We start from the raw sequence: 86,658 nt of genomic DNA on the forward strand, positions 1-86,658 counted from the left end.
GAGACGAGAAACGGGCAAAGATGAATTTTCCGACCCTATCGTCAGCGTGCGGTCATGCTTGCGCTGCGCACAAAGCAAAACGGCGCACCCAAGGGTGCGCCGTCACAGCAAACGAAACCGCCTTGCGGTTCTAACTCACGCTCCAGTCTTCGACGCGACAAACGCCTTCACGTGCTGCGCATCCGCCGGTAGCACCTCGAAACGCTGCGGCAACGCTTCAAGCCCGACAAACGCCGCCGGCCGCTCCGGCTCGCGCAGCAGCGCTTCACGGATCGTCTCGCCGAACTTGATCGGCTGCGCGGTCTCCAGCACGATCATCGGAATCCCGGCCTGCAGATGCTCGCGCGCCACTTTCAAACCATCGGCTGTGTGCGTATCGATCATCGTGTCGTATTGCTCGAACACGTCGCGAATTGCGTCGACACGGTCCGCGTGCGTGCTGCTGCCCGACACGAAACCGAATTCCTTCACGCGTGCGAAATCGCCGCTCGCAGCCAGATCGAAACCACCCTTTTCCTCGACATCGCGGAACAACTGCAGCACGCGCGCCGGATCGCGGCCAAGCAGATCGAACACGAAACGCTCGAAGTTCGACGCCTTCGAGATATCCATGCTCGGGCTGCTCGTGTGATATGTCTCCGCCGATTTGCGCACACGGTAAATGCCGGTGCGGAAGAATTCGTCGAGCACATCGTTTTCGTTGGTCGCCACGACCAGCTTCTCGATCGGCAAGCCCATCATCCGCGCGATATGGCCCGCGCACACATTGCCGAAGTTGCCCGACGGCACCGTAAACGACACGCGCTCGTCGTTGGACTTCGTCGCGGCAAAGTAGCCCTTGAAGTAATAGACGACCTGCGCGACCACGCGCGCCCAGTTGATCGAATTGACCGTGCCGATCTTGTGCGCGGCCTTGAACGCGTGATCGTTGGACACCGCCTTCACGATGTCCTGGCAATCGTCGAACACGCCTTCGATCGCGATATTGAAGATGTTCGGGTCCTGCAGGCTGTACATCTGCGCAGTCTGGAACGCGCTCATTTTCTTGTGCGGCGACAGCATGAACACACGAATGCCGCGCTTGCCGCGCATCGCATATTCGGCCGCGCTGCCGGTGTCGCCCGACGTCGCGCCGAGAATATTCAGCGTTTGGCCATGCTTCGCGAGCGTGTACTCGAACAGGTTGCCGAGCAGTTGCATCGCCATGTCCTTGAACGCGAGCGTCGGCCCGTTCGACAGTTCGAGCAGCGACAGCGGCGCGCCGTTTTCGACGCCGAGCGTCTTCAACGGCGTAATCTGCGCGGCCTGTTCGTCGTCGCGCACGTTGCAGTAAGTTTGCGGCGTGTACGTGCGGCGCGTGAGGTCGCGCAGGTCGTCCGCGGGGATGTCGTCGCTGAACTTCGACAGGATTTCGTAGGCGAGGTCCGCATATGACAGTGCGCGCCAGCGCGCGAGCTCGTCCGCCGACACGCGCGGGTACGCGGCCGGCAGGTACAGGCCGCCATCTTTCGCGAGACCGCCGAGCAGGATGTCGGAAAACGTATGTCGCTCGCCTGCTCCGGCGCCGCGCGTGGAAATGTAGTTCATCAGAAAAGTCCGCTCAGTGTGCTTGCGATGTGCCCAGCTTGCGCACGCGCCGCCGGGTTCATGCCTAGTTCAGGGTTTCCATGCGCAGCTTCGTCACCTTCGAAACGACGGTGCGCAACGCCTCGATGTCCGCGATCGCCGCATTCACGTTCTTTTCGACCGTCTCGTGCGTGATCAGAATGATGTCGGTTTCGCCCTTGCCGTGATCGTCGACCTGTTCCGACTCCTTCTGCAGCAGCGCGTCGATCGAGATGCCGGTATTCGCGAGAATGCGCGTGATATCGGCCAGCACACCGGTCACATCCGCTACACGCAGACGCAGGTAATAACCGCTCGTCACTTCGTCGATCGGCAGGATCGGCGTGTCCGACAGCCGGTCGCGCTGGAACGCCAGATGCGGCACGCGATGCTCCGGATCGGCGGTATGCAGCCGTGTCACATCGACCAGGTCGGCGACCACCGCCGACGCGGTCGGCTCCGCGCCCGCGCCCTTGCCGTAGTAAAGCGTCGCGCCGACCGCGTCGCCGTGCACGACGACTGCGTTCATCGGGCCTTCGACGTTCGCGAGCAGGCGCTTGGCCGGAATCAGCGTCGGATGCACGCGCAGTTCGATGCCCTTGCCGGCGCGGCGCGTAATGCCGAGCAGTTTGATCCGGTAGCCGAGCTCTTCCGCGTAGCGGATATCGATCGCCGCGAGCTGGCTGATGCCTTCGACGTACGCCTTGTCGAACTGCACCGGCACGCCGAATGCGATCGCGCTCATGATGGTCGCCTTGTGCGCGGCATCGACACCTTCGATATCGAAGGTCGGGTCGGCTTCCGCATAGCCGAGTTCCTGCGCGCCTTTGAGCGCGGTCGCGAAATCGACGCCGCGATCGCGCATTTCCGACAGGATGTAGTTCGTCGTGCCGTTGATGATGCCCGCGATGTACTCGATGCGGTTCGCGGTCAGCCCCTCGCGCAGCGCCTTGATGATCGGAATGCCGCCGGCGACCGCTGCTTCGAACGCGACCATCACGCCATTCGCGTGCGCAGCCTCAAAAATCTCGGTGCCGTGCACCGCGAGCAACGCCTTGTTCGCGGTCACCACGTGCTTGCGATTCACAATCGCGCGCAGCACCAGTTCACGCGCGATGCCGGTGCCGCCGATCATTTCCGCGACGATATCGATCGACGGATCGTCGACGACCGCATTGAAGTCATCGGTCACGGCCGGGCTGCCCGCATCGGCGACGCCGATGTCGTTCAGCGCTTTGGCCGCCTTCGCCGGATTGCGCACGGCGATGCGCGCAATTTCGATACCGCGGCCCGCACGCCGTTTGATTTCTTCCTGATTGCGGCGCAGCACCGTGTAGGTCCCACTGCCGACTGTGCCGAAGCCCAGCAATCCAACTTTGATCGGTTCCATGCAGCGTGTGTATTTCTAGTGAAAGTTTGAGGGAACGGGTAAGCGCGGGATACGTATATCAGACTGCGTGCCGCTTGCGATAGCCGTCGAGAAAACGCGCGATCCGGTTGATCGAATCCGCGAGGTCGTCGACGTTCGGCAGGAACACGACGCGGAAGTGATCCGGCGCTTTCCAGTTGAAGCCCGTGCCTTGCACAAGCAGCACGCGCTCTTCGAGCAGCAGATCGAGGATGAATTGCTGGTCGTTCTGGATCGGATACAGCTTCGGATCGAGCCGCGGAAACATATACAGCGCCGCTTCCGGCTTCACGCAGGTGACGCCCGGAATGGCGGTGAGCATGTCATACGCGAGATCGCGCTGCCGGAACAACCGGCCGCCGGGCGCGATCAGTTCATTGATGCTCTGATAGCCGCCGAGCGCGGTCTGGATCGCATATTGTCCCGGCACGTTCGGACAGAGCCGCATCGACGCGAGAATGCCCAAACCCTCGAAATAGTCTTTCGCGCGGCGCCGGTTTTCGCCGGTCAGCCCCGACACCCACATCCAGCCGGCGCGGTAGCCGCACGACCGGTAGCTCTTTGACAAACTGTTGAACGTGACCGTCAGCACGTCCTCCGACAGCGATGCGATGGCCGTGTGCTGGCGTCCGTCATAGACGATCTTGTCATACACCTCGTCCGCGAAAATGACGAGGCCGTGCTCGCGCGCGATCGCGATCAGTTCAAGCAGCAGTTCGTTCGAATACAGTGCGCCGGTCGGGTTGTTCGGGTTGATCACGACGAGCGCACGCGTGTTCGGCGTGATCTTGCGGCGAATGTCGTCGGGGTCGGGCATCCAGCGGTTCGACTCGTCGCAGATGTAGTGCACCGGCGTGCCGCCGGACAGGCTCACGCCGGCAGTCCACAGCGGATAGTCGGGCGCCGGCAGCAGCACTTCGTCGCCATCGTTCAGCAACGCCTGCAGCGCCATCACGATCAGTTCGGACGCGCCGTTGCCGATGTAGATATCGTCCAGTTCGACGCCGTGCACGCCCTTTTGCTGCGCGTAATGCATGATCGCCTTGCGCGCCGCGAACACCCCTTTCGAATCGGAGTAACCCGACGACGTCGGCAGATTCAGGATCATGTCCTGGATGATTTCGTCGGGGGCATCGAAGCCGAACGGCGCGAGGTTGCCGATGTTCAGCTTGATGATGCGATGGCCTTCCTCTTCGAGCCGCTTCGCGTGTTCAAGAACGGGCCCGCGAATGTCATAGCAGACATTCAACAGCTTGTTGGATTTGAGTATCGGTTTCACGGCGGGCACTTCGTCCTGGATAGGGATGCTGCCCCGGACCGCGCTGCTTTCTTCCCGGTGGCGGGCTGCACCGCGCGGGGCAATCCTGGCGCTGGCGCGGCCCGGCACGCGTGGTGAAACGCAGCGAAATCGCGGGATTAAACGCGCGGAACTGACCACGCGCGGAACAAAAAGTCGGGCAATCAGCCAAACCGGTCATCAGGAAACGGTTCAGCGAGCGCGGGCGCTGCGCCTTCGATCGGGCTGAATCGGCCAGTGATGGGGCTGACTGATCGGACCGGCTCAATTGACCTGATAAGTAGGATCTGCCGAGCGGCTTGCGACGCTTATGGCGACGCGCGCAGCGCAAGGCACCGCCGGGCGGCTAAAAAGTTATAATTTAGCGGATTTTGCCCCACTTCCGCAATGCACCACAGCGCCGGCATTGCTCACGGCACCGACAACTTCGCAACCTATTTCGTCGCACCCCATTGGCGACCACCACGGAACACCGGTTTGAAACTACATCAGGATTCGAGCGGCGCGCTCAATACCGTCACGGCTTACGGCGCCGACTATGTCGAAATCAATCTCCAACGTCACACGGGCAGCATCATCGTCATGCCGCAAGAACCGGTTATCGCATGGCCGGTTTCGTCGTTCGACGCGCTGGCGCCCGAGCACTTCGCGCTGTTGATCGAACCCGCGCCCGAAGTCGTGATCTTCGGTAGCGGCGAGCGGCTGCGCTTTCCTCATCCGCGCCTGACGTCGGCGCTCGCCGCGCAGCGCATCGGCGTCGAGACAATGGACTTCAAGGCCGCCTGCCGGACCTACAACATCCTGATGGCCGAGGGGCGCAAAGTCGCCGCCGCGCTGCTGATCGAGGCATAACCCGGCGCATCGGTCGGCATAGCCACGCCGATCGAGTAAACTGCGCGGCATTTACGCAAAACACTCACGCGTGCACGGCGCATACGGGCGGTCAGCGCGTGCGCCCGGATGCGCGGCCCGATGCATCGGGCGAAGCGGACGTGACCCCTGGACGTACCCCGCGGACGCACCCCGTCGTACCGGTCGTACCCTAAGGCCCCGTTAAGCTTCGCTCAGGCATCTTCGCGGCGCACGTCCGTGCGTCACCGGCCGCCGTTGGCCGTTGCCCGAAAAAAGAACGATGCCGCCCGTCGGCACAGAAAAAGGTTGAAATCAATGAACGATACGCCGTCCCGGCTACCGCTCAATCGCACCGCTGTCCTGCTGTTGCTGATCGCGCTCGCGCTGATCTGGTTCGTGCCGCTTGGCTGGCGCCATCTGCTGCCCAGCGATGAGGGGCGCTATGCCGAAATGGCGCGGGAGATGTTTGTCACCGGCGACTGGATCACGCCGCGCTATAACGGCTACAAGTATTTCGAGAAGCCGCCGCTGCAGACCTGGGCGAACGCGCTGACGTTCGCGTGGTTTGGAATCGGCGAGTGGCAGGCGCGCCTCTATACCGCGCTGACCGGCTTCGCCGGCGTGCTGCTGGTCGGCTTCACCGGCGCGCGCGTGTTCAATGCGGCGACCGGCGTGTTCGCGGCAATCGTGCTCGCGTGCTCGCCGTACTGGAACCTGATGGGCCACTTCAACACGCTCGACATGGCCCTGTCGTTCTGGATGGCGCTGTCGCTGTGCGCGCTGCTGCTCGCGCAGCGCCCGAACCTGCCGGCCGGCGCGGTGCGCGGCTGGATGTGGGTATGTTGGGCATCGATGGCGCTCGCGGTGCTGTCGAAGGGCCTGATCGGCGTGATCCTGCCCGGCGCGGTGCTCGTGCTGTACACGCTGATCGCACGCGATTGGGCGCTCTGGAGGCGCCTTTATCTGGTGAGCGGGCTGATTGTCTTCTTCGCGATCGCCACGCCGTGGTTCGTGCTGGTGCAGCAGCGCAACCCCGAGTTCTTCAATTTCTTCTTCATCGTGCAGCAGTTCAGGCGTTATCTGACGCCCGAGCAGAACCGCCCCGGCGCGTTCTACTACTTCGTGCCGGTGCTGATCGTCGGCTTTCTGCCATGGTTATCGGTGAGCGTGCAGAGCATCCGCCGTGCGTTGCAAACGCCGCGCCAGGCGAACGGCTTTGCGCCGGTCATCATGTTGCTGGTCTGGTCGGCGTTTATTTTTCTGTTCTTCAGCGCGTCGCATTCGAAGCTGCTGTCGTACACGCTGCCGATCGCGCCGGCGCTCGCGCTGCTGATCGGCATGTATCTGCCGCTCGTCACGAAAGAGCGGTTTCATCGGCATCTGACCGGTTATGCGGTGTTCCTCGTCGTGGCGGCGTTCGGCGCGATCTTTCTCAGCCGCTTCGGCGACGCGCGCAATCCGACCGCGCTGTACGTCGAATTCCGCACATGGGTGTTCGCCGCGCTCGCCGTGGCGTTCGTACTGACCTTACTGGCAATCTGGCTCAACCGGAAGAGCCGCGGCGGCATCGTCGGCGCGACCGTCGCATTCGGCGCCGCGTGGCTGCTGCTCGGCACGATCGCGGGCACCGGTCACGATGCGTTCGGCCGCCTCAGCTCCGGCGCGCCGCTTGCGCCCGCGGTGCGGGCCGCGCTCGCGAAGCTGCCGCCCGACACGCCGTTCTACTCGGTCGGCGTACTCGACCATACGCTGCCGTTCTACGTCGGCCATACGATGATCATGGTCGAGCATGCGGATGAATTGACTTTCGGCGTGAGCGTCGAGCCGCAGAAGTGGATACCGACCGTCGACGAATGGATCGAGCGCTGGAAGTCCGATCGCTATGCGCTCGCGCTATTGCCGCCGGACCGTTATGCCGCTCTTGCGGCGCAGCATCTGCCGATGCAGGTCATCGCACGCGATGCGCGACGGGTGATCGTGCAAAAACCGCTCGACGAAACCCCGCCGGCCGATCAACCGGCGGATCCGCAACACGCGTCGCCAAGCCCCGCCGCGCCGGGCTCCGACGCCGAACCGGCCTCCTCCTCAAAAACGACGCCCTGACCTCCTTGATCCCACGTTAGATGAACCCGATCTCCCTTGTCTGCATCCTCGCCGGCGTTACGCTGAATGCATGCGCGCAACTGTTGCTGAAGGCCGGCACGAATGCCGTTGGACACTTCGAATTCACCCGTGCGAACATCCTGCCCATTGGCATCAAGCTCGCGACGCAATGGCCGATCATCGGCGGGCTGGCCTGCTATGTGGTGAGCGTTGCGGTTTGGGTCGTCGGCTTGTCGCGCGTGGATGTTTCGATCGCCTATCCGATGCTGTCGCTCGGCTATGTGCTCAATGCGATCGCCGCGTGGTACCTGTTCGGCGAAGTGCTGTCGATGCAGCGCCTGATCGGCATCGGCATCATTCTGATCGGCGTGTTCGTGCTCGCGCGCAGCTAGCCGCATCGCACCGTCGCCGGTCGGCCGGCGCGATGCGACGCATCGCCTGAACACGCGCGTCAACTGATTGAAAGTATTCTTATGCTGTCAGCATCGGCCCGTCATCCTTATCGCTCAAGGCTCTTATGACCCAGTCATCCGCCCCGTTCTTGCCGTTCGTTCGCCCGGATATCGACGAAGAAACGATCCGCGGCGTCGCCGACGTGCTGCGCTCCGGCTGGATCACGACCGGCCCACAGAACCAGGCGTTCGAAACGGCGCTGTCCGGGTTCTGCGGCGGACGTCCAGTGCGTACGTTCAACTCCGGCACGGCGACGCTCGAAATCGGCTTGCGGATCGCGGGCGTGGGTCCCGGCGACGAAGTGATCACCACACCTGCATCGTGGGTCGCGACGGCCAACGTTATTCTCGAATGCGGCGCGACACCGGTGTTCGCGGACATCGACCCGGCCACGCGCAATATCGATCTCGATCTGCTCGAAAAAGCGATCACACCGCGTACCAAGGCGCTGATTCCGGTGTACCTCGCGGGCCTGCCGGTCGACATGGACCGGCTCTACGCAATTGCGCGCGAACACAAGCTGCGTGTGATTGAAGACGCCGCGCAAGCGCTGGGTTCGACGTGGAAAGGCGAGCGCATCGGCAAGCTCGGCGATATCGTGTCGTTCAGCTTCCATGCGAACAAGAACCTGACGTCGATCGAAGGCGGCGCGCTGGTGCTGAACAATGAAGAGGAAGCGGTGCTGGCGCAGAAATACCGTCTGCAAGGCATCACGCGTACCGGTTTCGACGGAATGGATTGCGACGTGCTCGGCGGCAAATACAACCTGACGGATGTCGCCGCGCGCGTCGGCCTCGGGCAGTTGCCGCATCTCGAGCGTTTCAACACGCAGCGCAAGAAGCTCGCGCGCGCGTACTTCGCAGGGCTCGCGGGCGGCGTTGCGGAGCGACTCGGCGTTGGCCTGCCACTCGCCGATTTCGAGAACAGCAACTGGCATATGTTCCAGATCACGCTGCCGCTCGAGAAGCTGTCGATCGACCGCGCCGGCTTCATGGGCGCACTGAAGGAGCGCGGCATCGGTTCGGGCGTGCACTATCCGGCGATCCATCTGTTCTCGCTGTATCGCGCGCGCGGGTTCAAGGAAGGCATGTTCCCGCATGCGGAACGCCTTGGCGCGACCACCGTCACGCTGCCGCTTTTCACGCAGATGAACGAAGGCGATGTCGCACGCGTCTGCCGCGCGGTCGACGAGATCTGCGAGCAGTACGGGCGTTAAGCTTCCGCTCAACGTCGCACACGGCAACACGCAAAAGCACAACCAGGCATACCCGGGCACACCCAGGGACCACTGAGCGGAACATAAGCGGACATGAGCCAAACGGAACATCGCCGGGCACGGCCGGAAGTCTCGGTCATCATCCCGGTCTATAACGAGGAAGCCGGGCTGCGCGCGCTCTTTGAGCGCCTCTACCCGGCGCTCGATGCGCTCGGCGCGGACTACGAAGTGATCTTCATCAACGACGGCAGCCGCGACAAATCGGCGGCGCTGCTCGCCGAACAGTTCCGCACGCGCCCCGATACGACGCGCGTGATTCTGCTGAACGGCAACTACGGCCAGCACATGGCGATTCTCGCGGGCTTCGAGCAGTCGCGCGGCGACATTGTGCTCACGCTCGACGCCGATCTGCAGAACCCGCCCGAGGAAATCGGCAAGCTCGTCAACAAGATGCGCGAAGGCTTCGACTACGTCGGCACGATCCGCATGCAGCGCCGCGACAGCCTGTGGCGCCGCAAGGCGTCGCGCGCGATGAACCGGCTGCGCGAGCGCATCACGCGCATCAAGATGACCGACCAGGGCTGCATGTTGCGCGCATACAGCCGGCACATCATCGATACGATCAATCGCTGCGGCGAGATCAACACGTTCATTCCGGCGCTCGCGTACACGTTCTCGCAGAACCCGGTTGAAATCGAGGTCGCGCACGAAGAACGCTTTGCCGGTGAATCGAAGTATTCGCTGTATAGCCTGATTCGCCTGAACTTCGATCTGGTCACGGGCTTTTCGGTCGTGCCGCTGCAATGGCTGTCGTTTATCGGCGTGATACTGTCGATGGGCTCCGCGGGCCTGTTCGTACTGTTGCTGATTCGCCGCTTTATCATCGGCGCGGAAGTGCAAGGTGTGTTCACGCTGTTTGCCATCACGTTCTTCCTGCTCGGCGTGATCATCTTCGCACTCGGCCTGCTCGGCGAATATATCGGCCGCATTTATCAGCAGGTGCGTGCGCGGCCGCGTTACCTCGTGCAGACCATTCTCGAGCAGCGCGACGGCGAAACCGTTGCGGGCGCGCCGCGGCAGTCGGTCGTGCAGGCGGTGCAGCCCGCGCAGACCATCGATCAGGGGCCCACCCGATGAAGCCGCGCGCGGTTGTCTTCGCATATCACAATGTCGGCGTGCGCTGCCTGCAGGTGCTGCTCGCACGCGGCGTCGACGTCGCGCTGGTCGTCACGCACGAGGACAACCCGAATGAAAACATCTGGTTCGGCAGCGTTGCCCGGGTCGCGGCCGAGCACGGCCTTCCGGTCGTCACGCCGGCTGACCCGCGCAGCGCCGAACTGCGCGACGCGGTCGGCCACGCACAGCCGGACTTCATCTTCTCGTTTTACTACCGGCATATGCTGCCGGTCGATCTGCTCGCGCTCGCCGCGCGCGGCGCGTACAACATGCACGGCTCGCTGCTGCCGAAATACCGCGGCCGCGTGCCGACCAACTGGGCGGTGCTGAACGGCGAAACAGAAACCGGCGCAACGCTGCACGAAATGGCCGCGAAGCCCGACGCCGGCGCCATCGTTGCGCAGACACCGGTGCCGATCCTGCCCGACGACACCGCCGCGCAAGTGTTCGACAAGGTGACGGTGGCCGCCGAGCAGACGCTATGGCGCGTGCTGCCCGCGCTGCTCGCCGGCGAAGCGCCGCATCTGCCGAACGATCTCGCGCATGGCAGCTATTTCGGCGGGCGCAAGCCGGAAGAAGGCCGCATCGACTGGACGCAGCCGGCGCAGCGTGTCTACAACCTGATCCGCGCGGTCGCGCCGCCGTACCCGGGCGCGTTTTCCGACATTGGCGACGAACGCTTTGTCGTTGCCCGCGCGCGGCTGATGGCGCCCGGCAGCGCCCCCGCCGATTTGCCGCCGGGCCTCCACGTAAGCGATAATGTCATTTTTGCGATATGCGGCGACGGCCGTGCGATCGCGATTCACGAACTTTGGCACGTAGGCCGGCCAATGAGCGGCGGCATCAGCGCCGGTGGCGGTGCACCTGTTCCCGCTACGGCAGCGATGTCCGCTACGGCCAATACGCCAGTTACGCCCATGACGCCGATTACGCCCGCCGAATTCACACGGCTCACCCAACCTCCCCATCACTGATGAAAAAAGTCCTGATTCTGGGCGTGAACGGCTTTATCGGCCATCACCTGTCCAAGCGCATTCTCGAAACGACCGACTGGGAAGTGTTCGGGATGGACATGCAGACCGAGCGCCTCGGCGATCTGGTCAAGCATGAGCGGATGCACTTCTTCGAAGGTGACATCACGATCAACAAGGAGTGGGTCGAGTATCACGTGAAGAAGTGCGACGTGATCCTGCCGCTGGTCGCGATCGCCACGCCCGCCACCTATGTGCAACAGCCGCTGCGCGTGTTCGAACTCGACTTCGAGGCGAACCTGCCGATCGTGCGTTCGGCGGTGAAGTACCGCAAGCACCTGGTGTTTCCGTCGACCTCCGAGGTGTACGGGATGTGCGCCGACGACGAATTCGATCCGGACGCGTCCGCCCTCACCTACGGCCCGATCAACAAGCCGCGCTGGATCTACGCGTGCTCGAAGCAGTTGATGGACCGCGTGATCTGGGGCTACGGGATGCAGGAAGGCCTGAACTTCACGCTGTTCCGTCCGTTCAACTGGATCGGCCCGGGCCTCGATTCGATCTATACGCCGAAGGAAGGCAGCTCGCGCGTGGTCACGCAGTTCCTCGGCCATATCGTGCGCGGCGAGAACATCAGCCTCGTCGACGGCGGCGCGCAAAAGCGCGCGTTCACCGATATCGATGACGGCATCGGCGCGTTGATGAAGATCATCGAGAATGCGAACGGCGTCGCGTCGGGCAAGATCTATAACATCGGCAACCCGAAGAACAACTACTCGGTGCGCGAACTCGCGCACAAGATGCTCGCGCTCGCCGCCGAATTCCCCGAGTACGCGGATAACGCAAAGAAGGTACAACTCGTCGAGACGTCGTCGAACGCGTACTACGGCGCCGGTTATCAGGACGTGCAAAACCGCGTGCCGAAGATCGACAACACGATGCAGGAACTCGGCTGGGCGCCGAAGTCGACTTTCGACGAAGCGCTGCGCAAGATCTTCGAAGCGTATCGCGGTCACGTCGCCGACGCCCGCGCGCTCGTCGAATAACGCGCCGTCTTGAACCTGCTCTGAAGCAAGGCCGCTTCCTTGGCTCGCATCGTACTCAAGATCGACGTCGACACGCTGCGCGGTACCCGCGAAGGCGTGCCGAACCTCGCACGCATGTTCGACCGCTTCAAGGCACGCGCGACGTTCCTGTTCAGTCTCGGTCCCGACCACACCGGCTGGGCGATGCGCCGCGTGCTGCGACCGGGCTTCCTGAAGAAGGTGTCGCGCACATCGGTGGTCGAGCACTACGGCATCCGGCAACTGATGTACGGCGTGCTGCTTCCCGGACCCGACATCGGCGTGCGCGCCGCCGCCGAGATGCGGGCAATTCACGAAGCGGGCTTCGAGTGCGGCATCCACACGTGGGACCACGTGTACTGGCAAGACAATGTGCGCCAGCGCGAGCGTGCATGGACCACCGCGCAGATGGAAAAGAGCTACGCGCGCTTTCACGACGTGTTCGGCGCGCCGCCCGCGACGCACGGCGCCGCCGGCTGGCAGATGAACGGCCACGCGTTCGAGCAGATCGATGCGTGGGGAATGCGCTACGCGTCCGATGGGCGCGGACACACGCCCTACTTTCCGGTAGTGGGCGGTAAGACGCTCGCCCATGTGCAGATGCCCACCACGCTGCCGACGCTCGACGAAGTGCTCGGCGTCGACGGCATTGACGAACGCAACGTCGCCGAATGGCTGCTGAAACAGACCGCCACGAACCCGCGCGACCAGGTCTTTACGCTACACGCGGAACTCGAAGGACAAAAGCTCGCGCCGGTGTTCGAGCAACTGCTCGATGGCTGGCGCGCGCAAGGCCACACGTTTGCAACGATGGGCGATTATCACGCGGCGCTAGACCGTGACACGCTGCCATCGTACCCTGTCGCGTGGGGCGAAATTCCAGGCCGCTCCGGCGAGCTGATTGTCCAGCCCGACTGACGCGCGCTCACAGAGGTGAGCCGGCCGGTGAACCGAGCGCACATGCGTGTGGTTCGCACTGCACGGTGCCGCTCGCCGGCCTGTTCGCCTCTCAGCCCCGCCAAGCCATAACAATCGGAGAAACCCGTGCCCATCGCAGTCGACCAGCCCGTCCCCGACTTCACCGCCCCCGCAACCGGCGGCGACTTCACGCTATCCAGTCTTCGGGGCAAGAAGGTGGTGCTGTATTTTTATCCGAAGGACAACACACCGGGCTGCACGACCGAAGGTCTGCAGTTCCGCGACCTCTATCCGAAGTTCAAGGCGGCCGGCGCCGACATCGTCGGCGTGTCGCGCGATAGCGTACGTTCGCACGAAAACTTCAAGTCCAAGCTGGAACTGCCGTTTACGTTGGTATCGGACCCTGAAGAAACGCTGTGCACGCTATTCGGCGTCATGAAACTGAAGAAAATGTATGGCAAGGAAGTACGTGGGATCGAACGCTCGACGTTCGTCATCGATGCGAAAGGCGTGCTGCGTCTCGAGTGGCGTGGCGTGAAAGTGCCGGGTCACGTCGATGAGATTCTGGAGGCTGTACAAGCGCTTTGAGGCGCGTTATATTGGGCCGCAATGAGTGCCTGTTCACACTATTTTTTTCGCAGCTGCGCCCGTCGTCATCACGTTCGTCACACGCTTGACACTTACGCAAGCCGCAGCGACGTGAGAGCCGGAAGGCTTATCAGGCGCAACGCGACGACTCAAGTCGAGCCGCTTGCCCCGTTCACCGGGGCGGCGGCTTTTTTAATTGCGCGCGACTGTTCTAGCGAAGCATCGCGCGCTTTCGTCAAGGAGCCGATCGAAAACCAGGCGAACCGGCATCACTAAAGAAGCGCGCCTGCCGGCGCAAACTGCGTGCGCAAGATCGGCACGTTCAGGATGCGGTAGCCGGCGCACACGACATGTTGCACTGATCGTCGCACCGATCGCCGCATCGATCACCCGCGATCCGTGCCCCGACCCCGAGGGAAACCATGCCTTTGCCTACTCCGCCCAGCAAGCTCGGAAATCTGTTGTCGCCTGACGAATACAAGGCCAAAGCTCATCCGACACGGCCTGCCCGAAAACAGGCGCACGAAGGGGAGCAAGCAGAGTCGCCCGAATATGGGCGTGCCAACGTCGCCGTACCGATGACGGATGCGGCGAACGCGGCGACCACGCTGCGGCCGGTGCCGGTCGCCGCCGCGAGCCTCGCCGGTATCGACGCGCCCGCCGTGACACCCGATCTGCCCGGCGCAAGCGGGCCGGCGCGCGGCCGCAAGACGAAGCAGACCGCTGCGCTGCTGCAACCGGTCGCGCCGCTGCCCGTTAGCGCGGACGAAGAAGACGCGCGCCCGGTCGCGCGCCGCGGCAAGGCGCCGGCCGGCGCCGACACCGACGTCGCGGCAACCTCGTCCGCGACCCGCGGCGGCACGAAGAAGCGCGACACGCGCGGCGCGGCCGCCGAGGTTCGCAAGCTGTTCGTGCTCGACACGAACGTGCTGATGCACGACCCGACGTGTCTGTTCCGCTTCGAGGAGCACGACGTCTATCTGCCGATGATGACGCTCGAGGAACTCGACAACCACAAGAAGGGGATGTCGGAAGTCGCGCGCAACGCCCGCCAGGTGAGCCGCACGCTGGACGCGCTGGTCGCGAACGCGGGCGCGATGACCGAGGGCATTCCGCTCGCGCGGCTGGGTAGCCGCGAAGCGCTCGGGCACCTGTACTTCCAGACCAAGCTGACCGACATCGAGCCGGTCGAGGGCCTGCCGCAAGGCAAGGCCGATAACCAGATTCTCGGCGTCGTACGCGCGTTGCAGCGCGACCGCGCGGACCGCCAGGTCGTGCTGGTGTCGAAAGACATCAACATGCGGATCAAGGCGCACGCGCTCGGCCTGCCCGCGGAAGACTATTTCAACGATCAGGTTCTCGAAGACAAGGACCTGCTCTATTCCGGCATTCGCGCGTTGCCGCAGGACTTCTGGACTCGCCACGCGAAGGGCATGGAAAGCTGGCAGGACACGAAGACCGGCACAACCTATTACCGCGTGACCGGGCCGCTGTGCGCGTCGATGCTGGTCAACGAGTTTGTCTATCTGGAGCCGCAGAACGGCGAACCGGCGTTCCACGCGCTCGTGCGCGAGATCAACGGTAAGACTGCGCTACTGCAGACGCTGCGCGATTACGGCCACCACAAGAACAACGTGTGGGGCATCACCGCGCGCAACCGCGAGCAGAACTTCGCGCTGAATCTGCTGATGAACCCGGAAATCGACTTTGTCACGCTACTCGGCCAGGCGGGCACCGGCAAGACGCTCGTCGCGCTCGCGGCGGGCCTCGCGCAGGTGCTCGATGACAAGCGCTATAACGAGATCATCGTCACGCGGGCAACGGTGCCGGTCGGTGAGGACATCGGCTTTCTGCCGGGCACCGAAGAGGAGAAGATGCAGCCGTGGATGGGCGCCTTCGACGACAACCTCGAAGTGCTGCAAAAGACCGACGACGCGGCCGGCGAATGGGGCCGCGCGGCCACGCAGGAACTGATCCGTTCGCGCCTGAAGGTCAAGAGCATGAACTTCATGCGCGGTCGAACCTTCGTCGACAAGTATCTGATCATCGACGAAGCGCAGAACCTGACGCCGAAGCAGATGAAAACGCTGGTCACGCGCGCGGGTCCGGGCACGAAGATCATTTGCCTCGGCAATATCGCGCAGATCGATACGCCGTATCTGACCGAAGGCAGTTCGGGGCTCACGTACGTGGTCGACCGGTTCAAGGGCTGGGCGCACAGCGGACATGTGACGCTGGCGCGCGGCGAGCGCTCGCGGCTGGCCGATTATGCGTCGGAGATTCTGTAGGCGTCGCGTACCCTGCTGCGTTTGCTATGACGAGCCGCTTCCGGTCGATGCCGGAAGCGGCTTTTTTCTTTGCGGCCGACGCGCCCATCGATCCGTCCCCTGGTTCACACACTCAAGAAAGCTCAAAAGCAACATTTAGCGCGTAAACTTCAAGTAACTCTTCAGCTTTTCTTGCGAGAGCCCCGCCGGACGGGCTACTATCGGGCATCGTCCGCTATGGGCGAGCTTGGCGCTCGCCTCGCCATTCATGCGCCGTGCCAGTTCTCCGCCTTTGGGTTACGTGTCACCGGGTTTTTTAGCCCCGGGGCTGACACCCGTCCTGCGGCTACTGACGCTGTTGCTCGCGGTACTGCTCGCCGCCTGTTCGAGCGCGCCGCAGCGGAGCGTACGCAACTCCAGTAGCCCCGCGACAACAGGCGCGTACCGCACACCGCCGGGTTTCCCTGATTTCGTCGATCACAGCGTCGGCCGCGAAGAAATATCGATCCAGGCGATGAGCCTCGTCGGCGTGCCGTACCGCTGGGGCGGCAATACGCCGGACAGCGGTTTCGACTGCAGCGGACTGGTGCACTACGTCGTGCAGCGCGCGGCGTCGGTCAATCTGCCGCGCACCACCGCCGATATGAGCTCGCGTGGCACGTCGATCGAGCCGGACGAGATCGCAGCCGGTGACCTCGTGTTCTTCAATACGACCGGCCGGCCGCATTCGCATGTCGGCATCTATGTCGGCAAGCTGCGCTTCGTGAATGCGCCGTCGACCGGCGGCACCGTGCGGCTCGATTACTTGACCAATCCGTATTGGGCCAAACGCTTCGACGGCATCCGGCGCGTCGCGCCGCCGCTCGCGCCGTCGAAGCCGACGCCGTTCGATGGACCGACGTACGAGGCGTCGGCGCCACCCGCAGGCAGCGATTCGGTCACAGTGTCACCGGCGGCGCCAGCGGCGACGGCACAGATTCCGGCAAACGGGCAGGCAGTGTCGACCGTCGGGCCGTTGCGCAACGACCGCGCATCGGTCTTCTCGTCTCCCGCCCTGCCCGATGCTTTCGAGCCACCACCGCCTACGATGAACGCCGCGCAAGCGCAGGCACGTGCCGCCGCACAGGCGCCCGATCCGATCGACGCAGCGGCGGACGCCTACGAACCTCCGCCGCCCGCGGCGGTCGCCGTCCTGCAAGCTCAGCGGCCTCAGCAGATGCCGCAAGTCCAACGGACAAGCGGCGGTGGCCGACCGATAACGCGTTCGCCACAGACGTCGAAGGCCACTTTCCGCGCCGATCAAACTGATGACGATCCGATCGCAAACTTTGCGAATCAAGGCTACTGAATGGATTGCTGAGCCTGCGGCTCAGGCTCAATGCGGATTCCTGCCGCGATGACTACGTGGGAGTGAATGTCATCGCCTTCGGAAACCAAGGGTATCCAAAGGCCGAGATACTGGCTTGCATAGCGGGTTCCCAAAACGGGCGGGTCACGCGGGCGGCGTCACGACCATGCGTGACGACTGTCGCGGATGGAAACGCTATCACGGACCTTTGCGTATATTGGGCTAGCGTTTGCGCGTTATTTATTGCGCCCTGTCTGGTGCCACCACAGGACATGAGAAAAATGGCCCCGTCCGCATCGTCGAATAAGTTGATAAAGGTTTGATGCAAGTAACGCGCGGCATACTCTACCCGGAACCCCAGATCGTCGGAATACTGGATGACTCCGTCGACAATTCCGCTTATGGTCGGCACAAAGAATTGACCGACATTGCCGTGATGCGTCGCCGTCACCGCAGAGACTCCCGCTGCTGCCCCACCGCCCACGATGGGAGCTCGTCGCCCGTACGCAGCTCCTGTTCCCGGAAAGATCGCATATTCGGTGTTTGCTGTCAGCACTCTCCCAGACGAATATTTCGCGATGATTTTCCAGCCGCCCAAGCGCGGCAGGAAATGCATCACGGCAGACACTCCATCGAGCACAGAGCCAAGCGCGAAAAACGCACTGCTGGCTATTTCGAGATTCGCCGCATGCGTTTCGTCTTCAACCAGCGCTGCGGCGAGGCCCATCGATCCACCCGCAAGTCCGACGACGCCTCCGGCAAACGAAAGCGCAATTAACCCTGATACCCCGCCTCCCACCGCTGCGAACGCGCCAATACCGAATCCGGCCGCGCCCAGCAGGAAGCCGATCACGGCAAAAAACGTTCGCGTATAAGGAAACGCTTCATTTTTCGCATACCCGGAAGGATCAGAAAACGTGATCGGATCACCGTCACAAAAGCCGTAAGGGTTCAGGCCGCCCTCACCAAACGGGCTGAGCGGATCGTACTGAAGAAAACGCAGCAACCCGGCGCCGTCGTAAGCACGCACGCCATCGCCCAGATGGTACAAACCGGTCAGCTGATCAAAACGCGCGCCTTTGAAACCAATCGGGTCGTACGACGTGTCCGATACCGGTGAACCCTGATAGCCGTACGGACTGTAGATGGCCGGTGTGATTGCCGGGCTCGCGCCGGCCGACGGATCCGCGTTGCCAAACACGCTGCCGAACGCATCACTGAACAGCATCGACTGCGTCTTCGTGAACCCGTCGGTCGGATTGCCGCTCGCGCAGCCCATTGCATCGACACCCCCCACACCACGCAGGTAGCTCGCCAGTTGCACGCTGGTGTCGCCCGCGGCCTGCTTACGCAGCGACGCGTCGAGCACGCCATCGCAGTAGCCGAACGCCGTCGGCCGACTGGTCGTGGTCGTTTCCGCGACGGTGACCGTTTGCTTTTCCGATCCGATCGTCCCCTGCGGATTGGTGGTGAAAATCGCTCTCGTGGTGGGTTGGCCGGACTTCATCAACTGCCGTGCACGCAGCTTTTCGTAACAGTCGTACAGGTTGATGACGACGGTCCCAGCGGGACCCGTGACGCTCGCGACATTGCCCGATGCGTCGTGTGCGAGGGCGATCTCGCTGGAGGTCCCGTCCGCTCTGGTGATCGTCTGCTGCTGCAGTTCGAACACATTCTTGCCACCCGCGTACGAATAGGCGACGGTTGTCGTGGAACCCGATTCCTTCGCCGTGGTCCCCGCCGACGTGAGGTTGTCATACTGGTCGTAGCTGAAGGTGTATTCGCGCACGTCATTGCCGGCCGGGTCCTTCGGATAGGCCGTTGTCGTATCGGCCAGCGTCGACTTTGTCAGGCGGCCCAGATAGTCGCGCTCGTGGTTGATGGCCGTCGTCTCGGCAGCCCCGCCGAAATGTTGCCCGGTGATCCGGTCCAGACCGTCGTAGGTGACCGCGCTGCTGGCACAGGTTGTATATGTATAACTGTTATCGGCGTTTTCGACTACCCATTCATACTCCTTCGTCGTCACCCGCATCTTGCGGTCGTACGACAGCGTCAGCCGGAAAGTCTGCGTGGCAGGGGTGGACCCGGCAGGCAGGGTAAAGGTGTAGTCAACCTGGTTGACCAGTTCGCCACCGCTGTAGGAGATCGCCATCGCAAGTACGGCCGCATCCCCGCTCAAAAATGAGATGCCATCCACCCGCCCGGCCTGATCGTAGGTGTATTTCACGTCGCCTCTGGGATAACTGACTGTTGTGCTGCTGGTCAGTGTGCGGCTCACCGATTTGAGCCTGCCCAGGACAGTGCGCGAAAAGGCATTCCTGTAATCGACCGAGATGCCCTCGGACGGCGTTAGCGTGTACTGTTCGGAAATCAACAGTGCGTTCATGTCGTACTGCAGATCCCGCTGCTGCATCACCGTGCCAACCTTGTAGATCTGGCTGGTCAGCTTGACGAGCGCGCTGTCGTACCGGTATTCGAACGTACCGCCCTTATCCGCGGGTGGAGTGATGAACGTCGGCACCCCGCCCAGTTCGGGGCACCAGGTATAGACAATGTCGATGAGGCGCGGCGTGGTGATTTTCTTTGGCGTCACGTACCCCGCGTCGTATTCGTATTTCGTCAGGTACTCAGAGGTGTACGCGGGGTTGCGGTTGATCTGCGTCAGGCGCCCGACGCCGTCATAGGCTTGGGTCGCAACGGAAACGCTGTCTACCACCAGGTCGGCGATCCTGCTGGAGTCGAGGCCATAGGCCCAGTAGCGGAACTCCTTCGTCCGTCCAGCGGCGTCGCCGTCATATTCCACCGCCTTGCTGACCCGGTCGAAGAAGTCATATTCCATTTTCACGTACGACTGCGCCTTCGTTGCGCTGTCGACCACCTTGATGCTCTCGACGCGAAAGAACGCATCGTAGGTTGTCGTCGTCTCGGTTCTGAGCGTTCTATCGTCAAGATCGAATTCCCTGATCTTCAGCGGCAACATCGTCTTTTGGTCGTACACGGTCACCGTGCTGCAATACACCTTGACGACATCGGTCTTACTTTTCCTCACGGGTACATTGATGCTTTCGGTGAGCTTCGCGTTGCCGATGTTGAAATGCCTGACCTGCTCGTGATTGTCGTGGTAGACCGCGCGCGCCAGGTTGCCGAACGCGTCGTAGGTGTATGTGTTGACCAGATCGAGATTCGCGGTTGTACCGTCAGCTGCGGGCACGTCGTAGTCGAACGTGTGCTCCGTGACCAGCCACCCTCGCGTGTTGTACTCCCAGGTGCGGGAGATCTTGTCACCGATTTCTTCCTTCACCACGTTGCCCAGTGCGTCCATCGTGGTCTTCACCACGTTGACCGATGGCTCGGTCGTCGTCGACGTATGCAGTTTCGTGGACGCATCCACTGCATAGCTGTAGGTCACCGTGCGCTCGTACGCGGTGCCCGTTGCACTCGTATACGAGGTCACGCGTCCGAGCGCGTCGTACACGAGGTTGCTCTTGACGCCAAGGTTGTCCGTCAGTTCGAGCGGCGCACCGGTCAGGCATGAAATGGTTCTGGATTCGGTGAGCGTGGTGCCGTCGACACCGGTTTGCGTCGTGCCGATCGTCAGTTGGCTCCCGGAAAGCGTGTAGGTGTAACGGGTCGCCATGCCCGTTTCACTGCTCAGCAGCAGCGTCGTCGATTTCAGCCGCCCCAGACTGGCAGGATCTGTTGCATCGGTGAAGTATTCATACGTCGTCTTGCGGTAGTCGCTGCTATCCGCGCCGGCGATTTTCCGCGTCTCCTTCTGGTCCTGGATGACCGTGTAGTTGACCGCCGTGTCGGCGCCGCCGTCAGGATCAGGAATACTTTTGCTTTGCGTCGACACATAAGTGCAGGTGGTCGTACTCGAATCCGATGCCACATCCGCTTTGTATTTCGTCATGGTTTTCGGGTAACGGATAAACCCGTTCGGTTCGGCCGGGCAGTTACCCGCTTCACCGGCCGCCGGATAATACGCGTAATCGACCGTGAATCCGCCATCCTCCGTGGTTTGCAGGACGTTGCCGTATTCGTCATAAGACATCGTATGCGTTGTGGTGCGAGTGTGATCAACCGGGGGCTTGCCCCTGGTCTGTTTCGTTTCTGAAAATGTGGAAACGATCTCGTCTGGCAATCTGTATTGCGCCGGCAGTGAGACATACTCGGTTTCAGTGTCGCCGGGATAGTAATACATCCGCTGTTCACTGCGGTTGACCGCGGATCCGACGTTGGGAATGGTGAGTATTGCCGAAACCATCCTGTGATACTTGTCGTAAGTCCGCGTTACCGTCTGCAATTCAACGCCGTCCGCCGTTACCTTTTCCGATGTCGTGTACCGGTAATCCCACCCGCGGCGGTAGCAATTGTCGACCGCCGTGGCACTCCAGGTCGCGCCTTCCTCATATCCCAGAAAGTTGTTCGTTGCAGCCGGGCCGGTACCGGTTCCATAAGTGAATCCGTGCACTTCGGTGTGGGTGACGCCTGTCCCCGCCGACGTCATCGAAAACGTGTAGTACGTCACGGCCGGAATCGAGGTCCATGGCGCGCCATCCGGTATTGAAAGCTGGGGGCCATACTGGATGGCTTCGGTCGCCGGCCCGGCAAAATCGCTGGTGACCTGCGAAATGACACGGAACCCCACAGCGGAGTCCGCCGGGATATAACTAAATGCATACGTCTCGACGGTGTTGGTGCCGTCCAGATTCACTTCGCACGACCGCAAGGTGAGTCCGGATACCCCGTCATCACTGACCTTGAAGGTCACCTTGCTCGCGCAATCCGCGTTGTCCTTGAACAGTTCGACCACGCAGTCCCGCGCGGTCACCTTGCCCGAGTCGTCCTCGGTGTCGGTATAACTAATGTCCAGAAGGTTTGTGTTCGCTTCGTCAGTGATCCGGGTCAGCCGGTTCGCACTATCGTAGGTCAGTGACAGCGTGTAGCCGTTTTCGTGCGCGATTTTGGTCACGTAGCGCACGATGCCGGACTTGCTGAGCGTTTCGGTTATGCCATCCTTGTAGATGATCAGGTAATCTTCCGCGCTTCCTTTCTTGAGAATGAAATCCTTGATATCCACCGTATTAATCGTATACGTCGACGTGCTCTCGTCGTAGTCAACATTGACGACCCGGCCGTCCCGTAATATCACCTGCCTGCGTTCGTTGGTGAATAAGAACTTGCTCAACCCGAGCGACCAGCCACCGCCAAACCCTTCATCGTCGTCAGTGAAATGGTTGTAACTCAGATACAACTCGACGGAAGGCCCGAGTTTCTGGTTTCCGGTTAATCGTGCAACCGGAATCCGGTAATTGAATGAACCGGTGCGCGGATCGATCTCGCCCCGCCGGAATGTATAAAATGAAAATGAGTCAGACTGATTAAACGTTGCTCCGTCACCACTACCTGGCGCCTGTGTTGATTTGTCGGTCGTGGCCGGTTTCACAGCTTTCTGATTGCCTGAAGCATTGGAAACATCGTTAGGGATGCTCATCGCTAACTCCAGTTCGACGCCAGGTTTGAAAAACGATTCGTTAAATAACCGCTACTAATCGACCAGCCCGCTTTACTGACCAGACTTCAATATAGAAGACCAACGCTATAAATCCATGTTAATTTTCAATCAGACAGACACTACACCAATGCATCCGTTGCAATCGTCTCGATATAATTCATATTCGCGATAAATTGAACCAGATTAAAGCGTGCTGACAATTTCGACTCGAAACGAAGCATCGAACGTTACTTTTTGCATTTCGAATTCGCCAACGAGCAAAGGAGGCTGAGCTTCCGCCACGTCACCTGAGTGGATACTTTGCAAGCACAGCGAATGCTGCGTCTGCTATCGTGTCCGATATTTCCAGACAGGCAGGTGAAACAAGATGGATCTCGGACTCAAAGGCAAAGTCGTGCTGATCACGGGCGGCAGCAAGGGTATCGGCCTCGCGTGCGCACGCGCATTCGCGGTCGAAGGCGCGAAAGTCGCGATCGTATCGCGCGACCCGGCCAATCTCGCGCGAGCTCGCGAGCAGTTGAAAGGCGAAGGCTTGCAGGTTCACCTCGCGCGTGCCGATCTGCATGATCCGCACAGCGCCGCGGACGTCGTCGAAGAAGCGACTCAGGCGCTTGGCCCGATCGATATCCTCGTCAACAGTGCCGGCGCCGCGCGCCGCTACGATCCGGAAGCGCTCGACGCGGATGCGTTCAAGGCGACGATGGAGGCGAAGTACTTCCCGTATATCTACCCGCAGCAGGAAGTGCTGCGCCGGATGGTCGCGCGCGTGAAGTCGGGCGAGGCGGCCGAGCCTGGCACGATCGTCAACATCATCGGCATGGGCGGCAAGTACGCGACTGACATTCACATTGCGGGTGGCGCGGCGAACGCAGCGCTGATGCTGGCGACCGTCGGCCTCGCGCATTATCACGCGCGCTATGGCATCCGGATCAACGCGATCAATCCGGGCGCGACGCTGACCGAGCGCGTCGAAGAGGCGCTCGCGCTCGAGGCTCAGCAGCAAGGCGTCGATATCGACGAGGCGCGTTCGCGCGGTGAAGCGAAGGTGCCGCTCGGTCGTTTTGCGAAGCCCGAAGAGATTGCGGATGTCGCGCTGTTCCTCGCAAGCCGCCGCGCGAGCTATGTGTCAGGCGCGATCATTCCGATGGATGGCGTGAGTTCGCCGTTGATCTGATGGTAAGCGGGCACGGGAAGCGGGTGCTTCCCGCCTCGCACCGCTACAGAAACCGGTGCCCGAGCCACCAACCCGCGCCCGCGAGCACCGCGGACGCCGGGATAGTCAGAATCCACGCCCAAACGATATTGCCGGCGACGCCCCATCGCACCGCGGACAACTTCCGCGTGGCGCCGACGCCGACAATCGCGCCGGTGATCGTATGCGTCGTCGACACCGGAATGCCAAGCCAAGACGCGAAAAAGAGCGTCAGCGCACCGCCTGTTTCCGCGCAGAAACCGCCGACCGGCTTTAACTTCGTGATCTTCTGCCCCATTGTGCGCACGATGCGCCAGCCGCCGAATAGCGTGCCCAGCCCCATCGACAGATAGCAGCCGCCGATCACCCAGATCGGCGGCGCATCGGCGCTCGCCGATACGTAGCCTGTCGCGATCAGCAGCATCCAGATGATACCGATCGTCTTCTGCGCGTCGTTGCCGCCGTGACCGAGACTATAGAGGCCAGCCGACAGCAATTGCAGCCGCCGGAAGCGCCGGTCGACCTTGCTCGGCGGCGTGCGGAAATACAGCCACGACACGTTCAGCATGAAAAACGAACCAAGCACGAAACCGAGCAACGGCGAGATGAAGATAAACGCAATCGTCTTGACCAGCCCGTCGAGATTCAGCGCGCCCCATCCCGATTTCGCGAGCGCGGCGCCGACCAGGCCGCCGATCAGCGCATGCGACGAACTCGACGGAATGCCGTAATACCACGTGACGATATTCCACCCGATCGCGCCGACCAGCGCGCCGAACACCACGTAGTGATCGACGATATTCGGATCGATCGTGCCTCTGCCGACGGTCTCCGCGACCTTCAGGTGAAAGATGAAATACGCGATGACATTGAACAACGCAGCAAACGCGACCGCCTGTTGCGGCTTGAGCACACCAGTCGACACGACCGTCGCGATCGAGTTGGCCGCGTCGTGAAAGCCGTTCATGAAGTCGAACACCAGCGCAACCGCAACCAGCGTTGCGACGACCCAGATAGCGAGTTGTACCGATTGCATCAGGCGTTTTCCAGCACGATGCCTTCGATGATGTTCGCGACATCCTCGCACTTGTCGGTGATCGCCTCGAGCAGCTCGTAAATGGCCTTCAGTTTGATCAGCGTCTTCACATCGTCTTCTTCGCGAAAGAGCTTGGACATCGCGGCACGCAGCACGCCGTCCGCGTCGGACTCGAGACGATCGATGTCTTCGCAGGCCTTCAGGATCGCGCGCGCCTGCTTCATGTCGGGCAGCAGCTGGACCGCCGCCTGCACGCGTTCGCAGCACGACGTGCAGATATGCGCGAGCTGGCTCGCCTCGGACGTCACCGCCTGCACGTCGTACAACGAAATGGCAGTGGCGACGTCCTCCATCAGGTCGAGGATGTCGTCCATCGTGCCGATCAGCTTGTGGATTTCGTCGCGGTCGAGCGGCGTGATGAAGGTTTTGTGCAGCAGGTCGATCGTTTCGTGCGTGAGCTTGTCGGCCGCCTTTTCGGCGGCCTGCACGTTACGTTTGTGAATTTCCGCGTCAGCGAGATTGTCGATCAGCAGCTCAAGCTCGTGGCTGGCCGAGACGATGTATTTCGCATGCGCGTTGAAGATCTCGAAGAATTTGCCCTCGGTGGGCATGAAACGACCGAACATTGGGTTCCTGAAGGGAGGCTATCGGACCAGGTGACGAGCGGATGGCACAACAGTATGACAGCGCATCTGTCATAAATCGTACATATTGTACCGCTCGATGCAGCCGAAGACACCGCCTCAGGACGCCCTTTTCGTCAACTATTCGCTGCCGTAGAACGACTGCGCGCCCGCAAAATTGTCGAACTTCGTGTATTGCCCGATGAACGTCAGCCGAACGGGACCGATCGGCCCGTTACGCTGCTTGCCGATGATAATTTCGGCCGTGCCCTTGTCCGGGCTGTCCGGGTTATAGACTTCGTCGCGATAGATAAACAGGATCACGTCCGCGTCCTGCTCGATAGCGCCGGATTCGCGCAAATCCGACATCACCGGCCGCTTGTTCGGACGCTGTTCGAGACCGCGGTTCAGCTGCGACAGCGCGATGACCGGCACGTCGAGTTCTTTTGCGAGGCTCTTAAGCGAACGCGAGATTTCGGAGATTTCGGTCGCGCGGTTCTCGCCCGCCGACGACCCGCTCATCAGCTGCAGGTAATCGACGATGATCAACCCCAGCTTGCCGCATTGCCGCGCAAGACGCCGTGCGCGCGAGCGCAATTCCATTGGGTTCAGACCACCGGTTTCGTCGATGAAGATCTGCGCTTCGCTCATCTTTTGCACCGCGTGCGTGAGCTTCGGCCAGTCTTCGTCGGTCAGGCGTCCGGTACGCATCCGGTGCTGATCGAGGCGCCCGACCGAGCCGAGCATACGCATCGTCAGTTGCGTGCCCGGCATTTCCATTGAGAACACCGCGACCGGCAAGCCGTACTCGACCGCGACGTATTCGCCGATGTTCATCGAAAACGCGGTGTTATGCGTGACCACGTAATCGTCGGTGATGTACAGGCGCGACGGGTGTGACACGGAAATGCACTGGGTAGCGGTCTGCCGGGTCGGCTCGATCGACGCGATAACCGGCAGCTTGCGACGCGTGCGCCCTGCCGTCAGCCGCGCGCGCTTCCCTTCGAACAGGAACAGGCTCTGCGGGTCCGGATGACTGATCGTGCATTGATACGCAGTTGCACCGTCCTTGCGTACGCCGTCGCTTGTGAAACTGCACCGCTTCTCCGAAATCGTGCACCAGCCGCCGAGCGAGCGGACCAGTTCGCACACGTCGCGCGCCAGATCCGGACTGGCCGTCGAGTAGCGCACCGTGCCCCACGATTCGACCCAGCCATCGGTATCGAGTAACCCACGAAGCAAATCGAGCCGCACCGATTTGCTCGCGTCGAGGTACGCGCGCGGAATGAACTTGTCGTAACTGGTTCGCCCCCAAAGTCCCATGTGCTCGAGCGCCTGCTTGAGCGAATTGACGGGCGGGCGGGCCGTTCCATCTTCCGCGGAGGACCGCTTGAGCCGCTTGATGCGCCAATCGTACTGGCCGCCCCAGCTGAGTTCGAGCGCGGCGCCGACGCGGCTGAGCATGCGTTCCAGTGTCTCTTCCGCCTTCACGCTGAAGCGCACGGCGGTGCCATCCAGCGCACCATCGCCGAGCAATGCGCCGAGCACCCACGCGTCGACCGCCAACGCCTCCTGGTGGCCGAAATCACCGCTCGCCATATCGATCCACAAGCGGTTGCGATAGCGCTCGCGCGCCAGCAGCGCGCGGATTTCCGCCGTGTTCAGAATGCGGGGCGTGGGCCAGTCGCGATAATGGACAGTCCACAGGTGTTCGTCGCAGCACTCGGCCGATCGCCCATCCGAGAAGCGCATCCGATACACCTGACGCTCGCCCTGCGGATAGCATCCGGTGACGATCGACGGCGCGCCGTCGACCGAAGCCAGCGCGTCGCCGACCGCGAGCTCGCCCATGCGCTTCCAGCCGGTCAGCGTCTTCACGCGGGCATCGAGCGGCTGCGCCTTGCCCATCGACGGTCTTCCCGCGACGATAATCAGCTCGCCGCCATGCATGCCGGACGTCATCCGGTCGAGGTCGACAAAACCAGTCGGCGTGCCGGTCACATCGCTCGGGTTAGCGGTGTGATAAAGCGTGTCGATACGCTCGACCACCTGCGTCAGCAGCGGACCAATCTCAAGGAAGCCCTGCGTACCGCGCGCGCCGTCTTCGGCGATCGAAAACACTTTCGATTCAGCCTCGTCGAGCAGCTGACGGACTTCCTTGCCCTGAGGGTTAAACGCATCGGCCGAAATTTCATCGGCCACCGACACGAGCCGCCGCAGCACCGCGCGATCGCGCACGATTTCGGCATAACGACGGATATTCGCGGCGCTCGGCGTGTTCTGCGCGAGCGCGTTCAAATATGCGAGCCCGCCGACCTCCTCCGCCTTGCCCGATGTGCTGAGCGCCTCGAACACCGTGACCACGTCCGCCGGACGCGTGGCCGCGATCAGCCGGCCGATGTGCTCGTAGATAATCCGGTGGTCATATCGGTAGAAGTCGCTTTGCGACAGAAAATCCGCAATGCGGTCCCATGCTGCATTGTCGAGCAGCAGCCCGCCGAGCACCGATTGCTCGGCCTCGATCGAATGCGGCGGGACTTTCAGCGACTCGAGTTGGGGATCTTTCGACGGTGCGTTCATGGGGTGGGATTATCGGGCAAATAAACGCGCGCGCAAAGGTTCACCGGCAGGCGCGGCGCGATTTGAAACGCGATAAAAAAAGCAGGGGCCGGTTTCCCGGCCCCTGCCCTTGCGCCAGCAACTGCCCGGCGACTTTTTTCTAGCGATGCGTCGCTTAGACGTGCTCGCCGAGCACCGACACCGTCACGTCGACGTGAACGTCGGTGTGCAGCGAAACCTGCACCGGATGGTCGCCGACCATCTTCAGCGGGCCTTCCGGCATGCGCACTTGCGCCTTTTCCACTGCGAAGCCTTGCTTGGTCAGCGTGCCGGCGATGTCCGCGTTCGTCACCGAGCCGAACAGGCGGCCGTCGACGCCAGCCTTCTGGCTGATCTGAACCGTCAGGCCGGCCATCTTTTCGCCGAGCGCCTGAGCGGCTGCCAGCTTTTCAGCGGCGACCTTTTCGAGTTCCGCGCGGCGGACTTCGAATTCGGCGATCGCGTCCTTCGTGGCGCGGCGCGCCTGCTTGTTCGGGATCAGGTAGTTACGTGCGTAGCCGTCCTTCACCTTGACGATATCGCCGAGGTTGCCCAGGTTGACGACTTTTTCGAGAAGAATGATCTGCATTCAATTGCTCCTTGTGGCGCCGTCGGGTTTAGGCCTTGTGCTGGTCGGTGTACGGCATCAGCGCGAGGAAACGCGCGCGCTTGATTGCCGTGTCCAGCTGGCGTTGATAGTGCGACTTCGTACCCGTAAGGCGCGCCGGCGTGATCTTGCCGTTTTCGCCGATGAAGTCCTTCAGCGTTTCGATGTCTTTGTAGTCGATCTGATCGACGCCGGCAGCCGTAAAGCGGCAGAACTTCTTGCGCTTGAAGAGCGGGTTTTGTTGCTGGCGACGCTTGTCGAATTTCTTACCAGTCGGGCGGGGCATGTTCAGTCCTTTCCTATGTCCTGCAAATCTGTGATGTGAAACACCAGAGTTCTCGCGTTGCGGCTTTTCTTCGCCAGGAAGCCGGTGAAGAGCGTTTCGACGCCCATCGCACAGCGCTCCAGCCTGCCGCTCGCTTCGCCGGCGGCCACCGCGGGCATCGTCAGTTCAACTTGCCGGGCAATGCCCGCTTCGACGACTTCGGTGCGGTGTTGCAACAGGCAGCCTGCAATCGGAACGCCGGCGGGGGTGTACCGCACCGGTTCGCGCTCGACGACGCTGGCTGTGAGTTGCAGCCGGTTCACTCTGATGGCTTGGTGTCTTAAGCCTGCGCTTCGGACGGTTGCGTAGCAGCCGCCTTCTTGGCTTCTTCGCGCTGCACTTCCTTCATCATCGGCGACGGGCCGGTTTCGGCCTTCTTCATCTTGACGATCAGGTGGCGCAGCACGGCGTCATTGAACTTGAATGCGTGCTCGAGTTCTTCGAGCGTGGTCTGGTCGCATTCGATGTTCATGCAGACGTAGTGGGCCTTCGCGAGTTTCTCGATCATGTAGGCCAGCTGGCGACGGCCCCAGTCTTCGATACGGTGGATCTGGCCACCGTGCGACGTGATCGTGGACTTATACCGGTCGATCATCGCGGGCACTTGCTCGCTTTGATCGGGGTGCACGATAAAGACGATTTCATAATGACGCATACACACTCCTTAAGTCGCTTTTGGATATAAAGCCACCCGGGCGTCGAACCGGTGTGGCAAGTGAGAAGCCCGAGAGTGTAACCCGAATGGGGCCGGACTGCAAGCGGGGATGCGCCTCACACTCGCACGATTACGCTTTGATTTTCAACGATTTACCGCGCGCCCTCAGCCCCCGCCGTCAGCTCCCGTCGCCTGTTTCCGTGCCGTTTTGCAGCCGTGCGCGCATCGCTGCTTCGAGCTGCGTCAACGATTCCGGCGCCGCGTCGGTAACGGCCCACCACATCATCCCGGCGTCGCGCCAGCGTGCCAGCGAGTAGCCGTCGCTCGACAGCGACGGGCCGGGCTTGCCGGCTGCCGGATCGTTATCGGGAAACACGTAGACGTCGATCACGTGCTTGGCATGCATGTAAGTCAGCACCGCGACCCGGCGATGGCCGACATAGTCGAGCCGCCCGCCCGCCAGCGCAAAGCCGCTCGACTTCAGGTCGACCACCGGCGGCGCATAGTCGATGCGGCCGTTGAACCAGGGCTTCACCGTATGCTGATCCGACGAGATCACGTCGATATCGCGCCCCGAAATCTGCGCGCGCACGTGACTCGACACCAGTTCGTCGACGAGACCGGACGGCGCGACCACGCGCTGCTGCGTATAAAGCACGCCGGCCGCCACCGCCGCGCACACCGCGAGCGCGAGTGCGCCGCCACGCCACGCGGCGCCGAACGGCAGCGCGACCGGCGCGCCGCCGCGAACCGGCCCCCAGCCACTCTCGCGCGCTTCGCCGGAAGCCGGCCGCTTGCCGCGCAGAAAATCGAGCCAGCGCCGGCTCGACGGTGAATCACGCCGACCGCCGCGCGGCGTCTGCGCAGTTTCGCCCCTCGTCGCGCCTCGGCTTGTCCCCTGATACTCGCCATCATTCCGCTCTGCGGCGGATCGGCTGGTCTCCTCGCGCTGCAAACCGGCGCCAGTCGCCGGCAGCGCCCCGATGATCCGCGCACGCAGTGCCTGCGGCGCGCGATGATATTGAGCCGCGGTGCGTACCGCGGCACTCAGCGCGCGCACTGCATCGCTTTCGCGCTGGCAGGCCGCGCAACGATCGATATGCTGCTGCAGCGCGTGCGCATCGGGCGGCGAGAGTTCCCGGTCGACGTTCGCGTCGATCAGCGGGCGTGCGTCGTTACAGTCCATCTGGGTTCTCCTGAGCGATACCGCCCGGCGTTGCGCCGGGATTACGTGGCGAGGGTCCGGAAGAGTGGCCGGGCGTCCGGTCGCCGGCCGATGACGGGTCCCCCGCCCGGTTGGCAAGCGCGCCCGGCGGCATCGTCCCCGGCGCCGCTGCGGGGGCTGCCGCGGCCCCGCCTACCGCACTGCCCCCGCAGCGCTTATCACGCGCGCCGCCGCGCCCGCCTGTCGCCGTGGCCGCCGCCCCCGCCGCGGCGCCACGCGATGGCGCCGGCTTGCCGGCCGCACGCGCCTGCAGCGACGCAAGCGACTCCGCGAGCCGCCGCCGTCCGCGCGCGAGACGCGACATCACCGTGCCCACCGGCAAATCGGCGATCGTCGCAATCTCGCGGTAACTGAGCTCCTCCAGTTCGCGCAGCACCATCACCTCGCGATATTCGGCCGGCAGCTGCTCGAGCGCCGCATGCACGAGACGCGCGTCCTGATCGCGGATCATCAGCGTCTCGGGGTCGGCGTTCGGTTCGCTCCAGCCCTCGAAGGTCGCATCGTCGAGGTTCTCGTCGAACTCGACCGAATGGCGCGACATCTCGCGCTTCTGCCATTCGGTGTACCAGGTGCGCCGCACAATGGTTAGCAGCCACGGTCGCGCGTTGTCGCCGTGGAACATGTCGAAGTAGCGGAACGCCCGGATATACGCGTCCTGCACGATGTCTTCGGCATCGTTCGGATTGCCGCATAACCAGCGCGCAAGGTTAAAAGCCGCATCGAGATGCGGCAGCGCCATCTGCTGGAAGCGGGCGCTGCGCTGTGCGGCATCACTGTCGGTTTCGATCACCGGAACCCTCCGAACGTTACCGCTGCCATACCGGCCACGCGCCGAGTTTATTCCCGCCGCGTGCGTCGTTCATCAGAAATAAAACGGGAATAAAAGACGCACGTTCAAGGTTCGACAGGCAGACCCCACCCTGCGAGGAGAGACCATGCAATCCACCCTTCGTCATCTGAAACGGCGCGATTTCCTGAAGCTGGCCGCGGTCGGCGGCGCGGCGTTCGCGTCGGCGCTGCCCGGCTTCACGTATGGGCGCGATCAGGAGTTTTACTTCGTGCAGCTGTCGGACGCGCACTGGGGGTTCGAAGGCCCGGCCGTCAATCCGGATGCGAAAGGCACGCTGCCCAAGGCAGTCGCGGCGGTCAACGCGCTGCCGGAGATGCCGGACTTCGTGATCTTCACTGGCGACCTCACGCATACGACCGACGATCCGCAGTTGCGCCGCGAGCGGATGAAACAGTTCGCGTCGATCGTCAGCGGGCTGAACGTGAAGCCGCTCTACCTGATGCCCGGCGAACACGATGCGAGTCTCGACGCGGGCGCCGCGTTCAAGGAGCACTTCGGCCCGACGCACTACACGTTCGATCACAAGGGCGTGCATTTCATCACACTCGACAATGTGTCGGATCCGGCGGGCCGCGTCGGCGCCGAGCAGATCGAATGGCTTGCCACCGATATCGACAAGCAGCCGAAGGACGCGCGCATCGTCGTCTTCACGCACCGGCCGCTGTTCGATCTGGCGCCGCAATGGGACTGGGCGACGCGCGACGGCGCGCAGGTGATCGACGTGCTGACGCGTCGACAGAACGTGACCGTGTTCTACGGACATATCCACCAGGAACATCACACGATGACCGGCAACATCGCGCACCACGCGGCGCGCTCGTTGATGTTCCCGCTGCCCGCGCCCGGCTCGCAGGAAAAGCGGCTGCCGGTCACGTGGGATGCGGCCGCGCCGTATCGCGGGCTGGGCTGGCGGCAGGTCGAAGTGAGCGCGCAGCCACGCACGTTCGCGCTGAATGAAATGCCGATTCGCAACATTTCCTGAGGACGCGCGATGCCAACCGCACTCCACCGCTTGCCGCAAAACGCCGCGCGACGCAGATGGCTGGGCTTCGCCGGCACGGCTGCCGCGCTCGCGGCGCTGTCGCGCATCCCGGCGCGCGCCGCCGAGCCGCGTGTGATTCGCGTGCACGCGAAGCGCTTCGTGTTCACGCCGAATCAGATCAAGCTCGCGCCGCATGAATCCGTGGTGTTCGAGCTGGTGTCGGAAGACGTCATGATGGGCTTTTCGATTCCGCAGTACGGCGTGCGCGTCGATGTGCCGCCGGGCGCGCCGGTGCGCCTGGCCGCGCAAGCGGGCGACGCCGGCACGGTCGAATTCCTGTGCGACATCTTTTGCGGATCGGGACACGAGACGATGAACGGCACGTTGATCGTCGGATGAAAGCGCGGGGCGGCGCGCGCGGGAACGTGTGCGCGCCGCCCCGCGTGCAACGGCCGTCCACTGATCACTCACCGCGGGCGAGCGGCATCGGGCAGTCGCGCTCTTGCGCGTCATTCGCGTGCTACGAGTCCCCCGTCCAGTATCCGGGCCGCGCGTACACCACCTTCAGATAATCGATGAAATATCGCACCTTGGCCGGCACGAAGCGTTGCTGCGGATACACCGCAAGAATGTCGTAGTCGGGCAGCGCGTAGTCGTCGAGCACGGTTTCGAGTTCGCCACGCGCGATCTGCTGCTGCACTTCCCACGTCGAACGCCAGCCGAGCCCGAGCCCTTCGGAGACCCAGCGGTGTAAAAGCTCGCCATCGTTGCAATCGAGCGTGCCGCCGACGCGCACCGTCACCAGCTTGCCGTTGCGCCGGAAATACCAGCCGCGGTTCTGCCCGCCTTGCAGATTGAATGCGAGGCAGTTGTGCGCGGGCAGGTCTTCGAGCGTCTTCGGCCGGCCGTGCTTTCTGAAATACGCGGGCGTGCCGCATACGACGCGCGAATTCGACGCGAGCTTGACCGCGACGAAGTTCGGATCGACCGCGCCGCCGATTCGAATCGACAGGTCGTAGCCTTCGCGCACGAGGTCGACGACGCGGTCGGTCAGATTGAACGACACCTGCAATTCCGGCTTGTCGGCGACAAAGGCCGGCGCGAGCGGCGCCACGTGCTTGCGGCCGAACGCGGCGGGCGCCGATACGATCAGATGGCCGCTCACCGCGCGGTGCCCGGCGCTCAGTTCGTTTTCCGCCTGATCCCATTCGGCCAGCATCCCGCGGCAGCGTTCGAGAAACGACGCGCCCTCCTCGCTGACGACCAGACGCCGAGTCGACCGGTACATCAGCTTCACGCCGAGCCGCTTTTCGAGCGCATCGATGCGCCGCCCGAGAATGACCGGCGACACGCCCTCCTCGAGCGCCGCGGCAGCCAGGCTGCCGGCATCCGCGACACGCACGAACGTTTCGATCTGTTTGAAGCGATCCATCTTCGTCTCCATCGCTAAATCGGCTTGGGGCAGGTGACTTCATGCCAACCGCGCGCCAACCGCACGCCAACCGCACGCCAACCGATTCGATACTTTTTGTATCGGAATAAACGACCCGGACTGATCTTATCAAACCTTTGGTGCAGGCCTACAGTGCGAAGAACGCCCCATTTCCCACATTGGCAGCACACCCCAGGAGACATTCATGGCCAAGATGAGAGCCGTCGACGCAGCCGTTCTGGTGCTCGAAAAGGAAGGTATCGACACCGCGTTCGGTGTGCCAGGCGCCGCGATCAATCCGTTCTATTCGGCCATGCGCAAAGCGGGCAACATCAGCCATGTGCTCGCTCGCCACGTCGAAGGCGCATCGCATATGGCCGAAGGCTACACACGCGCGTCCCCCGGCAATATCGGCGTGTGTATCGGCACGTCCGGCCCGGCCGGCACCGACATGATCACCGGCCTTTACTCCGCGTCCGCCGACTCGATTCCGATTCTCGCGATCACCGGCCAGGCGCCGCGCGCCCGGCTCTACAAGGAAGACTTTCAGGCGGTCGACATCGAATCGATCGCGAAGCCGGTCACCAAGTGGGCGGTCACGGTGCGCGAGCCGGCACTGGTGCCGCGCGTGTTCCAGCAGGCGTTCCACCTGATGCGCTCGGGCCGCCCGGGTCCGGTGCTGATCGACCTGCCGATCGACGTGCAACTGGCTGAAATCGAATTCGACATCGCGACCTACGAACCGCTGCCGATCTACAAGCCGAAAGCAAGCCGCGCACAGATCGAAGCCGCGCTGACGATGCTGAACAACGCGGAAAAGCCGCTGATCGTATCGGGCGGCGGCGTGATCAATGCCGCAGCCGAAGACCTGCTCGTGCAATTCGCCGAAACGCTGGGCGTGCCGGTGATTCCGACGCTGATGTCGTGGGGCGCGATTGCCGACGACCATCCGCTGATGGCCGGCATGGTCGGCCTGCAAACGTCGCACCGCTACGGCAACGCGACGATGCTCGCATCGGACTTCGTGCTCGGCATCGGCAACCGCTGGGCAAACCGCCACACCGGCAGCATCGAGGTGTACACGAAGGGCCGCAAGTTCGTGCACGTCGATATCGAACCGACGCAGATCGGCCGCGTGTTCGGCCCGGATCTGGGCATCGTGTCCGACGCGAAAGCCGCGCTCGAACTGTTCGTCGAAGTCGCGAAGGAATGGAAAGCGGCCGGCAAGCTGAAGAACCGCGGCGCGTGGGTCGAAGAATGCCAGGAGCGCAAGCGCACGATGCTGCGCAAGACGCACTTCGACAACGTGCCGGTCAAGCCGCAACGCGTGTACGAAGAGATGAACAAGGTGTTCGGCCGCGATACCTGCTACGTGAGCACGATCGGCCTGTCGCAGATCGCCGCCGCGCAGTTCCTGCATGTGTTCAAGGCGCGCAACTGGATCAATTGCGGTCAGGCCGGCCCGCTCGGCTGGACCATTCCGGCTGCGCTCGGCGTACGCGCCGCGGACCCGCAACGGCCGATCGTCGCGCTGTCCGGCGACTATGACTTCCAGTTCATGATCGAGGAATTGGCCGCCGGTGCGCAGTTCAAGCTGCCGTATGTGCACGTGGTGGTGAACAACTCGTACCTGGGTCTGATTCGCCAGGCGCAGCGCGCATTCGACATGGACTACTGCGTGCAGCTCGCATTCGACAACATCAACGCGCCGGAAATCGAAGGGTATGGCGTCGATCACGTTGCGGTCGCCGAAGGCCTCGGCTGCAAGGCGCTGCGCGTGTTCAAGCCGGAAGAAATCGCCCCGGCGCTGAAGAAGGCGCAGTCGATGCTCTCCGAGTTCAACGTGCCGGTGGTGGTCGAAGTGATTCTGGAACGCGTGACCAACATTTCGATGGGCACCGAAATCGATGCGGTCAACGAGTTCGAAGAGCTCGCGGCATCGCACCAGGATGCGCCGACTTCGATCAGCGCCCTTAGCGCGCTCGATTAAGCGCGACCTCGCACGATCGACACGGAAGACGGCGCGGCCCGCCCGGCTGCCGCCGCGCCGCGCTTATCCGTCGCTTCTGTTTTTTGCAGGGCCTGTCCGCGCGATTTGCGAAAACCGCGCGGACAGCACGCTGTTCATCTGACCGACCAGAGAGAAACAATGCCAAAGTTCGCTGCCAATCTGACGATGCTATTCAACGATGTCCCGTTCCTCGAGCGCTTTGCCGCTGCGGCGAACGCGGGTTTCGATGCTGTCGAGTTCCTGTTTCCTTATCCGTATCAGGCTGCCGAGCTGGCCGAGCGTTTGCAGCAAAACCGCCTGACGCTGGTGCTGCACAACCTGCCGGCCGGCAATTGGGAAGCCGGTGAACGCGGGATCGCGTGCCTGCCGGATCGCGTCGGCGAGTTCCAGGAAGGCGTCGGTCGCGCGATCGAATACGCGAAGGCGCTAAAGGTGCCGCAACTGAATTGCCTGGTCGGCATTCCGACCGCGGGAGTCGACGCGGACAAAGCACGCGCGACGATCGTCGACAACCTGCGCTTTGCCGCCGGCGCATTGAAAAGCGAAGGCATCCGGCTGCTGGTCGAGCCGTGCAACTCATACGACATTCCGGGCTTCGCGCTGAATCGGTCGGCCGAAGGGCTCGATGTAATCCGCGCGGTCGGCTCCGACAATCTGTTCCTGCAATACGACATCTATCACATGCAGCGGATGGAAGGCGAACTCGCGGCGACCATCAAAAAGAACTTCGCGTCGATCGCGCACATCCAGCTGGCCGACAACCCCGGTCGCAACGAACCCGGCACCGGCGAAATCAACTATCCGTTCCTGTTCGATCTGCTCGACTCGCTTGGCTATGCAGGCTATATCGGCTGCGAGTACAAGCCGCGTACGACGACAACCGAAGGTCTCGGCTGGCTTAAGGACGCCAGGACCCGACCAGTTGCGCACGCAACTGCATAAGCGCGGCGGCGCCCGGCGCGCCCCGTATGTCGAAAGAACAGGCACTTCAATTTATTACCGAATTCCAGGAGAGTACGCAAATGGCAAAGATCGGTTTCATCGGCCTCGGCATCATGGGCTCACATATGGCGCGCAACCTGCTGAAAGGCGGCCACACGCTGTTCGTGAACGGCGCATACCCGGTGCCCGACGATCTGACCAAAACGACGACTGTCGTTAAGAATTCGACGGCCGTCGCGCAAGCGGCGGACATCGTCGTGGTCATGGTGCCGGATACGCCCGACGTCGCCAACGTGCTGTTTGCCGATGACGGCGTGGCCGCGGGTCTTACCAAAGGCAAACTCGTGATCGACATGAGCTCGATCTCGCCGCTCGAAACGCAGGCCTTCGCGAAGAAGATCAACGAGCTCGGCTGCGATTATCTCGACGCGCCGGTGTCCGGCGGCGAAGTCGGTGCACGCGACGCCACGCTGACGATCATGGTCGGTGGCCCGCAAAAGGCGTTCGATCTCGCGAAGCCGCTGTTCGATCTGATGGGCAAGAACATCACGCTGATTGGCGACAACGGCGCGGGCCAGACCTGCAAGGTCGCGAACCAGATCATCGTTGCACTGAATATCGAAGCGGTGGCTGAAGCGTTGCTGTTCGCCGCGCGCTCGGGCGCCGATCCGGAACGCGTGCGCCGCGCGCTGATGGGCGGCTTTGCCGCATCGCGCATTCTCGAAGTGCATGGCGAACGGATGACGAAGCGCACGTTCAATCCGGGCTTCCGGATCGAACTGCATCAGAAGGACCTGAACCTCGCACTCGACGGCGCGCGCAAGCTCGGCATCGCGCTGCCGCATACCGCCAGCGCCCAGCAGCTGTTCAGTGTGTGCGCGGCGAACGGCGGCAAGGCGTGGGATCACTCGGCAATGGTCCGTGCACTCGAAATCATGGCGAACTTCGAGGTTGCGCAGGCGCCCACCAGCGACGCGAAGGCCGCCTGACGACGCAACCGTCAACTTCAACGAAGCAGAACTCGGGCTGCCGCGGAAACATCGCAGCGGCCCTCCTGTGGGGCGTCCGGTTCGACGCGCGCGACGCGTCGGACCGGACAATCAGGCCGCTCTGGGCTGAGGGCGGCTAGTGGGGTCCGCAGCGGCACCCGGCGTCGACGGGGAAGCCTTGGTCGGTCAGACGCCGTCGTCGGGTGTCCGCCTGTCGGATTTCATCGAGCGCGCGCGATGCGCGCCGCCCGTGCGCGGTGTGCGTTATAACAGGCCACGCGCAATTAGCACGGCGCAAAGCGTCCCGGCTGAAAAATCCTCAACAGATAGTCCTTCAACGACGCATCGAAGTCCGGCCGCTCAATCGTATTGAGCAGTTGGGTCAGCGATGTGAAGCTGAATTCGACCGGGTACGTCTGGTCGACATAGTCCTGCAACGCCTTGCGTGTCTGGAACGGCGTGAAGTCGACGACGCACGACCTCGCGTGCAGACTCGCGATATGCGACTTCAGATCGGTCACCGTGTCCGGAATACCGTAAGGCGCCGACGAAATCTCGACGATAGACTTGCCCGTCGGATAGTAGAGGTCGTGAAACCCGTCCACCGTGGGTGACACATCGGGCAACTTCAACGTCACGATGACGTCCGCATGCGTGCCTTCGCTGTGATAGCGGGTTATCGCCTGCGACGGAAAGACATAGTTGCCCGACAGTGCGTCTTTCAACATCAGCGGCAACAACAGGTCTTGCGCGACAAGCAGCGAAAACATCCCATAGAGTGCCAGCGGCACAGCCGGATACGTACGCGCCCTCACGCGGGTCAGCATACCGATCGATGCGGCCGCAACGAACGTCAGGCCGTAGCTGACGGTACGCGGCGAATACAGGTCGTACTGCGTTTGCGTGCGCAGAAAGAACGCCAGCAGCAGGAAGCCGACGCCCGATACCATCAGCAACCCGCATGCGCGTGCGTCGTTATCGCCGCGCGCGGCGCTGCCCAGCTGCGGTGACCATGACCATTGTTTTCTCGCGAGCCACAGGAACAGGATGGCCGCCACGCCAAACCAGACGCCCTCTTTCGCGAACTGGAGAATGAACTTGAGCGTCAGGAATCCGAACGTTTCAGGCGCCGGAATGCGTGCAATGCCGGTTCCGAAGCCGGTCATGTGGACATTGAATTGCTGATAGGCAACGAAGACGACTGCTGACGCGACAAAACCCGGTAAAGCACGCAGTGCCGTGTATCGGCCATAGGCAAGCCACGCGCCGATAAAGATAAACGCGGCGAACGGCGCAAAGAAGTAACGGGCCGAGCAGCCGATCATCAGAAACATCGCCAGTAGCGCGACATTCCGGTAGCGCTTTTCGCTTCGTTGGATGCGCGAAATCGCGTACACCGCGCCGCAGAACGCGAACAGAAACAGATTCTCCGACCAGGTGAACTGATACAGCCCGATCGACAGCGGGTTGACGATGATCAGCGCCGGGACCAGCACATTGCGGAAGGTCTTCATCAGCAAGCGGAACCCGCCGAGCGCGAGGATCAGGTTGGTTGCCTTGCTACTCAGCAGCAGACTCGCGATCTCGTGCGACGGCGCGGTCAGCGCGATCGCAAGCGGGTAGCCGCACGGGAAGGTCGCGAAATACGCGCCGTCGACGGTGCAGCCGTTGCCCTGCAGAATCGATTGCGCGAGATACAGATAATTCCACGAATCGACCGTCATGAAACCGAACGCGCAGGCGGCCAGCGTCCCCATCAATAGCACAACGAACATCGCCAGAAAGTACGCAACGCGCGTCGACATCCAGTTGCGCGTGGTCGCGCGCTGCCGTTCCGGTTGCCCCTGCATCGAACCAGTACGCTCCATTCCGGCGGATGGCGGCGGCATGACAGGCAATCCGCGTAATGTCCCTGTCACCCATCGATAGATCTGAGCCGCCAGCATTTGCCTGTCCTTTGACCGCGTTATAAGCGTCGCGCTACGGCTAAAAAGACCGTTGCATCGATCGATATAGCCGCAGAAGCGGCGGATTGCCAGTCATGGGGATACACCGCCGAACGAGGTTTCGAACGGGCGATATCGAATCGCCGCGGCCATCGCCGGTTTTGCTCCGGCGCCGCGACTCCCCCTGTCGCTATGGCGGGCGCTGTGCGCTCCGCATTGTCACCGCGGTCCAGCCGCGGTCAACCCTTGCTGACCTGCTTGCTAGATCGCCAGCATCACGCTAATCGCACACAAGCCGATCACCGCACCGCTCACGCGGTCCTTGAACGTGAACACGATCGGGTCGTCATGCATCTGGCCGCGAAACGCGAACAACCAGATCCGGCTGACCCAGTACAGTGTCAGCGCGAACACAGCCCACAGCATTTGAGGATGCCGGTATAGCGCCGACATTTCCGGCGAATTCAGATAGAGCGCCAGCACCAGCACCGCGAGATACGCGGACGACGTGCCGAACGAGCGCAGAATCGACATATCCTGCGTGATATAGCCGCGCCCGGCCGCTTCCATCTTGCCTTGACGCAGGATGCTTTCTAGCTCGACGTAGCGCTTCACCATCGCGAGGCTCAGGAAGATCGGCACGCAGAAAAGGATCAGCCAGTACGACAGCACGATGTCGGTGGCCGCACCACCGGCGATCACGCGCACCGTGTACAGGCACGCGAGCATAAACACGTCGATCAACGCCATCCGCTTCAGGCTGAACGAATACGCGACGGTTGCCGCCATATACGCGGCCAGCACCGCGCCGAAATGCCACGGCAGCAGCAATGCGAGCGCCGCGCCCGAGGCGAGCAGCAGCACGGTCATCACAATGCCGAACGACAGCGACAGATTCCCCGACGCGAATGGACGGTTACGCTTTCTTTCGTGGCGGCGATCCGCATCGAGGTCAAGCATATCGTTGAGCAGATACACCGACGACGCGCACAGACTGAACGATGCGAATGCGATACACGCGGCGAGCACCGCATGCCAATCGGTGAAACGGTGCGCGGTCAGCATCGGCACAAAGATCAGCACGTTCTTGACCCACTGATGCACGCGCATCTCTTTCAGCACGAGCGGCACAATCTGGCGCTTGCTTTCGAAAAAGACGATCGCTTCATTCACCTTGCGGGCCGCCGCGGCGATATGCCGGTCGCCGACCACGATCGCCCGGCGCGCGCGCCGCCACACCGGCACGTCGGCAAGCGCATCGCCGCAGTAATCGAAACCGTGGTCGCCGAATTCCGCGACCAGCGCGTCGGCCTTGTTGCGTCCCAGCAGGTTATGTTCGGCCGTGCTCGCCAGCACGCCCTTGAACAGGCCGAAGTGTTCGGCCACCTGGCTCGCAAAACGGTGATTCGACGCGGTGCACAGGTATAACGACCGTCCGGTGGAATGCTCGTCGCGCAGGTAGTCGACCAGCTGGTTGTTGTATGGGAGTACGCCGACATCGAGAGTCACGCGCTTTGCGATCTGATCCTTCAGATAGGCCTTGCCATGCAGCATCCAGCCGATGCACAGGAAAATCGCCCAGGGGTTTTGCTTGATCAGCACCAGCAGACCTTCGAGCAGGAAGTCCGTGCGCGTCAGCGTGCCGTCCAGATCGACGCATAACGGAATTGTCGTGTTCGCCATGTGCTACCTCGCGGGCTGACTGCTTTTTTCGATGCACCGCGTGCCCCTCATCGCCCGGGTCCCACACCCCATCGATCCGGAAGGCCTGCAACCGCGGAATCTGCCATTCACGCACAATCGGCATACGCAGCCTTGCGTGACCTGATCATGCTATCGACGCGCGATTCACCGCTCTGTACGGCACCGCACCACCGGTTCAAGCGAACACGAATCGCTTATCGAGGTGGTACTTCGCGAAATAGCCGAGCGTGAGTCCGAGTGCGCCGCCCGCGAGACGGGCCGGCTCGGTATGGAACATCGCTTCCGCACTGAATTCGACGGCCCAGAACAGTGCGGTCGTGCCGACACCCATCACCACGTACATCGTGAACGTCTGCAGACCGTGCGCGACGCTGCGATGCGGATAGCGGAATATCCAGACCTTATCGAGCATGTACTTGACGACGAGGCCGACACCCGTGCCGACGCAAACCGACAGCGGCACCGCGAGCCATCCGCTGTACACCCAGAACGAAAACTTCTGGCTGGCGAGGTTCGCGACAATCGACAAGCCCGCGAACACCGCGTACCAGACGACCAGTTGCGAACGCCCGAGCGGCGCCGCCGCCACCGCCGGGCCGCTCACAGCGACACCCGCTTGAACACGAAGCCCGGCAGCGAGCGGATGATCAGCATGATTGCGCTCCAGAACCATGGGGTATACAGCGCATCCTTGCCGCGTTCGATCGCGCGGACGATGTCGGCCGCGACGCGATCCGGTGACGCCACCAGCGGCCCCGGCAGAGACAGACCGGCGGTCATCGGCGTATCGACAAAGCCGGGCTTGATCGTCAGCACGTTCACGCCGTGTTTGAAGAGCCGCGCGCGCAGCCCTTCGCAGAAGGTCGCCACCGCCGCTTTCGCGGCACCGTAGACGTAATTGGATGGGCGGCCACGGTCGCCCGCGACCGACGCGATCACCGCAAGCGTGCCGCTGCGCTGGCTTTCGAACACGCCGGCGAGCAAGGTCAGCAACGCGATCGTCGAGATCGCGTTGGTCGATAGCTCGTGCAGCGCAGTGCCGACTTCGCGCTCGCATTGCGTCTGGTCAGGCAGCGACCCATGCGCGATCAGCACGATGTCGATCTGCCCGAGATCGCGGCGACACGCCTCGAGCATGGCCGGATGCTGCAAATGGTCGTTCATGTCGAGCACGTGCGTGAATACGTTGCCCGCGCCGCGCGCGCGCAGATCCTGCGCGACCGCTTCGAGCCGCAGCGGGTGACGTCCGCTCAGGAACAGGTTCGCGCCCTGCTGCGCCCAGCGCCGCGCGCACGCGGCCGCGATCGCGGACGAGCCGCCGATGATCAGAACGTTTTTCATAGCTGTGTGGTCCGTTGCCAGAAGCGCGACATCAACGCCGGGTCGCGGTTTCGTTCGAGTTGTTGCCACGCCGGATACGCAGCACGAAAGCACGCGCCGCTCATATGCGCGTCTTTTGCCGGATACTGCCGCCCGCCCGCATCGCAGACGATCGCGTCGAGTTGCGCAAAGAGCGCGTCATTGCGGCGCGCATGCTGCGGGAAATCCAGCGCGAGCGACACGCCCGGCATCGGAAACGACAGCAACCCTGGCGATTCGAGCGTTCCGCAGCGTTTGAGCACCGCGAGAAACGAGCCCGAGCCGCTGCGCGCGATCGCCGAAAGAATCGCTCGCAGCGCATCGCGCGCGGCGCTTTCGGGAATCACACATTGGTGTTGCTGAAAGCCGCGTCGTCCGTAGATACGGTTCCAGTGCAGGATGCTGTCGAGCGGATACAGGAAACGCAGCAGATCGACATCCGCGTGCGCGGTCCGATGCAGTTGACGGCGGTAGTAAAGCGCGTTGAACGGTCTGAGCGTATAGCGGTTGATCAGCGAAAGCGGCAGCGCGAAAGGCACGGTGCGCACGCGCGCGGCCGGCATCGACAGGTCGCCGTCGGTCGCGTGATCGCCGCACATATAGATGCCGCGCCCGAGCGACGCGCCGCTCGCCAGACAATCGACCCACGCGACCGCATATTCGTGCTGCGAATCGAGTTCGTTCGACAGCGCGAAAAAGCCATCGAGATTGTCGAAGCGGATCGACGTGGTCGAAATGCGGCTCGATTGCACCGGCATCAACTGGATTTCGACCCACTCGATCACGCCGGTCAGTCCGAGGCCGCCGATCGTCGCGCGGAACAGTTCATCGTTTTCGCCCGGCGCGCATTCGCTCGGCGACCGGTCGGAGCGCAGCAGCGAAAAGCGCCTGACATGCCGGCCAAACGTGCCGCGCAGATGATGGTTTTTGCCGTGCACATCGTTCGCGACCGCGCCGGCGAGCGTGACGAACTGCGTGCCGGGCGTGACCGGCAGCATCCAGCCGCGCGGCACGGCCAGCGCGAGCACGTCGCCGAGCGTGACGCCCGCTTCGGCGCGCAGAATGCCGGCCGTCCAGTCCGCGCTGATGAAACGGCCGACGCCGCGCATATGCAGCACATGGTCGGTCGCCGCGAGACAACTGTCGCCATAGCTGCGGCCATTGCCGAACGCGAGCGTCGTGCCGAAGCGGGTGCTGACGCGCTCCAGTTCGGTCTGGATCGCGTCGCGCCACGCTAGCGGATGACTCGATTGGGGCGCGTGAGGATAGTGTCCCCACGATTGCAGCTTCGACACGCTCATTCGCTCCCGCACTGGTACGGATGAGCGCGATGTTAGCGACGTGGGGCTGGCGTGACCGTGGGTTGCCTCACAAAGGCGGGTGAAAGTCTTGTGCGCGCAGGCCGGCGCGGGCTAGTACAGATCGAAAGCCTGCTGTAACGCGGCTGGGCCTGTGCCGCCGGCGGCAAGCGCCAGCATCAGCAGCACGCGTGCCTTGTAAGGATTGAGCGAGTTCGCGGTAATAAAGCCGAGCGCATCGTCCGACGCCGCGCCGTTGTGCATCACATGCCCCGAGCCGACCCGCGATGCGCGCACCACCGCGACACCCCGCGCAACCGCGTCGGCCAGGCCCTGTTGCAACGCTGCGTGAATCGAGCCATTGCCGGTGCCGGCCACGACGATACCGCGCACGCCCGCCTGTACGAGCGCATCGACGATCACGCGGGTGGCGCCCGCGTAACTCGTGACGATCTCGACCGCGGGCCACGCGCCGGTGGACGCGGCGTCGATCGCGAATTCGCAGGCAACCGTGTGCGGCCGCACGACGCCGCGCTGGAACTCGACGCGGCCATCCTGCACCCAGCCCAGCGCGCCGACTTCCGGCGACTGAAACGCATCGACGGCGAACGTGCTGGTCTTCACGACGTCGCGCGCACTATGAATCCGGTTATTGAACGCGACCAGCACGCCCTGCCCGTGCGCCGCGCGATTCGCGGCGACGCTGACCGCATTGAGCAGGTTCAGCGGTCCGTCGGCCGACAGCGCGCTCGACGGCCGCATCGCGGCGGTCAGCACGACCGGTTTCGTGCTCTTGACGGTCAGGTGCAGCAGGTACGCGGTTTCTTCGAGCGTATCGGTGCCGTGCGTGATCACGACACCTTCGATATCGCCGGTGGCGAGCAGTGCATTCACCCGCAGCGCCAGTTTCGCCCACAGCGCGAACGACATGTCCTTGCTGTCGATGCTCGCGATCTGCTCCGCCTGGATGTGCGCGAGCGTCGACAACGCCGGCACGGCCGCGAGCAGTTGCCCGACACCAACGACACCCGCCTGGTAGCCGGCGGTGCTGGTCGCATCCTGCGCGGAGCCGGCGATCGTGCCGCCGGTCGCAAGCACGGCGATGCGCGGCAGCGCGCTCAAAGGGATGGCAGAAGACGACGAGGAAGGAGAGGTATTCATGGCGGCGATTGTAAGCGATGCTCGACGCGCCGCCGCGCAACACGACGGATGCATCGGGCGTGTCGCGTAGCTCGCCGTTCAGGCCGCTTCGCGCAGTTGCGCGGCGATTTCCGCCTCGCTCAGTTGCGGCGCGAACATCTCGATCAGACGATACGCGTACGCGCGCAGAAACGCGCCTTTGCGCAAACCGACGCGCGTCGTGCTCGCTTCGAACAGATGCTGCGTATCGAGCGCGACGAGTTCGCTATCGCGCTTCGGATCGAATGCCATCGCCGCGACGATGCCCACGCCCATGCCGAGTTCGACGTACGTCTTGATCACGTCCGCATCGATTGCGGTCAATACGACGTCGGGCATCGCGCCGACCTTCGAGAATGCCTGGTCGACATGTGAGCGGCCGGTAAAGTCCTGCTCATACGTGACGATCGGATACTCGGCGATCTCTTCGAGCGTCAGATTCTTGCGGCCGACCAGCGGATGATCCTTCGGCACAACGACCACGTGATGCCACGAATAGCACGCAAACGTGACGATATCCGGGTAGCGGTCGAGCGCCTCGGTCGAAATGCCGATATCCGCTTCGCCATTGATAATCATCTGCGCGATCTGCTGCGGGTTGCCCTGGCGCAGCGCCAGATGCACTTTCGGAAACACGTCGGTGAACTGGCGAATCACTTTCGGCAGCGCGTAGCGCGCCTGCGTGTGCGTGGTTGCGACGACAAGGTGGCCGTTGTCCTGGTCCGCGTATTGGCGCGCGACGCGGCGCAGGTTCTCCGCGTCGAGCAGCATCCGTTCGATCAGCTGATGCACCGCCTTGCCCGGCTCGGTAAGTCCGGTGAGCCGCTTGCCGCGGCGAATAAAGATATCGACGCCGAGTTCGTCTTCGAGGTCCTTGATCTGTTTCGATACGCCGGATTGCGACGTGTACAGCACATTCGCGACCTCGGTCAGGTTCATGTTCTGGCGCACGGCCTCGCGCACGAAGCGCAACTGCTGGAAGTTCATGGTTGTCTCCGGTCTCGCCGCGACAAAGCGCGCAAAGTGGCATTGGTATCGGTTGATCGCATTTTCAAGCCTGATGTCGTTCTTCGGCGCGCTCGCTCGCTAGCACGGCGCCGAGCATTACAGCGCGCGCGCGGGAAATACGCGCAGCACGCGCGGCACCGCCGTGACCGGGTCGCCGACCGCGAGCCGCAGTTCGCGCCAGGCTTCGCGGTCGAGCTCCGCTTCCAGCACGGCGGCGCCGCGTCCGTCCGCAGCCGCCGAAGGTCCGTCGAGCCCTTCAAGCTCGACGCGCACCGAACCGCCGAGCGTCACGACGCGCCGCACGCCAAGCGTAATGCCGTCGCGATGACCGTCCGCTGCGCGCGGGTACAGCACGAGGTCGTGTGGACGCACATAGGCGAGCGCCGGGCCTTCGAAGTCCGCCTCGGTCGCAATCGGCTGCGCGGCGCCGTCGGCGACGAAACCACGCCGGTCGACCGTGCCGCGCAGACGGTTCGCCGCGCCAAGGAATTCGTAAACGAACGACGTCTGCGGATGATCGTACACATCCTGCGGGCTGCCGACCTGCTCGACATGCCCGTGGTTCATCACAACGATGCGGTCCGCGACTTCAAGCGCTTCTTCCTGGTCATGCGTGACGAAGATCGTCGAAATATGCAGATCGTCGTGCAGGCGGCGCAGCCAGCTGCGCAGTTCCTTGCGCACCTTCGCGTCGAGCGCGCCGAACGGCTCGTCGAGTAGCAGCACCTTCGGCTCGACTGCGAGCGCGCGCGCGAGCGCAATGCGCTGGCGCTGTCCGCCCGACAACTCCGACGGATAGCGCGGCGCAAGCCAGTCGAGTTGCACAAGTTTCAATAGCTCAAGCACCTTTTCGCGAATCACCGCTTCCGACGGCCGCTCGCCGCGCGGCTTCACGCGCAGCCCGAATGCGACGTTCTCGAACACGGTCATATGCTGGAACAGCGCGTAGTGCTGAAACACAAAGCCGACCTGGCGCTCGCGTGCGCGCACATCGGCGACGTCCTGGCCTTGCAGCACGACCTGCCCGTCGTCCGCGAATTCGAGCCCCGCGATCACGCGCAGCAACGTGGTTTTGCCGCAGCCGGACGGCCCGAGCAGCGCGACCAGTTCGCCAGGAGGAAAGTCCAGCGACACGTTGTCGAGCGCGGTGAAGTTGCCGAAGCGTTTGTGCAGGTTACGAACGGTGATACCCATCTTTAGCGACTCCTTATTGGACCTTTCGGGCGGCGGCCGCGCCGGACGGCGCCGGCGTACCCAACGTGCCCAACGTACCCGACGTGCCCGTCATGGCGGATGCGGCGGACCCCGCCGCCGGCGCGTGCGCGCCACTGCGCTGCGCGCGCGCGTCCGCCGACATGTGACGCTCGGCAAGCAGCTTGAGGCCAAGCGTCACCAGCGCGAGCAAAGCGAGCAGCGACGCGACGGCGAACGCCGCCGAGAAGTTGTATTCGTTATAGAGAATTTCGACATGCAGCGGCATCGTATCGGTCTGACCACGGATATGCCCCGACACCACCGATACCGCGCCGAACTCGCCCATCGCACGCGCGTTACACAGAATCACGCCGTACAGCAGGCCCCACTTCACGTTCGGCAACGTCACGCGGCGGAAGATCTGCCAGCCCGATGCGCCGAGCACATGCGCGGCTTCTTCTTCGTCGGTGCCCTGCGCCTGCATCAGCGGAATGAGCTCACGCGCGACAAACGGGAACGTGACGAACACCGTCGCAAGCACGATACCGGGCACCGCGAAGACGATCTGCACATCGTGCGCCTGCAGCCACGGACCGAACCAGCCCTGCGCGCCGAACAGCAGCACATAGATCAAACCGGAAATAACCGGCGACACCGAAAACGGCAGATCGATCAGCGTCGTCAGCAGCGCCTTGCCGCGGAACTCGAACTTCGCGATACACCACGACGCGACGAGGCCGAATACCAGATTGAGCGGCACCGCGATCGCCGCGGTCAGCAGCGTCAGCTTGATCGCGGACAACGCGTCGGGGTCCGCGAGCGATTCGAAGTAGAACGCCAGTCCCTTGCTGAGCGCCTGATAGAACACCGCGGCAAGCGGCACCACCAGAAACAGCACCAGAAACAGCAGTGCGATGCCGGTCAGGATCCAGCGCACCGCGCGCGGCTCGGTAACCGGATCGTCGCGGCGCGCGGCGCTGGAAGCGGCACGCCGCGTATTCGACAGCGCGACGGATTCGCTGCTCATCGCGCACCTCCGTCCTGGATGCCGGCCAGTGCCTGCGCGGGTGCCGCGGGCGCGGCGGCGCTACGGCTCGTGCGTCGCTGCAAATACCACTGCAGCGTATTGACGAACAGCAGCATCAGGAACGACACGATCAACATCACCACCGCAATCGCCGTCGCGCCTGCATAGTCATATTGCTCGAGCTTCGTGATGATCAGCAGCGACGTGATTTCCGACTTCATCGGCACGTTGCCGGCGATGAAAATCACCGACCCGTATTCGCCGAGCGCGCGCGCAAACGCCAGCGCGAAGCCGGTTAGCAGCGCGGGGAACACCGCCGGCAACACGACGCGCCGGAAGGTCAGCCAGCGCGATGCGCCAAGGCACGCCGCCGCTTCCTCCTGTTCACGCTCGAATTCCTCGAGCACCGGTTGCACGGTGCGCACGACGAATGGCAAGCCGATAAACGTCAGCGCGACCAGCACGCCAAGCGGCGTGAACGCGATTTTCAAACCGAGCGGTTCGAGAAACTGCCCGATCCAGCCGTTACCCGCATAGACCGCGGCGAGCGAAATGCCGGCCACCGAGGTCGGCAGCGCGAACGGCAGATCGACGATCGCATCGACAATGCGCTTGAACGGGAACGTGTAGCGCGTCAGCACCCACGCGACCAGAAAGCCGAACACCGCATTGATCAGCGCGCCGCCCAGCGCCGCGGTAAACGTCAGCCGGTATGACGCGAGCACGCGCGGCGACGCGACCGCGCGCACGAACTGGCTCCAGTCGAGCGTCGCGGTCTTCAGAAAGGTGGATGCGAGCGGAATCAGCACCACGAGGCTCAGATACGCCACCGTGATACCGAGCGTGAGGCCGAAACCAGGTAATGCGCTCGGCTTGCGGAAGGTCAACGTCGTCATGCGAAATATTCTTTCCAGGTTGGGCGTGGCGGGTCATCGGCAACCTGTCGCCACGCGAGCCTTCGATCACAACACAAACTCAAAAGCGCGCCCGAAGGCGCGCGCCTGCCCTGCTGCATCCGCCGGATGCAGTGCGGGACTACTGCGGCTGGTAAATCGAGTCGAACACGCCGCCATCGGCAAAGTGAGTCTTCTGCGCATTCGTCCAGCCGCCGAACGTGTCGTCGACCGTGTACAGCTTGAGCTTCGGGAACTTCTCGGTCAGCGCGGCAGGCACCTTGTCCGAACGCGGACGGTAGAAGTTCTTCGCCGCGATCTCCTGCCCTTCCTCGCTATACAGAAACTTCAGGTACGCTTCGGCGAGCTTGCGCGTGCCATGACGATCGACCACCTTGTCGACCACCGCGACCGGCGGCTCCGCGAGAATGCTCACCGACGGCACCACAATCTCGAACTTGTCTGGCCCGAACTCCTTCAGCGACAGGAACGCCTCGTTTTCCCACGCAATCAGCACGTCGCCGATGCCGCGCTGCACGAAGCTCGTCGTCGCGCCGCGCGCACCGGAATCGAGCACGCCCGCGTTCCTGTACAGCTTCGCGACGAATTCCTTTGCCTTCTGCTCGTTGCCGCCCGGCTGATGCAGCGCGTACGACCATGCCGCCAGATAGTTCCAGCGCGCGCCGCCCGAGGTTTTCGGGTTCGGCGTGACGATCGATACACCCGGTTTGATCAGGTCGTCCCAGTCCTTGATGTGCTTCGGGTTGCCCTTGCGCACCAGAAACACGATCGTCGACGTATACGGCGACGCGTTGTCGGGCAAACGCTTCTGCCAGTTGCGGTCGATTAACCCTTTGTTCGCAAGCGCGTCGATGTCGTACGCGAGCGCCAACGTGACGACGTCGGCCTGCAGGCCGTCGAGCACCGAGCGCGCCTGTGCGCCCGACCCGCCGTGCGACTGCTTGAACGTGACCGACTCGCCGGTCTGTGCCTTCCATTCCTTGCCGAACGCCGCGTTGATGTCCTGGTAGAGCTCGCGCGTCGGGTCATACGACACGTTCAGCAAAGTGGTATCAGCATGCGCCTGTGCCGCGACACCGAGCGTCGCAGCCGCACTGACGGCGAGCAAAGCGAAGAATTTTTTCGCGCGTCCTGCAAACCCCGTATTCCGATCGACCATTTCTGCTCTCCGCTTGTCGGTTGTTCACAGGCCGGGCGCTGCGGCGTCGCCGCGTTGTCTGCCGTGCCTGTCATCGATTTGCGGCCAGTCTATCCGTGGGGCTTCATCATTAAAAATAATGTTTCTTCATTCTTTAATACGCAAAAGTGGTAATGACGGCTGGAAGCGGCGTTAGCACGTGAAATCCGCTGTCGGAGCGCCGCCAATCGGCGGTCTGGCGGCGGGGGTTGGGCCGGTATCCGAACCTGGCCGAACCAGGCCTAACGATGGCCGCACGATGGCTGACCGCGTTCGAAAGGTTGCGCGACGGGCATGCGTCGCGGGCATGCGTCGCGTGGCATGCGTCGATTACCAGGTTTCGGGGATTGCTGGCGTGTGAGCGGCCGGGTAGTTTCGCGCGTGGCCAGCGACCGACGCGCGAAACAGGCGACATTGCTGGCGACATTCGCATCCCTACGGTCAAAGGCGCCATGTCGAACGAACTGAAGCTGCTGTTTTTCTATTTGCTGCGCCGTCAAAGCGCGGGCGACGGCGCTCCCGCGACCGTGGCCGGATTCAACGCCGGCAAATGGCAGGTCTGTCGTATCGGCAAGCGCGGCGTTCGACTGTACGAGAGCGCCGCCGCAAACATCTTTTGCAGTGGGACCGCGCTTCCGAAGAACAAGGACAATCTCGCGCTTGTGATGATCGGAGCGCCGACGGAATGGGAACTGGGGCTGTGCGTCGCGAACCAGATCAGCACCGTCTACTACCTGGATGCGGCGAACAATGTGTGCTGCAAGGACCTGTCCCAGGCGCTGTCGCATGGACTCTTTCCGGAGCGCGAGGTGCTCGGCGCGCTCGGCGTCGTGCCCCGCTACGACGTCAACTTCAATGCCTGGCGAACCTGGTATATGCAGCAGATTCGAAGCGGCCCCCGCCTCGCGTGGAATCCTCGCCAGGCATTCGACGCGTTCAAGAGCGCAGTCAATAAGGCTCAGGCAACCGTCGCGTCAGCCGACCCGCTGAATTTCGACAGGTTGCCGTTCTTCGAAGGACTTCCCCGCGCCGGCATCAACCGCCTTTCGATGGTGCATCGGGACGCGATATTGATGAAGCTCGCGTGCGCGCTGGTTGGCGTCGGGTGGTCGTCGAAAGAGCCCGATCTGCATCTGCGCGCGGGCACGCTCGGCAGCGGCAATAACATCGGCGCGGTGCTGACCGATGAACAAAGCCGCATCATCTGCTGGAGCCTGAACGTGGCCGGCGACGGAAACGGCCCCACGTGCCACGCGGAATGCGCGCTGGTGCGCGCGCTGATCAACAAGCTCGGCCGCGTGCCGGACAATTGCCGTTTGTATACATCGCTTGAGCCGTGCTACATGTGCGGCGGCATTCTCGCGACGTTCTGTCCGACGTGGAAGGTCTATTTCGGCCAGTCCGACAAGACGATCAAGAACAATGCATTGAAGCGAGAGGTGAATCGCTCGTCGCAACATCAGGTGAAGGCGACCTCCGCGGTTGCGATCGAAAAGCTTTATGTCGACAAGAAATGGGGTAGCGGCCAGACGCTGAAGTTCCTGCGCCACAACGACACGCGTGACGCGTTCCTTCGGCTCGCGCTGGTTCCCGACACCATGCAGCAACGTTACACGGAGTTGAATACGCCGCAATTCGTCGATGTGACGCCGGACCGGTCGACCTGGGTCGGCCGGCTCGGGCTGGACCTGCCGAAAACACGCGCCGTGTCTGTCGCGCCGATCGCGGCGGCTCACGCGCGGCGCCTGTCGCTGTCGCGAGACGCGCTCGATCTGGCCACGAGCCCACGTACGCTTGCCAGGCCGCGCCAGATATACGTGACGGGCGGCGGTGGGTTGGATGAGGAACTGGCGCTCGTCACCGACTGCGTGGGCTTGCTGAGCGATCTGTTGAAGAAGGGCTATATCCGCAAGCCGGTCGTGTCGACTGCGACTTGACGACGCCGTGGCCGGCGCGGCCACCGCGTCGCGCACCGCCCGGTGCGTGGCGGCCACCAAACGAGCTGACCGGCGCGCGATGGCGGAACCCCTCTGTTCGCTGCGCGCGAAACCGGGCTCGCGACCCCCGCCTCGCTTCTTGCGCGCCGGCGCTGCCCGGACGCCGACGTAGCGCAAACCCGCCAACCTCAGACGCCCGCCGAGCGTTCGCGATCAGCGAAAATTTCCCCGTCGTTTGCGAGCAACTTAAAGTAAAACTTGAATTGCGCCGGATACTGTATAAAAATACAGGCACCTGTTTATCTATACAGTGTCGCCATGACCAAACTCACCGCACGACAGCAGCAGGTTTTCGATCTGATCCGCCGCGCGATCGAGCGCACCGGCTTTCCGCCCACGCGCGCCGAAATCGCGGCCGAGCTGGGCTTTAGCTCGGCCAACTCGGCGGAAGAGCATCTCCGGGCACTGGCCCGCAAAGGCGTGATCGAGCTTGCGGCCGGCGCGTCGCGCGGTATCCGGCTGCTCGCCGGGCAGGACGACGCGCCCCATCAGTTCACACTGCCGCACGCGGGGCTGATGCAGCTATCGCTGCCGCTGGTCGGCCGGGTCGCGGCCGGCAGCCCGATCCTCGCGCAGGAGCATATCGCGCAGCACTACGCGTGCGACCCGGCGCTGTTCTCGAGCAAGCCCGATTACCTGCTGAAGGTGCGCGGCCTGTCGATGCGCGATGCGGGCATTCTCGACGGCGACCTGCTCGCGGTGCAAAAGCGCACCGAAGCGAAAGACGGCCAGATCATCATTGCGCGCCTTGGCGACGACGTCACCGTCAAACGGTTGAAGCGCCGGCCAAACGGCATCGAGCTGATCGCCGAGAACCCCGATTACGAAAACATCTTCGTCGAGGCCGGCAGCGCGGATTTCGCGCTCGAAGGCATCGCGGTCGGTTTGATCCGGCCGAGTGAATTCTGATAACTCGCGTTGTTTTTGCGGCTGTTGTTTTCGGCACTGACTTGCGGCTTTCTGACTCGCGGCTTTTGACTCACAGCTTTCACTCGCGGCTGTGACCTGATGTTGCCCGCCAGCATCGCCCGCTCTGTTACCCGCAGTCGCCCACTTATGCCGCGGAACCCTTTTGCATTGGAGAGATTCATGGAACGCCTTGCCCGCCTGCTGCCCTTCCGCCAGTTCGGCCGTTTGCGCCATCTGCGCAAGCTCGCGCCGTGCGCGTCGCTCGACGCTGTCAATGCACCGCGCACGGGCTCGCTGTTCGATTTCGACGAGCATGAGCGGGGCACGGCTGCGTCATCGCTTCCGTCATCCATGCCTGCGTTCGCTCGCGTGTCGCTGAATGCGGGACTCAACGCGGAACCCGCCCGGCGCGCGCCGGTGCGGGTGTATCACGGGCCGTCGCGGCTGATCATGGTGGGCACGGTCGACGCGGTATGCCGGATGATCGACCGCGCAATCGCGGAAGAACACGCGGCCGCGCAACCGGCCTGATCGGACCAGCATCGCGTCGCCGGCTTGCGCAAACGCATTGCTCGGGATCGTTTTTGCGAGAATGGGGTCCACGTTAACCACCCCATTTGAAGGAATGTCCCGCACGATGAAGGTTCGTCCCTGCCGCGCCAAGCGCGCGATGCATCACAGCAGCAACGGCAGTATCAAACGGTCGATGCTGGCCGCGCTGGTCGCCCTTGTCGTTCTGGTTGCGTTGGCATTTGTCTATGCATCGCCGTATATCGCGCTTAACCGTCTGAAACGCGCGGCCGACGCGCGCGACGCGGAAACGGTCAATCAGTATGTCGACTTTCCCGCCTTTCGCGACAGCCTCAAGCAGCAGCTTGTGATACTGCTCAAACACAGGCTCAGCGATGAAAGTCACGGCAATCCGCTTGCCGCGCTGGGCGCGATGATCGGTGTCGCATTGGTAGGACCGCTGGTCGATGCCTATGCAACGCCGGACGGCGTCGCCGCATTGCTGAACGGCATGCCGCCGCGCGGCGAGCCCGGCGAGCGGCCGCCCGCGCCGCCCGATGCGCGTGCGCCCGCCGACGCGCAGAATGGACAGACCGGCGCTGCACCGCCGCCAGCGCCGCCGACGCCACCGGCGAACAACCCGTCAGAACCGCCGCAGCCGCCGCAAACCACGGCCGGATACCGCGGTCTCAACGAATTCGTCGTCACCTATCAGCATGGCGTCGGCGATACGCGCTATGCAGCGATCTTCCATCGCGACGGACTCTTCACGTGGAAGCTCGTCGGCGTCGATCTGAACGGTTGACGTTTGTCGTTGCTTCGATGCGGCCGCTAACGTTGCCGTTACGCTTACGCCGTTGCCCTTACGCCGTTGTCCCTACGCCGCAGCCGGTTGCTGGTCGTCCGAACACGCGACCAGAATGCTGCACGACACGCGATCGAGCAGCGGCGTGTTGCCCGCGCCCATCCACCAGCGCGACAAGCCATGGCGGCAGCGATGGCCGACGACGACCAGATCGACCTTCAGTTCATCGGCAAGCGCCGCGATTTCATCAATCGGATGACCAAACGCGAAATGCCCATGCGCGGTGACGCCGCGCTCGGTCAACCAGTCGACGCCTTCTTGCAGGATGTCGCGCGCAGTCTTCTCGAAGCTGCCGCACGCGACATCGGTTAGCAGGCCCGCGCTTTGCGCAATGCTCGAACGCATGTCGACCACCGACAGCAAATGCGTCTCGGCCTTCAGGTCCAACGCGAGATCCGCGCCGCAACGCAATGCCTTGCGGCCTTCGCGCGAGCCGTCGTAGCACAGCAGAATTTTCTGGTAGCTCGCCATCCTGGTTCTCCCTTCCGCGCCGATCGCGGACGTCGAGTCAATCATGGTGCGCCGCAATTGCGCTTGCAAGGGATGGAAAACGCTAACTGTGCGCAGCGCGTCAGAAGCGGGATGCCGCAGCGCAAGAAAGCCGTTGCGCGCGTGTGGCCGCTCTCGCGGCGCTCACCGATCATGGCCTAGAATAGGCAGCCTTTCAGAGCGGTCCCGCACCCGGCCTCGCAGTTGGGCTTGCGGTTGGGCTCGCAGTTAGCCTTGCAGCGCGTCTCGCAGTTAGCCTCATATTTCGCGTCTTGGCGGGCCCCGACCCGGCACCACAATCAGTTGGACACACTATCGCGCCCGCTGTTTCGCAATCAGGCGCGTGAGATCGACCCTGTTCCACTATTCGACGCCCATCGCCTTTCACCATCGGACACGTCTCGTTCATGCCTGAAGCCGCCATCGAATTTCATCAAGTCGAAAAACGCTACGGCGGCAAGAAGGTCGTCGACGGACTGTCATTCGATGTGCGCGTTGGCGAGTGCTTCGGCCTGCTCGGCCCGAACGGCGCCGGCAAAACCACCACGCTGCGCATGCTGCTCGGCATCGCCGCGCCCGATGCCGGCGCGATCCGTCTATGCGGCGAACCGATCCCCGCCCGTTCCCGTATCGCCCGCGCGCGCGTCGGCGTGGTCCCGCAGTTCGACAATCTCGACCCGGACTTTACGGTCCGCGAGAATCTGCTCGTGTTCGGCCGCTACTTCGGCCTGTCGTCCAGGGAAACCCGCGATCTCGTGCCGTCGCTGCTCGAGTTCGCGCGGCTCGAAAGCAAGGCGGATGCGCGTGTCGCCGAACTGTCGGGCGGCATGAAACGGCGGCTGACGCTTGCCCGCGCGCTGGTCAACGACCCGGATGTGCTGGTCATGGACGAACCGACCACCGGCCTCGATCCGCAGGCGCGTCATCTGATCTGGGAACGGCTGCGCTCCCTGTTGTCGCGCGGCAAGACCATTCTGTTGACCACGCATTTCATGGAAGAGGCCGAGCGGCTGTGCGACCGGCTGTGCGTGATCGAAGAAGGCCGGAAGATTGCCGAAGGCGCGCCGAAGGAGCTGATCGCGTCGGAGATCGGCTGCGACGTGATCGAAGTCTATGGTCCCGATCCGCTTGCGCTACGCGAGGAACTGGCGCCGTTCGCGGTGCGCATCGATATCAGCGGCGAGACGCTGTTCTGCTATGTCGACGACCCGCAGCCGGTGCATGCGCGGCTCAAGCAGCGCGCGGACTTGCGCTATCTGCACCGCCCCGCGAACCTCGAAGACGTATTTCTGCGGCTCACCGGCCGCGAGATGCAGGATTGAATCGACCATGGATGCACGCTCGTACGACACGCCCGACCACCCGCTCAAACCGATGCGTGAACGCTTTGCCGCGCTGCCCGCCAATCCGCTGAACTGGGTCGCGGTATGGCGCCGCAATTATCTGGTGTGGCGCAAGCTCGCGATCGCATCGATGTTCGGCAATCTCGCCGATCCGATGATCTATCTGTTTGGCTTGGGCTTCGGGCTTGGGCTGATGGTCGGACGCGTCGATGGCGTGTCGTATATCGCTTTTCTCGCGGCCGGCACCGTCGCGTCGAGCGTGATGATGTCGGCGAGCTTCGAGTCGATGTATTCGGGCTTTTCGCGAATGCATGTGCAGCGCACGTGGGAAGCGATCATGCACACGCCGCTCACGCTCGGCGATATCGTGCTGGGGGAGATTATCTGGGCGGCGAGCAAGTCGGTGCTGTCCGGCGCGGCGATCCTGATTGTCGCGGGCCTGCTCGGCTACGCGGAATTTCCGTCGACGCTTGTCGCGCTGCCGGTGATCGGACTCGCGGGTCTGTCGTTTGCGAGCCTCGCGATGATCGTCACCGCGCTTGCGCCGTCATACGATTTTTTTATGTTCTATCAGACGCTGGTGCTCACGCCGATGCTGCTGCTTTCCGGCGTGTTCTTCCCGGTATCGCAGTTGCCGCCCGCCGCGCAGTATGCAACGCAGTTGCTGCCGCTCGCGCATGCGGTCGACCTGATCCGTGCGGCGATGCTCGATCGGCCGCTCGATAACGCGGCGCTGCATGTCGCCGTGCTCGCGTTTTACGTGATCGTGCCGTTTCTGATTTCAGCCGTGCTGCTGCGCCGCCGGATGATGCGCTAGCCGCGCGGGCGCGCCGCCGGCGAGCGTCGCGGCCGGCGGCGGGCCTTCGGTCAGTCTTCGTCGTCCGACCACGGGATATCGACATCGGAGATAAACGCGACCGTCGCGAACGGCCCGCCTTCCTGGCGGCCGATCTTGCCGTCCGCGCGATGCCATTCGACGCGAAACACGGTGCCTGGATCGTCGGCCAGCAGGCGCACGGTGCGCACCTCGTCCGGATCCGCGTCTTCGACCGGGCCGTCGAGCGAGACCAGCAACGCCTGCGGCCATACACCGTCAGCCGGATCGTAGATACGGTCGCCGTCCGGAATCAGCGTGGATACCTCGACGCCGATCGTCGCGGATGCGTCGACGATCATCTTGCCGAGCGCCCGCAGCAACGCTGTCGCGCGCGCGGAATTGGCCTGCCGGATCGCGAGGTCTCCACGTGTGAGCGCCTGCTCGAGCTTCGGATTGGTCTTCTGTTGCGCCATGCGATGTCCTGTGTGGGATCGTCTTGTTGACTGTGTGAATATGAATAATTGCCGGTCCGCGCTTGTCGAGCCGCGCCACCGCTGTCCGCGGCTAACCGACGGTGCACCGGAACCGCCCTCTGGTCCAGCTTGCGTGCTTGCGGCGCGTCATCGGCGACCCGCCGCTCCCCGTTCGCACGTGCTCCGGTTCACCCAGTTTAGTTCGAGATTCGACCGTGTGAGGCCGACTGAAACTGGCTGAAACTGTTGAAACCATCTGAAATGGATTTTGAAACCGTTTCGACGCACTGCGATAAGACCATTTGCCGCACCAGACTACGTTTGCGCGCCGTGCGGAGCCCGCTTCTGCCCGCTTCACAGCGGCGTTCACCGACGTTTTCCGCGCCGAGGTTCACAAACCTGAAGCGACCGCCAGCAGCCCCGCCACGATGCCAAACGCGACCACCGCCGCTGCGACGATCGCGAGCAGACGCGGTTGGAACGAGCGCGCGAGCATCACCAGCGACGGCACGCTGATCGGAGGTAAGGTCATCAGCAACGCGCCGGCAGGGCCGACGCCCATGCCCAACGCTAGCATCGCCTGGATGATCGGCACTTCGCCTGCGGTCGGAATCACGAACAGCATGCCGGCGACCGCAAATGCAACGATCCACAGGATGTCGTTGCCGATTGCCGGGCCGATATGAGGAAACAGCCACGCGCGCGCCGCGCCGAGCAGCAGGATCAGCACCACGTACTCCGGTACGAGACGCACGGCCATGCGCGTGAAGATAGACAGCCAGCGGACGAACGCGTTGCCGTCCTGTTGGCGCGTGATCAGTTCGGCCACGCGCGCGTCGGCCGCGTGCGCTTCACCCGGCGTCACGAGCCGGTTCACCAGGTAGCCGAGGCCGAACACCATCAGCACCCCCAGCGCAAGCCGCAGGCCCGCCCATTGCCAGCCAAGAACAAAGCCCATGAACACGAGCGTTGCCGGATTCAGTACCGAGTTGCCGAGCCAGAACGCGATGGCCCCGCCTGGGGATGCCTCGCGCGCGCGCAATCCGACGACAACCGGCGCCGCACAGCAGGTGCACATCATGCCCGGGATCGCGAGCATGCCGCCTGCCGCGACACTGCCGAAACCCGTCTTGCCGAGCGCCTTCGCGACCCAGTGCGCGGGCAACAGCGCCTGCACCGCGGAGCCGAGCAGCAGGCCGAGCACCATCGCCTGCCAGATTGCCTTGCCATAAGCCCATGCATAGCCGAGCGCGGCATCGAACGACGGCGCGGGCGGGCTCGCCGCGCTCCCCATCAGGATCGACGTGCCGATCGAATGCGTCGACGCCGCGGTAAAGGCGCGGTGATAGTACGGAAACCACTTCACATAAAAGAGCCCTGCAATCGCAAGCAACAGGAAAATGAGCCACCCCGACGCCGGGGCCGCTTGTCTGGTCGTGTTCATTTGGCTTGTCCTCTGATGCGTATGTTGTTGGATTCGCTTGTTTGTTGTTCGGATGCTTTTGACTGCGTGCTTTTTTGACTGCCTGCTTTTTGACTCGCATCGCGAAGCGGACGCGGCTATGCACGATGCGTTGCGTCGTCGCGATGTGCGTTGCTAACGTCTGTTGCCGGTTTCGCTGATCATGCGGCCATTATGTCGCCACGTGCGCTGCGGTCGATTCGTTGGTGGTCGTGGACAACGGTGCGGACACCTGCGCGAGCAACGCTTGCGCCTGGCTCACTGTATCGCCGCTGGTCGGCCGGAACGTGAAGTGCTGCGCATGCGCGAGCTGGCTGAAGTGTTGCCGGCTGCTGCGCTGATACGCAGGGTCGTAATGCCGCTCGAGCAGTTCGTGAGCCAGTTCCCGGGGCGCGCGTTCATCGATCAGTTGCTGCCAGCGCATCACCTGCTCACGGCTATGCAAGCCGATCAGACGACTGAGCTGCTGCTTGAATCCGGCTGGATCGTCGAACAGGTGTCCGTAATCTTCGAGCAGGAACGCAACCCGTTCATCGAACGCCACCCGAATCTCGATGCATGCGCCTTGATGGAAGCGCTCGAGCAACGCATCGGGCAACGTGATCGCGCCAATGCGCCGGCTTTCGGATTCGACGAACACCGGCCGGGCCGGGTCGAATTGCGCAAGCGCGCCAATCAGCGCGCTGTCGAATGCCTTTTGCGACGGCTGCGGGTGCCCCGGCCAGGCGCCGAGCAGCGAACCGCGATGGCGGGCCAGGCCTTCGAGTTCAAGCACCTGCGCGCCGGCGTCGCGCAGCGCGTGCAGTAGCCGCGTCTTGCCGGTGCCGGTACGGCCGACAAGCGCGATGTAGTCGAAACGCTTCGGCAATATCGCGAGCTGTTCGACCACCGAGCGACGATAGCTCTTGTAGCCGCCGTCCAGTTGCCGCGCCTGCCAGCCGATCATGTTGAACACGGTTGTCATCGATCCGGAGCGCTTGCCGCCGCGCCAGCAATAGATCAGCGGACGCCAGTTGCGCGGCCGGTCAGCGAAGGTCGTGTCCACATGGTGGGCAATATTGCGCAGTGCGAGCGCGGCGCCGTGTTGCGTCGCTTCGAACGGTGACTGCTTGTACATCGTGCCGACGATGACCCGCTCTTCATTCGACAATACCGGTGCGTTGATCGCGCCCGGAATGTGATCTTCGGCGAATTCGAGCGGCGTGCGCACGTCGACGATTTCATCGAAGCGCGCAAGCTCGGTGAGCGGTACAAGCAGGCTTTTCAATTTGGCAGCATCTGGCAGAAGGGGCATTTCCGTGCGCATGCGTCGCCCGCGCCGGATCGTGAGAATCTGTGATTATCTCATGCGCTGGCGCCGGCACGGCGCGTACGGTCCGACATCCGGCTGACAGTCGAGCGTGCACTGCGCCGTTCGAGCGCCGATGTCGATCGTCGCGGGACGAAAGCGGCGACCATCAGTAGAATGTCGCTCCGGTGCCCAGGCGCGCAGTCGATTGGCAATGTACGGCGCGCCTGCCGCAGGGTCGCCTGCCGCAACGCTTCTCTGCATTTCACACTCCACCTTCGTTCCGTCCGCCCGATGCCAGACTCACCGTCCGCCGCCCCGCGTTCAGAAGACCCGTCGCTGATCGTGCTGCTCGTCGGTGCCGCATTCTTCATGGAAAATCTCGACGGCACGATCATCGCCACCGCATTACCGCAGATGGCGCGTTCATTCGGCGTGCATCCGGTCGATCTGAGCATCGGCATCACGTCGTATCTGCTGACGCTCGCGGTGTTTATCCCGATCAGCGGCTGGGCCGCGGACCGCTTTGGCGTGCGCAACGTGTTTACCGCTGCGCTCGCCGTCTTTACCGCGGCATCGGTCGCATGCGGGATGTGCGACGGCCTGGTCAGCTTCACCGCGGCGCGCATCGTGCAGGGCATCGGCGGCGCGATGATGGTGCCGGTCGGCCGCCTTGCGGTGCTGCGCGCGACGCCGAAAGACGACCTGATGCGCGCGATCATGTTCATCACGTGGCCGGGACTCGTCGCGCCGGTCATCGGCCCGCCGCTCGGCGGGTTCATCACCACCTACTCGTCGTGGCGCTGGATTTTCTATCTGAACCTGCCGCTGGGTCTGGCCGGCATCGTGCTGGCATGGCGCTTTATCCATGCGGCCGGCGACACCGAGCGGCGTCCGTTCGACGGGCTCGGCTTCTTGCTGTGCGGGCTTTGCGGCACCGCGATCATGTATGCGATGGAGTTGCTTGGCCGTGTCGATACGCGTTGGCCGCAAGCGCTGACCTTTGTCGCGCTCGGAGCGGCCGCGGGTATCGCAGCCTTCTTTCATGTGCGGCGCACGCCGCATCCTGTCATCGATTTGCGCGCTCTGCGCGTGAAGACGTTCGCGGTATCGATGGCCGGCGGATCGCTATTTCGCGTGTCGATCAGCGCGGTGCCATTTCTGCTGCCGCTGATGTTCCAGCTCGGCTTCGGCATGGACGCATTCCGTTCCGGGCTGCTAACACTCGCGGTGTTTGCCGGCAATCTGTCGATGAAACTCGTGACGAGCCAGGTGATGCGGCGCTTCGGCTTTCGCTCGGTGCTGCTCGTCAACGGCGTACTGGCCGCGCTGTCGCTGGCCGCGATGAGTCTGCTCAAGTCCGATACACCGTACTGGATCATCGTCGCGGTGCTGTTCGCGAGCGGGCTTGTCCGTTCGTTGCAGTTCGGTGCGATCAATACACTGAGTTTCGCCGATGTGCCGAAGCAGCAGATGAGCGGCGCATCGACGCTGTCGAGCACCATTCAGCAATTGACGATCGGCATGGGTGTTGCGCTCGGCGCGATTGCGCTGCGCATGGCTGCGTGGCTGCACGGACACGGCGCGCAATCGGTCACGACCGCCGATTTCAGCGTCGCGTTTCTGCTAGTGGCTGCAGTCGGCCTGGTGTCGATTCTCGACGTGTTCGGGCTCGATGCGCGCGCGGGTGCGCATGTCAGCGGACACCGCACGTCCGGCACCGGGGCTGCGCAGTGAAAACCGAAGACCTTGAGCTGCTGGTGACGCGTGTGATGCCGTTCGGCAAATACAAGGATCGGGTGATCGCCGACCTGCCGGGACACTACCTGAACTGGTTTGCGCGTGAGGGCTTTCCACCCGGGGAAATTGGACGGCTGCTGGCGCTGATGCACGAAATCGATCACAACGGACTCAAGCCATTGCTCGATCCGCTACGACGCGCGCGATAGCGCAGCCGGCGATTGCCGGGCATGCAATAACTGTCATATTGCCGACACGAAGCCATCTGAAGCCCACGGTTTCGTAACGGATTGTTATTTTCGACGGCTTGAAATCAAACTTTTAAGCGGATACTGTAGTGCTGCGCCTGATCTCCAAGGAACCTTTTTCATGCGCAGCCCCGCCCCCGACTTTCGGCGGGGTTTTTTTTCGTCAGCGTGGTGTCGGTGTTGCGCTGCTCGCGCGCGATCCGTGTGGTCCGCGTAGTCCGTTCGCGGGCAGCAGGTCGACCAGCCGGCGGCCTTCTGCATAGCCTGCGTCGCGCGCTTCATCCTCGCTGCGAAACGTGCTGACCATTTCCTGGTACCGTGTGCTCTGGCCGGCAAGATGCGCGTCCGCGCCGTGCCGGCAAAAGTAAGCGGTGTAATGCCAGAGCGTATCGGGTGCCGGCGGTCCGTACGCCAGTACGGGCAATACCCAGACTTCGTAGCCGTTGTGCTCGATGCGGTCCCACATGGTCGGCTCCCGGTGACGATTCATCAGGAATCCTAGCATGCAGCGCAGGCTTCGGATGAAGCGGGAGCGGGACGTCGGGCGCGCGGGCGATGTTCGCACACCCGACGTATCTGTGGACGTGCCGCGCGTGCCCAGGACGAAAGCGCGCGATGCGAGCCGGCGCGGGTCAGTTAGTCGGTTGCGGATCCGGTTTGGTCGGGTACGTTGTCGCCAAACTGGATCGTCACGTAGAAACGCATCGCGGCAACCAGCGGGGTCGCGCCGTGTGCCCGGAACCGCGGTGCATCCACGGTCGGCCCGGCGCCCCATCCGAGCTGCTCGGAATAGCCGACACAGATCCGCGCGTGCTCGATAATCGGACCGCCGTGCGTCCAGTCCGTCGACGGCGCGAACGCGGCCTCCAGCGCGCCGACGGGATCGCCATCGCACGCCGGTTCTTCGATCCAGCAAAAACCGTCGTCGACGCGCGGCTTGGGCAACTGCGCCACACGCGCGACCCAGTAATCGAGCAACGGGCCTTCCAGATCGGCAACGTTCATGGGTTATCCCTTGGGTTCAGCGGCAAAGCTGAATAGTAGCTTTTGTTGGATGTCGATGCCGTGTCTACCGGCTAACGCGCGCGGGGTCGGCGTGTTGAGCGGGTACTGTGTTCATGAGCGGATGCACTGCGCGATGCCGTCGGAACCTCGAAACGACCTGTCCGCTGCGGCGAGCGGCAAGTGGAAACTCGCAGAACGAACGGATAGAAAAGCAACCGATCCTTCCGTTACTTCGTTCTTTTAGGAAGTACCTGGCACACCGACATCGAAACAGCATAAATAAGCAGCGTACCAATTGCATGCACAACAATCTTGTACAAACCCAGTTCGATTGATTCCCGGAATGAAAAGAAGGCAAAGAACAGAGATGGCCAGATGCAGATAAAAACTATAGATTTCCCATTAAAAATCAGGTAATCGACAAATATAAACAATATGAAAACCAGCAAGGTCCCCACTATTACATACGGCCAGCCCCCCATTAGATAGAGTGAACCGAGTCCAGTCGGGGCAATAATCAACCCTTTTCCGTAGGCCAGAACCTGATCCGCAAAATAATAGGCAATCGTATCCAGATAAACAGGTTTTCCGGGCCACATGCCTCGGGGAATGATCGCATACGCCTGGTTGAAAAAATACTTGAAACCTACAAAGTGGATCTGTGAACTATAAAATAGCAGATTCAACGATTGCACAGGAAAGACGGTATCGCGAGTATAGATCGCAATCAATTCTGTGCTACCCGCGTTTAGCGCGTCGCCATACCGGACCATCGCGAGCGCTGTGAGACCCAGCGTACCGAGCACGAGGTAAAGAACAAGTTGCCGTTCGCGAATAATCCGCAGCGAGTATGACGCCAGCAACACTGGAACAATCGCAGCAATGAGGTAGTTACGTGCACCGCCTAGCGTCAGAAAAAGCGCCATGCCATACGCGATTACGATCAATAGCGAGGTCAGCATCGACGATAGCCGCGGTTTTTTAAACAGACGCAAAACCGCTACTGAGACGATCGCATATGAAAGTATCGAAAACAGTCCGGTTCCTGTATTGGACTCGAAGCGTGACCCGTAGTTACCGACATTCAGGGCGACACCTTTCGTGTGATAAAGACCGGCGATACAGGCGACCGATACTCCGGTTGCCACCAGCATATATACGCGGCCTCTGGATGAACCGGCGAGCCGTGCTAGCAAGGACAGCCGGTGCTCGATGGGAGCCAGCCGGAACGCCCGGCGAACGAGATTGCAGAGCATCACACACGTAACGAATACGCCTGCGATGTACGATATTTCCCAATCGCGAATCGGATACTGCCAGTCCAGATCGAGAAATAAATTGCTTGCCGCGTAAAACGGAATCCACAAAATACAAATGATGTAGAAGGCCGATATCCCAAAAAAAGTAAAGCCTGGGTGACTCCTCCATCTTCTCAAAAAACCGCAGTAGAAGCCCGTACAGATACAGAAAAGAATAAATGTCATCCCGCGGCGCTCACAGTGTTGGTGATGCGCGCTATTCTCCTATTACCTCAAGGAAATAACCGTATTTTCCACACGAAATTTTACAAACACGATAAGCGTAATTATGAGATTAACAATCTTCACGTTTCAAACCACGGAATACCAGCTTGAGGCTTTGCATGGCGACTAGAAAAATCGACCTGGCGCGACGAGACAGCCTCGTGGCCGTGGTAGGCGCAGGATTGTCGTTAGCCGCGAATGCCGCATCCGAAAACGGCGGCGGTCCGCGGGAAGCGCCATCGGACACGGTACAAGTACTCGACGACTACGCGTCGCTTAGAGCGTACGAAGGCGCCGCCCGCTCAGTATTTCTGCGGCACGCCGGAACAGCCGGACTATTCACCGAGCATGAGCAGGATCGCGTCTCGGCCGATGACGGGGGCACGATCATCGTGGCCGCCGACCATCGGCGCTGGAGGCGGGTTTTCAGCGGCTCAATCGATGTAGCATGGTTCGGCGCGACTGGAAATCCGCAAACAAGTGACCACCGTGCAATCCAGGCCGCCATTGACGCCGCTTGTGCGCTTTCCGCCGGACCGGTGCTATTGGGAAGAAGCCATGCGTTATCGCATCCGGTTGTTGTCCGACCCGGCGTTTCTCTTATTGGGCGAGGCCCCGCGTACGCCGGCGGCGAACCTTATAGTGTTATGCCGGGCACCTTTATCAGAGGCCTGCCTGACTTTAATGGCGATGCGTTGTTCCGAGCCGCCATCGCCGCTCCGGACAACGTGCTCACCGCTGTGCAGTTCGAACAGTTCCGGATCGATCTTTCGCATTGTCGTGCGCACGGCTTTTTGCTGGAGGACGTGTATGACGGCGTGATTTTCCGCAATATCCATGTGGTGGGGACGCACGAATCGAGGCGCGCGTGCTGGCTAACTACCGGCCACTACGGCCTTGGTCAAACCGCACTCTTTGAGAATTGCCAATTTCTCGGGAGAAAGGGCTCTCCCGGTAACGTTGCCCCTTTCAGGGCCGATGGCTTGAATGAATCGACATTGGTTAATTGCAAATTTTTCGGCGCTTCGGGCGGGACCACGGCTAGTACTGGAGCCGCCATTGAACTATCCGGGTGCAGCGGAGTGACATTGCTCAACTGTTCGTATGCGTTCGCTGCGACCGGAGTATCGATCGAAGATAGTCCACGACGAAAATCATTCGGAATACGAATTCAAGGTGGGACATTCGAATCGCTGACGCATTGCGCGGTGAGAATCCGCGCCGCGCACGGACGACGGATCGATTCCGTTTCGTTGCGTGATCCAAGATTCTACGATTCTGCATTGACGTTCCCGTTCGCGATCGACATCGACGACGTTCAAAACGGATACTTTGACACGTCGTTCAAGAAAGCACTCGTCGGCAAAAACGCCGATCAACTGACGATCGCTTCGTGCCGGCAAGCTCTCGTTTCGAGCGCAGGTACGAACGTTCTCGTGCTTGGCAAACCAGATCGCTCCAGTCATTTCTACGGATTTGGCAGCAATGTTCGCGTGAACGGTGCGGTAGAGGTGGATGGAGTTGCAATGCTTGCGGGCGGTATCCGATATCGTTCCCGCGTCCTGAAGGAAAGCAGCCAGCGAATCGACAGTGCCGATACGATCCTGCTGCTCAAGTGCGATGAGCCGACCCGATTTGCATTGCCGCCATCCCGATCGCAGACCGTTGAATCCGGCCAGGTGCTTTTCTGTAGAAACATCGGGCGATCAGAAGTGACGTTGACAGCGGTCGAATCGGATTCAATCGATGAATTACGCGCGGCGGCAATACAGCCGGGCGCGGCCTTGATCCTCGCGAGCGATGCGGCCGGCGGCTGGTGGAGCGTTCGCGCGTAGCTACGATCGACGCAACGGAATGGCCGCGAAAACCGCGAAGCCGATTCTGAAAACAAAAACGCCGTTCCGAATTTCATATTCTGGGACGGCCCGTCTCGCGCGAATGCTGGTCACTGCGGAATTCTCTTGGGGTGGCTGATGGGACTCGAACCCACGACGACAGGAATCACAATCCTGGACTCTACCAACTGAGCTACAGCCACCACTGGAACATCTATTTGGCTCGCCAGAACTGGCTTGCCGATGAAGAAGCGAGATTATACAAACACGATCTGCGTTTGCCTAGCCCTTATTCGAACATTTCGATTGCGTCGCTTTGCGCCGCCTCGCGTTAGATCAGTTCCGCGGGTTCGCGCAGATGCTGTCGCGCTTCATCGAAGATCGACAGATCGCGTGCCGCGAGCTTGCGGTTATCGGACAGCACACGCCGCCAGCCGCGCGCGCCGGCCTCGCCGCGATACAGCCCGAGCGCATGCCGCGTGATCGCGCCGAGATACGTGCCGCGTGCGAGCTCGGCCGCACAGTAGTCGATCAGCTTCGCTTCGACTTCTTCGCGCGTCGGCACCGCTTCGGTCGAGCCATAGAAGCGCGCATCGACGCCCGCGAGCACGTAAGGATTGTGATAAGCCTCGCGCCCGAGCATCACACCGTCGACATGCTCCAAATGCAACGCGACTTCGTCGAGCGTCTTGATACCGCCATTAATGATGATCTCGAGATCCGGAAAATCGCGCTTCAACCGATACGCGTATTCGTATTTGAGCGGCGGAATCTCGCGATTCTCCTTCGGGCTCAGGCCTTTCAGAATTGCGTTGCGCGCATGCACGATAAACACGCGGCAACCTGCATCGGCAATGGTCCCGACGAAATCGCGCACGAACTCATAGTGCTCGACTGCATCGACGCCGATCCGATGCTTGACGGTAACCGGCACCGACACCGCGTCGCGCATCGCCTTGACACAGTCTGCAACGAGTTGCGGCTCGTTCATCAGACACGCACCGAACGCACCGCGCTGCACGCGCTCCGATGGGCAGCCGCAGTTCAGGTTGATTTCGTCGTAGCCCCACTGTTCGCCCAGGCGCGCCGAGTGCGCGAGGTCGTCGCGCTCGCTGCCGCCCAGCTGCAGCGCGACCGGCGCCTCGTCTGCGGTAAACGCAAGATGGCGCGCAACGTCGCCGTGAATCAGCGCGCCGGTGGTGACCATCTCGGTGTACAGCCATGTATGGCGCGAAATCGCGCGATGAAATGAACGGCAGTGACGATCCGTCCAGTCCATCATCGGCGCAACACTGACCCGACGAGGACTCACGATAGAACCTGAAAGCATGGGGAAACGGTGACAGAAGAAGCGGAACCAACTGTTGATTTTACCGCAGCCTTGCAAAAAGACCCTTACGGGACCCGCGTCCCCAACCCGAAATCTCTCAATTATTGGATAGCGTTTTGTCGGAATATTGTCACGGATGCTCCACAACCCGCGCCAGGTAAGGCCGAGGGATTGTTTCGATTGACAGAATAGTAATTTCGAGATATCGAGCACAAATTTGCGATAGTAAGGGTATACACTGCGCCTCAACGATGTCGCAGCAACCTTTCGCAAAGCACTTACGCGACGTCTTCCTGAATCGAAACTTATTGGAGTTGTCACCATGAAGACCAAACTGATCGCAGCTGTCCTGATCGCCGCTTCCGCCGCTGTTGCCGCACCTGCATTCGCAAGCGGCTACGGTCCGGCACCGTTCTACCGTCCGACCGTCGGCGCACCGGCGTCGCAACGTGGCCAGAGCGAACAAACGCTGGCCGCTGAACAACAGCAAATCAACGACAGCACGACCGCCTACGGTGGCGTGCACTCCGGCGATACGCAAGCCGGTAGCCGCGCTTCGCAAACGACGACGCAAGGCGCCGGCGAGCCGATTTTCAAGGGCCACTAAGCCAGTCCAGCGGGCAGCAGTCGCCCGCTCGCAGTCAGTAAAAAAACCGGGCGTTCGAATCGAACGCCCGGTTTTTTGTCCGTTCGCCGCGTTAACCCGGCAAACCGTTGTCGATCACGTCGCGCGCGGCACGAAGCGCGGCTTGCGCGGCCGCGCGTTCGGTCGACCAGAAGCCGTCGATCGGCACAAGACGCCAGTCGAGCGCGACGACACCGCCGGTCAATATCCTGAAGTGCGCTTTCACGCCGGTCAGCACCTGCTCGACCGCGACTTCGATGTCGTAATCCTTATAACGCTCCTGATAGTCGCCCATGTCGAGCCCGTTCGGCTCCATGTCCGGCTCCTTGCATGCGGCATACGCCGCGCCGATCAGTCGTCAGACGGGCAACCGCTCGCGTTAGTCGCAATCGCCCGACAGGTACTTTCTGCCGTCGCAGGTAATCTCGACGCCGTCGCCTCGTCCGGCTTTCGCGACGAGGCCTGCGCCCAGCAATTCCGCGACCACCGGCGGCGGGACCGGCGCAGATGCCGCGCCAGCCTGCATGTCGTTCAGATGCCGCAACGTATCAATCGCATCGGGACTCAAAGCCTTCATCATCGCAACCTCCGCAAGCTGAGAATCGGCCTTCATTCAGGCCTTCGTTCATCATCGTTGCCCGATTCATGCTAGCACTTCCTGCGAAGATTGCAGGGGCGTCTGAAGGGATTGCGAGTTATGCATCGAAGCGTTCGCCGCGCCCCCGATGCGGCACGCGGCGTGCGGGACAAACTAGCGCCGCAGCGCCATCCGCGCAATGCAAAGAGAATGGCAATAGAGTGAAGCCTGGGAGGATTGATGAACGGATTGAAAGCGAACGGATTGAAAGCGATACCGACGGCGGTCACATCTGCCGCGCTGCTGGCTGCGCTCGCACTGGCATGCGTCACGGCATCGGCGCAAAACGCGCCCCCACAACATGCGCCGTTGCAAAGTTCGCCCGCACCGGACACGGGTGCATCGATGGTCAAGCCGCCCGCGCAGGCATCAGGCGGCTCGAACAACCCGGACAATATGCCCGTCAAGAAACCGCGCAAGCCGACCAACGACAGGATGATGCATCCGCCGCCGGCTAGCGCGGCCAACGCGAAATAAGCACGCCGCCCCGGCAACCTTAAGCACCGGCGCGTAACCGGTCAAAGTCGTGCGATCGACACCTCGGTCGACTTCACGAGCGCGACGACCTCGGCGCCCGGCACCAGTTCGAGCTCATCGATCGAACGCGTAGTGATCACCGACGTGACGATACCGAACGGCGTCTCGACGTCGACCTCCGACACGACCGGGCCGCGAATAATCTCCTTGATCCTGCCTTTGAACTGATTGCGTACGTTGATGGCGGCAATACTCATGCGAGTAGCTCCAAAAGAAAATCGATCAATCGAATCGGACATGGATGGTCCAGCGTCTAGACAGCCCAGCGGATTGACGTCGGCCGCGCGGGCGGCGTGGAAATCGACTTGCCCTCCGCCGCGCCCCGCGTGGGCGCGGCGAGCGCACCATCGTCGACCTCGCGTCTGAGCACCTGCCGCAGCACACGGTCTTCGAGGCTTGCAAAGGCCGCCGACGCGCGTTCGCGCGGCCGCGCAAGCGGCACCGGCAAATCGAGCGCAATGCGCCCTTCGTCGATCAGCAGAACCCGATCGGCCAGTGCGACGGCCTCATGCACGTCGTGCGTGACGAGCAGCGCGGTGAAACGATGTTCGCGCCACAAGCGCTCGATCAGTGCGTGCATTTCGATGCGCGTCAGCGCATCGAGCGCGCCAAGCGGTTCATCGAGCAGCAGCAATTGCGGTCGATGAACCAGCGCGCGAGCCAGCGCGACACGTTGACGCTGACCGCCGGACAGTTGCGCGGGCCAGTCGTTCGCACGCTCGATCAGCCCGACTTCGGCCAGCACCGCGCGCGCATCGTCCCGCGCGCCACGCGACAGACCCAGCATCACGTTTTGCAGCACGGTCTTCCACGGCAACAGCCGCGCGTCCTGAAACATGATGCGCGTATCGAAGCGCGCGCGCTGCGATGCGCTGTGCGATACGTCACCTTCGGCGGGTCGCTTGTCGACGGTACCGGCGGTCGGTGCCTCGAGGCCGGCGACCAGACGCAGCAACGTCGACTTCCCGCAACCGCTGCGTCCGACGATCGATACAAAGCTGCCGCGTTTGATCGACAGATCGAGATCCGCGAGCACCGTGCGCGTACCGTACTGTTTGCGCACCCCGCGCAACTCGACCGAATCGTCTTCGCTGCGCCGCTCGCTGTGTTCGCGCAGCGCCGTGCGATAGGCCGACGCGATCCGCCGATCGCAGCCGGGCGTCCCTGCGGGCGTACCCGCTGCTGGACGTGCATGCGCCGCCGAACCCGCCGCGTGCGCGTGTCCCGGATCGGCTTCGCGTGTACGCTCCTCTTCGAGTTCGACGTCGAGATCCACGCCCGCCAAGCCGTTGAACGACGTCGAAAAGCCTGTCGTACTCATATCTTCGTCCCTCGTTGATAAGCGGGATGCCAGCGCAGCGTGACGCTTTCAATCCCCTTCGCGAGCAGGTCCGCGAGCTTGCCGAGCGCCGCATACAGCAGAATGCCGACGACCACCACATCGGTTTGCAGAAACTCGCGCGCGTTCATCGTCATATAGCCGATGCCCGACTGCGATGAGATCGTCTCCGCGACGATCAGCGTGACCCACATCAGCCCGAACGCGAAACGCACACCAACCAGAATGGAGGGCAGCGCGCCGGGCAAAATCACATTGCGATAGAGCGCGAAGCCCTTCACGCCATAGCTGCGCGCCATCTCGATCAGATTCGCGTCGACCGAACGGATGCCATGGAACGTGTTCACGTAGATCGGAAAGAACACACCGAGCGCGACCAGAAACACCTTCGCCTCTTCCTCGATGCCGAACCACAGAATGACAAGCGGAATCATCGCGAGCGCGGGGATATTGCGGATCATCTGCACGGTCGAGTCGAGCGCGACTTCGGCAGGCCTGAAGAGCCCGGTTGCGAGCCCGAGTGCGAACCCCACACCGCCGCCGAACGCAAAGCCCGACACCGCGCGCCATGTACTGACTTTCACGTTGGCCCACATGTCGCCGGAGCGGATCAGCGACCACGCGGCTCTCACGACCGCCAGCGGTTCGGGCAGCACGCGCGTCGACAGCGCGCCGCATTTCGCTGCGAACTCCCAGGCGAGCAGGATCGCGAGCGGCACGAGCCACGGCGCGATACGCCGGCCATACGATGCGGCGAAGCCGCGTGCTTCACTGGCCATAACGATAGACATCGACGTGTCCTCCCCGCTCAGCTTTGCGCAGCCTGCGGCGCATAGTGGTTGCCGACGATCTCGCCGAACGGCCCCGACAACGGACCGCTCACGCTCGCACGTTGCCGTCCCGGCAACAGCGGAAACACCAGTTCGGCGAAGCGATACGACTCTTCCAGATGCGGATAGCCGGACAGAATGAACGTGTCGATCCCGAGCGATGCATACTCGTTCATCCGCTCGGCGACCTGCTGCGCACTGCCGACCAGCGCGGTGCCCGCGCCGCCGCGCACGAGGCCGACGCCGGCCCACAGGTTCGGATACACCTCGAGCTCCTCGCGGCCGCCGCGCTTGCCGCCGTGTAGCGCGGCCATGCGGCGCTGCCCTTCCGAATCCATCTTCGCGAACGACGCCTGCGCGCGTGCAATCGTTTCGTCGTCGAGCTTGCTGATCAGTTTGTCGGCGGCGGCCCATGCTTCATCTTCGGTTTCACGCACGATCACATGCAAACGAATCCCGAAGCGGATTTGCCGGCCATGCTGAGCCGCGCGCCGGCGAATTTCCGCGATCTTCCGTTCGACCGCGGCGGGCGGTTCACCCCACGTCAGATACGTATCGATATGCTCGCCGGCGACTTCGTACGCGGCCGGCGACGAGCCGCCGAACCATAACGGCGGATGCGGTTCCTGCACCGGCGGATAGAGCAGCTTGCCGCCCTTCGACTTCAAATGCTTGCCGACAAAGTCGAGCGACTCGTTGCGATGCGCGCCTGTCAGCAGACCGCGCCAGATGCGCAGAAACTCGTCGGTGATCTCATAGCGCGTGTCGTGATCGACGAACAGGCCGTCGCCTTCCAGTTCGGCCGTGTCACCACCGGTCACGACGTTGATCAGCAGCCGCCCGCCGGAGAGCCGGTCGAAGGTCGCCGCCATGCGCGCCGACAGACCCGGCGATGCGATGCCGGGACGAATCGCGACGAGGAACTTGAGCCTGCGCGTCACCGGGATCAGGCTCGATGCGACGACCCACGCGTCTTCGCACGAGCGGCCGGTCGGCAGCAGCACGCCTTCGTAGCCGAGCGTGTCCGCCGCGCTCGCGATTTGCTGGAAATAGCTGTAGTCCGCCGCGCGTGCGCCGTCCGACGTGCCGAGATAACGGGTATCGCCGTGCGTGGGAATGAACCAGAACACGTTCATCTGATGCTCCTGCCTGTGCCAGATCAAGGGGTTGAATGTTGTGCGCGGCCGGGACGTCCGTCAGTGCGCGGCCCGCGCAATACGCGAGCACGCCCGGACCGCGCGCCGCGCGGTGCATCGGTCAAACATGGGTCAAGCGTGTTAAGGGAAGAAAGCGGGAGAAAGCGTCGCGCTAACAGTGCAGCCGCAAGCACGCGTGCGCGCCGGCCATCCTTGCGTGGTTGAGTATCGGACAGGACATCGCGACTGTTTCCCTCGAGAAAAGCGCGCATCGGCTGCGCAGCATCGAAATCGAAGATGGCGCAACGCCATCTGCATCGGAAAACAGTCTATGGAGCGGGCTGCGGGATTAGAACGATTTTTTTGAGCTTAGGTTTTCGGCATTCGTGATTTGACCGACATCGCGCAATGCAAATGCCACGTGAGCGGGTGTTGTTGCGACACCATGCACGTCGAATTGTCGAGCGCCGTCGATATAATGACGCACGTTTTCCGACAATCCCGCATGGCCGCGCCGGCCTTGCCTCTCGCGTGTGCGATAGATGCAAAAACTCATTCTGCCGTTCGTGTCCGGATTTCTCGCGTCGCTGTTTTTCCATGATGCGACGCTGGCGCTGTTGCACGCGGCCGGCACGATCGACGTAAGCGGCTTTTCGACCGCTCCATTCGCGCCGCTCGGTATACCGGAATTTATCGCAAACGCGATCTGGAGCGCGGTATGGGGCGTGCTGATGGCGTGGCTGCTGCGCGTGTCGCCGGAACGGAGCGCGCCTTGGGTGCCCGCGTTTGTGTTCGGCGGCATCGTATTGACGGCGGGCACGGTGTTCGTCGTCGATCCGATTCGCGGCATCTGGCCCACCGGCAACATGCTGCCAAGACTGGCGGTCGACTTTGCCGCGAATGCGATGTGGGGCTGGGGTGCGCTGGTGTTCATGCGCGCGTTCATGGCGCGCGACGGCGAAGCGTAAGCGACTCGCGGGGGTTGGCTCGGAGGTTGGCTCGGGGGTTGGCGCTTGCCGGTCCGCTTGCCGCGTGAGCCAATGCGTGCACTTTCGCGTGCACGCTCACCGCGCAATTCAGCCTTTTAGATCGCGCAGCGGATGCTCGCCCACCGACCACGGGCTCTCGAACATCCTGGCGACATAGTCAGCCGGCACGTCTTCAATTCGCGCGAAACGCCAGTTGGGCCGATTGTCCTTGTCGATGATGCGCGCGCGAATGCCCTCGCTGACGTCGCCGCGCTCGAACGTCGAGCGCGTCAGATCCAGATCGCGCCGCAAGCAGTCCGCCATCGTGCCTTCCGCGCGCGTCACCACTTCGAGCGACACCGCCATCGCCAGCGGCGAGCGCTCGCGCAGCACGCCGCCGATCTGCTCCGCCCAGTCCGCATTCGCGCAATCGCCCTGGGCATCGAGCGACGCGATAATCCGTCCGACGTCCGGCAGCGCGAAGTGCGTGTCGATCAACGCGCGCGCATCGGCCAGCGCTGATGTGTCCGGCGTCGGCACAACCTTATACGCGGCCGCTTCGCGCGACACGCAGTCGACCACATCCGCGCCCCGCTCGAACACCTCCGTTTTCAGCCGCTCGATCAGCGCGGGGATCGCTTCGTCTTCGATATAGACATCGGCGAGGCCCGCATACATGGCGTCCGCCGGACCCAGCGATTCGCCGGTGACCGCAAGATAGCGACCGATTGCGCCTGGCGTGCGCGCGAGAAACCAGCCTACGCCGACATCGGGAAAGAGACCGATGCGCGTTTCCGGCATCGCCATCCGGGTGGACGTCGTCGCGACGCGCAGCCCGCCGGTACGATACGCGCCCTGCGAAATGCCCATGCCGCCGCCCATTACGATGCCGTTCATCAACGCGATATACGGCTTCGGATACGAGAAGATCGCATGATCCAGCCGGTATTCCTCGATAAAGAATGTGTCGAGCGCGTCGCGGTCGCCGCGCCGATGCGCATCATACAGAAAGCGGATATCGCCGCCTGCGCAGAACGCACGCGGATGCGGGCTGCGCAGCACCACCGCGAGCACGTCGGGGTCATTGCGCCAGCTATCGAGCGCGGCATGCATCGCACGGATCATGCTGGTCGACAGCGCATTCAGCGCCTGCGGACGATCGAGTTCGATAAATCCAATACGATTCGCGATATAGGTCGTGACTTCTTCGCTGGCGGCGAGCGGTTCAATGGTTGGCATGGCGAATAACGCAGACAAAAATAACGATCAGCAGCGGCAACGGTAACACGCGCTCGCAGTATGCAATATGACCGGCCGCTTTCAACGCGGCGGGCCCGTGCACGCACGCGCCATGCGGCATCGCGATGCGTGGGCTCAAGTATGCGGTGTCTTCGGCTTCGCGATGGATGCCGGCACGCCTGCCGCGCGCTTATGCGGTGCGCGCGACGACTTGCCCGACGGTTTGCGCGGCTCGGGCGGATCGGACGCGCGCACCGTGTGTGCGCCGAGCCACGCGTCGAGCGCGGCATCGACGACGGTGTCGAGCGGCGCGCGCGGAAAGACCGGGCACGTCAGCCGCAACGCGACGATGCCATGCATCGTCGCCCACAGCGCTTCGGTCCACACTTCGCTATCAGCCGTCTCGGGCAGACGGCCTTGCGCCTTCAGTTCGTCGAGCGCATCGGCCACCAGCCGGAATGCCGCGTCGCCCGAATCGTCTCCCGCATCGCGCGCGCTCGCGAATGCGGCGCCGACATAGGTTGGATCTTCCATAAAGATCAGCTGGTACGTCTGCTGATGCGCGACGCCGAACGCCACGTACGCTCGCCACAAAGCCTTCAGACGTTCCGCGGGATCCGCTATCGACAGGTGCGGCTTCAACGTATCGAGCAGTTGCGCAAAACCTTCCGTGCACAACGCACGCGCGATTTCATCGCGATTCTCGAAATGCAGATACAGCGTGGCCGGCGAATATTCGATCGCATCCGCAATCTTGCGCATCGACAGCGCGGCAAAACCTTCGCGCACAACGATGCGCCGCGACGCATCGAGGATGCGCTCGCGCAGTGCCTGCTTCTCGCGATTCTTCCGTTCGGCGATTCCCATGGCACGCATTTTCCGGTTGACAAACTGAAAAGTCAAATTAAACTGAACGCCGTTAAGTGAACAGTGTTCAGTTTATTTATCATCGTTCAGAATGACGCGTGACAAGCAATCCGGGTCGCCGCCTACATGATTGATATCAACGCACCTATCGGGAATCCGCCATGGAAAACAATCGCAACATTCCGGCCGGTATCGGCCTGTTCGGGGCCGCCGGCGCGGCAGGCCGCAGCATTGCAGCGGCGCTCCGCGCAGCCGGCCTGCGCTATCGCGCGATTGGCCGCTCGCGGCAAGCACTCGAACACGCGTATGGCGACGACCCGCACGCGGAAATCGCGCTCTGGAATCCGCACGACCCAGCCTCTGTTGCGGCCGCGGCCACCGGTCTGCAAACTGCGGTCTATCTGGTCGGCGTACCGTACGATCGCTTCGCGATGCATCCGCCGTTGATGCGTAATACGATCGCGGGACTCAATGCGGCCGGCGTCGAAAGATTGATCCTGATCGGCACCGTCTATCCGTATGGCAGGCCGCTGCACAATCCCGTCACCGAAGCGCATCCGCGCGAACCCCATACGTTCAAGGGTCGCATGCGGCTCGAGCAGGAAGATCTCGTGCTGAACGCGCATGGGCGTCACGGTCTCAATACGCTTGTGCTGCGCTTACCTGACTTTTACGGGCCCAACGTCGAACGCAGCTTTCTTCACCAGGTTTTCGAGGGTGCGGCGCGCGGCGAACGCGCTCAGATGATTGGCCCGATCGACGCGCCACACGAGTTTCTCTTCATGCCCGACCTCGGTCCGGTTGTCACTGCGCTTATGCGTACGACGGCGGCTTATGGACGCGTCCTTCATCTCGCCGGCGCGGGCACGATCACGCCGCGTGAAGTGGCGGCGCGCGCGTATGCACTGGCGGGCCGCGAACCGAAGCTGATGGTTGCGGGCAAGACCATGCTGCGTGCGCTTGGAATGTTCAATCCGATCATGCGGGAACTGGTCGAGATGCACTACCTGCTGACCGATCCCGTCGTGCTCAACGACTCGGCGCTGCAGGCGCTTATCGGTCCCATCAGCAAGACGTCGTACGACGAAGGTATTCGGCTTTCATTCGTGGCAGCTACACAGGGGTTGAAGCTGCGGACGCCAGCGAGCGTCTAGCACGCGCCGCCCTGCATTGACCGCGCCGGGCCGCCTGCCCGGCAATGCCGGTATCGTTCGGTGATTACAGCGGGCAACGAACCTGCTTTCAGGAACCGACAATGCTTCCAGGTGGGAAATGCCCACTCTTTAGCAGCACGGGCGTGCCGTTGCTGATCTGCAAATGCTCGCGTGCAACCGCCTCGATACGCGGCCGCCCTTCGTCGAACGCGCGCATCCAGCCGTCTCGGTCCTCCGACGGTGCGCCGAAATGATCTTCCAGTGCTTCGACCGATATCGCGCACGGCACCGGCTCGCCATCGACCAGCGCACGAAAAACGACGGTCAGATTTGAATCGCGGTACGCGGGCGCGTCCGCGGGAAAGCGAATGTCCATGTTCGCCTCATCCGAATGATCGTGCCAATGCTCTCGCGGCCGCGCAGTGGCCGGATCGAGCCCATCGGCGCTATGGTACTCGTCCGCTGCACGGACGGTGCGATATCGCCCCGCGCCTCGCCATGCGGGCATACGCCGAGTCGAACTCACGTCGACGACGCTTGCAGCAGGCGGTCGATATACGCGCGCGCCGACGCTTCGACATGTCCGAGCGCGGCCTCTTCGGTCGCGAAGCGCTGTTCGTCGCCAAGATCGAGCAGTGTTTCGATGCGATGCGGGTCGTCGGGTCCGCGCTGTGAAAGGCTGACCGAGCCGACGTAGATCGCGCTCATCGGTCCTTGTTGCGGCACTGTTTCGTGCGCGTTGACGAGCCGCGCGGCCGCGCTGATGTAATAACCGCGATAGGGTCCGCTGACGCGTTCTGCCATTTCAACCTCCGTTTTTCTGTCGTTGTGCCGCGCGGCGGCAAAGCGCCGGCGATTGTGCAAAAATCGTGCGGCCTCGCCCTTGCAACGCCGGCCGCGGTCTGTCGAGGTGCGCCGGTGCCGGCCGAGGTCGGCCGATGCCCGCCGGTCCGCACGCGTTGGTCATTGTTATAAGGCGCCTGGAAGGTAATTTAGTTCTACGCAGCCGCAGCGGCACGGCCAGGTCGATGCGGCGCGCGATGCACTGCCCGGCCGCCCGTATTTGTCGAACTCGCGGACCAATCGGCAGCGACGGGTGCGGTACCCCGGGGCTGCACTCGGTCGCGCGCCGTGCGCCCCGCACCTCGCATACCCGATGGGCCGCGCAAGCGCATGAAACGTGCGAGACGCTGCAATACGCGCCGCGTGTGATCGTCACGCGTGGTTATCTGCCTTTGAACCCACCGAGACTGTCGACGCCGCAATATGGGAAAATATTTCCTTCGGGACACTGAAGTCGCCGAACCCGATGCCGCATGCGCATGGTTCTCCTATGCAGAGAAGCACGGCATCGACGTGCCCAGAGCAATCAGCATCTGGGAAGATGCGTCAAGCGAAGAAGGTTTTGAGAGCCGACGCGCGGTAGGCGACGCCGGTATTCGCATCGAACCCGGCATCGGCTGAAACACGATGCGGCTTGCGCCGTGTGCGCTGCGCAAGCGGTACGCGCCCGGCGCGGAAGGCAGTGGCACACACGATCGCCGCTGCGCTCGTATTCAACACTAAGGAAATGTCATGAAGCACCCCACGACGCGCTTACGCCCGTCACGAACTCTTTTTGCGCGGCGGCAAGCCGATCGAGCGCTGGTCCGTAGCGCGCACTTGCGCGCCGCGCTACTGTCCTGTTTCGCGTTGGTCGCCGCGAGCCTCGCCGCTTGCGCGTCGTCGAACACGACATCGCTGATCAATCTGCCAAACGGCGAGACGGGCTTCGCGGTCAATTGCAGCGGCGCGGATGCGGGATCGAGTTGGGCCTCGTGTTATGTGCAAGCGGGCAAGGCGTGCGGCCCGACCGGTTACGACATCGTATCGAAGGACAACGATGAAGGCGGCACCGCAGGAGGCGGCATCACCAATGTCGTATCGGCGAATGTAAAGAACCGCTCGATGATCATTCGCTGCAAGTAAAAGGTCGCCGCGTGGTGGACGCGGCAACGCCGCCGCTTGAAGTCAGCCGATACCGGGTAGCACCGCGCGTTAGTGCGTCTGCATTTTCGAAAACACGTTGAGCACGACCACGCCCGCGATGATCAACCCAAGCCCGGCGACGGCGGGCCAATCGGGCACCTGCTTGTACATCACGAGCGCGACTAGCGTAATCAGCACAATGCCGACACCTGACCAGATCGCATAGACGATGCCCACAGGAATGCTCTTCAGCGTCAGCGACAGCATGTAAAACGATATGCCATAGCCGAACACCACCACGACGGCCGGCAGCCATCGCGTGAAGCCATCCGATGCGCGCAGCGCTGAAGTCGCGATCACTTCGGCGACGATCGCAATAGCGAGCAACCCGTAGGGAGGCAACCGCATCGCTTCAGGCCTTGGCTAGCGCAAGCTTGCCGTAGTCCTGATCGAGTTGCGCGCACAGGGCTTCGACGACCAATTCATGATCCGCGCGTTGCGGCAACCCGGACACCGTGATCGAGCCGATCACGCCCACGCCCGCTACCGTCAATGGGAATGATCCACCATGCGATGCGTAGTCCGCGACTGCGAGGCCATGCTTATCTGCAAGCGTCGCGCATGTTTGCTGCAGCCGCAGGCCGACCGCGTACGAACTGCGCCGGAATTGCGCGACCACATTGCTTTTGCGGCGCGCCCATTCGACGTTGTCGGGTGTCGCACCATCGAGCGCGCTGAAAAACAGCGGCTGGCCGAACGTGCGAATGTCGATGGCGAGCGCCAGCCCACGCGCTTTCGCGATTTCTCGCAGGTACGCGCCGAGTTGCCATGCGCGATCGGGATCGAAGTGCGCAAACACGAGCGCCTTTTCCTGAGCGGCGATCGTCTGCAGATCGTGAACGATGTCCATGTGGAATTGAATGGCAAAGAGAAAGGGACCGCTGTGGCCGCGTGCCCGCGTGTCCTGCGTAAGAAGATACGTATGGCAGGCACCGCGCAGCGCGGATCGAATCGCGATTCTAGCGCAGCCGGCAGTCGCGTCCGCTGCAGCGTCCGTCGGCCAGCACGCGCATGCACATTCGGTGTCACGTCCGTCGATGCGAACAAAGGTATTGCACGCTGGGAGCGATTGCCCTATAATCTTTTCTTCGACGGACGCGGGGTGGAGCAGTCTGGCAGCTCGTCGGGCTCATAACCCGAAGGTCGTAGGTTCAAATCCTACCCCCGCAACCAAGCGCAGTAAGGCTTTTAGCCGGTATTTGATGTCCGTGGCAATTGTCCTGATCTTCCGCTAGGACGTTCTCAGGACAATGCCCGCGCATGTTGGGCGAACTTTCGCCACCAGTGAACCCGCCCCGTGCGGGTTTTTTGTTGTCCGTCGATTTTGTGCGCGCGCTTCCCCTGCGTGCGCGATCCATCCGGTGTCCTGATGGTTTTTGGGATACGTCTCGACCCTGCAATTTTATCGAACGCGCCCAGCGAGTGACGGCGGATTGCTCGCCTGCGCGGCGCCGTTTTCTTGCGCCCACTGATAACTGAACAAGTCGTGTATCGCTGCCCTAGGAACCGTCCCATCGCGGCGGTCTCTGCCCCAGATTCACCGGGCCGCCCCCAAAATTGTCTGTAGGCTAGTTCAGCATAGTGTGACGGGATTTTCTGAAATTATGATGCCCGTCGGATTTAGCTCGCACGGGAGAACACTCCCTAGCGCCGCGCTCGTATACTTCATTTGCCGTCGAAACAAAGACGGTTCAGGTGTGGAAGCCTGAAACGCTTTACCCCGCCCGCCTGCGCAAGCAGGTAGGCGGCTGCCTCTGCACGTCTGTTCCCTATGGGCGGGCCTTGGCAGGGAGACCTCGGGTCTGCCGGTTCTGGTAAAGCGCCGGTCCGCATGCAACAACGATGCGAGCAACTTTGATCGTCCGTTCCTGGTCATTGCGCTTAACGACGCTATCGCTCACGCAGAAATGGAAGTTGACGGCGAAGTCGCCATGCTCGAAAACTGCATCAGACGTGAAACCGTGAGCGTCGAACAGTTCGATGCGCAGACAACCGTCCGTCATTGAGCGAGCGTGAGACCAGCAATGAAAAGAGTGCAATCACTGAAGAAAACCAACAGGCAGCCGCGTGTAAATGATCGCTATGCACGGCTTGCAATGTCAACGTTGAATCACTGCAACCGCTCGATCGAACAGCTACACGCGATTTCCGTACTGGTCGCGACGGTCTTGCGGAAACCTGCGGTCATCGACGACGAGCGCCGCGCCGAACATACGGTTCTGTCTTTACCGTTGGAGACAGTAAGGGATACGAGCGCTCGCAGCAAGCGTATCGCGATCTGGTTACCGCTGTAGCCACAGAAGCGCGCAACCTGCCTGATGCGCGATTAAGCATAGACCTTGAACCTTATCTGCGCGGACGCGGGCGCACCCGACCAGCGAAGCTCTAAAGTCAACTCTTCACACTCGAAAGACTGCGTGCGAATGACAACCCGCTTCAGCGGGTTTTTGTCATTTGGTGGAATGCCAACGCCCGACATATATATTTGCCTTGTACTGTGTTGTCTCTGAAAGGACTGCGGCCTCCTCCTGGCGCATCCACAGCAGCTACCAGCTAGGGCATGCCCCACCTGCGCAGACGCGCCTCAAGGCGGCTAGCTGCGGCCAATTAGCCGCGCCCGCATCGGAAAATTCAGTAGGCGGAGTCCACGTTATAGAACTGGATTTTCCGAAAACATAATTCTTCCGTTTTTCCACTCGCGCAGGCTGACACAAATCCGGGTGGTACTCATATACTCCCGGTGCCGTCAAAACACTAGCGGTTCAGGTTTGGCGCGCGAGCAGGCAGCGCATAGCTTCGTTCAGCCAAGCTGCCATCACATGAAATATAGAGCTCAGCGCCACAACTGGTATTTTCTCGCTCTGCCTAACGCTCTCAGATATCCGGGTTTCCATTGAATGCTAGCGAGCCAAGGTTGACCTAACACTAAACAACCAACAGAAGGAGTACATATCGATGAGAAGCAAAATCAAGTCGCATTTACTTTGCGCATCACTGACGGCCGCGGTCTGTCAGCTTGTGGCACGACCCAAATGAACATGATTACCATGCAGACCGCGACGGCAAAGACCCTGGGGCTAGCCTCATCCGATGAGATCGACATTGGGAATGTACGCTATGAAAAGGTGAACAAGCTAGGAGGAACCAAGGCTTCTTATGATGCAACGACAGCGCGAGGGCGGCGCTTTCAATGTAGTTTGTTTATCATTCCCGGGCTAAACCCCGCTGGATGAACCGGCGTATCGGGATGGGGGAGTGTCACTCGGTAACCAAGAAGTAGCCCAGACTCCGAGCGCCCGTCGGTGCCAGCGACTGTACCGTCCCGATCCTTAGCCAGATCACAAGTTAGGCGATTCATGTATTTCAAAGGCTTTCGGGCTACATGGTTTGTAGCGCATGGGTAGGATAAAGCGCAGTTCATTCAACCCTGTGTATCGCTCGCGACGGCACAATAAAAGGATGAATAGTGAGTCTAAAACGAATCCTCATGATTTCCAGCGCGGTCTTAACGCTGACTGCATGCACGCTTCTGCCTCAGCCGACCCATTACGTTACCGAAACGATGCCGGAGTACGACACTGCGGTTTCGGCGCGAGTCCGAATAAAAAGCGGAAACGACAATCAGACAGCGAGTTACTGGAAAAACGCTTCCTGTTATACATCCCCGTATGGTGACAACAGTAATCATGTACGCATCAATGACAGCGGATTCTTTGCTCGCTATAAATACTCGTCGACCAGCATCACGATAGGCATGCCACAAAGTCCCCGCGAATGGATGCGCCCTGACGGCCTGAAGTTCAAGGACCTGATCACGGAGCATGTGGTCGAAGGTAACAAACCTATTACCCTAAAAATGTCGGATAGCGGCGGCGAAGGAGGACGGTATGGCTGGTGGAGTTGCAGCCCGAGCGCAATCACATTCACGCCCAAACCGGGTGAAGACTATGACGCATTTATGGTTGTGGAACTGGCTCGTCGACAATGCTGGATATCAGTTAGACGCATCAATGGTAAAGGTATGGACGAACCAGTGTCCCTCGCGCGAGCATCGGAATGTCCCACCCCAAAGGCAACAGCCCAGTCCAGTCCGGTAAGGTCCGAACATTGATGTGCTTGGGGCCAGTCGGCCCGTTGCTTTGAGAAACTCGATATCCGGTCGGCCTCTCCGATGTATCAGTCGCGCGCGCTGAAATCTTTCGCGCGCGTTCTGAGTAGCCCAGCCGCGCGCCGATGGGAATAGATCCCGGAACAACCTTAGTCGCGCGGCTGCACATCAACGGTTTGCGCGGCATGTTTGCAATGCTCTATGCATTTGTTACTGAGGTTGCATGTCGTCGGAAATATGCCCTAGCAGGCTGTTGAAAAAGCTCCCGCACTCGTCATCCGGGCGGGAGTGGTAAACGTTGAAACAAACCTTGAGAACGAAGCGATGCGTGGAGCGGACGGCTACACCGAGACGATGTTCACGATGAGCAAACTGGATGACTTCGTGCCGGCCAGTCATCCGCTGCGCCCCATCCGTCTTTGGCTGAACGACGCGCTCAAACGCATGGATCCTTTGTTCGCGCGCATGTACGAGAGCGACGCCAGGGGCGAGCGCCCGAGCATCGCTCCGGAGAAGCTGATTCGCGCCTTGCTGTTGCCGGATAAGGCAGGCCGTGTATCGCGGTTGCGAGCGGGCCGAGCAGTTGTTCCTGCTGACTCAGGCCGCCTATAACCTCACCCGCATGCGAACGCTCGCGGCGAAAGCGGCATAAAGATGAAAACCAGCGAGGAGATGACATCAATTCCACCTGAATTAAGGTCGTCCGGCATCAAATCGATATCAACTGCGCCGGCGCCGCGGCTCGTTGAAAACGTGTGCCGCGCGTCAGCGACGCCGTACTTCAACAGCCTGCTAGGGCAATGGAAACCACGTATCAACCAATAACCAGCCGATACAGCCGATGAGGGAGACATGACAAAAGCGCTCTGCGCCTGTACAACCAGCACTGATTCCAGTTCGATGTTCACCGCATATTCTTCGCGTCACTGCAAACCGTGGATCGTATCCACGACCGGGCTGGAGTTTATCGCGGTGCTGGAATCGGGAGTTCTTAATGGCAAGAACTACTTAGGGCACCAGGTAACTAATGGCTTTGTTCTCGAAGTCTACAAGGATAGCAAGGGCTTGCCGACCGTGGGCCTTGGTCATCTTGTAAACGATTCCGACAAGCTAAACGTGGGCGATACGATCAGCATGGAGCGCGCGCAAGGGTTCCTCAAAAAGAGCCTTGCAGATATTGAAAACGCTTCAACCGCGATGTAATGGTCCCTCTGTATCAGTTCGAATACGATGCGCGCGTGAGCATCGCGATCAACTGCGGCCCCTACACCGGCTCAAATGATCTGATTGCCAAGCTCAATGGAGGCGACTATGCAGCAGTGTTCGACTTTATACTTCCATACCGCATCGGACGCAGGAAAGATTTGAGCCGCCGACGATTTCAGGAGGCGAGGCTTTTCGCTTCAGGAGTCTACGATGCAAGGCATTAAGTTACTCACCTTTTCACTGCTCGTCGGCGCCTCGTGCTCGACGTCTGGAAAGTCGATCTATTCCGGCGAGTTCGATTACAGGAAGTTCCAGCCGTCCGCTAGTTACTTTGCGGGACACAAAGCTAAGGACGTCGCTCACTTATGCGCCACTGGCGAGCATGCGTCAACAAGCGATATGGAGCAATGCGCACACAGGGGTTTCGAGAAAGCAGACAAGGATTTGGCTCAACAACTCGCCACAACCACTGCTGTATTTGCCACTGCGGATATAGACGCTAAGGGTGACTATGAGCCACAGGCACTCCCTTACCTCAAGAATGCCGAATCCGCGTGGGAAAAATACAGGGATGACACCTGTTATGCCTTTGCCTATGCCGCTGGTCCGGCAACAGCACGCTATATAAATTTCTGGGATTGCATGACGTCTATTACACAGGCTCGCACGAACGAACTTAACCGTCTCTTGAAGAATCAATAAAGGCGAACTTCTCTATGGCTGATATTTTTCTGAAGATAGTAGGACTAGACGGTGAGTCACAAGATGCGACGCACCGAGGAGAGATCGAGCTTGATAGCTGGCGTTGGAAGATCGCACAGCAATCTTCGATGCTGTCGGGATCAGGCGGCGGTTCAGCTAAGGCAACGGTAAGCGATTTGTCTTTCGTGCATTCAATCGACCGTGCGAGTCCGAACCTGATGCGCTATTGCCTGACCGGACGACGTATCCCAGAAGCGATCCTGACCACGCGAAAGGCGGGCGGAATGCCGCTCGAAGAACCTGTCCGCATTTTTGTGGGTGAGGCGGTTAAAGGAATCGTTAGCCGCGCGCCTGCGTGAATCGATCGCCAAACAGAATAGCAAACTGATTC

General features: G+C 62.1%; 81 protein-coding genes, 2 tRNA genes and 3 pseudogenes. 39 read left to right on the top strand and 47 right to left on the bottom strand.

The genetic code is table 11. The annotated features are described in order from the left end of the window. Positions 1-135: 135 nt before the first annotated feature. The 3 genes from thrC to BX592_RS07195 all read right to left on the bottom strand — a co-directional run bounded on the left by thrC (position 136) and on the right by BX592_RS07195 (position 4,301). Entirely contained in the window at positions 136-1,587 is a 1,452-nt protein-coding gene (thrC, locus tag BX592_RS07185; RefSeq protein WP_134190968.1) for a threonine synthase, read from the bottom strand. Positions 1,588-1,651: 64 nt separating this feature from the next. Beyond that, positions 1,652-2,995: a homoserine dehydrogenase gene (locus tag BX592_RS07190; RefSeq protein ID WP_134190969.1), complete on the bottom strand. Its 1,344-nt coding sequence runs from the start codon at positions 2,993-2,995 to the stop codon at positions 1,652-1,654. Positions 2,996-3,053: 58 nt separating this feature from the next. Next, positions 3,054-4,301, bottom strand: coding sequence for a pyridoxal phosphate-dependent aminotransferase (locus tag BX592_RS07195; protein ID WP_134190970.1), 1,248 nt, complete (start codon positions 4,299-4,301; stop codon positions 3,054-3,056). Between the two features lie 486 nt (positions 4,302-4,787). Between BX592_RS07195 and BX592_RS07200 the strand changes: the two genes are divergently transcribed. The 11 genes from BX592_RS07200 (at position 4,788) to BX592_RS07250 (ending at position 17,266) form a co-directional block, all read left to right on the top strand. Then, positions 4,788-5,162 carry an Mth938-like domain-containing protein gene (locus BX592_RS07200; RefSeq protein WP_134190971.1) on the top strand — a complete coding sequence of 125 codons (375 nt, stop codon included), beginning with the start codon at positions 4,788-4,790 and terminating at the stop codon, positions 5,160-5,162. A 315-nt stretch (positions 5,163-5,477) separates the two neighbouring features. After that, the gene (locus tag BX592_RS07205; protein ID WP_134190972.1) at positions 5,478-7,265 is read left to right on the top strand and encodes a glycosyltransferase family 39 protein; all 1,788 of its coding nucleotides are present in this window, start codon (positions 5,478-5,480) and stop codon (positions 7,263-7,265) included. Between the two features lie 20 nt (positions 7,266-7,285). Beyond that, a complete protein-coding gene (locus tag BX592_RS07210; RefSeq protein WP_134190973.1) occupies positions 7,286-7,657 on the top strand; it encodes an SMR family transporter in 372 nt (123 codons plus the stop codon). Positions 7,658-7,782: 125 nt separating this feature from the next. Next, positions 7,783-8,934, top strand: coding sequence for a DegT/DnrJ/EryC1/StrS family aminotransferase (locus BX592_RS07215; protein ID WP_134190974.1), 1,152 nt, complete (start codon positions 7,783-7,785; stop codon positions 8,932-8,934). 93 nt (positions 8,935-9,027) lie between these two features. After that, positions 9,028-10,071 (top strand): glycosyltransferase, encoded by a 1,044-nt coding sequence (locus BX592_RS07220; RefSeq protein ID WP_134190975.1) that lies wholly within the window; start codon positions 9,028-9,030, stop codon positions 10,069-10,071. Further along, positions 10,068-11,084 (top strand): formyltransferase, encoded by a 1,017-nt coding sequence (locus BX592_RS07225; RefSeq protein ID WP_134190976.1) that lies wholly within the window; start codon positions 10,068-10,070, stop codon positions 11,082-11,084. The genes BX592_RS07220 and BX592_RS07225 overlap by 4 nt, the downstream gene beginning before the upstream one ends. Next, positions 11,084-12,127, top strand: a complete 1,044-nt coding sequence (locus BX592_RS07230; protein WP_134190977.1) for a bifunctional UDP-4-keto-pentose/UDP-xylose synthase — start codon at positions 11,084-11,086, stop codon at positions 12,125-12,127. The genes BX592_RS07225 and BX592_RS07230 overlap by 1 nt, the downstream gene beginning before the upstream one ends. Positions 12,128-12,166: 39 nt before the next feature. After that, a complete protein-coding gene (locus BX592_RS07235) occupies positions 12,167-13,063 on the top strand; it encodes a polysaccharide deacetylase family protein (protein WP_134190978.1) in 897 nt (298 codons plus the stop codon). Between the two features lie 126 nt (positions 13,064-13,189). Then, the gene (locus tag BX592_RS07240) at positions 13,190-13,651 is read left to right on the top strand and encodes a peroxiredoxin (RefSeq protein WP_134190979.1); all 462 of its coding nucleotides are present in this window, start codon (positions 13,190-13,192) and stop codon (positions 13,649-13,651) included. A gap of 422 nt (positions 13,652-14,073) precedes the next feature. Next, on the top strand, positions 14,074-15,939 hold the full coding sequence (locus BX592_RS07245; RefSeq protein ID WP_134190980.1) for a PhoH family protein: 1,866 nt from the start codon (positions 14,074-14,076) through the stop codon (positions 15,937-15,939). 319 nt (positions 15,940-16,258) lie between these two features. Continuing rightward, positions 16,259-17,266: a C40 family peptidase gene (locus tag BX592_RS07250; RefSeq protein ID WP_481859739.1), complete on the top strand. Its 1,008-nt coding sequence runs from the start codon at positions 16,259-16,261 to the stop codon at positions 17,264-17,266. Positions 17,267-17,318: 52 nt separating this feature from the next. Here the strand turns inward: BX592_RS07250 and BX592_RS07255 are convergent, their stop codons facing one another. Next, positions 17,319-22,763 carry an RHS repeat-associated core domain-containing protein gene (locus BX592_RS07255; protein ID WP_134190982.1) on the bottom strand — a complete coding sequence of 1,815 codons (5,445 nt, stop codon included), beginning with the start codon at positions 22,761-22,763 and terminating at the stop codon, positions 17,319-17,321. Between the two features lie 388 nt (positions 22,764-23,151). Between BX592_RS07255 and BX592_RS07260 the strand changes: the two genes are divergently transcribed. Continuing rightward, positions 23,152-23,958, top strand: a complete 807-nt coding sequence (locus BX592_RS07260) for an SDR family NAD(P)-dependent oxidoreductase (RefSeq protein ID WP_134190983.1) — start codon at positions 23,152-23,154, stop codon at positions 23,956-23,958. A gap of 43 nt (positions 23,959-24,001) precedes the next feature. Here BX592_RS07260 and BX592_RS07265 read toward each other — a convergent pair whose 3' ends face one another. The 9 genes from BX592_RS07265 to BX592_RS07305 all read right to left on the bottom strand — a co-directional run bounded on the left by BX592_RS07265 (position 24,002) and on the right by BX592_RS07305 (position 31,835). Next, complete coding sequence (locus BX592_RS07265; protein ID WP_134190984.1) at positions 24,002-25,012, bottom strand: inorganic phosphate transporter; 1,011 nt, start codon at positions 25,010-25,012, stop codon at positions 24,002-24,004. Then, positions 25,012-25,638 carry a DUF47 domain-containing protein gene (locus BX592_RS07270; RefSeq protein WP_134190985.1) on the bottom strand — a complete coding sequence of 209 codons (627 nt, stop codon included), beginning with the start codon at positions 25,636-25,638 and terminating at the stop codon, positions 25,012-25,014. The genes BX592_RS07265 and BX592_RS07270 overlap by 1 nt, the downstream gene beginning before the upstream one ends. A gap of 138 nt (positions 25,639-25,776) precedes the next feature. Then, positions 25,777-28,215 carry a replicative DNA helicase gene (dnaB, locus tag BX592_RS07275; protein WP_134190986.1) on the bottom strand — a complete coding sequence of 813 codons (2,439 nt, stop codon included), beginning with the start codon at positions 28,213-28,215 and terminating at the stop codon, positions 25,777-25,779. A 154-nt stretch (positions 28,216-28,369) separates the two neighbouring features. Beyond that, a complete protein-coding gene (gene rplI, locus BX592_RS07280) occupies positions 28,370-28,822 on the bottom strand; it encodes a 50S ribosomal protein L9 (RefSeq protein WP_134190987.1) in 453 nt (150 codons plus the stop codon). Between the two features lie 28 nt (positions 28,823-28,850). Further along, a complete protein-coding gene (gene rpsR, locus BX592_RS07285) occupies positions 28,851-29,126 on the bottom strand; it encodes a 30S ribosomal protein S18 (RefSeq protein ID WP_134190988.1) in 276 nt (91 codons plus the stop codon). Positions 29,127-29,128: 2 nt separating this feature from the next. Beyond that, positions 29,129-29,428, bottom strand: coding sequence for a primosomal replication protein N (gene priB / locus BX592_RS07290; RefSeq protein WP_134190989.1), 300 nt, complete (start codon positions 29,426-29,428; stop codon positions 29,129-29,131). A 17-nt stretch (positions 29,429-29,445) separates the two neighbouring features. Beyond that, a complete protein-coding gene (gene rpsF / locus BX592_RS07295) occupies positions 29,446-29,820 on the bottom strand; it encodes a 30S ribosomal protein S6 (RefSeq protein WP_134190990.1) in 375 nt (124 codons plus the stop codon). Between the two features lie 178 nt (positions 29,821-29,998). Then, entirely contained in the window at positions 29,999-31,006 is a 1,008-nt protein-coding gene (locus tag BX592_RS07300) for an anti-sigma factor family protein (protein WP_134190991.1), read from the bottom strand. Next, a complete protein-coding gene (locus BX592_RS07305; RefSeq protein ID WP_134190992.1) occupies positions 30,996-31,835 on the bottom strand; it encodes an RNA polymerase sigma factor in 840 nt (279 codons plus the stop codon). Before BX592_RS07305 ends, BX592_RS07300 begins: the two co-directional genes overlap by 11 nt. 145 nt (positions 31,836-31,980) lie before the next feature. On the opposite strand from BX592_RS07305, the gene BX592_RS07310 reads away from it, so the two are divergent. Together BX592_RS07310 and BX592_RS07315 are read left to right on the top strand one after the other, a co-directional pair. Beyond that, on the top strand, positions 31,981-32,877 hold the full coding sequence (locus BX592_RS07310; RefSeq protein WP_134190993.1) for a metallophosphoesterase family protein: 897 nt from the start codon (positions 31,981-31,983) through the stop codon (positions 32,875-32,877). Between the two features lie 9 nt (positions 32,878-32,886). Then, positions 32,887-33,276 (top strand): cupredoxin domain-containing protein, encoded by a 390-nt coding sequence (locus tag BX592_RS07315; protein WP_134190994.1) that lies wholly within the window; start codon positions 32,887-32,889, stop codon positions 33,274-33,276. A gap of 121 nt (positions 33,277-33,397) precedes the next feature. Here the strand turns inward: BX592_RS07315 and BX592_RS07320 are convergent, their stop codons facing one another. Continuing rightward, positions 33,398-34,309: a LysR family transcriptional regulator gene (locus BX592_RS07320; RefSeq protein WP_134190995.1), complete on the bottom strand. Its 912-nt coding sequence runs from the start codon at positions 34,307-34,309 to the stop codon at positions 33,398-33,400. A 205-nt stretch (positions 34,310-34,514) separates the two neighbouring features. Between BX592_RS07320 and gcl the strand changes: the two genes are divergently transcribed. The 3 genes from gcl to BX592_RS07335 all read left to right on the top strand — a co-directional run bounded on the left by gcl (position 34,515) and on the right by BX592_RS07335 (position 38,251). Beyond that, positions 34,515-36,299 carry a glyoxylate carboligase gene (gcl, locus tag BX592_RS07325; protein ID WP_134190996.1) on the top strand — a complete coding sequence of 595 codons (1,785 nt, stop codon included), beginning with the start codon at positions 34,515-34,517 and terminating at the stop codon, positions 36,297-36,299. A gap of 159 nt (positions 36,300-36,458) precedes the next feature. Continuing rightward, positions 36,459-37,262 carry a hydroxypyruvate isomerase gene (gene hyi, locus BX592_RS07330; RefSeq protein WP_134190997.1) on the top strand — a complete coding sequence of 268 codons (804 nt, stop codon included), beginning with the start codon at positions 36,459-36,461 and terminating at the stop codon, positions 37,260-37,262. Between the two features lie 80 nt (positions 37,263-37,342). Beyond that, a complete protein-coding gene (locus BX592_RS07335) occupies positions 37,343-38,251 on the top strand; it encodes a 2-hydroxy-3-oxopropionate reductase (protein ID WP_134190998.1) in 909 nt (302 codons plus the stop codon). A gap of 284 nt (positions 38,252-38,535) precedes the next feature. On the opposite strand, the gene BX592_RS07345 is transcribed toward BX592_RS07335, so the two are convergent. The 11 genes from BX592_RS07345 to BX592_RS07395 form a co-directional block, all read right to left on the bottom strand. Continuing rightward, positions 38,536-40,140 (bottom strand): hypothetical protein, encoded by a 1,605-nt coding sequence (locus BX592_RS07345; RefSeq protein WP_134191000.1) that lies wholly within the window; start codon positions 40,138-40,140, stop codon positions 38,536-38,538. Between the two features lie 318 nt (positions 40,141-40,458). Then, entirely contained in the window at positions 40,459-41,880 is a 1,422-nt protein-coding gene (locus BX592_RS07350) for a UbiA family prenyltransferase (protein WP_134191001.1), read from the bottom strand. A 196-nt stretch (positions 41,881-42,076) separates the two neighbouring features. Beyond that, positions 42,077-42,505, bottom strand: coding sequence for a GtrA family protein (locus BX592_RS07355; RefSeq protein ID WP_243849362.1), 429 nt, complete (start codon positions 42,503-42,505; stop codon positions 42,077-42,079). Continuing rightward, positions 42,502-43,242, bottom strand: a complete 741-nt coding sequence (locus tag BX592_RS07360) for an SDR family oxidoreductase (RefSeq protein WP_134191003.1) — start codon at positions 43,240-43,242, stop codon at positions 42,502-42,504. Before BX592_RS07360 ends, BX592_RS07355 begins: the two co-directional genes overlap by 4 nt. After that, entirely contained in the window at positions 43,239-44,555 is a 1,317-nt protein-coding gene (locus BX592_RS07365) for an FAD-binding oxidoreductase (RefSeq protein WP_134191068.1), read from the bottom strand. The genes BX592_RS07360 and BX592_RS07365 overlap by 4 nt, the downstream gene beginning before the upstream one ends. Positions 44,556-44,672: 117 nt before the next feature. After that, positions 44,673-45,719: an asparaginase gene (locus tag BX592_RS07370; RefSeq protein WP_134191004.1), complete on the bottom strand. Its 1,047-nt coding sequence runs from the start codon at positions 45,717-45,719 to the stop codon at positions 44,673-44,675. 78 nt (positions 45,720-45,797) lie between these two features. After that, complete coding sequence (locus tag BX592_RS07375) at positions 45,798-46,724, bottom strand: CysB family HTH-type transcriptional regulator (RefSeq protein WP_134191005.1); 927 nt, start codon at positions 46,722-46,724, stop codon at positions 45,798-45,800. Positions 46,725-46,841: 117 nt separating this feature from the next. Next, positions 46,842-47,939 carry a sulfate/molybdate ABC transporter ATP-binding protein gene (locus tag BX592_RS07380; RefSeq protein ID WP_134191006.1) on the bottom strand — a complete coding sequence of 366 codons (1,098 nt, stop codon included), beginning with the start codon at positions 47,937-47,939 and terminating at the stop codon, positions 46,842-46,844. 13 nt (positions 47,940-47,952) lie between these two features. Next, positions 47,953-48,966 carry a sulfate ABC transporter permease subunit CysW gene (gene cysW, locus BX592_RS07385; protein WP_134191007.1) on the bottom strand — a complete coding sequence of 338 codons (1,014 nt, stop codon included), beginning with the start codon at positions 48,964-48,966 and terminating at the stop codon, positions 47,953-47,955. Then, entirely contained in the window at positions 48,963-49,862 is a 900-nt protein-coding gene (cysT, locus tag BX592_RS07390; RefSeq protein ID WP_134191008.1) for a sulfate ABC transporter permease subunit CysT, read from the bottom strand. Before cysT ends, cysW begins: the two co-directional genes overlap by 4 nt. A gap of 139 nt (positions 49,863-50,001) precedes the next feature. Next, a complete protein-coding gene (locus BX592_RS07395; protein WP_134191009.1) occupies positions 50,002-51,039 on the bottom strand; it encodes a sulfate ABC transporter substrate-binding protein in 1,038 nt (345 codons plus the stop codon). Between the two features lie 470 nt (positions 51,040-51,509). Here BX592_RS07395 and BX592_RS07400 point away from each other — a divergent pair, with 470 nt between their 5' ends. The 4 genes from BX592_RS07400 (at position 51,510) to BX592_RS07415 (ending at position 55,278) form a co-directional block, all read left to right on the top strand. Then, positions 51,510-52,994, top strand: a complete 1,485-nt coding sequence (locus BX592_RS07400) for a cytidine/deoxycytidylate deaminase family protein (protein WP_166676314.1) — start codon at positions 51,510-51,512, stop codon at positions 52,992-52,994. 318 nt (positions 52,995-53,312) lie between these two features. Then, entirely contained in the window at positions 53,313-53,963 is a 651-nt protein-coding gene (gene lexA / locus BX592_RS07405; RefSeq protein ID WP_134191011.1) for a transcriptional repressor LexA, read from the top strand. 180 nt (positions 53,964-54,143) lie between these two features. Continuing rightward, positions 54,144-54,494: a hypothetical protein gene (locus tag BX592_RS07410; RefSeq protein ID WP_134191012.1), complete on the top strand. Its 351-nt coding sequence runs from the start codon at positions 54,144-54,146 to the stop codon at positions 54,492-54,494. A 139-nt stretch (positions 54,495-54,633) separates the two neighbouring features. Beyond that, entirely contained in the window at positions 54,634-55,278 is a 645-nt protein-coding gene (locus tag BX592_RS07415) for a DUF2939 domain-containing protein (RefSeq protein ID WP_243849374.1), read from the top strand. A 72-nt stretch (positions 55,279-55,350) separates the two neighbouring features. Here the strand turns inward: BX592_RS07415 and BX592_RS07420 are convergent, their stop codons facing one another. Then, entirely contained in the window at positions 55,351-55,809 is a 459-nt protein-coding gene (locus BX592_RS07420) for a universal stress protein (RefSeq protein WP_134191069.1), read from the bottom strand. A 425-nt stretch (positions 55,810-56,234) separates the two neighbouring features. On the opposite strand from BX592_RS07420, the gene nodI reads away from it, so the two are divergent. Further along, a complete protein-coding gene (nodI, locus tag BX592_RS07425; RefSeq protein ID WP_134191014.1) occupies positions 56,235-57,149 on the top strand; it encodes a nodulation factor ABC transporter ATP-binding protein NodI in 915 nt (304 codons plus the stop codon). Positions 57,150-57,156: 7 nt separating this feature from the next. Further along, the gene (locus BX592_RS07430) at positions 57,157-57,987 is read left to right on the top strand and encodes an ABC transporter permease (protein ID WP_134191015.1); all 831 of its coding nucleotides are present in this window, start codon (positions 57,157-57,159) and stop codon (positions 57,985-57,987) included. A gap of 50 nt (positions 57,988-58,037) precedes the next feature. Here the strand turns inward: BX592_RS07430 and BX592_RS07435 are convergent, their stop codons facing one another. The 3 genes from BX592_RS07435 to mnmH form a co-directional block, all read right to left on the bottom strand. Continuing rightward, a complete protein-coding gene (locus BX592_RS07435; protein WP_134191016.1) occupies positions 58,038-58,460 on the bottom strand; it encodes a hypothetical protein in 423 nt (140 codons plus the stop codon). A 391-nt stretch (positions 58,461-58,851) separates the two neighbouring features. Beyond that, on the bottom strand, positions 58,852-59,904 hold the full coding sequence (locus BX592_RS07440; RefSeq protein WP_134191017.1) for a permease: 1,053 nt from the start codon (positions 59,902-59,904) through the stop codon (positions 58,852-58,854). A 190-nt stretch (positions 59,905-60,094) separates the two neighbouring features. Beyond that, positions 60,095-61,189 carry a tRNA 2-selenouridine(34) synthase MnmH gene (gene mnmH / locus BX592_RS07445; RefSeq protein WP_134191018.1) on the bottom strand — a complete coding sequence of 365 codons (1,095 nt, stop codon included), beginning with the start codon at positions 61,187-61,189 and terminating at the stop codon, positions 60,095-60,097. A 315-nt stretch (positions 61,190-61,504) separates the two neighbouring features. Between mnmH and BX592_RS07450 the strand changes: the two genes are divergently transcribed. Then, a complete protein-coding gene (locus tag BX592_RS07450) occupies positions 61,505-62,947 on the top strand; it encodes an MFS transporter (protein ID WP_134191019.1) in 1,443 nt (480 codons plus the stop codon). Continuing rightward, positions 62,944-63,159, top strand: coding sequence for a DUF3820 family protein (locus BX592_RS07455; RefSeq protein WP_134191020.1), 216 nt, complete (start codon positions 62,944-62,946; stop codon positions 63,157-63,159). The genes BX592_RS07450 and BX592_RS07455 overlap by 4 nt, the downstream gene beginning before the upstream one ends. 202 nt (positions 63,160-63,361) lie before the next feature. On the opposite strand, the gene BX592_RS07460 is transcribed toward BX592_RS07455, so the two are convergent. The 3 genes from BX592_RS07460 to BX592_RS07470 form a co-directional block, all read right to left on the bottom strand. After that, positions 63,362-63,688 (bottom strand): hypothetical protein, encoded by a 327-nt coding sequence (locus tag BX592_RS07460; protein WP_243849364.1) that lies wholly within the window; start codon positions 63,686-63,688, stop codon positions 63,362-63,364. Positions 63,689-63,834: 146 nt separating this feature from the next. Further along, positions 63,835-64,203, bottom strand: a complete 369-nt coding sequence (locus BX592_RS07465) for a phage protein NinX family protein (protein WP_134191021.1) — start codon at positions 64,201-64,203, stop codon at positions 63,835-63,837. 227 nt (positions 64,204-64,430) lie between these two features. After that, positions 64,431-65,687 carry a WzyE family oligosaccharide polymerase gene (locus tag BX592_RS07470; protein ID WP_134191022.1) on the bottom strand — a complete coding sequence of 419 codons (1,257 nt, stop codon included), beginning with the start codon at positions 65,685-65,687 and terminating at the stop codon, positions 64,431-64,433. A gap of 158 nt (positions 65,688-65,845) precedes the next feature. On the opposite strand from BX592_RS07470, the gene BX592_RS07475 reads away from it, so the two are divergent. Beyond that, a complete protein-coding gene (locus BX592_RS07475; protein WP_134191023.1) occupies positions 65,846-67,561 on the top strand; it encodes a hypothetical protein in 1,716 nt (571 codons plus the stop codon). 127 nt (positions 67,562-67,688) lie between these two features. Here BX592_RS07475 and BX592_RS07480 read toward each other — a convergent pair. Together BX592_RS07480 and dusA are read right to left on the bottom strand one after the other, a co-directional pair. Next, a tRNA-His gene (locus BX592_RS07480) sits at positions 67,689-67,764 on the bottom strand. A gap of 128 nt (positions 67,765-67,892) precedes the next feature. Then, on the bottom strand, positions 67,893-68,891 hold the full coding sequence (gene dusA / locus BX592_RS07485) for a tRNA dihydrouridine(20/20a) synthase DusA (protein WP_134191024.1): 999 nt from the start codon (positions 68,889-68,891) through the stop codon (positions 67,893-67,895). 322 nt (positions 68,892-69,213) lie between these two features. Here dusA and BX592_RS07490 point away from each other — a divergent pair, with 322 nt between their 5' ends. Next, positions 69,214-69,498 carry a hypothetical protein gene (locus tag BX592_RS07490; protein ID WP_134191025.1) on the top strand — a complete coding sequence of 95 codons (285 nt, stop codon included), beginning with the start codon at positions 69,214-69,216 and terminating at the stop codon, positions 69,496-69,498. A gap of 91 nt (positions 69,499-69,589) precedes the next feature. Here BX592_RS07490 and BX592_RS07495 read toward each other — a convergent pair whose 3' ends face one another. After that, the gene (locus tag BX592_RS07495; protein ID WP_134191026.1) at positions 69,590-69,832 is read right to left on the bottom strand and encodes a hypothetical protein; all 243 of its coding nucleotides are present in this window, start codon (positions 69,830-69,832) and stop codon (positions 69,590-69,592) included. Positions 69,833-69,895: 63 nt separating this feature from the next. Next, entirely contained in the window at positions 69,896-70,096 is a 201-nt protein-coding gene (locus BX592_RS07500; protein WP_134191071.1) for a hypothetical protein, read from the bottom strand. Positions 70,097-70,333: 237 nt separating this feature from the next. On the opposite strand from BX592_RS07500, the gene BX592_RS07505 reads away from it, so the two are divergent. Then, the gene (locus tag BX592_RS07505; protein ID WP_134191027.1) at positions 70,334-70,630 is read left to right on the top strand and encodes a hypothetical protein; all 297 of its coding nucleotides are present in this window, start codon (positions 70,334-70,336) and stop codon (positions 70,628-70,630) included. Between the two features lie 41 nt (positions 70,631-70,671). On the opposite strand, the gene BX592_RS07510 is transcribed toward BX592_RS07505, so the two are convergent. Genes BX592_RS07510 through ssuD form a run of 4 tightly spaced genes read right to left on the bottom strand, consistent with a single transcriptional unit; the run spans position 70,672 to position 73,995 of the window. Further along, on the bottom strand, positions 70,672-70,887 hold the full coding sequence (locus tag BX592_RS07510; RefSeq protein WP_134191028.1) for a TOBE domain-containing protein: 216 nt from the start codon (positions 70,885-70,887) through the stop codon (positions 70,672-70,674). A 56-nt stretch (positions 70,888-70,943) separates the two neighbouring features. Beyond that, entirely contained in the window at positions 70,944-72,011 is a 1,068-nt protein-coding gene (locus BX592_RS07515; RefSeq protein WP_134191029.1) for an ATP-binding cassette domain-containing protein, read from the bottom strand. Beyond that, the gene (gene ssuC / locus BX592_RS07520; RefSeq protein ID WP_134191030.1) at positions 72,008-72,820 is read right to left on the bottom strand and encodes an aliphatic sulfonate ABC transporter permease SsuC; all 813 of its coding nucleotides are present in this window, start codon (positions 72,818-72,820) and stop codon (positions 72,008-72,010) included. The genes BX592_RS07515 and ssuC overlap by 4 nt, the downstream gene beginning before the upstream one ends. Before the next feature lie 17 nt (positions 72,821-72,837). Beyond that, positions 72,838-73,995 carry an FMNH2-dependent alkanesulfonate monooxygenase gene (gene ssuD / locus BX592_RS07525; RefSeq protein WP_134191031.1) on the bottom strand — a complete coding sequence of 386 codons (1,158 nt, stop codon included), beginning with the start codon at positions 73,993-73,995 and terminating at the stop codon, positions 72,838-72,840. Positions 73,996-74,537: 542 nt separating this feature from the next. Between ssuD and BX592_RS07530 the strand changes: the two genes are divergently transcribed. Beyond that, complete coding sequence (locus BX592_RS07530) at positions 74,538-74,963, top strand: hypothetical protein (protein WP_134191032.1); 426 nt, start codon at positions 74,538-74,540, stop codon at positions 74,961-74,963. Positions 74,964-75,071: 108 nt separating this feature from the next. Here the strand turns inward: BX592_RS07530 and BX592_RS07535 are convergent, their stop codons facing one another. Further along, positions 75,072-76,202, bottom strand: coding sequence for an enoyl-CoA hydratase/isomerase family protein (locus BX592_RS07535; protein WP_134191033.1), 1,131 nt, complete (start codon positions 76,200-76,202; stop codon positions 75,072-75,074). 135 nt (positions 76,203-76,337) lie between these two features. Beyond that, positions 76,338-77,069, bottom strand: a complete 732-nt coding sequence (locus tag BX592_RS07540; RefSeq protein ID WP_134191034.1) for a TetR/AcrR family transcriptional regulator — start codon at positions 77,067-77,069, stop codon at positions 76,338-76,340. Positions 77,070-77,230: 161 nt separating this feature from the next. Here BX592_RS07540 and BX592_RS07545 point away from each other — a divergent pair, with 161 nt between their 5' ends. Further along, positions 77,231-78,223 carry an NAD-dependent epimerase/dehydratase family protein gene (locus tag BX592_RS07545; protein WP_134191035.1) on the top strand — a complete coding sequence of 331 codons (993 nt, stop codon included), beginning with the start codon at positions 77,231-77,233 and terminating at the stop codon, positions 78,221-78,223. Between the two features lie 88 nt (positions 78,224-78,311). Here the strand turns inward: BX592_RS07545 and BX592_RS07550 are convergent, their stop codons facing one another. Both BX592_RS07550 and BX592_RS07555 read right to left on the bottom strand, forming a co-directional pair. Next, the gene (locus BX592_RS07550) at positions 78,312-78,599 is read right to left on the bottom strand and encodes a DUF1488 family protein (protein WP_134191036.1); all 288 of its coding nucleotides are present in this window, start codon (positions 78,597-78,599) and stop codon (positions 78,312-78,314) included. A gap of 146 nt (positions 78,600-78,745) precedes the next feature. After that, positions 78,746-79,027 (bottom strand): hypothetical protein, encoded by a 282-nt coding sequence (locus BX592_RS07555; RefSeq protein WP_134191037.1) that lies wholly within the window; start codon positions 79,025-79,027, stop codon positions 78,746-78,748. A gap of 462 nt (positions 79,028-79,489) precedes the next feature. Here BX592_RS07555 and BX592_RS07560 point away from each other — a divergent pair, with 462 nt between their 5' ends. Beyond that, positions 79,490-79,687, top strand: coding sequence for a hypothetical protein (locus tag BX592_RS07560; RefSeq protein WP_134191038.1), 198 nt, complete (start codon positions 79,490-79,492; stop codon positions 79,685-79,687). A 111-nt stretch (positions 79,688-79,798) separates the two neighbouring features. Further along, positions 79,799-80,191, top strand: a complete 393-nt coding sequence (locus tag BX592_RS07565; RefSeq protein WP_134191039.1) for a hypothetical protein — start codon at positions 79,799-79,801, stop codon at positions 80,189-80,191. A gap of 69 nt (positions 80,192-80,260) precedes the next feature. Here BX592_RS07565 and BX592_RS07570 read toward each other — a convergent pair whose 3' ends face one another. Next, a complete protein-coding gene (locus tag BX592_RS07570; protein WP_134191040.1) occupies positions 80,261-80,599 on the bottom strand; it encodes a DMT family transporter in 339 nt (112 codons plus the stop codon). Between the two features lie 4 nt (positions 80,600-80,603). Further along, positions 80,604-81,101: a heme-degrading domain-containing protein gene (locus BX592_RS07575; RefSeq protein WP_134191041.1), complete on the bottom strand. Its 498-nt coding sequence runs from the start codon at positions 81,099-81,101 to the stop codon at positions 80,604-80,606. Between the two features lie 246 nt (positions 81,102-81,347). Here BX592_RS07575 and BX592_RS07580 point away from each other — a divergent pair. The 4 genes and pseudogenes from BX592_RS07580 to BX592_RS07600 all read left to right on the top strand — a co-directional run. After that, positions 81,348-81,424, top strand: a tRNA-Met gene (locus BX592_RS07580). Between the two features lie 851 nt (positions 81,425-82,275). Next, the gene (locus tag BX592_RS07585) at positions 82,276-82,545 is read left to right on the top strand and encodes a hypothetical protein (protein WP_134191042.1); all 270 of its coding nucleotides are present in this window, start codon (positions 82,276-82,278) and stop codon (positions 82,543-82,545) included. Positions 82,546-83,738: 1,193 nt separating this feature from the next. Further along, on the top strand, positions 83,739-84,362 hold the full coding sequence (locus BX592_RS07595; protein WP_134191043.1) for a hypothetical protein: 624 nt from the start codon (positions 83,739-83,741) through the stop codon (positions 84,360-84,362). 321 nt (positions 84,363-84,683) lie between these two features. Next, positions 84,684-84,896 (top strand): annotated as a pseudogene (locus BX592_RS07600) (transposase); the annotation flags it as partial. A 77-nt stretch (positions 84,897-84,973) separates the two neighbouring features. Here the strand turns inward: BX592_RS07600 and BX592_RS33740 are convergent. After that, complete coding sequence (locus BX592_RS33740) at positions 84,974-85,267, bottom strand: hypothetical protein (protein WP_166676308.1); 294 nt, start codon at positions 85,265-85,267, stop codon at positions 84,974-84,976. Here BX592_RS33740 and BX592_RS35130 point away from each other — a divergent pair. From BX592_RS35130 to BX592_RS07615, 3 genes and pseudogenes are all read left to right on the top strand, one after another. Continuing rightward, positions 85,260-85,789 (top strand): annotated as a pseudogene (locus tag BX592_RS35130) (lysozyme). The gene BX592_RS33740 and the pseudogene BX592_RS35130 overlap by 8 nt on opposite strands. Continuing rightward, positions 85,776-86,267, top strand: a complete 492-nt coding sequence (locus BX592_RS07610; RefSeq protein WP_134191045.1) for a lysozyme inhibitor LprI family protein — start codon at positions 85,776-85,778, stop codon at positions 86,265-86,267. The pseudogene BX592_RS35130 and the gene BX592_RS07610 overlap by 14 nt, the downstream one beginning before the upstream one ends. 14 nt (positions 86,268-86,281) lie before the next feature. Beyond that, positions 86,282-86,563, top strand: a pseudogene (locus tag BX592_RS07615) (Hcp family type VI secretion system effector); the annotation flags it as partial. Between the last annotated feature and the right edge of the window lie 95 nt (positions 86,564-86,658).

The sequence above is a fragment of the Paraburkholderia rhizosphaerae genome, from assembly GCF_004366595.1.
GTDB classification, from domain to species: Bacteria; Pseudomonadota; Gammaproteobacteria; order Burkholderiales; family Burkholderiaceae; genus Paraburkholderia; species Paraburkholderia rhizosphaerae.

What these genes read in the sequence shown, in the direction of transcription:
- rpsR (WP_134190988.1), bottom strand. Translation starts at nt 29,126, where the DNA reads ATGCCCCGCCCGACTGGTAAGAAATTCGACAAGCGTCGCCAGCAACAA.
- dnaB (WP_134190986.1), bottom strand. Translation starts at nt 28,215, where the DNA reads ATGAACGCACCGTCGAAAGATCCCCAACTCGAGTCGCTGAAAGTCCCG.
- cysW (WP_134191007.1), bottom strand. Translation starts at nt 48,966, where the DNA reads ATGAGCAGCGAATCCGTCGCGCTGTCGAATACGCGGCGTGCCGCTTCC.
- BX592_RS07400 (WP_166676314.1), top strand. Translation starts at nt 51,510, where the DNA reads ATGTCGAACGAACTGAAGCTGCTGTTTTTCTATTTGCTGCGCCGTCAA.
- BX592_RS07535 (WP_134191033.1), bottom strand. Translation starts at nt 76,202, where the DNA reads ATGCCAACCATTGAACCGCTCGCCGCCAGCGAAGAAGTCACGACCTAT.
- BX592_RS07470 (WP_134191022.1), bottom strand. Translation starts at nt 65,687, where the DNA reads ATGACATTTATTCTTTTCTGTATCTGTACGGGCTTCTACTGCGGTTTT.
- BX592_RS07510 (WP_134191028.1), bottom strand. Translation starts at nt 70,887, where the DNA reads ATGAGTATTGCCGCCATCAACGTACGCAATCAGTTCAAAGGCAGGATC.
- BX592_RS07210 (WP_134190973.1), top strand. Translation starts at nt 7,286, where the DNA reads ATGAACCCGATCTCCCTTGTCTGCATCCTCGCCGGCGTTACGCTGAAT.
- BX592_RS07265 (WP_134190984.1), bottom strand. Translation starts at nt 25,012, where the DNA reads ATGCAATCGGTACAACTCGCTATCTGGGTCGTCGCAACGCTGGTTGCG.
- BX592_RS07395 (WP_134191009.1), bottom strand. Translation starts at nt 51,039, where the DNA reads ATGGTCGATCGGAATACGGGGTTTGCAGGACGCGCGAAAAAATTCTTC.
- BX592_RS07215 (WP_134190974.1), top strand. Translation starts at nt 7,783, where the DNA reads ATGACCCAGTCATCCGCCCCGTTCTTGCCGTTCGTTCGCCCGGATATC.
- nodI (WP_134191014.1), top strand. Translation starts at nt 56,235, where the DNA reads ATGCCTGAAGCCGCCATCGAATTTCATCAAGTCGAAAAACGCTACGGC.
- BX592_RS07555 (WP_134191037.1), bottom strand. Translation starts at nt 79,027, where the DNA reads ATGGCAGAACGCGTCAGCGGACCCTATCGCGGTTATTACATCAGCGCG.
- BX592_RS07370 (WP_134191004.1), bottom strand. Translation starts at nt 45,719, where the DNA reads ATGAATACCTCTCCTTCCTCGTCGTCTTCTGCCATCCCTTTGAGCGCG.
- BX592_RS07565 (WP_134191039.1), top strand. Translation starts at nt 79,799, where the DNA reads ATGAAGCACCCCACGACGCGCTTACGCCCGTCACGAACTCTTTTTGCG.
- BX592_RS07380 (WP_134191006.1), bottom strand. Translation starts at nt 47,939, where the DNA reads ATGGGTATCACCGTTCGTAACCTGCACAAACGCTTCGGCAACTTCACC.
- BX592_RS07465 (WP_134191021.1), bottom strand. Translation starts at nt 64,203, where the DNA reads ATGAACGTTGCCGATCTGGAAGGCCCGTTGCTCGATTACTGGGTCGCG.
- BX592_RS07225 (WP_134190976.1), top strand. Translation starts at nt 10,068, where the DNA reads ATGAAGCCGCGCGCGGTTGTCTTCGCATATCACAATGTCGGCGTGCGC.
- BX592_RS07205 (WP_134190972.1), top strand. Translation starts at nt 5,478, where the DNA reads ATGAACGATACGCCGTCCCGGCTACCGCTCAATCGCACCGCTGTCCTG.
- BX592_RS07530 (WP_134191032.1), top strand. Translation starts at nt 74,538, where the DNA reads ATGCAAAAACTCATTCTGCCGTTCGTGTCCGGATTTCTCGCGTCGCTG.
- BX592_RS07345 (WP_134191000.1), bottom strand. Translation starts at nt 40,140, where the DNA reads ATGCCGCCGCCATCCGCCGGAATGGAGCGTACTGGTTCGATGCAGGGG.
- BX592_RS07560 (WP_134191038.1), top strand. Translation starts at nt 79,490, where the DNA reads ATGGGAAAATATTTCCTTCGGGACACTGAAGTCGCCGAACCCGATGCC.
- BX592_RS07430 (WP_134191015.1), top strand. Translation starts at nt 57,157, where the DNA reads ATGGATGCACGCTCGTACGACACGCCCGACCACCCGCTCAAACCGATG.
- BX592_RS07335 (WP_134190998.1), top strand. Translation starts at nt 37,343, where the DNA reads ATGGCAAAGATCGGTTTCATCGGCCTCGGCATCATGGGCTCACATATG.
- BX592_RS07440 (WP_134191017.1), bottom strand. Translation starts at nt 59,904, where the DNA reads ATGAACACGACCAGACAAGCGGCCCCGGCGTCGGGGTGGCTCATTTTC.
- BX592_RS07490 (WP_134191025.1), top strand. Translation starts at nt 69,214, where the DNA reads ATGAAGACCAAACTGATCGCAGCTGTCCTGATCGCCGCTTCCGCCGCT.
- BX592_RS07505 (WP_134191027.1), top strand. Translation starts at nt 70,334, where the DNA reads ATGAACGGATTGAAAGCGAACGGATTGAAAGCGATACCGACGGCGGTC.
- BX592_RS07245 (WP_134190980.1), top strand. Translation starts at nt 14,074, where the DNA reads ATGCCTTTGCCTACTCCGCCCAGCAAGCTCGGAAATCTGTTGTCGCCT.
- BX592_RS07515 (WP_134191029.1), bottom strand. Translation starts at nt 72,011, where the DNA reads ATGAGTACGACAGGCTTTTCGACGTCGTTCAACGGCTTGGCGGGCGTG.
- BX592_RS07260 (WP_134190983.1), top strand. Translation starts at nt 23,152, where the DNA reads ATGGATCTCGGACTCAAAGGCAAAGTCGTGCTGATCACGGGCGGCAGC.
- BX592_RS07585 (WP_134191042.1), top strand. Translation starts at nt 82,276, where the DNA reads ATGAAAAGAGTGCAATCACTGAAGAAAACCAACAGGCAGCCGCGTGTA.
- cysT (WP_134191008.1), bottom strand. Translation starts at nt 49,862, where the DNA reads ATGACGACGTTGACCTTCCGCAAGCCGAGCGCATTACCTGGTTTCGGC.
- BX592_RS07220 (WP_134190975.1), top strand. Translation starts at nt 9,028, where the DNA reads ATGAGCCAAACGGAACATCGCCGGGCACGGCCGGAAGTCTCGGTCATC.
- thrC (WP_134190968.1), bottom strand. Translation starts at nt 1,587, where the DNA reads ATGAACTACATTTCCACGCGCGGCGCCGGAGCAGGCGAGCGACATACG.
- BX592_RS07310 (WP_134190993.1), top strand. Translation starts at nt 31,981, where the DNA reads ATGCAATCCACCCTTCGTCATCTGAAACGGCGCGATTTCCTGAAGCTG.
- BX592_RS07495 (WP_134191026.1), bottom strand. Translation starts at nt 69,832, where the DNA reads ATGGAGCCGAACGGGCTCGACATGGGCGACTATCAGGAGCGTTATAAG.
- BX592_RS07315 (WP_134190994.1), top strand. Translation starts at nt 32,887, where the DNA reads ATGCCAACCGCACTCCACCGCTTGCCGCAAAACGCCGCGCGACGCAGA.
- hyi (WP_134190997.1), top strand. Translation starts at nt 36,459, where the DNA reads ATGCCAAAGTTCGCTGCCAATCTGACGATGCTATTCAACGATGTCCCG.
- BX592_RS07540 (WP_134191034.1), bottom strand. Translation starts at nt 77,069, where the DNA reads ATGGGAATCGCCGAACGGAAGAATCGCGAGAAGCAGGCACTGCGCGAG.
- rpsF (WP_134190990.1), bottom strand. Translation starts at nt 29,820, where the DNA reads ATGCGTCATTATGAAATCGTCTTTATCGTGCACCCCGATCAAAGCGAG.
- BX592_RS07570 (WP_134191040.1), bottom strand. Translation starts at nt 80,599, where the DNA reads ATGCGGTTGCCTCCCTACGGGTTGCTCGCTATTGCGATCGTCGCCGAA.
- BX592_RS07575 (WP_134191041.1), bottom strand. Translation starts at nt 81,101, where the DNA reads ATGGACATCGTTCACGATCTGCAGACGATCGCCGCTCAGGAAAAGGCG.
- rplI (WP_134190987.1), bottom strand. Translation starts at nt 28,822, where the DNA reads ATGCAGATCATTCTTCTCGAAAAAGTCGTCAACCTGGGCAACCTCGGC.
- BX592_RS07415 (WP_243849374.1), top strand. Translation starts at nt 54,634, where the DNA reads ATGCATCACAGCAGCAACGGCAGTATCAAACGGTCGATGCTGGCCGCG.
- BX592_RS07545 (WP_134191035.1), top strand. Translation starts at nt 77,231, where the DNA reads ATGGAAAACAATCGCAACATTCCGGCCGGTATCGGCCTGTTCGGGGCC.
- BX592_RS07500 (WP_134191071.1), bottom strand. Translation starts at nt 70,096, where the DNA reads ATGATGAAGGCTTTGAGTCCCGATGCGATTGATACGTTGCGGCATCTG.
- ssuD (WP_134191031.1), bottom strand. Translation starts at nt 73,995, where the DNA reads ATGAACGTGTTCTGGTTCATTCCCACGCACGGCGATACCCGTTATCTC.
- BX592_RS07190 (WP_134190969.1), bottom strand. Translation starts at nt 2,995, where the DNA reads ATGGAACCGATCAAAGTTGGATTGCTGGGCTTCGGCACAGTCGGCAGT.
- BX592_RS07595 (WP_134191043.1), top strand. Translation starts at nt 83,739, where the DNA reads ATGATTTCCAGCGCGGTCTTAACGCTGACTGCATGCACGCTTCTGCCT.
- BX592_RS07350 (WP_134191001.1), bottom strand. Translation starts at nt 41,880, where the DNA reads ATGGCGAACACGACAATTCCGTTATGCGTCGATCTGGACGGCACGCTG.
- BX592_RS07420 (WP_134191069.1), bottom strand. Translation starts at nt 55,809, where the DNA reads ATGGCGAGCTACCAGAAAATTCTGCTGTGCTACGACGGCTCGCGCGAA.
- BX592_RS07270 (WP_134190985.1), bottom strand. Translation starts at nt 25,638, where the DNA reads ATGTTCGGTCGTTTCATGCCCACCGAGGGCAAATTCTTCGAGATCTTC.
- lexA (WP_134191011.1), top strand. Translation starts at nt 53,313, where the DNA reads ATGACCAAACTCACCGCACGACAGCAGCAGGTTTTCGATCTGATCCGC.
- BX592_RS07610 (WP_134191045.1), top strand. Translation starts at nt 85,776, where the DNA reads ATGCAAGGCATTAAGTTACTCACCTTTTCACTGCTCGTCGGCGCCTCG.
- BX592_RS07320 (WP_134190995.1), bottom strand. Translation starts at nt 34,309, where the DNA reads ATGGATCGCTTCAAACAGATCGAAACGTTCGTGCGTGTCGCGGATGCC.
- BX592_RS07475 (WP_134191023.1), top strand. Translation starts at nt 65,846, where the DNA reads ATGGCGACTAGAAAAATCGACCTGGCGCGACGAGACAGCCTCGTGGCC.
- gcl (WP_134190996.1), top strand. Translation starts at nt 34,515, where the DNA reads ATGGCCAAGATGAGAGCCGTCGACGCAGCCGTTCTGGTGCTCGAAAAG.
- BX592_RS07435 (WP_134191016.1), bottom strand. Translation starts at nt 58,460, where the DNA reads ATGGCGCAACAGAAGACCAATCCGAAGCTCGAGCAGGCGCTCACACGT.
- BX592_RS07255 (WP_134190982.1), bottom strand. Translation starts at nt 22,763, where the DNA reads ATGAGCATCCCTAACGATGTTTCCAATGCTTCAGGCAATCAGAAAGCT.
- BX592_RS07410 (WP_134191012.1), top strand. Translation starts at nt 54,144, where the DNA reads ATGGAACGCCTTGCCCGCCTGCTGCCCTTCCGCCAGTTCGGCCGTTTG.
- ssuC (WP_134191030.1), bottom strand. Translation starts at nt 72,820, where the DNA reads ATGTCTATCGTTATGGCCAGTGAAGCACGCGGCTTCGCCGCATCGTAT.
- BX592_RS07375 (WP_134191005.1), bottom strand. Translation starts at nt 46,724, where the DNA reads ATGAACTTCCAGCAGTTGCGCTTCGTGCGCGAGGCCGTGCGCCAGAAC.
- BX592_RS07460 (WP_243849364.1), bottom strand. Translation starts at nt 63,688, where the DNA reads ATGAATCGTCACCGGGAGCCGACCATGTGGGACCGCATCGAGCACAAC.
- BX592_RS07230 (WP_134190977.1), top strand. Translation starts at nt 11,084, where the DNA reads ATGAAAAAAGTCCTGATTCTGGGCGTGAACGGCTTTATCGGCCATCAC.
- BX592_RS07450 (WP_134191019.1), top strand. Translation starts at nt 61,505, where the DNA reads ATGCCAGACTCACCGTCCGCCGCCCCGCGTTCAGAAGACCCGTCGCTG.
- dusA (WP_134191024.1), bottom strand. Translation starts at nt 68,891, where the DNA reads ATGCTTTCAGGTTCTATCGTGAGTCCTCGTCGGGTCAGTGTTGCGCCG.
- BX592_RS07550 (WP_134191036.1), bottom strand. Translation starts at nt 78,599, where the DNA reads ATGGACATTCGCTTTCCCGCGGACGCGCCCGCGTACCGCGATTCAAAT.
- BX592_RS07360 (WP_134191003.1), bottom strand. Translation starts at nt 43,242, where the DNA reads ATGAAAAACGTTCTGATCATCGGCGGCTCGTCCGCGATCGCGGCCGCG.
- BX592_RS07300 (WP_134190991.1), bottom strand. Translation starts at nt 31,006, where the DNA reads ATGGACTGTAACGACGCACGCCCGCTGATCGACGCGAACGTCGACCGG.